This is a genomic window from Azoarcus sp. TTM-91 (genome assembly GCF_012911025.1).
GTDB lineage: Bacteria > Pseudomonadota > Gammaproteobacteria > Burkholderiales > Rhodocyclaceae > Azoarcus.
The window spans coordinates 1-115,343 of record NZ_WUEI01000002.1; the positions used below are offsets into that span (position 1 = coordinate 1).

Sequence of the window (115,343 nt, forward strand, 5' to 3'; positions counted from 1 at the left end):
TGCGTTTTTTATTTTTCACTTAAAAACCGCAGAACGCCTTGCTTCCCAAGCCCTTCAGCCCCGCCGCATTTCGCTGCAGCGCTGAAGAGGTGCGCATTATAGACACCGCTCACATAACGTCAACCCTAAAACCAGAAAACTTCTAGGTCAGTTCGCAACGCTCTATGGAAGTACTGAACAAATAATGATCAAGCGCCCGCGGACCGATTCGAGCGCGTATCAGTGACAGCCTTTCGAGTTCGATGGCATTTTTGGCTTCCGATCGGCCGTCTACGGGCTGCTGTCCTCCGTTTTTGCTCCTTGGTGCCCCATCAGGATGCACCTCGGGCATAAAGCCGCGATGAGCGTCACATCGACGACGATGCCTTCACGCATCATCAAGCCTTTCTCGGCCAGCTGCGTCTTGATCCCCTCGAAGATCTTGCCCCGTGCGTCTCCAGCAAGCGGCGAAACTTCAACAGCGTGGTCGCGTCCGGCGCTGCCTCCCGGAGCCAGATCAATGCCGACGAAGGCGCGGATCGCCTGGCTGTCGTAGATGGCGTCCTCGATCCCTTGATCCGACAGCCCGAAACACTGCCGAGCGAGGTGCATCCGCAGCCCCGATCGGCGCCCGGCCGCGGCCCGCACCCTTTGGGTAGAACGGTTCGATCTCTGCGTCCAGCGCAGACCACGGCGTCACCGCCCCGACCTCGGCGAGGAAGCGGTCGCGCCGCGTCTGCTTCTCCTTGACGGCGCACGCCAGGTCGGAAAGGCTCGATTGCATCGGTTGAGGTCTCGTCGTGGCCCAGCACCCGCCATTATCTCAAAGGCATTCCGCCAGCCGGGCAGTGGCGGACGAATGAATCAGCGATTCCTTAAAGCACTTGATAAACACGCAGATCAAACCCCTCACCGCTCATTGAGATATCAAGAGGCTTGAGCTTTTGAATCGCGCCCTCTGAGGTAATGAAAAGCGGGGTATCCACTTGCAGCGCTCCCGCTCCAGCAACAACCCGCACGGCCTCCCCTCTCAGGGGTTGATCGCACAGAAATACCTTCAAGGGCGCCCTGCCGTCGTCCGCGCTGACAAAGAAGGGGCGCTGGGACAGCGTTTCGACGCCTATCTCTACTCCCCCCTCACTGCGACGAACCCTGCGGACAATCCCGAGATGCCAGCTATCTCCATCCTGCGGGCGGACAGCGAGGAGGCTGCCCAACTCAGGAGCGCTGGCAGCAGGGTCATCGATAGCCGCGCCGACTCCTCCCCGACTCAGGTCCCGGATCACCCAGACCTCGGGCTCCACGTCCAGCACGTCGGAGTCGAAGACTTTCACGACCGCATCGAAACCAGAAACCACCAATAAGTGAGCCGCAACGGAGTGCCTGCGGAAACGCCGCAGGGGCGGGGACGGAGACCAATGGCGCTGAAGATGCACGACTGCGGCGAGCCAAGTCAGCGCAGGGAAGTTGCCATCGTCGAGCCCCGCCGGCAGCGCACCTTGGCGCAATTGCTCAGCCAGCTCGGCGAGCAACTCCAGCGCCGCTGCGGATGAGAAGAACCATCCCTGGGCAGACCCGGGCCGCGTGGAGCGCCTCGGCAGTGGGGCATTCAGCGGGTCTATTACATAGCAGACGCAGGGCAGCGGCTCCCTGACCATTACCAGGAAGGGCAGCGCTATGGTCACCAACCTGTCCACCGCCAGGAAGACCGGCAAGGAGAGTTGCTCCAGTGCGGCGGAGTGAAAGCCCAAAGCGCGGAGATACTCCTGGCGCACGCCCTCGTCATGGCCCACCACCATGCCCGCCCCAGCGTTCAAGGTGGAAGCGAACAACGCCCCGATTTCACTCCATACAACTTCGTCCGGAATGTGGCGAGCGTGGCCGTGCCACTTGATTCTCTCGGTACCAGCGGCCGAGTAGCGGGCCAGCAATGCGGGATCAGCCACGCGGCCGACATTGCGGGCCAAGGAACGGTAGGCGTCGAACAGAACCACGTGAGCGCTGCGTACGCCTTCCACGCGGTCAAGCACTGGAACTTCGCCTTCATCCGGCGCAGACAAAACCTGGCTGACGGCGCGGCGCAACTCGTCGTCCAGTGCGTAGAGATGCTGGATCTCCCGGGTGCTCGGTGTGCTGGAAAACTGGAGCGCTTTCAGGTCCTCGCTCAGGACGGACAAGCGCTCAAGCGCGTCGCTTGAGCGCAGCCCATGCGTCAAGGTGAAATCGAAGGCGCTGCCTCGGCCGTTACCTGCGACATTTGCGTCTTTCACCGCCCCCTCCACTCCCCAGCATGTGCCGCCAGAGCCGCCAAGCCGCCGGCCCTTTCCGTCGCGGGAGAGTAGCACATGGCCCTCGCATAGAGAGGGGGGAGGCTCCAGGGGCCAGTGGATCGACGGCACACGAGCGGAGGTAGAATCGTCGTTTTGGCCGGGCGATGCGATGAAGCAATACCTTGAACTGATGCGCCATGTGCTGGAGCACGGCGATCGCAAGACCGATAGAACCGGCACCGGCACACTATCGGTCTTTGGCTGGCAGATGCGCTTTCGGCTGGAAGACGGCTTTCCCCTGTTGACGACGAAGAAGCTGCATACCCGCTCCATCGTCTATGAACTGCTGTGGTTCCTGCGAGGCGACACCAACATCCGCTATCTGAAGGACAATGGCGTTTCCATCTGGGACGAATGGGCGGATGAGAACGGCGACCTCGGCCCCGTCTATGGCAAGCAGTGGCGCCACTGGGAAACGCGCGACGGGCGCAGCATCGACCAGGTCAGCCGGCTCATCGACGGCATCAAGCGCAACCCGGACTCCCGCCGCCACATCGTCTCCGCCTGGAATCCCGGTGAAGTGGAAGGCATGGCGCTGCCGCCCTGCCACGCGCTGTTCCAGTTCTATGTGGCCAACGGTCGGCTGTCCTGCCAGCTGTATCAACGTAGCGCGGACATTTTCCTCGGCGTGCCCTTCAACATCGCCTCGTACGCTCTCCTGACACATATGGTGGCGCAGGCCTGCGATCTGATCCCCGGCGACTTCGTCTGGACGGGCGGCGACTGCCACTTGTATCTCAACCACCTGGAGCAGGCCCGGGAACAGTTGAGCCGGGCACCACGCCCCTTGCCCACGCTGCGCATTGCCACGGAGAACAGGGACATCTTCGCCTTCCACTACGAGGACTTCGTGCTGGAGGGCTACGACCCTCACCCTCACATCAAGGCACCGGTGGCGGTATGACGAGGGAAGCGGAAGTCGTTCTGCTGGCCGCGGTCGCCCGCAACGGCGTCATCGGTCGGGACAACACCCTGCCCTGGCGGCTGAAGACGGATCTGGCACGGTTCAAGGCCAGGACGCTGGGGCACCCGATCCTGATGGGGCGCAAGACCTGGGAGTCGCTGGGCCGCCCCCTGCCCGGCCGGCGCAATCTGGTGGTCACCCGCGACGCGGGCTATCGCGCCCAGGGCGCCGAACTCTTCCCCAGTCCCGAGGCGGCCATTGCCGCCGTGCCGGCAGACCAGACCCTGTTCGTGATCGGCGGCGCCCAGCTCTACCTGCAGTTGCTGGATCAGGCTCATCGCCTGATCCTCACCGAAGTGCAGGCCGACGTCGAAGGCGACGCGCATTTTCCGGCCCTGGACCGCGCCGCCTATATAGAGGTGAGCCGCGAACACATCCCCGCGGATGCGGACAACGAGTTCGCCTTCGACATCGTCGAGTATCAGCGCGGGGGCTGACGCGTCACCCCACGCACCTGCAGGAAACGCTCAGGAGCCGACGAAAAAAAGGGGCCGCACTTGCGGCCCCTTTTCTTGGGAGCGAAGGCCCGCTCAGTCGGCGCGGACGCAATCCACCGCGTAGCGACCATCCTCGCCCTTCACCAGACCGTGGATGTCGGTCTCGAAGCCGGGGAAGCGGGCGTTGAAGTCACGCGCGAACCGCAGGTAACGGACGATGGTGGCGTTGAAGCGCTCGCCCGGAATCAATAGCGGGATGCCCGGCGGATACGGCGTGACCAGCATCGCGGTGACCCGGCCTTCGAGCTCGTCGATGAACACCCGCTCGATCTCGCGGTGCGCCATCTTGGCGAAAGCGTCCGCCGGCTTCATCGCCGGCACCATGTCCGACAGGTACATCTCGGTGGTGAGCCGTGCCACGTCGTGTGCCTTGTAGAAGCTGTGGATCTGGGCGCAGAGATCCTTCAGGCCGACCTTTTCATAGCGCGGATGCTTGGCGATGAAGTCCGGCATCACCCGCCACAGCGGCTGGTTGCGGTCGTAGTCGTCCTTGAACTGCTGCAGCTCGGTCACCAGGGTGTTCCAGCGCCCCTTGGTGATGCCGATGGTGAACATGATGAAGAAGGAGTACAGGCCGGTCTTCTCGACGATGATGCCGTGCTCGGCCAGGTATTTGGTGACGATGGCGGCCGGGATGCCGGTGTGGTCGGCGAAGTCGCCATCCATGTCCAGCCCCGGGGTGATGATGGTCGCCTTGATCGGGTCCAGCATGTTGAAACCGGGGCTGAGGTCACCAAAGCCGTGCCAGCGCTCGCCGGCGTTGAGCATCCAATCCTCACGCTCGCCCAGGCCCTCCTCGGCTAGGTAGTCCGGCCCCCAGACCTTGAACCACCAATCTTCCGAGCCGAACTCGGCGTCCACCTTGCGCATGGCGCGGCGGAACTCGACCGCCTCCATCAGCGACTCCTCCACCAGCGCCGGGCCGCCCGGCGGCTCCATCATCGCCGCCGCCACGTCGCAGGAGGCGATGATCGCGTACTGCGGCGAGGTCGAGGTATGCATCAGGTAGGCCTCGTTGAAGATGTCGCGGTCCAGCATGCGGGTCTGCGAGTCCTGCACCAGTATCTGCGAGGCCTGGCTGAGACCGGCCAGCAGCTTGTGGGTGGACTGGGTAGAGAAAACCATGGACTCCTTGCAGCGCGGGCGGTCAGCGCCAATGGCGTGGTAGTCGCCATAGAAGTCGTGGAAGGCGGCGTGCGGCAACCAGGCTTCATCGAAGTGCAGGGTGTCTATCCGGCCGTCGAGCATCTCCTTGATGGTCTCGACGTTGTACACCACGCCGTCGTAAGTGGACTGGGTGATGGTGAGAATGCGCGGCTTCTTGCTCTTGGCCTCGCGGGCGAAGGGGTTGGCCTCGATCTTCTTCTGGATGTTCTCCATCGAGAACTCCTGCAGCGGGATCGGGCCGATGATGCCGTAGTGGTTGCGCGTCGGCGTCAGGAACACAGGCACCGCGCCGGTCATGATGATGGAGTGGAGGATGGATTTGTGGCAGTTGCGGTCCACCACCACGATGTCGCCCGGCGCCACCGTGGTATGCCACACCATCTTGTTTGAGGTGGAGGTGCCGTTGGTGACAAAGTACAGGTGGTCGCAGTTGAAGATGCGCGCTGCGTTGCGCTCGGAGGCGGCCACCGGGCCGGTGTGGTCCAGCAGCTGGCCGAGCTCGTCCACCGCATTGCAGACATCCGCCCGCAGCATGTTCTCGCCGAAGAACTGGTGGAACATGTGGCCGACCGGGCTCTTCAGGAAGGCGACGCCGCCGGAGTGACCGGGGCAGTGCCAGGAGTAGGAGCCGTCGGCGGCATAGTGGGTCAGCGCGCGGAAGAACGGCGGCGGCAGGCACTCGAGGTAATTCTTGGCCTCGCGCACGATGTAGCGGGCGACGAATTCCGGTGTGTCCTCGAACATGTGGATGAAGCCGTGCATCTCCCGCAGCACATCGTTGGGGATGTGGCGGCTGGTGCGCGTTTCACCGTAGAGGAAGATGGGAATGTCGGCGTTGCGGAAGCGGATCTCTTCGACGAAGGCGCGCAGGTCGGCGATCGCCTTGGCCGAGGCCTCCGGCGAGGAGAACTCCTCGTCGTCTATCGACAGGATGAAGGCAGAGCCCCTGCTCTGCTGCTGGGCAAACGAGGTGAGGTCGCCGTAGCTCGTCACCCCCAGCACTTCCATGCCTTCATCGCCGATGGCCTTCGCTAGCGCGCGGATACCCAGCCCGGAGGTGTTCTCCGAGCGGAAGTCCTCGTCGATGATGATGATGGGAAAGTGGAATCGCATCCTTCAGTTCTCCAGCGGCGTGCCCTTGCAGGCCGGCGGGCATGTTACCCGCCCCATGTTTGCTTTCGCGTTACCGGAAAGCACAAGGGGGCCGGATACCCGGCCCCCCGATCCTGTCTCCTGATCCCCTCTGCCCGGTCAGATTTTGGGCAGGGTGACACCGGTCTGACCGAGATATTTCCCGCCCCGGTCACGATAAGAGGTGTCGCACACTTCATCCGACTCGAAGAACAGCATCTGCGCCACACCCTCGTTGGCGTAGATCTTCGCCGGCAGCGGCGTGGTGTTCGAGAACTCCAGCGTGACATGGCCTTCCCACTCGGGCTCCAGGGGCGTGACGTTCACGATGATGCCGCAGCGCGCGTAGGTGCTCTTGCCCAGGCAGACGGTGAGGATGCTGCGCGGGATGCGGAAGTACTCCACCGTACGGGCCAAGGCGAAGGAGTTCGGCGGGATGATGCAGACGTCGCCGGTGAAATTGACGAAGTTGCGCTCGTCGAAGGCCTTCGGGTCCACGATGGTGGAGTTGATGTTGGTGAAGATCTTGAATTCGTTCGCGCAGCGCACATCGTAGCCGTAGCTCGAAGTGCCGTAGGAAACGATCTTCTCGCCCCCGCTGGTGCGCACCAGTTCCGGAGCGAAGGGCTCGATCATGCCTTCCTGCTCCGCCATGCGGCGGATCCACTTGTCGGACTTGATGGACATCGGGCGCGCTTTCCTGACTTACCGGCCTGGCGGCCGCGAAAAATCGGCGTAGTGTAGGGCAATGGCCGGCAGACCGAAAGCGCCTGCCAGCCATTGCCCGCTCAGGGGTTGATCAGGTGTTCTGGATCACGATGCTGGGGAACTTGTGCGTCATGTCCTTCGCCTTCTCGGCGATGCGCACCGCGACCTTGCGCGCGATCTCCTTGTAGATGGCGGCGATGCGGCCATCCGGCTCCGCCGCCACCGTCGGCAGACCGCCATCCGCCTCCTGGCGGATCTGGATGTCCAGCGGCAGCGCGCCGAGGAAGGGGATGCCGTAGTCGGCGCACAGCTTCTGCCCGCCGCCGGTGCCGAAGATGTGTTCTTCGTGGCCGCAGTTGGAGCAGATGTGCATGCTCATGTTCTCCACCACGCCGAGGATGGGCACGCCCACCTTCTCGAACATCTTCAGGCCTTTGCGCGCATCCAGCAGGGCGATGTCCTGCGGCGTGGTGACGATCACCGCGCCGGTCACCGGCACACTCTGCGACAGGGTCAGCTGGATGTCGCCGGTACCCGGCGGCATGTCGATGACGAGGTAGTCCAGATCCTTCCAGGCGGTTTCCTTCAGCATCTGGTTCAGCGCCTGGGTGGCCATCGGGCCACGCCAGACCATAGGTGTGTCGGTGTCGATCAGGAAGCCGATGGACATGGCCTGCAGGCCGAGCGCCTCCAGCGGCTCCATGGTCTTGCCGTCGCGGGTTTCCGGCCGGCGACCGCCTATACCCAGCATCTGCGGCTGCGAAGGGCCATAGATGTCCGCATCGAGGATGCCCACGCTCGCGCCTTCGGCGGCCAGCGCCAGCGCCAAATTGGCGGCGGTGGTGCTCTTGCCGACGCCGCCCTTGCCGGACGACACCGCGACGATGTTCTTCACCCCCGGCAGCAGCTTCACGCCCTGCTGCACCGCATGCGCCACCACCCGGCTGCGCACCTCGATGTCCACCTTGCCCAGCCCTGGCAGGCCTGCCAGGGCCTGCTGCAACTGGGCGCGGATGGGCTCATGCTGGCTCTTGGCCGGATAGCCCAGCTCGACTTCGAAGCGCACATCGGCGCCCGACACAGAGAGATTGCGGATGCAGCGCGTGCTCACCAGGTCCTTGCCTGTGTTCGGATCAATTACGGATTTCAGCGCTTCTGTTACGGTTTCCTGAGACAAGCTCATGTCGGTTTTCCTCGATAATCGCGCCGCCCGGGAGCAAGCAGGCGGGAACGGACCGCATCATACCGGACCGCTTCCCATGCCTCATCCACCGTCGCCGCGGGGTTTTACCTATCCTGAAAAAGGGTCGCCAAGGTAAGCAAAGGGCTTCCGCGCCAATGTTCCGTACGCACAACACCACTCGAGACACCATGATCCGATCCACGCTTCTTCCCGCCTGCCTCGCCATGCTGCTCTGCGCCTGCGCCGCCACACCGCCGGCCGGCAACCCACAAGCCGCACGCGGCAGCGGCGCCGCGCCCGGCGCCGGCAACGCACCGCGCACCGCCACCACAACCGCCAACGGCGCCAGCACGGTCAACTGGAACACCCTGCGCACCGACCTCGCCACCGCGCTCAAGGGCGTGCCCGACGTGGAGATCAGCCCCGCACCCGAAGGCCTGCAATTGCGGCTCCCGGTGAGCAACGGCTTCGACTCCGGCAAGGCCGTGCCGCGCCCGCCGCTCACCCGCATGCTGGACGCGGTGGTCGCCCCGCTGGCCGCCTACCCGCGCGTCGCCATCCATGTCGTCGGCCATACCGACAGCATCGGCAGCGAGATGTACAACCTCAAGCTCTCCATTTCCCGCGCCGAGGCGGTCACCGAATACCTGCGCAGCCAGGGCCTGGGGCTGGAACGCCTGAGCTCCGACGGCAAGGGCGAAGCCGAGCCGATCGCCGACAACGCCCGCGAGCCCGGCCGCGCCCGCAACCGTCGGGTGGAGATCTACCTGCGTGCCATGCCCTGATGCGTCCATGCCCGCTGCGGCGCCGGTCAAGGCCGCGCCGCAGCGGGCACGGTGATGCACAAAACGCGCCCGACTGCCGCCGGCGGCCCGGGCGCGTTTGCTAAACTCGCGCTTTTCCCCGTTTCCCGGCCCCATCATGTCCCGCAAGATCCTCGTCACCAACGCCTTGCCCTACGCCAACGGCGACATCCACCTCGGTCACCTGGTCGGTTACGTCCAGGGCGACATCTGGGTTCGCTTCCAGCGCATGCGCGGCAGCGAGGTGCACTACGTCTGCGCGGATGACACCCACGGCACGCCCATCATGCTGCGGGCCGAAAAGGAAGGCATCACACCGGAACAGCTGATCGCCCGGGTGCATACCCAGCACCTGCGCGACTTCACCGACTTCGGCGTCGCCTTCGACAACTACCACTCCACCCACAGCCCGGAAAACCGCGCCTATGCCGAAGAAATCTACGGCCGGCTGCGGCAGGCAGGCCTGATCGAAACCCGCGACATCGAACAGTTCTACGACCCGGTCAAGGAACTGTTCCTGCCGGACCGCTTCATCAAGGGCGAGTGCCCCAAGTGCGGCGCGGCCGACCAGTACGGCGACAACTGCGAAGTCTGTGGCGCCGCCTACACGCCCACCGAGTTGAAGAACCCCTACTCGGCGGTGTCCGGCGCCAAGCCGGTGATGAAGACTTCGGAACACTACTTCTTCCGCCTCTCCGATCCCCGTGCCGCCAGCTTCCTGCGCGAATGGACACGCGGCAGCAACGCCGCCGGCCAGCGCCGCCTGCAGGCCGAAGCCGCCAACAAGATGAAGGAATGGCTGGGTGAGGAAGGCGACAACCGCCTGTCCGATTGGGACATTTCCCGCGACGCGCCCTATTTCGGCTTCGAGATTCCCGGCGCACCCGGCAAGTACTTCTATGTCTGGCTGGACGCGCCCATCGGCTACTTCGCCAGCTTCCGCAACCTCGCCGACCGCAAGGGCGGCATCGCGGTGGAGGACTTCATCGAGGCCGCCCGCGCCGAGGCCGCCGGCACCGAGCTGGTGCACTTCATCGGCAAGGACATCCTCTACTTCCACGCCCTGTTCTGGCCGGCCATGCTGCAATTCGCCGGCTACCGCACGCCCAGCCAGCTGTGCGTGAACGGCTTCCTCACGGTGGACGGCGCCAAGATGTCCAAGAGCCGCGGCACCTTCATCACCGCCCGCTCCTACATCGACCAGGGCCTCAACGCCGAGTGGTTGCGCTACTACTTCGCCAGCAAGTCCAACGGCACGATGGAAGACGTGGACCTCAACCTCGACGACATGATCGCCAAGGTCAACTCCGACCTCGTCGGCAAGTTCGTCAACATCGCCAGCCGCTGCGCCGGCTTCATCGCCAAGCGCTTCGACGGCGCGCTGGGCGCCAGCGATGCCGCCGCCACCGCCGAATTCCGGGCCGCCTTCGAAGCCGAGACCGTGGCCCGCGCCTATGAAGAGCGCGACTACGGCCGCGCCCTGCGCGAAATCATGCGGCTGGCCGACGTCGCCAACCAGTATGTGAACGACCACAAGCCGTGGGAGTTGGCCAAGCAGGAAGGCCAGGAAGCCAGGCTGCACATCGTCTGCAGCACCGCGCTGACGCTGTTCCGCGACCTCACGCTCTACCTCAAGCCGGTGCTGCCGGCGCTGGCCGCCCAGGTCGAAGCCTTCCTCGCCATCGCTCCGCTCAACTGGGAGACCGGCTGGCAGGCGCTGCCGGCGGGCCATCGCATCCAGCCTTACCAGCACCTGATGACACGGGTCGAGCGCAAGCAGGTCGACGCCCTGCTGGAAGCCAACCGCGACTCGCTGGCTCCGGCCGCCCCCACAGCCACCGCCGCAACGGCCAAGACCGGGAATGCGGAAAACGCCGACAAGGCCGCCAGGGCGGAAAAACCTGTCGCCCCCGCCGCCGCAGACGCCGGCCACATCAGCATCGACGACTTCACCAAGGTGGACCTGCGCATCGCCCGCATCGTCGATGCCCAGCATGTGGAAGGCGCCGACAAGCTGATCCGCCTGCAGCTGGACGTCGGCGAAACCGACGAGGCCGGCGCGCCCAAACCGCGCCAGGTGTTCGCCGGCATCAAGTCCGCCTACGACCCGGCCACGCTGGTCGGCCGGCTGACGGTGATGGTGGCCAACCTCGCGCCGCGCAAGATGAAGTTCGGCATGAGCGAAGGCATGGTGCTGGCCGCCTCCGACCCGGAAGGCAACACCGGCGGCCTCTACATCCTGTCACCCGACAGCGGCGCCACGCCCGGCATGCGGGTGAAGTAAACCGCACCCGCCGGCCGCTGGACAAGGCGGCCGGCGAGGCGAACAATGGGCGCTCGCTTTTCCACGCCCCTTCCCATCCGTCTCCCCGGAACCCGGCAATGCCACTGACGCCTTCCAAGCGCTGGATCGTGCAGCAGCGAACCCGACCGGGTCGGGCGTTTCCGCCAGCCGCCCGCCTGGGCACATGCCGAACCGGAAACCCGCTGTGGAGACGCCATGAAAATTTCCTTTCGCCCCAGACTGCTTGACACCCTGCCCGGCTACCGCAGGGCGAGCTTCAGCCAGGATCTATCGGCCGGCATCACCGTCGGCGTACTTGCACTGCCGCTGGCCATGGCCTTCGCCATCGCCTCCGGCCTCAGCCCGGCGGCCGGCATCTGGACCGCCATCGTCGCCGGCTTCCTCATCTCGGTGCTCGGCGGCTCGCGGGTGCAGATCGGCGGCCCCACCGGCGCCTTCATCCCCATTATCTACGCCATTGTCGTCGACTACGGCGTGCAGAACCTGCTGATCGCCACCATGATGTCCGGCGCCATGCTTCTGGCCATGGGCGCCTTCCGCCTCGGCAGCATGATCCGCTTCATCCCGCTGTCTGTCGTCATCGGTTTCACCAACGGCATCGCGGTGGTGATCTTCCTCTCCCAGATCAAGGATTTCCTCGGCCTGCAGATCGCCAATCTGCCTGGCGAGTTCTTCGGCAAGATGAAGGCGCTGATCGATGCGCTACCGACGCTGCACCTGCCGACGGTGGCGGTCGCCGTCGCCTCGCTACTGCTGTTGCTGGCCTGGAACCGGCGCGCCGCCCGCACGCCCTGGATGCGCCGGATGCCGGGGCCGCTGGCGGCGCTGGTGATCATGACCGCGCTGAACGCGCTGTTCAGCCTGCCGGTGGACACCATAGGCAGCCGTTTCGGCGGCATCCCGCGCGACCTGCCCGCCATCGCCCTGCCCGAGCTCTCCCTCGGCACCCTGGGCAAGCTGATCGCGCCGGCGCTCACCATCGCCCTGCTGGGGGCAATCGAATCGCTGCTGTCAGCGCGGGTAGCCGACAGCCAGATCGACGACCGCCACGATCCCAACCAAGAGTTGATGGCGCAAGGCATCGCCAACATCGCCGCGCCGCTGTTCGGCGGCTTCGCCGCCACAGGCGCCATCGCCCGCACCGCCACCAACATCCGCACCGGCGGCCGCACGCCGGTGGCCGGCGCCATCCACGCGCTGGTGCTGCTGGCGGTGGTGCTGGTGCTGGCGCCGCTGGCCAGCGCCATTCCGCTGGCCACGCTGTCGGCCATCGTGGTGGTGGTGGCGATCAACATGGGCGAATGGCACGCCTTCGCACCCACCGAGCTGCGCCGCTACTCGGTGCAGTACCGCACCATCCTGCTCGGCACCTTCTTCGTCACCGTGGTGTTCGACCTGACGCTGGCCGTGGAGCTGGGCATGGTGCTGGCCAGCCTGTTCTTCATCTACCGCATGTCCGACCTCACCCGCATCGAACGCATCCAGATCGATGGCGGGAACGCCAGCGACGGCACGCCGCGCATCCTCGCCTACCGCCTGTTCGGCAGCCTGTTCTTCGGTGCCGCCAACAAACTGGAGAACCTGCTGCTGATGCAGGAGGGACATCCGGCAGTGGTGATCCTGGACCTGGACAAGGTGATCAACATCGACACCACCGGCCTGGATATCCTGCAGACGCTGCATCGCAACCTGCACAAGCGCGGCGCGGAACTGATCCTGTGCGGCCTCAATCCCCAGCCCGGCTCGCTAGTGCAGCGCTCCGGCTTCAGCGAACGGCTGGGGGCAGACAACATCGCCGCCGATCTCACCGCCGCCGTTGCCCGCGCGCGGCAGGTACAGCCGCCCGCCGCCGAGGTTTCCTATGCCTGATCACCCCAAGCCTGCGACCAGCCTGGTGCTGAGAGTCCGCGGCAAGGTGCAGGGCGTGGGCTACCGTGCCGCCGCCCAGGCCGAGGCCCTGCGGCTGGGCCTGCAGGGCTGGGTGCGCAACCGCGCCGATGGCAGCGTGGAAGCGCTGATTGCCGGCAACGAAGAGGCGGTGGAGCGCTTCGTGGAATGGAGCCGCTGCGGCCCGCCTGCGGCGAGGGTGGCCGAGGTGGCCTGCAGCCCGGCCGCCGAGGAGGCGCCCGCCGGGCCTTTCGGCGTGCGCCCCACCCACTGAAAAGCGAGCCGCAAGCCTCAGGACGGATAGTCGATCTCGACCGCGTTAGGCGGCAGCCATTCGCGCAGGCTGTCGAGCAGGTTCTCCTCCAGCCGCACCCGCCACGCCCGCCCCAGCGGCAGATCCGCTTCGGCGTGGGCATTGCGGTAGCGCACCTGCACCGGGCAGGTGCCGTCGCGGAAAGGCGCCAGCAGGTTTTGCAGCCGGTCCGCCGCCGCGGCCGGGCCGCCGGCCTCGCCCACCTCGCCGTTCAGCCTGAGGTTAAGGGCGCGGGCGAAGCGGCTGCGTGCCTCGCCCAGGGTCAGCAGCTTGTCGGCGATGATGCGGTAGCCGCCGGAGAACTCGTCGTTACTGACCTTGCCTTCCACCACCAGCACTTCGTCGGTGACGATCTTGCCGCGGTTGGCCTCCAGCACCTCCGAATACACCGCGATCTCCCGCGGCGTGGTGCCGTCGTCCAGCTGCACGAAGGTCATCTTGCCGCGGCTGCCCATCTTGGTCCGCGCTTCCATTACCACGCCCGCCATCATCACCAGGTCGCGCGAGGGCTCGATCTGCGCCAGGGTACGGCGGACGAAGCGGCGCACCTCGGCCTTGAAGGCGTTGAACGGATGGCCCGAAAGGAAGAAGCCGATGGCGATCTTCTCTTCCTTCAGCCGCTCGCGCTCGCTCCAGGGGCGGACGCTGACGAACTCCACCGCCGCGCCGGCCGCCTCCGGCACCATGTCGAACAGGCCGCCCTGCATGGCATTGGCGGCGGCCTGCTCGGCGGCCTCCATCGCCAGCGGCACGGTGGCCATGAGCTGGGCGCGGTCGCGGCCCTTGTGGCCTTCCAGCGGGTCCATGGCGCCGGCGCGGATCAGCGCTTCGACCACCCGGCGGTTCACCAGGCGGCGGTCCACCCGCTCGCAGAAATCGAACAGGTCGTGGAAGGGCTTCCTGCCGCGGGCGGCGATGATGGCGCGCACCGCCGGCTCGCCGCAGCCCTTCACCGCGCCCAGGCCGTAGCGGATGGTCTTGCGGTCCACCGGCACGAAGCGGTACTCGGACTCGTTCACATCCGGCGGCAGGATGGCGATCTTGTTGGCGAGGGTGTCCTCGTAGAAGATCTTGACGGTGTCGGTGTTGTCCAGGTCCGAGGACATGGTGGCCGCCATGAAAGCGGCGCAGTGGTGGGATTTCAGCCAGGCGGTGTGGTAGGTGACCACCGCGTAGGCGGCGGTGTGCGACTTGTTGAAGCCGTACTCCGCGAACTTGGTCATCAGGTCGAACAGCTGTTCGGCCAGCGCCGGGTCGTAGCCCTTCTGCTTGGCGCCGTCGGCGATGGTGGCGCGGTGCTTCGCCATCTCGTCGGCTTTCTTCTTGCCCATCGCGCGGCGCAGCATGTCGGCACCACCCAGGGTGTAGCCGCCGATGATCTGCGAGATCTGCATCACCTGTTCCTGGTACACGATGACGCCGTAGGTCGGCTCCAGGCAGGCTTTGAGGTCGGGGTGGAAGTAATCGATCTCCTGCTGGCCTTTCTTCCGCAGGATGAAGTCGTCCACCATGCCCGAGCCCAGCGGGCCGGGGCGGTAGAGCGCGAGCACCGCGATGATGTCTTCGAAACGGTCGGGGGCGAGCTTTTTCAGCAGCTTCTTCATCCCGTCCGATTCCACCTGGAAGATCGCGGTGGTGTTGGCGTCCTTCAGGATCTGGTAGGCGGCGGGGTCCTGGAAGCCCAGGCTCATCAGGTCGACGCGCTCGCCGGTGAGGCGCTCCACGTAGTCCAGCGCCAGTTCGATAATCGTCAGGTTGCGCAGGCCGAGGAAGTCGAACTTCACCAGGCCGACGGCTTCGACGTCGTCCTTGTCGAACTGCGACACCGGCGTGGCGTCGTCGCCGTCGGCGATGTAGAGCGGGCAGAAGTCGGTGAGCTTGCCGGGCGCGATCAGCACACCGCCGGCGTGCATGCCGACGCCGCGGGTCAGGCCTTCCAGCGGCTCAGCCAGCCCCCACAGGGTCTGGACGGCCTCGCCGTCGTTGCCGTCCTTCATCATCTCGCCGATCTGCGGCTCCATTTCGTAGGCGCGCGCCAGCGACACCGGCTTGGCGCCTTCGATGGGAACCAGCTTGGACAAGCGGTCGCACAGACCGTAGGGCATGTCGAGCACGCGGCCGACGTCGCGCACCACCGCCTTGGAGGCCAGGGTGCCGAAGGTGGCGATCTGGCTTACCGCGTCCTTGCCGTAGCGCTCGCGCACGTACTCGATGACGCGGTAGCGGTTGTCCTGGCAGAAGTCGATGTCGAAGTCGGGCATGGACACCCGCTCCGGATTCAGGAAGCGTTCGAACAGCAGCGCGTACTCCAGCGGATCGAGGTCGGTGATCTTCAGCGAGTAGGCCACCAGCGAACCGGCGCCCGAGCCCCGCCCGGGGCCGACCGGCACGCCGTTGTTCTTACCCCACTGGATGAAATCGGCAACGATGAGGAAGTAGCCTGGGAAGCCCATCTGGATGATGGTGTCGGTCTCGAACTTCAGCCGCTCCTCGTAGCGCGGGCGCTGCTTCTCGCGCTCCTCCGGATGCGGGTAGAGCTCGATCAGCCGCTGCTCCAGACCTTTCTTCGCCTCCAGCACCAGGAAGTCGTCCAGGCTCATGCCATCCGGCGTCGGGAACAGCGGCAGGAAGTTCTTGCCCAGCTGCACGGTGAGCGAGCAGCGCTTGGCGATCTCCACCGCGTTCTCGAGCGCCTCCGGGATGTCGGCGAACAGTGCGCACATCTCGTCCTGGCTCTTGAGGTACTGCTCCTCGGTAAAGTCGCGCGGCCGGCGCTTGTCGGCCAGCACATAGCCTTGGGCGATGCAGACGCGCGCCTCGTGGGCCCGGAAATCTTCGCGCTTGAGGAACTGCACCGGGTGGGTCGCCACCACCGGCAGATCCAGCCGGGAGGCGATCTGCAGCGCGTGGCGGATGTAGGTCTCGGTGCCGGGGTGGCCGGCGCGCTGCACCTCGATGTAGAAGGCATCCGGGAACAGCCGGGCCCAGTCGGCGGCCAGGCGTTCGGCGAGGTCGGCGTTGCCGTTGGCGAGGGCGTGACCGATGTCGCCATCCATAGCGCCAGACAGGCACAGCAGGCCGCTGGCAGCGCCACCCTCGAACCATTCGCGGCGCAACTCGGCGCGCCCGCGGTACTTGTTCTCCAGGTAGGCGCGAGTGAGCAGTTCGCACAGCTGGCCGTAGCCGGCACGGTCACGGCAGACCAGCAGCACGCGGTAGGGTTTGTCGCGCTCGACCTCGTTCTGGACCCAGGCGTCCACGCCGATCACCGGCTTCACGCCCTTGCCGCGCGCGCCCTTGTAGAACTTGACCATGCCGAAGAGGTTGGCGAGGTCGGAGATGCCGAGCGCCGGCATGCCGTCGGCGGCGGCGGCGGAAATCGCCTGATCGATCTGGACGATGCCGTCGGTGATCGAGTATTCGGAGTGCAGGCGGAGATGGACGAAACGGGGCTGATGTGGGGCATTCATGGGGCGGGATTTTACCCGACCCCACCCCGGCCGGCCCGACCATCGGACCATGCCGGGGCCCGGCAAGGCTGGCTCAGTCGCGGCCGGCCTCGTCCTTGCGCAGCTTGGCCAGCCAGTACTCCATCTGCCGTCCCGCCGCCTCACGGCCGCCCAGGCCGAAGGACAGCGCCACCGCCACCGCTACCGCGCCGAAGCCCAGACCGAAGGCGAGATTGACGATATCGTCGGCGATGCCCATCGCCCGCAACCCCATTGCGATGACCAGGCCGAGGATGGCGACGCGGGCGATGCGGGCCAGACCGACGGAACGGCCACCGGCCTGGGCACCGCTGGCACGGGCGATGGCCTCGGCGGCGATATTGGCCAACCAGAAACCGGCGATCAGGATCACGCTGCCCAAGAGGATGTCGCCGCCGAAGCGGATGAAGACTTCAACCAGCCCGCTCACCTGCTCGAAACCCAGCCGGCCGGCCGCTTCCACCACCGCGAACAGCATGGCGAAGAACACCACCAGGCGGCCCGCCAGCACCGAAGGCGTCAGCTCCGGGCCGGCTGCGTGGCCCAGGCCGAAGGCGTGGTCCAGGCCGAGCTTGGCCGGCAGCAGGTCGAAGCCGATGCCGCCCAGCAGGCGGGCGACCAGCGCACCGGCGAAACGGGCGACGAACCAGGTGATCACCAGGATGAGCGCGGCCGCGAAAATCTCCGGCACCGCGGCGAAGAACTGGTCCAGCATGCCGATGGCCGGCGCCGAGATGGCCTCGATGCGCAGCGCGTCCAGCGCGGCGATCAGGCTGGGCACGAAGACGAAGATGAACACCAGCGTGCCTGCCAGCTGCGACAGGCTGACGCTGGCGTCCAGCCCCAGCCGGGCACCGAGGCGGTCGGCGCCCACCGCGGCCAGCAGGTTGGCGACCAGGCCGCGCAGCACGCTGGCCACCAGCCAGCCGACGAAACCGATCATGCCAGCGGCGAAGATGTTGGGCACCATCGCCAGCGCTCGGTCCACCATGCCCTGCACCGGCTGCAGCAGGCCATCCAGCTGGAAGGCGCCGAGGATGGCCGGCAGGAACAGCAGCATCACCAGCCAGAAGGCGACGTTGGCGAGGTTGCGGCTCATCGGCTCCATGCCGGCCTCGGCGGCGAGGCGGTCATCCAGCGTGGTGGCGGCGAGCACCCGGGCGGTGAGCGCGCGCAGCACGGTGGCCACCGTCCACGCCACCACCGCCAGCACTACGCCGGCGAGCAGGTGCGGCAGGTAGCTGGTGATCTGGGCGAGCAGCGCGGCAAAGGGCGCCGACAGCATTTCCAGGCTGAGGATGTTGAGCACGGCGACAATGGTCACCAGCATGACCAGACCGAAGAGGCCGAGGGCGATCGGCGTTTCCACGTCCAGCGCATGGCCGGTGCCGTTGCGCAGGCGGTCGTTGAGCGCGCCCAGGCGCAGCAGCCGACGGCTGCCGGCGCGCACCGCGACGGCGGCGAACCAGCCCAGTGCGAGTACCGCGACCGCGGCGAGGATGGCGGGCAGCTGGCCGCCCAGGGTGGCCTGCAGGCTGCCGGTGAGGGTGTTCGGTTCCATCGGTGCTGATCTCCGGTGCATGGTTGAGGTCACCACGCCGGCCCCGGGCGCAGCCGCCCCGCCAGCGCGATCAGGGACCGAACTTATGCCAGCGCAAACTACTTTGCAACAAACATATAATCACGCATACCCACGCCGGGCCTTGCCGCAAGCCGCGTTCAGGGCAGCAGCAGCGAAGTGCCGGTGGTGCGCCGGGCCTCCAAGTCGGCCTGCGCCCTGGCGGCATCCTTCAAGGCATAGCGCTGATTGATCTGCAGCTTCACCTTGCCGGACAGCACCACCTCGAACAGCTCACCGGCCATGTCCAGCAGGTCGCTGCGCCTGGCGGCATAGGTGAACAGGCTGGGGCGGGTCAGGAACAGCGAACCCATGCGGGCGAGCAGGCCGACGTCCACATCGCCGACCGGGCCGGAGGCGTTGCCGAAGCTCACCATCATGCCCAGCGGCCGCAGGCAGGAGAGCGAGTCCATGAAAGTGTCCTTGCCGATGGAGTCGTACACCACTGGCACGCCCTCGCCGCCAGTGAGCTCCCTGACCCGCGCCGGGAAAGACTCGCGGGTGTAGACGATGGGGTGATCACAGCCGTGGGCGGCAGCCAGTTCCGCCTTGGCGTCGGAGCCGACGGTGCCTATCACGGTGGCCCCCAGCACCTTCGCCCACTGGCACATGAGCAGGCCGACACCGCCGGCCGCGGCATGGATCAGCACGGTGTCGCCGGGCTGCACCCGGTAAGTGCGCCGCAACAGGTACTGGGCGGTGAGCCCCTGCAGCATCATCGCGGCGCCCTGCTCGAAGCTCAGCGCCGCGGGCAGGCAGACGAGCCGGTCCGCCGGCATGTTGCGCGCCTCGGCGTAGGCGCCCTGCGGCCCGCCGGCGTAAGCCACCCGGTCGCCCACCTGCAGGTCGGTGACGCCCTCGCCCAGCGCCTCGACCACGCCGGCGGCTTCGGCACCGATGCCGGACGGCAGCGGTGTCGGATAGAGGCCGCTGCGGTAGTAGGTATCGACGAAATTGAGGCCCACCGCATGCTGGCGCAGCCGCACTTCACCGGCCGCCGGCGGCGGCAGTTCGACCGCCTCCCACTGCAATACCTCCGGGCCGCCGGTACGGTGGAATCGGATCGCGTGGGTCATGGCTGCCTCCTGGGTAAGCACCGGCTCTGCGGCCCGGTGGCTCAGCGGACGATGGAAACGCCGATTCTAAACTGCCCGGTCTTCGGCTCGTTGTAGTCCAGCAGCGTCTCGCCGTAGCCGTTGAAGTACTGCAGGTGGGCGAAAGCGCCGACGCCGGAGAAGATGCTCAGGCGTATCGGGTAGGACAAGTCCAGCTGGGTGCTGCCCTTGCCCTTGGTGCCGCGGCGCAGCTGGGCGTTCAGCAACAGGCCGTCGTCGCGGCCGAAGCGCAGACCGAGCTCGCCGTAGCCGCGATAGCCGGTGATGTCCGGGTTGTCGTCCTTGTCCAGATAGGTCCAGACCTTGGGCGCGACGCCAAGATAGGTGCGGCCGTCGGCGAAGTAGTAGCGGGCGTCGGCACGCAGGAACAGGGTGTCTATGCTGCGCGACTCCAGCCCGTCCTTGCCGTTGGACTCGTGCTCGTAGCCGCCCTGCAGGTTCACCGAGTTGCCATCCAGCGGGTTGGAGACGCGCCACTGGTAGAACAGCGAAGGGCGGAAGCTGGTGTCGTGGAAGGGTTTGGAGTCGGCAGCCAGATCCCACATCGAGGTCTGGGTGAAGCCGAAGTAAAGCCCGCGCACCACCGGGAAGGTCTCGCCGACGACGCCGTGGGAGTCGAACAGGCGATAGCGGAAGCTGAACTGGAAGCGGGCGGTGTTGGGGTTGCCGCCGACCAGGAAGTACATCGGCTCATGGAAGCCCAGCGGCGCGGACTCCACCGGTTCTGCCGAGGCCGGCTGGCGCATGAATTCCCCCGCCGGCGCTGCGCTCTTGGCCGCCAGTTGCGACTGCGCCTCGCTGGCGAGCGAGGCATCGATGATGAGCCGCGCCGCCGCCGCGTCCTGCAGCGCCAGCACCGCCATGCCGGTCACCTCCCGCGGCCAGCGCGCGGTGTAGGTGCGGCGCCCGCCCGCCTCGGCAGCGCTCGCCACCAGCGGCACCGCGATGCGCGGCGTATTGCCGGGCAGCTCCACCACCGCCCCCAGCGTGTCCGGCAAGGGGTTGGCGCCGTCACCGACGACGGTGACAGCGAAGACCTCGCCTGGCACGACGCGCGGCTCATGCGTGGCGAGCAACCAGTCGGCGGCGGAGGCCGAGGGGGCGAACAGTAAGGCGAAGGTCATGGCCAAGGCGCTGGCCACGCGGAGGGGAACTCGCGGATCTTTCACGAGAATTCTCTTTAGTTGGGGGTGCGATAGCGTAGCAGGCGCTCCCCGGAACGGGCGTGACAGCAGGTTTCCGCAGCGCAAAAAAACCCCGCGCCGCAGGACGCGGCGCGGGGTTTTCCGCTATTGCGGAGCGCCTACGCTCAGCGGGCGGCGCTGGCCCGCACTTCCTGTGCATCCACCACCGCCAGGGCGGTGATGTTCACCAGGCGGCGCACGGTGGCCGACGGGGTGAGGATGTGCACCGGCTTGGCCGCGCCCAGCAAGATGGGGCCGACCGACACGCCGTCGCCGTTGGCCATCTTCATCAGGTTGAAGGAGATGTTGGCCGCGTCCAGGTTAGGCATCACCAGCAGGTTGGCCTCGCCGACCAGCGTGGAGTCCGGATGTACCTTGGCGCGGATTTCCGGCGACAGCGCGGCGTCGCCGTGCATCTCGCCATCGCATTCCAGGTCCGGCGCGAGTTGCTTCAGCAAACCGACCGCCTCGCGCATCTTGCGCGCGGAAGTGGAGCGCGAGCTGCCGAAATTGGAGTGGGACAGCAGTGCCAGCCGCGGCTCGATGCCGAAGCGGCGCAGTTCTTCCGCCGCCATGCGGGCGATTTCCGCCACCTCTGCCGCGCTCGGGTTCTCGTTCACATAGGTATCGGTGATGGCCAGCGTGCGCTTGGGCAGCAGCAGCAGGTTCATCGCCGCGAACTGCTTGGCGCCGGCCTTGAGGCCGATGACGTCGACCACGTGCTGCATGTGGTAGTCGTAGGTGCCGAAAGTGCCGCAGACCAGCGCGTCGGCGTCACCGGTGCGCAGCAGCATGGCACCGATCAGCGTGGTGTCGCGGCGCATCTTGGCCTTGGCGATTTCCGGCGTCACGCCATCGCGCCCCATCAAGCGGTAATACTCGTTCCAGAGGTCGCGGTAGCGCGGGTCAGACTCCGGGTTGACGATGTCGAAATCGCGCTCCGGCACCAGGTTGAGGCCGATCTTCTTGATCCGCATCTCGATCACGCTGGGGCGGCCGACCAGGATGGGACGCGCCAGGCCCTCGTCCACCACCACGCGGGCCGCGTGCAGCACGCGTTCATCCTCGCCTTCGGCGTAGATCACCCGCTTCTGCTCCATCGGCACCCGCTTGGCGGCGGAGAACACCGGCTTCATCACGATGCCGGTGGTGTAGACAAAGTCGGTCAGGCTGGCGACGTAGGCGTCGAAGTCCTCGATCGGCTTGGTCGCCACGCCGGACTCCATGGCCGCACGGGCCACCGCCGGCGCGATCTTGACGATGAGGCGGGGATCGAAGGGGCGCGGGATGATGTAGTCCGGCCCGAAGGACAGCTCGGCGCCGCCGTAGGCGGAGGCCACCACGTCGTTCTGCTCGGCCTGGGCCAGCTCGGCGATGGCCTTCACGCAGGCGAGCTTCATCTCTTCGTTGATCTTGGTCGCGCCCACGTCCAGCGCACCGCGGAAGATGAAGGGGAAGCAGAGGACGTTGTTGACCTGGTTGGGAAAGTCGGAGCGGCCGGTGGCGATGATGCAGTCCGGGCGAACTTCCTTGGCGTCGGCCGGCAGGATTTCCGGATTCGGATTGGCCAGCGCGAAGATCAGCGGCTTGTCGGCCATCTTCGCGACCATTTCCTTCTTCAGCACGCCCGCGGTGGACAGGCCGAGGAAGACGTCGGCGCCCTCGATCACGTCGCCCAGGCTGCGGGCTTCGGTGGTCTGCGCGTAGCGGGCCTTGTTCGCCTCCATCTTCTCGTCGCGGCCGTGGAAGATCACGCCCTTGGAGTCGCACACATAGACGTTCTCGCGCTTCAACCCCAGGCCCACCATCAGGTCCAGGCAGGCGATGGCGGCAGCACCGGCGCCGGAACACACCAGCTTTACCTTGGCGATGTCCTTGCCGACCACCTTCAGGCCGTTGATCAGGCCGGCGGCGGAGATGATGGCGGTGCCGTGCTGGTCATCGTGGAACACCGGGATGTGCATGCGCTCGCGCAGCTTCTGCTCGATGTAGAAGCACTCCGGCGCCTTGATGTCTTCCAGGTTCACGCCGCCCAGCGTGGGTTCCAGCGCGGCGATGATGTCGATCAGCTTGTCCGGGTCGTTCTCGGCCAGTTCGATGTCGAACACGTCGATGCCGGCAAACTTCTTGAACAGGCAGCCCTTGCCCTCCATCACCGGCTTGGACGCCAGCGGGCCGATGTTGCCCAGACCCAGCACCGCGGTGCCGTTGGTCACCACCGCGACCAAGTTGCCGCGGCTGGTCAGCTCACGCGCTTCCGCCGGATCGGCGACGATGGCATCGCAGGCGGCGGCCACGCCGGGCGAATAGGCGAGCGCCAGGTCGCGTTGATTGGTGAGGCCCTTGGTCGGCACAACCGAAATCTTGCCGCGCGTCGGTGCACGGTGATAATCCAGCGCCGCGGCGATGAAATCCTGATCCATTGTTATCCCTCTCGGAACGGTGAGGTGTTTGTATGAGTAATGTGGGGCGCAACAATAGGCGCGCGCCGTCGCCTCGCCAATTGCGACCATCCGCAGCCTGTATTGTTGATGTCGGCGCCGACAACGCCGTGCCGCAGAGCGGGCTCCGACCGGAACCCGCATGCCATCCGACTGAAAAAACAGCCAGAACGGGCATGACTGACGAGGCGGCAGTTTAGCTCAAGGCGCGTAACCTTGGGCGGCAGGGCCGGCGGCGCGCTCCCCGGCCACGGCAGCCTTATCCCGCCGGCAAGGGCTTTTTGGCACAATGGGCACACGACTCGAGGGGGAAACTATGCGGCGTGTGGTATTCAATCAGAAGGGCGGCGTCGGGAAATCCACCATTACCTGCAACCTGGCGGCCATCAGCGCCCATCGCGGCAAGCGCACGCTGGTGGTGGACCTGGACCCGCAGGGCAACTCCACCCAGTACCTGCTCGGCAACGCCGATACCGACCAGGCGCTGACCCTGGCCGGCTTCTTCGACCAGACGCTGAACTTCAAGCTGAACCCCAAGGGCACCGAGGAGTTCATCGTCGCCTCGCCCTACGAAGGGCTGCACGTGATGCCCTCGCATCCACTGCTGGAAGAGCTGCAGAGCAAACTGGAGTCGCGCTACAAGATCTACAAGCTGCGCGACGCGCTGCAAGAACTGGCGGAGGACTACGACGAGGTCTATATCGACACGCCGCCGGCCCTCAACTTCTACACCCGCTCGGCGCTGATTGCCGCCGACGCCTGCCTGATCCCCTTCGACTGCGACGACTTCTCCCGCCGGGCGCTGTACTCCCTGCTGGAGAACGTGGAGGAGATCAAGGCCGACCACAATCGCCACCTCGAAGTGGAAGGCATCGTGGTCAACCAGTTCCAGCCGCGCGCCAGCCTGCCGCAGAAGGTGGTGCAAGAGCTGATAGACGAGGGCCTGCCGGTGCTGTCGCCTTATCTCTCCGCCTCGGTGAAGATCAAGGAATCCCACGAACAGGCGCGGCCGATGATTCACCTGGACGCCCGCCACAAGCTGGCGCAGGAATTCGTCGCCCTGCACGACACACTGGCTGCACGCTACGGCACCTGAGGCAGCTCAGCCCGCCTTCGGCCCCCGCCGCGCTCAAGTGGCGGGAGTCAGATCGGATCCAGCTTGGCCACTCCCAGCAGCAGCCACTTGATGCCAGCCGGACCGAAATTCACCTGCACCCGGGCGTCCGAGCCGCTGCCTTCGGCGGCAACGATCACGCCCTGGCCGAAACGGGCGTGCCTCACGCCTTGGCCGATGCGCAGCCCGCCCAGCTCCGGCCGGCTCGGCGGTGCCGCGTTGGCGCGGTAGCCGGAAGACGAATAGCCGGAGGAGCCGGAGGTTGAGGCGCTGGCGCGCGGCTTGGGCGGCGTCAGCCACTTCAGCAGGCCGGCGGGAATCTCCTCGAGGAAGCGGGAGCGCGGGTGGTAGCGCGTCTGCCCGTGCAGCATGCGGCTCTGGGCGCAGGTGATGTAGAGCCGCTCCCGCGCCCGCGTCACCGCCACGTACATCAGGCGGCGCTCCTCCTCCAGGCCTTCGGTTTCGAGAATGCTGTTCTCGTGCGGGAACAGGCCTTCTTCCAGGCCGGACAGGAAGACGGCGTTGAACTCCAGGCCCTTGGCCGAATGCACTGTCATCAACTGCACCGCTTCGGCACCCTGCTCCGCCTGATGGTCGCCGGCTTCCAGTGAAGCGTGGGCGAGGAAGTCGGCCAGCAACGCGTGCGGCTGCTTAAGGGTTTCGACATCGGCGTCGGACTCAGCGACGAAGTTGGCCGCGGCATTGAGCAATTCGTCCAGGTTCTCCAAGCGCTCGCGGCCTTCCTTCTCGGCGAGGTAATGGTCGCGCAGGCCGGAGCCGTGCAGCACATGATCCACCAGCTCCGGTAGCGGCAGGGGCGCGGTCTCGGCCCGCAGCGTCTCCACCAGCCGGACGAACTGCGCCAGCACGGTGCCCGGCTTGCCACTCAGATGAGGCACGGTGGCGTAGAGGCTGGCGTTGAAGGTGCGCGCCGCGTCCTGCAACGACTCCAGCGAGCGGGCGCCGATGCCGCGCGCAGGGAAATTCACTACCCGGGCGAAGGCGGTATCGTCATCCGCGTTGGCGATCAACCGCAGGTAGGCCAGCGCGTGCTTGATCTCCTGCCGTTCGAAGAAGCGCAGCCCGCCATAGACGCGATAGGGAATGCCGGCGCTGAAGAGCTGGTGCTCCAGCACGCGCGATTGGGCGTTGGAACGGTAGAGCAGCGCGATCTCGCCGCGCGAGGCTCCATCGCGCACCAGCGACTGGATTTCCTCGACGATCCAGCGTGCTTCGTCGCCATCCGAGAAAGCCTCGAACACCCGGATGGGCTCGCCGGCGCCCTGGTCGGTCCACAGGTTCTTGCCGAGGCGGTTGGCGTTGTAGCGGATGATGGCGTTGGCCGCGTCCAGGATGTTGCCGCCGGAGCGGTAGTTCTGCTCCAGCCGGATCACGTTGGCGACGCGGAACTCGCGCTCGAAGTCGAGCATGTTGCCGACCTCGGCGCCGCGGAAGCGGTAAATGGATTGGTCGTCGTCGCCAACGCAGAACAGCGCCGCCCCGCCCTCACGGCCGTCGTCTGCCAGCAGCTTCAGCCAGCGGTACTGCAGGCGGTTGGTGTCCTGGAACTCGTCCACCAGAATGTGGCGGAAGCGCCGCTGGTAATGGCGCCGCAGCGGTTCGTTGCGCTCCAGCAGCTCGTAGGAGCGCAGCAGCAGCTCGGCGAAATCGACCACGCCTTCGCGCTGGCACTGGGCTTCGTACTCGGTGTAGAGCATGACGCGCTGGCGGGTGTGGTCATCCCAGGCCTCGACCGCTGCCGGCCGGTTGCCCGCGTCCTTCTGGCCGTTGATGAAGTGCTGCAAATCACGCGGCGGATACTTCTCATCATCGATGTTCAGCGTCTTCAGCAGGCGCTTGATCGCCGCCAGCTGATCACCGGAGTCCAGGATCTGGAACAGCTGGGGCAGGCCGGCATCGCGGTAGTGCGCCCGCAGCAGGCGGTTGCACAGGCCATGGAAGGTCCCTATCCACATGCCACGCGGACTCACCGGGAGCATGGCCGACAGCCGCGCCAGCATCTCCTTCGCCGCCTTATTGGTGAAGGTCACCGCCAACAGCCCGGAGGGATCGACCTGGCCGGTCTGTATCAGCCAGGCGATGCGCGTGGTCAGCACTCGCGTCTTGCCCGAGCCGGCCCCCGCCAGGATCAGCGCATGCTGGGGCGGCAACGTGACCGCCTGCATCTGTTCGTTGTTGAGATTCGCTAGCAGATTCGACATGGGAGCTTCCTTTCCAGGGGCCGCATTCTACCCGCCATGCGCGCCTCGCCCGCCGCCGGAAACCATCGCCACAACTGTTGCGCCATTGCAACAAGAAACTTGAAATCGCTTCAGCTCTGAAATATCTTGGATTTGTGCATAGCAGCAAAAGCATGAACTTGATCACGCCCCAACAGTCGAAGAATCCGTAGAATCGAGCAAAAATAAGCTCCGGCAACGGATTTTGCAGTACAACAAGAACACGCATGACGGCCGCTTCAAAAGAGCGCCGCCCTGCAATGGGCTCTACCGGAGCCCCCAGGAGAAACACCAGATGCAAACGCCCAAGCTCCTTCCTTGGTACGCCAGCAAGGCTGGCGTCTCGACCGAGCGCGCCGCCATCCTGTGGCGCCGCGCCGTCCGCCAGGCCACCGCCGATACCGGCTGGGTCGGCAACTCCGAATACTGGGGCGCAGCCATGGACAGCTTCCTTCGCCAGTTGGAGGAAGAGAAGAACAGCCGCTGCACCCCGCGCGTAACGCCCCTGCTGCGCAGCCAGAATCTGATGTGGCGCCTGCCCCTCCTCGCCATGGAAGACGTGGTGAGCGCCGTTTCGGCCGAGTGGCAGAAGAGCTTTCCGCGCGCCACCGGGCGCAGCCGCGAAGCGGCCTGAACGCCGCACGCCTCTCTCCCGCAGATTTCCTTCCCGCTCGCGGGAAAACCGTCTCCCTCCCTCTCCTTAATGGAGTTCGGCATCCAGTTCCCACTGGATGCCGTTTTTTTTGCCTTGCCCACGGAGCCGCTTTCCCAACCGCCACGCGCCCTCCGGCGGCTTCGGGATATACTTCCGCGTTTTCAACGCCTTGAATTCGCGCCCCTCGCCCATGCAGGACAAATACCAGCCCGCAGCCGTGGAAACGGCCGCCCAGCAGCACTGGGAATCCACCTCGGCCTTCCGCGTCGTGGAGGACACCGCCCGCCCGAAGTACTACTGCCTGTCGATGTTCCCCTACCCCTCGGGCAAGCTGCACATGGGCCACGTGCGCAACTACACCATCGGCGACGTGCTGGCGCGCTACCACCGCATGCGCGGCTACAACGTGCTGCAGCCCATGGGCTGGGACGCCTTCGGCATGCCGGCTGAGAACGCCGCGATCCAGAACAATGTACCGCCGGCGAAATGGACTTACGCCAACATCGAGTACATGAAGGCGCAACTGAAGCGCCTGGGCTTCGCCATCGACTGGTCGCGCGAGCTGGCCACCTGCACGCCTGAGTACTACCGCTGGGAACAATGGCTCTTCACCCGCCTGTATGAGAAGGGCCTGATCTACAAGAAGCTGGGCACGGTGAACTGGGACCCTGTGGATGAAACCGTGCTCGCCAACGAGCAGGTGATCGACGGCCGCGGCTGGCGCTCCGGCGCGCTGGTGGAGAAGCGCGAGATCCCCATGTACTACATGAAGATCACCGCTTACGCCGACGAGTTGCTGGAAGCACTGGACGACCTCTCCGGCTGGCCGGAGCAGGTCAAGCTGATGCAAAAGAACTGGATCGGCCGCTCGGAAGGACTGGAAGTCCACTTTCCCTACGACCTCTCCACCATCGGCAAGTCCGGCGTGCTCAAGGTCTTCACCACCCGCGGCGATACGCTGATGGGTGCGACCTACGTGGCGGTGGCCGCCGAGCACCCGCTCGCCACCCAGGCCGCCGCCGGCAACCCGGAACTGGCCGCCTTCATCGAGGAATGCAAGCAGGGCGGCGTGGCCGAGGCCGATCTCGCCACCATGGAGAAGAAGGGCATGCCCACCGGCCTGCGGGTGGTGCATCCGATCACCGGCGAATATCTGCCGGTATGGGTCGCCAACTACGTGCTGATGGGCTATGGCGAAGGCGCGGTAATGGCGGTGCCGGCGCACGACGAACGCGATTTCGCCTTCGCCAACAAATACCGCCTGCCGATCAAGATGGTGGTGCGCTCCACCCACGACGCCTACGAGAACGTGGCCGCGCCATGGCAGGACGCCTACGCCGAGCACGGCAAGCTGGTGAACTCCGGCAAGTACGATGGCCTGCACTTCCAGGATGCGGTAGACGCCATCGCCGCCGACCTCGGCGCCAAGGGCCTGGGAGCCAAGCGCGTCCAGTACCGCCTGCGCGACTGGGGCATTTCCCGCCAGCGCTACTGGGGCTGTCCGATTCCAATGGTCCATTGCAGCGATTGCGGTGACGTGCCGGTGCCGGACGAGCAGTTGCCGGTGGTGCTGCCGGAGGATGTGGAGGTCACCGGCCGCGGCTCGCCGCTGGCCAAGATGCCCTCCTTCTACGAATGCAGCTGCCCCAAGTGTGGCAAGCCGGCACGGCGCGAAACCGACACCATGGACACCTTCGTCGAGTCGTCCTGGTACTTCCTGCGCTACGCCTGCGCCGACAACGCCGGGGCCATGGTGGATGAGCGGGTGAACTACTGGGCGCCCGCCGACCAGTACATCGGCGGCATCGAGCACGCCATCCTGCATCTGCTCTACTCCCGCTTCTTCACCCGCGCGATGCGCGACTGCGGGCTGGTGCAGGTTTCCGAGCCCTTCACCAACCTGCTCACCCAGGGCATGGTGGTGGCCGAAACCTACTACCGCGAAGCCGAAGGCGGCAAGAAGCAGTGGCTGAACCCGGCGGACGTCCAGGTCGAGCGCGACGAGCGTGGCCGCATCGCCGCCGCCCGGCTGGCCAGCGACGGCAGGCCGGTGGTCATCGGCGGCACCGAGAAGATGTCCAAGTCGAAGAACAACGGCGTAGACCCGCAGGCCCTGGTCGACCAGTACGGCGCCGATACCGCCCGCCTGTTCATCATCTTCGCCGCGCCGCCTGACCAGCAACTGGAGTGGTCCGATTCCGGCGTCGAAGGCGCCTCCCGCTTCCTGCGCCGCGTCTGGAACCTCGGCCACGCCTTCGCCAGCGAGATCCGCCCGGCGCTGCCGGCGGTACGCAAGCTGGTGGCCGGCGAGTTGCCGGCCGCGCTGGCCGACGTGCGCCGCGAAATCCACACCCACCTGAAGCAGGCAAATTACGACTTCGGCAAGCATCAGTTCAACACCGTGGTATCCGCCGCGATGAAGATCCTGAACGCGCTGGAAAAGGCGCCGCGCGACGATGCGGCCGCCCACGCCGAAGTGGTCGAAGAGGGTTTCTCCATCCTCGTGCGCCTGCTGTCGCCCATCACCCCGCACATTGCCCATGCGCTGTGGCAGGACTGCGGCTTCGCCGGCGACCTGCTCGCCACCACCTGGCCGGAGCCGCTGGCGGCGGCGCTGAAGCAGGACGAACTGGAACTGGTGCTGCAGGTGAACGGCAAGCTGCGCGGCAGCTTGAAGGTGGCGGCCGACGCCAGCAAAAGCACCATCGAGGCCCAGGCGCTCGCCTCCGAAGCCGCGCAGAAGTTCATGGAAGGGAAGCCGCCGAAGAAGGTGGTGGTCGTCCCCGGCCGTCTCGTCAACATCGTGGTCTGAGGACACCCCTGATGCCTTCCTCCCTCACCCGGCGCCGCCTCCTCACCGGCGCCACCACCGGTCTGGCCGCCGCGCTGCTGGCCAGTTGCGGCTTCCGCCTGCGCGGGCCGCAGCCGCTGGACTTCGCCACCATCCATGTCGGCGCGAGCCAGTATTCCGACCTCGGCATCTCGCTGCGCCGGCACATCGCCACCAGCGGCAGCACCACCGTGGTGGATGATCCGGCCACCGCCGACGTCAAGCTGCAGATCCTCGCCAACGAACGCGAACGCGAGATCCTCAGCCTGACCGGCGCCGGCAAGGTGCGCGAATACCAGCTCATCCAGCGCATCCGCTTCCGGCTGGCGGACAAGAACGGCAGCGATCTCATCCCCCCCACCACCATCCTGGCCCGTCGCGAATACACCTTCGACGACTCCCAGGTGCTGGGCAAGGAACAGGAAGAGAACCTGCTCTACAACGACATGCAGAGCGATCTGGTGATGCAGATCATGCGCCGCCTCGCGGCAGTCCATCGCAACCCGTGATCCTGCGTCCCGACCAGCTCCAGGCCCAGCTCGGCAAGGCGCTGGCGCCGTTGTGGACGGTGCACGGCAACGAGCCCTTGCTAGTCCTGGAGGCCGCCGACGCCATCCGCGCGGCGGCGAAGAAACAAGGCTACGAAGAGCGCGAAACCCTGGTCGTCGGCCAAGGCTTCCGCTGGGACAGCCTGACGCTGGCCGCCGGCAACATGTCGCTGTTCGGCGGCTCCAAGCTCATCGACCTGCGCATTCCCACCGGCAAGCCCGGCCGCGACGGCGGCGAAGCCCTGCAGCGCCACGCCGCCAATCTGCCGGCCGGCACCATCACCCTGCTCACGCTGCCGGAAATCGACTGGCAGGCGCGCAAGACCAGCTGGTTCAAGGCCCTGTCAGACCAGGGCAATGTGCTGGAGCTGAACGCCCCGGAGCGCGAGCGCCTGCCCGACTGGATCGCCCACAGGCTGGCCGCGCAGAAACAGACCGCAGCGCCGGAAGCACTCGCCTTCATCGCCGACCACGTGGAAGGCAACCTCCTTGCGGCCCACCAGGAAATCCGCAAACTTGGCCTGCTGCATCCGGAAGGCGCGCTAACGCTGGAGCAGGTGCAAGACGCCGTACTGAACGTTGCCCGCTACGACATCGACAAACTCCGCCATGCCATCCTGGAAGGCGACCCGGCACGCTGCGCCCGTCTGCTCGATGGCCTGCGCGGCGAAGGCGCCGCGCCGCCCTTGGTGCTGTGGGCGCTGGCGAACGAAACCCGCACGCTGGCAGCACTGCGCAGTGGCCAAGATGAAGGCCAGTCGCTGCAGGCGCTGATGAAGGCGGAACGGGTGTTCGACGAACGCCGCCGCCAGGCGCTGGGCAAAGCGGTGGGCCGGCTTTCCATCGGCACGCTGCGCGCCGCGCTGATGCACGCCGCCCGCATAGACCGCATGATCAAGGGCCTGGTGCCCGGCGACATCTGGGACGAATTCCTGCTCCTGTCGCTGCGCCTGAGCCGCTCCCGCTAAGCCCACTGCGCCTGCCCGCGCTCGCCGGCCAGCCCGGTTCGGTGCTTTAATTGACGTTTGCGTCTCAGCACCGAAGAAGCCGATGGACACCCAAGCCTATATGGAAGCCCTGGGCCGCCAAGCCCGCGCCGCTTCCCGCCAACTCGCCGCCGCCTCCACCGACGCCAAGAACCGCGCCCTGCGGGCCATGGCCGCCGCCGTCCGCGCCCAGCGCGAATCCCTGCTCGCTGCCAACGCGCGCGACCTGGAAGCCGCCCGCGCCGCCGGCCTGGACGCCGCGCTGATCGACCGCCTGGCGCTCACCGACAAGGTCATCGCCACCATGGCCGAAGGCCTGGAGCAGGTTGCCGCGCTGCCGGACCCGGTCGGCGAGATCACCGACATGAAGCGCCGCCCCAGCGGCATCCAGGTCGGCAAGATGCGGGTGCCGCTGGGCGTGATCGGCATCATCTATGAATCTCGCCCCAACGTGACGGCGGACGCCGCCGCGCTCTGCCTCAAGTCCGGCAACGCCGCCATCCTGCGCGGCGGCAAGGAAGCGCTGCACAGCAACCAGGCCATCGCCGCCTGCGTGCGCGCCGGCCTGGCCGAAGCCGGCTTGCCGGAGAGCGCGGTCCAAGTGGTGGAAACCGCGGACCGCGCCGCCGTCGGCGCCATGATCACCATGCCGGAGTATGTGGACGTGATCGTCCCCCGCGGCGGCAAGGGCCTGATCGAGCGCATCTCCCGCGACGCCCGCGTGCCGGTGATCAAGCACCTGGACGGCAACTGCCATGTGTACGTGGACGACGATGCCGATCCCGCCAAGGTCGTCCCCATCGTCGAGAACGCCAAGACGCAGCGCTACGCCCCCTGCAACACCACGGAAAGCCTCGTTATCGCCCGGGGCGCTGCGCAGCGCTTCCTGCCGGAAATCGGCCGCATGCTGGCCGGCAAGGGCGTGGAAATGCGTGGCTGCCCGGAGAGCCTGGCGATCCTGCGCGAAGCCGGCATCGACCAACACTACCTGCGGGAGGCCACCGAGCAGGACTGGCGAGAGGAATACCTGGCGCCCATCATCGCGGTGAAGATCGTCGATGGACTGGACGCCGCCATCGAGCACATCAACACCTACAGCTCGCAGCACACCGAAGCCATCATCACCGAGAACTACAGCAGCGCGATGCGCTTCCTGCGCGAGGTGGACTCTGCCTCGGTGATGGTGAATGCCTCCACCCGCTTCGCCGACGGTTTCGAGTACGGACTGGGAGCGGAAATCGGCATTTCCACCGACAAGATCCACGCCCGCGGCCCGGTCGGCCTTGAGGGGCTGACCAGCCAGAAGTGGATCGTGTTCGGCAACGGTGAAGTACGCCGCTGAGGCAGGACGGGTGAAAACCGAAAGGCGACCGGACGCGACCTATCTCAGCCGAGCGAGCGCCTCAACGAGAATGCCCACTTCGGTGGGCATTTGCCTTTCGTCGCATCCCCCTGCTCGGCACGCCCGACGCAAGCATGGCGGCCAGCGCGCCGCTGCCTCGCGCAGAACACGGCTAAACGCGCATCTCCAGCATTTTCACCCACTGTTCGTCAGCCTCCATGACTTACGCTGACGTCAACGTTATCCGAATAATTACGTAGCCTTCTGTATGCGTTGAGTAACCGGCCCGTGGCATAATCCACCCCAAGGGCTGTTTCCTGGCCCGCAGTTTTGCTCTGGGGTAGAGCAATCGGGTCGGCGGAATCCTCGGATTCCGCCGCACCCACCTCTCAGCAGACCGCGCCGGCAACACGAGCGAGCATGGTCATGCCCCCTTCCTCCCCCAACCTCTCCAGCTTTAGCGCCATCCTCCAGTTGCCTTTCGGCGGCTTCGGCCTGCGCTTTGCGGGCGACCAGCTCATTGAATTGCGCTTTCTGCCACCCGAGGCAGCGCCTCTGCCGCCGGACACGCCGCACGCCCGGCAGGTAACGGCGCAGATACTGGCTTGGCTGGCCGCCCCCCACACTGGGGCCGCCCCGCCGCTGGCCGAACGCGGTACGCCGTTCCAACGGGCCGTGTGGAACGCCATCAGGGCCATCCCTTGCGGCCAAACCCGCACCTATGGCGAACTCGCCCGGCTGATTGGCGGCAGTCCGCGCGCGGTCGGCCAGGCCTGCGGGGCAAATCCTTTTCCCTTGTTCACGCCCTGCCATCGAGTGGTATCGCGACAAGGGCTGGGCGGATTCGCCAACGCCTCCGACGGTTACCTGCTCTCCGCCAAACGCTGGCTATTGCATAACGAGGGCGCGATTTGAACGCCACCGAAAGCGGGCTGGATACGGCCACCCGGAGCGAACTGGATCGCTTCACCGACACGCTCTGGCTCGAGCACGGCCTGGCCCGCAATACCTTGGCGGGCTATCGCAGCGATCTCGCATTATTCGCTGCCTGGCTCGAGAAACGCGGCGGCGAATTGAAGCGGGCAAACGGTCATGAGCTCGCCGCCTATCTCGCCGAATTCAGCCTCCGCGCAAAACCCGCCAGCCAACGCAGGCTGTTATCCGCCTGGCGGCGCTATTACCGTATGCAACTTACCCAGGGGGAGATAAGCGAGGATCCCACTCTCATTCTGGATTCCCCGCTGCCCACGCAGCGCTTTCCACGCACGCTATCGGAGAAGCAAGTGGAGGCACTCCTGTCCGCCCCGGATACCGACTCACCGCTTGGCCTCCGCGACCGCTGCATGCTGGAGGTGCTGTACGCGACAGGCCTGCGGGTTTCCGAGCTGATTGGCCTCAAGACATTCGCCATCTCTCTCAATGAAGGCCTGGTTCGTGTCATCGGCAAAGGCAGCAAGGAGCGCCTGGTGCCACTGGGCGATATCGCCGCGGAATGGATACAGCGATATGTGCGTGAGGCGCGAAGCGAATTACTGGGAGCCCAGCGCGCGGATGAAATATTCTTGACCCGCCGTGGGCAAGCGATGACCCGGCAGATGTTCTGGCGTATCGTCAAACAGCACGCTCTTCAAGCCGGCATTCCGACCGACAGGATATCGCCCCACACATTGCGCCACGCTTTTGCAACTCATCTCCTGAACCACGGTGCGGATCTACGCGTTGTGCAAATGCTGCTCGGCCACGCTGACATCTCGACCACTCAGGTCTATACCCATGTTGCCCGCGAACGCCTGAAGCAATTGCATACCGCGCACCATCCACGCGCGTAAAAAGCCCCAACCTGAACCCTCCCCATCCCGATTACATTCCTGCAATCATGAGCAAGCCCGGCAAGAACGCCCCTGAAACGCCCGCCACCCGTTTCCTGAAGGATCACGGAATCTCGCATTCCGACCATCTCTATGAATACGAGGAACATGGCGGCACGGCGGTTTCGTCCCGCTCATTGAATGTGCCCGAACATGCGGTGGTGAAAACCCTGATCATGGAAGACGAGAATGGTGGCCCACTCATCGTGCTGATGCACGGAGACCGTAAAGTCTCGACCAAGGAACTGGCGCGCCAGGCGGGATGCAAGCGCATCGAACCCTGCAAGCCGGAAACCGCAAACCGGCATTCCGGATATCTCGTCGGCGGCACATCCCCCTTCGGAACAAAGAAAAAAATGCCTGTTTTCATGGAGAGGACGATACTTGACCTCCCATTGATCTATATCAATGGAGGCAGGCGTGGCTATCTCGTCGGCCTCCATCCACAAGACATTCTCCGCACCCTGCAACCCACTCTGGTTACGGTGGCGCAATGAAAAGCCACTGAATTCCGTCAATTTCCGGATACACGCATAGCGGGTATTTCATTTTTCCGGATATTGATGGCAGAATCGGGAGCACGTTATACAAGGTCATTTCCCGCGCCGAATTAAGTCCAGAAATCCGGGAAGACCAAACAAGTGGAGAAATCATGGATCTTGGCAAAATGTCGCTGACCGAACTGCGCCGCCTGCAGTCTAAGGTGGAGTCCGAAATCCGTCGCCGGAGCGATTCCACCCGCCGCGATTTGCTGAAGCGGATGCAAAAAATGGCCGCGGAAGAAGGCTTGTCTCTGGACGATCTTCTCGGCAACAGCCAGGACACAGACAAGGCTGCACCCGCGGCAAAACGTGGTCGGCGTGCGGGCCCGAAGAAGGCCAGCCCGTCCGTGATCAAGTATCGCCATCCCGAGAATCCGGATGTCGGCTGGAGCGGCCGCGGTCGCAAACCGCAATGGGCCCTGGACTGGCTGGCACAGGGAAAATCGCTGGACGAACTGGCCGCCTGATTCCCACCTCGTCGAAATGAAAAACCGCCTGCTTGGCGGTTTTTCATTTTCCAGGACTAGGGTTTTCCCTCAGCTCCAACAATCAGCCCTGAATCCGGCAAAGGAATTCCTTCACGGCCACGCTGAATAAAAACCCCAACGCGGCGAACGCCTTTCATTACCCCGATCTTCGCGATCCGGATTTTCACCCAAGGCGCCCCGAACTCCTCGAACAGCAGGCCGACCACGAACTCTCCGAGCGTTTCGATCAGGTTGAAATGCCTGGCCGACAACTCCGCCCTAATACGCTCGATAACATCCGCATAATTGATCGTATCGGCGATGTCGTCGCGCTGCGCCGCACTGTCCGGCACACCGAAGGTCAGGTTTAGCTCCACCGTCTGGGGGGCAGCCTTTTCCCGCGAATATATTCCCACCCAAGCCTGCACCCTGAGTTCTTCGATGAAGATGAAATCCATGCTCGTTCCCGATTAGAATCGCCGCGATTTTAGCTTGGGCGTTGCTGTAGCGCCTCCAAACACCTTGATCTCGCCGGCGCCGCCAACGCGCAATCTGGAGAAACAATGCCCCTGGATCATGTCCTGCTGCTGATCGGAGCCTATCTGCTGGGCTCGATTCCTTTCGCCATCGTCAGCAGCCGCTTGCTCGGCCTGGAAGACCCGCGTCGCTATGGTTCCGGCAATCCGGGCGCAACCAACGTATTGCGCAGCGGCAACAAGAAGGCTGCCGCGCTGACCCTGCTGGGAGACTGCCTGAAGGGCTTGTTGGCAGTCTGGCTTGCCGGCATGCTCGGCTTCGACCCCACCTGGTGCGCCCTCGCCGGCCTTGCCGCCTTCCTTGGCCATGTGTTCACCATTTTCCTGCGCTTCAACGGCGGCAAAGGGGTTGCTACCGCCCTGGGCGTACTCGCTGCGCTGGACTACCGCATTGCGCTCTCCTGCCTGGCAATCTGGATCGCCACCGCCTACTTCAGCCGCTACTCCTCTGCTGCCGCGGTGGCGGCGGCAGTCGCCGCTCCGGCAGCGTCATTGCTGGTATTCGGCCCCCAGGCCACGAGCCTGGCCGTGCTGGTTATGAGCGCCGTCCTGCTATGGCGCCACAGCGCGAACATCAAGCGCCTGATGGCCGGCACCGAGAGCCGGATAGGCGCCAAGAAGGGGTAAAGAGCTCGCGGGCCCGCACGGGCTCAGGCCCCCAGCGGCGGCTTCAACTCCATCAGCGGCCAGCGCGGCCTCACCCGCAGCGCCGGCATCTGCGGCGGCCGCTCTCCCGCCGCGAAACGCAGCCCGCCGGCGAAAGCGATCATCGCTCCGTTATCGGTACACAACTCGGGCTCCGGATAATGCACCCGCCACCCGCGCTTCGCCGTGGCCGCGTTCAGTTGCTGGCGCAGCGCCCGGTTCGCCCCGACGCCCCCAGCGACAACCAGGGTTCTCAGCCCCTCAGCTTTCATCGCTGAAAGCGCCTTAGCACACAAGACCTCCACCACGGCCAACTGGAAATCCGCAGCCAGATCCGCCGCATCCCCGGGTTGCCACGCCTCTGACGACACCACGTTCAGCACCGCCGTTTTCAGGCCGCTGAAGCTGAAGTCCAGATCAGGCGAATGCAGCATGGGCCGCGGCAAACGGAATCGGCCTGCCTGCCCCTGTTCCGCAAGGCGGGCAAGTTGCGGGCCCCCGGGGTAACCCAGGCCAAGCAGCTTGGCCGTCTTGTCGAAAGCCTCGCCGGCGGCATCATCCAGGGACTCTCCCAGGAGCGTGTAGTCCCCCACGCCAGCCACACGCATCAACTGGGTATGTCCGCCGGAAACCAGCAGAGCGATGAAAGGGAAGGCGGGAGGATCCGCGGACAGGAGCGGCGAGAGCAAGTGCCCCTCCAGATGGTGCACCGGCAGGACGGGAATGCCCGCAGCCAGCCCGAGTGACTCGGCCACGCTCGCCCCCACCAGCAGGGCCCCCGCCAAGCCCGGCCCTGCCGTATAGGCAACGCCATCGATATCGCCCACCTCGAGTGCAGCCTCGGCCAGCGTCTGCCGGATCAGCAAGGGCAACCGCCGGATGTGGTCGCGCGAAGCCAGCTCGGGCACAACGCCACCGTACTCGGCGTGCAGTTCAATCTGCGAATGCAGCCGGTGGCAGAGAAGCCCGGCCTCGGTGTCATACACCGCAACGCCGGTTTCATCGCAAGACGTTTCGATGCCCAGCACCTTCATAAGAACCATCCAGTTGATTCGGGCGCACATTCTAACCACCCGCCGCCGACTTCGGGACCAACGGCGCTTGCCACGACGGGGCCGAGCGGTTATATTCGCGACCTTTCTGTCCACCAGACATCCGAGGAAGTAGCAATGCCGGGTATTCGCGTCAAGGAAAATGAGCCGTTTGAAGTTGCGATCCGCCGCTTCAAGCGCACCATCGAGAAGACCGGTGTGCTGACTGAGCTTCGCTCTCGCGAGTTCTACGAGAAGCCCACCGCCGAGCGCAAGCGCAAGCTGGCTGCCGCCGTGAAGCGCAATCACAAGCGCCTCCGCAGCCAGATGCTGCCGCCGAAGCTTTACTGATTTTCTTCCGGCCAGTCCGGTTGCTCGCGCGCCGGGCGGAAACCCCTTAGAGGGTTCCGCCCGGCGCCGCGTTTTTCTGCGCGATGATTCCTCAGTCCTTCGTCCAGGACCTCCTCGCCCGAGTCGACATCGTCGACGTCATCGAACGCCACCTCCCCTTGAAAAAAGGCGGTGCGAACTACTTCGCCTGCTGCCCGTTCCATGGGGAAAAGTCCGCCTCCTTCTCGGTCAGCCCGAGCAAGCAGTTCTATCACTGCTTCGGCTGCGGGGCCCATGGCAGCGCGATCGGCTTCCTGATGGAGTACAGCGGCCTCGGCTTCGTCGAAGCCGTAAAGGAGCTCGCCGGCCAGGTCGGCCTTCAGGTCCCGGACGACGGCAAGCACGCGCAGCACCAGGACGATGGCCACGACCAGCTTCTCGAAGCCACCGCCGCCGCCGCCCGCTTCTATCGTGAGCAGCTGAAGCACGCCCCGGTCGCGATCGACTATCTGAAACGCCGCGGCCTCAGCGGCGAAATCGCCGCCCGTTTCGGCATCGGCTTCGCGCCCGATGACTGGCAGGCGCTGCAGCAGATCTTCAAGGATTACCAAGACAAGGCGCTTTCCGATGCCGGGCTGGTCATCGACAACGACGCCGGCCGGCGCTACGACCGCTTCCGCAACCGCATCATCTTCCCGATCCACGACAGACGCGGCCGAGTCATCGCGTTCGGCGGACGAGTGCTGGACAGCGGCGAGCCCAAGTACCTGAACTCTCCCGAAACCCCACTGTTCGAGAAGGGGCGCGAGTTGTATGGCCTCTTCCTCGCGCAGAAGCCAATTCGGGACAACGGCTTTGCGCTGGTCGTCGAAGGCTATATGGACGTCGTCGCGCTGGCGCAGTACGGCGTCGAGAATGCGGTCGCCACCTTGGGCACAGCGACTACCCCCCATCACATCAACACCTTGCTGCGGCAGACGGATCGCATCGTCTTCTGTTTCGACGGCGACACTGCCGGCCGCCGCGCCGCCTGGCGCGCGCTTGAGAATTCGCTGGAGGCGTTGCGCGACGACGCCGCCCTAGCCTTCCTCTTCCTGCCGGCGGAGCACGACCCGGACTCCTTCGTCCGCGCCGAGGGCGCCGACGCCTTCCGCAGCGCCGCAAAAGCCGCGCTTCCACTGACCGGCTTCCTCATGCAGGAACTCATCCAGCGCTGCCCACTGGACACCCCGGAAGGGCGCGCCCGGCTGGTACATGAAGCACGTCCGCTGATCACCCGCGTCGCCGCACCACTGCTGCGCCTGCAACTGGTGAAAAGCCTCGCCGACGCCAGCGAGCTGAGCCAGCAAGAGGTCGAGCACGCCTTCGGCTTTCAGCCCCAGGGCCAGCAACGCCAGCAGGAAGAGAGAAAACCGGGCCGTCGAGATGGCTTCTTTCCATCCTCAGCCCAACGCACTACGAAACACCAAGGCCGGCGCAAACCACCCTCAACCTCGGGCACCCTGCTGCGCCTCGTGCTTCAGCATCCCACCTGGGCTGCACGCCTGCCAGTGGACCTCCTGCCCAACGACAGTGACGAAGGCCGCGCCCTGATCGCCATCGTGGACCTGGTCAGCCTCGGGGAACCGATTCCGGCGGGCGGACTCGGAGCACTCATCGAGCGCTTCCGCGAAACCCCGCACAGCGAAACCTTCGCCCGCGTAGCCAGCGAGCAGGTCGAAACCGAGTTCGACGAAGCCATCGTCGAGACCTTGTTCGAGGACACTCTGCGCAAACTGCACGCCGACACCGTCACGCGGGACATCGCGCAACTGGAAAACCGCATCCGCGAAGGCGGCCTCTCATCCGACGAGAGCCGCCAACTCGCCCACCGCCTCGCGGAACTGCTCATGGAAAAGCGGAACCTCGTCACGGCGGGAAAAGTCTCAGATTTATAGTATAATTTCCTGTTTCCCATTCTCTTCTGGCCTGACTGAGGAGTGCCATGGCACGCGAAAAAGCCAAGGATTCGCGCAAGGACAGCCCCAAGGGGCGTGCCTCCAAGGCGAAGGACAAGGCTGCACTGGTTGTCGACAGCCCGGAAGTCGCCCCCCTCGACGCCGAAGTTCGCCGTACCCGTCTGAAGACCCTGATCACGCTCGGCAAAGAGCGCGGCTACCTCACGTACGCCGAGATCAGCGACCACCTTCCGGATGACGTCGCCGACGCCGAGCAGATCGAAGGCATCATTGCTACCTTCAACAACATGGGCATCCAGGTTTTCGACGAGGCTCCGGCCGCCGAAGACCTGTTGATGTCGGACAACGTCGCCAATCCGGTCGACGAAGACGTAGCTGAGGAAGAAGCCGAGCAGGCGCTGTCCTCCGTAGACTCCGAGTTCGGCCGTACGACCGACCCGGTGCGCATGTACATGCGCGAGATGGGCACCGTCGAACTGCTCACCCGCGAGGGCGAGATCGAGATCGCCAAACGGATCGAAGACGGCCTGAAGCACATGGTGCAGGCCATCTCCGCTTGTCCGACCACCATCGCCGAGATGCTGGACACAGCTGACAAGGTCAGCCGTGAGGAGATGCGGATCGACGAACTGGTCGACGGCCTAATCGATCCGAACGCCGCTACGGAAGAGGCGGCCCTCGCCGAGTCCGAGGATGACTCCGCAAGCGCCTCCGCCGATGACGCGGAAGACGACAGCGACGAGGACGACGGCGACGGCGACGGCAGCGACAGCGCCAACGCGGCGTCCCTGCTGCAACTGAAGACCGACGCGCTGGCGCGCTTCGAGACCATCCGCGGCCACTACGAGAAGATGATGGCCAGCCTGGCCAAGAAGGGCTCGCAGGACAAAGCCTACCTCGACAGCCAGCAGCAGATCTCGGACGAACTGCTCAACATCCGCTTCACCGCCAAGTCCATCGAGCGCCTGTGCGACTCGGTACGTCACATGGTGGAGCAGGTGCGCGCCCATGAACGTCAGATCCTGCAGCTCTGCGTGGATCGGGCCGGCATGCCGCGCCAGCATTTCATCAAGAGCTTCCCCGGCCACGAAGCTGATCTCGATTGGCTGAAGCAGGAGATCGCCGGCGGCAAGGGCTATGTCGAAGGACTGATGCGGGTGCATCCGGCCGTGCTGGAAGAGCAGCAGAAGCTGATCGACCTGCAGGAGCGCATCGGCATCTCCCTGAAGGAGCTGAAGGACATCAACCGCCAGATGTCCACCGGCGAAGCCAAGATGCGCCGCGCCAAACGCGAGATGACCGAGGCCAACCTGCGCTTGGTGATCTCCATCGCCAAGAAGTATACCAACCGCGGCCTGCAATTCCTCGACCTCATCCAGGAAGGCAACATCGGCCTGATGAAGGCGGTGGACAAGTTCGAATACCGCCGCGGCTACAAATTCTCCACCTATGCCACCTGGTGGATCCGGCAGGCCATCACCCGTTCGATCGCCGACCAGGCGCGCACCATCCGTATCCCGGTGCACATGATCGAAACGATCAACAAGATGAACCGCATCAGCCGCCAGATCCTGCAGGAAACCGGCCAGGAGCCGGATCCCGCGACGCTGGCGGAGAAGATGGAGATGCCCGAGGAGAAGATCCGCAAGATCATGAAGATCTCCAAGGAGCCCATCTCCATGGAGACGCCGATCGGGGACGACGACGACTCCCATCTGGGCGATTTCATCGAGGACACCGCCACTCTCGCTCCGGCGGAGGCTGCGATGTACTCCGGTCTGCGCGACGCCACCGCGGAAGTGCTGGACTCCCTCACACCGCGTGAAGCCAAGGTGCTGCGCATGCGCTTCGGCATCGAGATGAATACCGATCACACGCTGGAGGAAGTCGGCAAGCAGTTCGACGTCACCCGCGAGCGCATCCGTCAGATCGAAGCCAAGGCGCTGCGCAAGCTGCGCCACCCCAGCCGCTCCGAGAAGCTGCGCAGCTTCCTCGACAGCGACGCCTGAAGGCCCGCCGCCCAGAACACCGGGCGGCCAGATTTCCGGGCCTTTAGCTCAATCGGTTAGAGCAGAGGACTCATAATCCTTTGGTTGCGGGTTCGAGTCCCGCAGGGCCCACCAGCGTTCAAGAAAAACGCCGATCCTCTGGATCGGCGTTTCTTTTTTGGAGCTCAGTCCCGCAGCATAGTCTGCACCTGGAGCAAAGAGGCCCTCAGGCCGGCCGGCGCTCTATCAACTCCACCTTGTAGCCGTCCGGATCTTCGACGAAGGCAATCACCGTGGCGCCATGCTTCATCGGCCCCGCCTCCCGCACCACCTTACCACCCCGATTGCGGATCTCATCACAGGCCTTCCGGGCATCCGGCACCTCCAGCGCGATGTGGCCGTAGGCATTACCCAGGTCGTAGCGGTCGGTATCCCAGTTGTGGGTCAACTCGATTACCGCGCCCTCTGCTTCGTCCTGATAGCCAACGAAAGCCAGAGTGAACTTGCCCTCTGGATAGTCTTGCCGACGCAGCAGCCGCATGCCCAGCACCTCGGTGTAGAAGCTCAGCGAGCGGTCGAGATTGCCGACGCGCAGCATGGTGTGAAGCAGTCGCATGATTCAGTCCTCTTGTGGAGTGGGGTCGGGCTCGCCGCCGATAAGCGGCAAGGTTTCCGCCGCCTTCCTCAGCGCTTGCCGGGCTGCCCGCCAATCCGGGTAGAGCGCTTCGACAACCGCCCAGAAACGCGGTGAATGGTTCATCTCTTCAAGGTGGGCCACCTCGTGGGCCACCACGTAGTCGGACAGCGCCGGCGGCAGATGGATCAAACGCCAATGCAGACGGATGCCGCTGTGGCGGCTGCAACTCCCCCAGCGGGTATTCGCACTGGTCAGGCGCACCGCGGGCACCTTCTGGTCAAGGCGGAAACAGAACTCCTCCACCCGTCCACCAAACCAGGCCAGCGCCCTCGCTCGCAACGCCTTCACCAACGCCTTGTCCAGCGCAGCACTAGCGGGCAACCACAACTCTTCGCAGCCGTCGCCCCCTAACCGCCAGCGGGCTTGCCGTGGAGATGCCGGCCCGATGCGCAGGCGGATGTTTTCACCCAGCAGGGGAAATTCCTCCCCATCCTGCAGCAACATCGGCTCGGGAAGCGTGCGCTCGCGACGCGCATCCAGCTTGTCGAGCAACCAGCGGGTGTGACTGCGAACGAAGCGCTCGACCTCACTCTGCGCCAGCCCGTAAGGCACCGAGACCCTTGGCCCGCGGTGATCGATCTGCAGCGCCAGGGAACGCCGGGCGGAACGACGCAGGGTCAGCACCACCTCCCGGCCTTCCAGCATCAGGCGGCAGGGGGTTTCGCTCGGCTGGCGAGCGGCCGACTTCAGCTTCGGCGGACTAAGCCTTGTCTTCCCAAACATAGCCTTGCGCGGCCACGCCAGCCTTCAGCCTGATCATGGCAGCCTCGACATCCTGCGCCCGCCCCTTCATGCCAAGCTCGATCGAGCGGCGCTCGCCCTCGCCAGCGATGGTAGGGAGGCTGAAAAGCGTGGCGCCCGGAAACGCTGCCGTCAGCTCGCGCATCAGCGGGATGAGCTGCCCCTCATGGGCATCCCACACCGTGACCGCCGCCTCCACATAGTCTTCGACATGGTGCAGGTGGCCATAACGCGCGTCCAGCACCCACTCCACCATCTGCCAGGCCATGACCGGGAAGCCGGGAACGAAGTGATGCTGGCGGATGGAAAAACCCGGAATCCTGTTGTAGCCGTTGGGGATGATCTCGCTGCCGACGGGATAGACGCCCATCTGCAGCCGCTCCGGCGTCACCTCATCGCCGAAGCGTGCCCGGATCTCCACCTCCGCCTCGGGATGCAATGCCAGCTCCAGCCCCAAGGCCTCGGCCGCCGATTGGCGGGTGCGGTCGTCCGGCGTGGCACCGATGCCGCCGAAGCTGAAGACGACGTCGCCGGTAGCGAAAGTCTGCCGCAGGGTCTCGACCAGGCACGGACCATCATCGCCGGCGTAGCGTGCCCAGGACAGCTTCAGCCCGCGCGCCGCCAGCAGCTCGATCAGCTTGGCCAGATGCTTGTCGCTGCGCCGGCCGGACAGGATCTCGTCGCCAATGATCAAGGCACCAAAATTCATCACAAGCGCTCCGGGAGAGTGGAAACCTCAGGCTCGGGGTCCAGCAGGGTCACCCCATTGCGCTGACGCTCACGCCTCAAGGTCTCCAGCATGAAATGGACGAAGGCTAGGCCAGAGAACGCTGGCGCCACCAGATTCACCAGCGGAATGTAGGCCAGCAGGGCGCAGCACCCGCCCAGCACCAACATGGGCATGCGCTGGGCCGCGCGCAGGCGGCGCATTTCCTGGGCATCGGCATGCAGCATCAGCGCGTCGTAGCCAAAGGCGCGCTGGTTCAACCAGCCGGTAAGCAGCACCGAGGCCACCAGCCCCACGCCGGGAATCAACCAGAATGGCAGGGAGACCAGCAAGCCCGCCAGGAAAAGCACGGAGGCCGCAATCGCGTTCCAGGCGCTGCCGAGGTTGCTGCCGCCCCGCCGTAACTCGAGGTCGGTGTAGTCCCGCTGCGCTACCCGCTCCAACATCATCGGCAAGGCAATCGCCGCAACCAATATCGCCGCAGTGAGATAGATCAAGGGAACGAAAGCCAGCGCGATCGCGAGCTTCACCATGATCAGCGTGACCGCGGCAAACACCTCCGAACTATCCAGCCAGCCGCCGACCAGTGCCCAGCCCTCTATCCAGCCCATGGCCGCAGTGACCAGCGCGGTCCACGAGAAGATCGCCGCCACAAGCCACACTAGCGCCGCCACCACCCCCGGCCACACCAGGTGCCAGAAGATGTCGCGCCGCGCCAGACTGCGCAGCCCCCGACCGAAGGCGAGCAGGATGTCGCGCATCGCTTAGCGCGGCATTCCCGGCAGCATGCCCTTCATGCCCCGCATCAGCTTCTGCATGCCGCCCTTGGAGAACTGCTTCATGACCTTCTGCGTCTGCTCGAACTGGTTCAGCAGGCGATTAACCTCCTGCACCGTCACTCCCGCCCCGGCAGCGATGCGCCGCTTGCGGCTGGCCTTGAGCAGTTCGGGCTTGGCGCGCTCCAGGGGCGTCATCGAGTTGATGATGCCCTCGATGCGGCCTATCGCCTTCTCTTCCACGCCGCCCTGCAATTGGCCTGCGGCCTGGGCAAACTGTGCCGGCAGCTTGTCCAGCATGGAGGACAGGCCACCCATCTTGCGCATCTGGGCGATCTGCTCCTTGAAGTCGTTGAGGTCGAAGCCCTTGCCGGCCTTGAGCTTCTGCGCAAAGGCCTTGGCCTTCTCCTCATCGACCCCACGGCGCGCCTCTTCCACCAGGCCAAGAATGTCGCCCATGCCAAGGATGCGGCTGGCCATGCGATCCGGGTGAAAAGGCTCCAGGCCGCTGAGCTTCTCGCCGACGCCGGCAAACTTCAGCGGCTTGCCGGTCACATGCCGCACCGACAGCGCCGCGCCACCGCGGGAGTCGCCGTCCAGCTTGGTCAGCACCACGCCGGTCAGCGGAAGCGCCTCGTTGAAGGCGCGGGCGGTGTTCACCGCGTCCTGGCCGAGCATGGCGTCCACCACGAACAGGGTTTCCACCGGATCCACCGCGGCATGCAGCGCCTTGATTTCAGCCATCATGGCTTCGTCCACCGCCAGCCGGCCGGCGGTATCGACCAATAGCACATCCATGTGATGTTTGCGCGCGTAGTCGAGCGCCGAAAGCGCGATGTCCACCGGCTTCTGCACGGCAGTGGAAGGGAAGAAGTCGACGCCGGCCTGAGCCGCAACCGTCTTCAGCTGCTCGATGGCCGCCGGGCGATAGACGTCCGCCGACACCACCAACACCTTCTTCTTCATCTGCTCCTTGAGGAGCTTGGCCAGCTTGCCGGTGGTAGTGGTCTTGCCGGCGCCCTGCAGACCGGCCATCAGGATCACGGCCGGCGGCTGAGCCGCCAGATCCAGCCCCTGGTGAGCCCCCCCCATCAGCAGCTTCAGTTCGTCATGGACCACACCCACCAGCGCCTGCCCCGGCGTCAGCGAGCCGACCACTTCCTGCCCAAGCGCCTTTTCCTTGACCTTGCCAATGAAATCCTTCACCACTGGCAAGGCGACGTCGGCCTCCAGCAAGGCCATGCGCACTTCACGCATTGCCTCCTGGATGTTGTCCTCGGTCAGGCGGGCCTGCCCGCGCAGGGTCTTGACGACCTTGGACAGGCGCTGGGTGAGATTATCTAGCATGTACGGGACCTTCGGCCTGGGATGACTTGGAGTAAACTGCTGGAATCTATGCCCCCGATTCTACTTCATCTCCTCCCCGCCTCGCTCTACGCGGGCCTTTGCGCCTGGTTCTGGCGCGGTTGCGTGTTGCGGCAGAAAGCCGAGCCGCGGCAAGGCATGTCGTCCCGGGAACGCCTCGTCCTGCTGGTGGCGCTATTGGCGCATGGGCTGGCATTGCATGAGGCCCTGTTTCCAGGACAGGAAATGCGCTTCGGTTTCGGCGTCGCCATCTCACTGATGGTGTGGCTGGCCATTTGCTTCTATTGGGTGGAAACGCTGTACACCCGGCTGGAGGGGCTACATGCGCTTGCAATGCCGGCCGGCGCGGTCGCCAGCCTGATCCCGGCCTTCTTTCCCGGACAGCACATCCTGGCCAACGCCGGCTCACCGGCCTTCCGCGCCCACTTCATCGTCGCGATGCTGGCCTACAGCCTGTTCACCCTGGCCGCCTTGCACGCGATGCTGATGGCGGTTGCCGAACGCCGGCTGCATAACGCCCGGCTCACCCGCACGATGGTCAACCTTCCTCCGCTGCTGACGATGGAAGCCTTGCTGTTCCGCCTGATCAGCATTGCTTTCGTATTACTGACGCTGACGCTGGCCTCAGGCGTGGTGTTCTCCGAAAGCCTGTTCGGCACCGCCTTCCGGGTGGACCACAAGACGGTGTTCGCCATGATTTCGTGGCTCCTGTTCGGCGCCCTGCTTTTCGGCCGCAGGGTGTGGGGCTGGCGTGGCCGGGTCGCGCTACGATGGACGCTGGCCGGCTTCATCGCCCTGATGCTGGCCTACATCGGCAGCCGCTTCGTCATCGAAGTCCTGCTCCACCGCGCTGGCTGACATGATGCCCCGCACAGCCAGGAAGCACCGCCCTTTACAAGAATCGGCCCGGCGTGCAAGATCGAATGTCAGTTAGTTAAGAGCGGGACATGGCCGCAAACCCCCAGACCGCGCTGAGCGGACTTGCACGGGCGCTGATCCAGCATGGCCGGCTTTCCGAGGCCGACGCCCTAGCCTGTGCCCCCAATGCCAGCGGTTCCACCAACGGTTTTCTTCTCGAAGTCGCCCAACGCGGCCTGCTCGCGCCTCGGGAAGTCGCCCGCTTCGCTGCCGAGACTTTCGGCTATCCCCAGCTCGACCTCGCCGCAGTAGATCGCAGCACCCTTCCCCGCGACGCGGTGGACCGCAAGCTGATGAGCAAGCATCAGGTGGTCGCCCTGGGTCGGCGCCAGAACCGCTTGCTGCTCGCGGTGGCGGACCCCTCGAACATGCGGGTCCTGGACGAAATCCGCTTCCAGACCGGCCTGCAGGTGGACCTGGTGGTCGTGGAGGCGGACAAGCTCGCCAAGCTGGCGGAAGCCCTGTCCGAATCCACCGAGCAGACGCTGAAGGACCTCACCGGCGACGAATTCGACATGGACCTCCTGCAACAGGAGGCCCCCGGCGAACAGGCAACGACGGAAGACAGCAGCAACGAAGTGGACGACGCCCCAGTCGTCAAATTCATCCAGAAGGTACTGATCGACGCCATCAACGAAGGCGCCTCCGATATCCACTTCGAGCCCTATGAGAAGTATTACCGGATCCGGGTACGCACCGATGGCGTGCTGCGTGAAATCGCCCAGCCGCCGCTGGTGCTGAAAGAAAAGATCGCCGCCCGTATCAAGGTCATCTCCCGCCTGGACATCTCCGAGAAGCGGGTTCCCCAGGACGGCCGGATGAAACTGGTGCTCTCCAAGAGCAAGGCCATCGACTTCCGCGTCTCCACCCTGCCCACGCTGTATGGCGAGAAGATCGTCATGCGTATCCTGGACCCCAGCTCCGCCATGCTGGGCGTGGACGCACTGGGCTATGAGCCCGAGCAGAAGAAGGTCCTGCTGGACGCGGTGCAGCGTCCCTACGGCATGATCCTGGTCACCGGCCCCACTGGCTCGGGCAAGACGGTTTCGCTCTACACCTGTCTCAACATCCTGAACAAGGCGGGCGTGAATATCTCCACCGCCGAGGATCCGGCGGAAATCAATCTCCCGGGGGTGAACCAAGTCAATGTTAACGACAAGGCCGGCCTCACCTTCGCCACTGCATTGCGCGCCTTCCTCCGCCAGGATCCGGACGTCATCATGGTCGGCGAAATCCGCGACCTGGAGACCGCTGAGATTTCGGTCAAGGCCGCTCAGACCGGTCACCTGGTGCTGTCCACCCTGCACACCAACGACGCCCCGACTACGCTGGAGCGCCTCAAGAACATGGGCGTCGCGCCCTTCAACATCGCCTCGTCGGTGATCATGATCACCGCCCAGCGCCTGGCGCGCCGCCTGTGTTCCTGCAAGAAGCCGGCGGATATCCCGATCGAGGCCCTGCTCGAAGCCGGCTTCAGCGAAGAAGACCTCGACGGCAGCTGGCAACCGTATGCACCCAATGGCTGCGAGCGCTGCAAGGGCAGCGGCTACAAGGGCCGCGTCGGCATCTATCAGGTGATGCCGATCAGCGAGGACATTGCCCACATCATCATGACCAACGGCAACTCGATGGACATCGCCGCACAGGCGCAGCGCGAGGGCATACGCGACCTGCGCCAGTCCGGCCTGCTCAAGGTCAGGCAGGGGGTGACTTCCCTGGAAGAAGTGCTGGCTTCGACCAACGAATAAGGAAACAGGAAGCGCATCATGGCCACAGCAAGCCGTGCCCCCCGCCGCCCCGCGGCCACCGGCCCCAAGGAAGACCTCTACAGCTGGGAAGGCAAGGACAAGACCGGCAAGATCGTTCGCGGCGAGATGCGCGCTACCGGAGAAGCGGTGGTCCAGGCCACCCTGCGTCGGCAAGGCATCCTCGTCACCAAGGTCAAGAAACAGAAGCTATCCCGCGGCCACAAAATCAGCGACAAGGACATCGCCCTCTTCACCCGCCAGCTGGCGACGATGATGAAGTCCGGTGTCCCGCTGCTGCAGGCCTTCGACATCGGCATCAAGGGCTCGGGCAACCCCAGCCTCGCCCGCCTGCTGAACGAGGTGCGCACCGATGTGGAGACCGGCTCCAACCTGTCCCAGGCCTTCAGCCGCCATCCGGTCCATTTCGACAAGCTATTCTGCAACCTGGTCGCCGCCGGGGAACAGGCCGGCATCCTGGACAACTTGCTGGACCGCATCGCCACCTACAAAGAGAAGATCCTGGCGATCAAGAGCAAGATCAAGTCCGCCCTGTTCTACCCGATCGCGGTGGTGGTGGTCGCCGCGCTGGTGGTCGCGGTAATGATGCTGTTCGTCATCCCGGAGTTCAAGAACGTGTTCACCAGCTTTGGCGCGGATCTTCCGGCGCCGACGCAATTGGTGATCGCGATGTCCGACTTCTTCGTCTCGTACTGGTACCTGGTGTTCGGCATCATCATCGGCACCGTCGTCGGTATCGCCTACGCCTACCGGCGATCTTCCGCCATGCAGATCGCGGTGGACAGGCTGGTGCTGAAGATGCCGGTGATCGGCGAAATCATCCGCAAGGCCACCGTCGCACGCTGGGCGCGCACGCTGTCCACCATGTTCGCTGCCGGCGTCCCGCTGGTGGAAGCGCTGGACTCGGTGGGCGGGGCATCGGGCAACTACGTCTATCTCACCGCCACCAAGCAGATCCAGAACGAGGTCAGCACCGGCACCAGCCTCACGGTCTCGATGCAGAACGCCAACGTGTTCCCCACCATGGTCGTGCAGATGGTGTCCATCGGCGAAGAGTCCGGCCAGCTCGACTCCATGCTGGGCAAGGTTGCCGATTTCTTCGAGCAGGAAGTGGATGACGCGGTCGCTGGCCTGTCCCAGCTGCTGGAGCCCATCATCATGGTCTTCCTCGGCACGGTCATCGGCGGCCTGGTGGTCGCCATGTACCTGCCCATTTTCAAACTCGGCTCGGTGGTCTGACCCGGCCCGCCGCTCTGCGGCTCACCACGACGCGTCAATGCTAGAAATCCTGCACGAGCCTTCCGTCTTCGCCCCGCTGGCCGCCCTGCTCGGCCTGTTCGTCGGCAGCTTCCTCAACGTCGTCATCCACCGCCTTCCGCGCATGCTGGAACAGGAGTGGCATGCGCAGGCTGCAGAACTGCGGGGCGAAGAGCCGCCCGCCGCCGCCCGCTACAACCTGGCCACGCCCCGCTCCAGTTGCCCGCATTGCGGCCACCAGATCGGCGCCATCGAGAACGTCCCCGTGGTGAGCTATCTGGTGCTGCGTGGGCGCTGCCGTCACTGCGGGGCCCGCATCGGCCTCCGCTACCCCATCGTCGAACTGCTGAGCGCGGTGCTCTCCGGTTATGCCGCTTGGCATTTCGGCTGGGGAGCCGCTGGCATCGGCGCCCTGCTCTTCGTCTGGGCAATGATCGCGCTCGCCTTCATCGACCTGGATACCCAGCTGCTGCCGGACAGCCTGACGCTGCCCTTGCTATGGGCGGGGCTGCTGCTGAATCTCGGCTCCACCTATGCCTCGCTCGGCGACTCGGTGGTCGGCGCAGCCGCTGGCTATCTCACCCTGTGGTCGGTGTACTGGCTGTTCAAGCTGCTCACCGGCCGTGAAGGCATGGGCTACGGCGACTTCAAGCTGCTGGCGGCAATCGGTGCCTGGCTGGGCTGGCAGATGCTGCCGCTCACCATCCTGTTCTCCTCGGTGGTAGGCGCCGTAGTCGGCATTGCGCTCATCCTTTTCGCCCGTCACGGGCGCAACGTCCCCATCCCCTTCGGCCCCTATCTGGCTGCAGCCGGCGTGCTGGCGCTGTTCTGGGGCAATGCGATCACGGCCTACTACCTCGGCCACCTGTAGCGCCAGCCCTTGAAAAACCGGCGGTCGCCCCTCACATCCGGGCGAAGCTGCCTCTCTCCCATGGCCCGCCCTTACCGGCCTGCTGCGGGGCTGCAGCTTCCCTTCTTCCCGATGCTGCGTTGCGTTAGACTTACACGCTTGCCTTTTCGGAGGTCATCATGCCTATCTATGAATATCGTTGCGAGAGCTGCGGGTACCAGAAAGAACATCTGCAGAAGATGAGCGACGCCCCGCTCTCCACCTGCCCGTCCTGCGGCAAGGCGAGCTATACCAAGCTGTTGTCTGCCGCCGGCTTCCAGCTGAAGGGCAGCGGTTGGTATGCCACCGACTTCAAGAACGGCGGCGGCAAATCTGCCAGTTCGTCTTCTGCTTCGTCGTCCAGCGACAGCGCGCCGGCAGCCGGCTGCGGCGGTGGCTGCGCCTGTCATCCTTCCTGACAGGCAGCGCCGGCCACCCGTGAAAAAGTATCTGATCACCGGACTGCTGATCTGGATTCCGCTGGCCATCACCTTCATGGTGCTGGCCTGGATCGTAAATACCCTGGACCAAATCATCCTGTGGCTGCCGGAGGGCGTACAGCCCAAGGTGATGTTCGGCTTCAACATTCCCGGCGTCGGGCTGGTCCTCAGCGTGCTCATCGTGCTCTCCACCGGCCTGGTGGCGGCCAATGTACTGGGGCAGAAGCTGGTCCAGGTGTGGGAGGCGGTGCTGGCCCGGATCCCGGTGGTCAAATCCATCTACTACAGCGTCAAGCAGGTTTCCGACACGCTGTTCTCCAGCAACGGCCAGGCTTTCCGCAAGGCCTTGCTGGTGCAGTACCCGCGCCAGGGCGCCTGGACCATTGCCTTCCTCACCGGCAAGCCCGGCGGCGATGCGGCGCAGCATCTGCCCGGCGACTACGTCAGCGTCTACGTGCCGACCACGCCCAACCCGACCTCGGGCTTCTTCCTGATGATGCCGGCGGCGGACGTCATCGAGCTGGAAATGAGCGTGGACGAGGCCCTGAAGTACATCATCTCGATGGGCGTCGTCGCCCCCGCGCCGCGCCGCTTGAACGAGCGGCCCGCGCTGCTGAACGAATAACGCTCCTTGCCTTCCCCGGCGGCCTGCGCCGCCTTCTGAATTGCCGGAACTCCACACCATGCGAACTCATTACTGCGGAAAAGTCACCGCCGCCGACCTTGACCAGATCGTCACGCTGAACGGCTGGGTGCATCGCCGCCGCGACCACGGCGGCGTCATCTTCATCGACCTGCGCGACCGCGAAGGCCTGGTCCAGGTCGTCTGCGACCCCGACCGCGCCGAGATGTTCAAGATCGCCGAGTCGGTGCGCAACGAGTTCGTACTGCAGATGAGCGGAAAAGTGCGCCGCCGTCCGGCTGGCACCGAGAACGTCAACCTCACCTCCGGCGAGATCGAGGTGCTGTGCCACGACATCCAGATCCTGAACGCCTCGGTCACCCCGCCGTTCCAGCTCGACGACGAAAACCTGTCGGAAACGGTGCGCCTGGCCAACCGGGTGATCGACCTGCGCCGCCCGCAGATGCAGAAGAACCTGATGCTGCGCTACAAGGTCGCGATGGCCTTCCGCCGCTTCCTGGATGGCGCCGGCTTCATTGACATCGAAACGCCGATGCTGACCAAGAGCACCCCGGAAGGTGCGCGCGACTACCTGGTGCCCTCCCGGGTGCACCCGGGCCAGTTCTTCGCCCTGCCGCAGTCGCCGCAGCTCTTCAAGCAGTTGCTGATGGTCGCCGGCTTCGACCGCTACTACCAGATCACCAAGTGTTTCCGTGACGAAGACCTGCGCGCCGACCGCCAGCCGGAATTCACCCAGGTCGATATCGAGACCTCCTTCCTGAACGAAACCGAGATCACCGCGATCATGGAAGAAATGATCCGCTTCGTGTTCAAGGAAGCCCTGGCGGTGGAGCTGCCCAGCCCCTTCCCGCGCATGACCTACGCCGAAGCCATGCGCCGCTTCGGCTCGGACAAGCCCGACCTGCGCGTCACCCTGGAGCTGACCGAAGTCACCGACGCCATGCAGGATGTCGCCTTCAAGGTCTTCTCGGGTCCGGCCAACAGCGGCGGCCGCGTCGCCGCCATGCGCGTGCCTGGCGGCGCCAGCCTGAGCCGGGGCGAGATCGACGAGTACACCAAGTTCGTCGGCATCTACGGCGCCAAGGGCTTGGCCTACATCAAGGTGAACGATGTCACCAAGGTGAATGAGGAAGGCCTGCAGTCGCCCATCGTCAAGAACCTGAACGAAACCGCCCTGCGCACCGTGCTGGAGCGCACCGGCGCCCAGTCCGGCGACCTCATCTTCTTCGGCGCCGACAAGGCCAAGGTGGTGAACGACGCCATGGGTGCGCTGCGCACCAAGCTCGGCCATGAGAAGGGCTATGTCACCGGTGAAGCCTGGCGCCCGCTGTGGGTGGTGGACTTCCCGATGTTCGAGTACGACGAGGACGACAAGCGCTGGACCGCCTGCCACCACCCCTTCACCAGCCCGAAGGACGAGCATGTGGACCTGCTCGCCACCGACCCGGGCGCCTGCGTGGCCAAGGCCTACGACCTCGCCCTAAACGGCTGGGAGATCGGCGGCGGCTCGGTGCGTATCCACCGCGCCGACGTGCAGGCCAAGGTGTTCGAGGCACTCAACATCGGCGCCGAGGAGCAGCAGCTCAAGTTCGGCTTCCTGCTGGACGCGCTGAAGTACGGCGCGCCGCCGCACGGCGGCCTGGCCTTCGGCCTGGACCGTGTGGTCACCATGATGGCCGGCGCCGAGTCCATCCGCGACGTCATCGCCTTCCCCAAGACCCAGCGCGCCCAGTGCCTGCTCACCAACGCCCCGGGTGAGGTGGACGAGAAGCAGCTGCGCGAGTTGCACATCCGCCTGCGCCAGAAGGTGGAAACCCAGGTGGAAGTCGCCCGCGACTGATCCTTGCCGGCCCCCGGATAAAAAGCGGATGAATCCCATCCGCTTTTTTTTCGCCCGGCGGGCCTTCAGCCCGCCCCCGGATTTGCCGTAAGCTTTTCCAGCCAGCCCCGGCCCGCTTACGCCCGATACGACCAAGAACATGGCCTCCCTTGCCGGTATCTCCGTCCTGGTCATAGAAAGCCAGCCCAATATGCGCGCGCAGCTGCGCACCATGCTGACCTCCATCGGCCTGGAACAGGTGCAGTTCGCCGCTTCCGCCGGCATGGCGGTGCGCCGGCTGCGCGAGCGCCGCTACAACCTGCTGCTGTGCGAGTACCACCTCGGCGAGGGGCAGGATGGCCAGCACCTGCTCGAGGATCTGCGCAACCACGAGATCATTCCGCTGGACACGCTGTTCATCATGATCACGGGCGAGCGCAACTACGAGCGCGTCGTCAGCGCCGCCGAACTCGCCCCCAATGACTACATCCTCAAGCCCCTCACCGCCGAGACCCTGCGTACCCGGCTGCAACGCGCCTTCGACAAGCGGGAGGCCTTCCTGCCGGCCTGGAAGCTGATCGAGATGGGCGACTCGGTGGAAGCGGTGGCCTACTGCGAGCAGGCGCAGGACGAATATCCGCAGTACCTGATCGATTTCCTGCGCCTGCAGGCCGAGCTGCATGCCGCCATGGGCCATGTGGAACAAGCGGAGACCCTCTACCGCCTCATCCTCGAATCCCGCACCACGCCCTGGGCGCGGCTGGGGCTGGCGCGCATGCTCTACACCCGCAAGCGCTACGACGAGGCGGAGGAATTCCTCACCGACCTCATCGCCGAGAACGACCTCTACCTGGATGCCTACGATCTGCTCGCCCGCTGCCGCGAAGAGAACGGCCGCACCGGCGAGGCCCGCGACGTGGTGGAAGCCGCCGCCAAGCGGTCGCCGCACCGCCTGAACCGCCTGCGCCACCTGGGCGAACTCGCCCTCACCCTGGGTGACGCCGCCACCGCCGAAAGCACCATGGCCGAGGTGGTGCGCAAGGGCAAGTATTCCGACTTCCGCGATCCGGAAGACCATGTGCGGCTGGTGCAGGCGCAACTGGAGCAAGGCAAGACCGAAAGCGCCGAGGCCACCATCGCCGACCTGGACAAGACCATGGGCGAGATACCCAAGGCCAGGCTGTGCAAGGCCTTGTCCAGCGCCTTGCTGCACGCCCGCAGCGGCGACGTGCCGCGCGCCCAGGAAGCGCTGCTGGAGGCCGCCAGGAACAGTGCCGCCGCCGGCCGCCTGTCGGTCGGCCTGAAGCAGGAACTGGTCAAAGCCTGCTTCGATAACCAGCTGGGCGACCAGGGTACCGAAGTCGTCATGGACATCCTGCGCAACGCCGCGGACGAACAGACGGTGGAAAGCACCCGCGCGGTGCTGCGCTCCCGCGGCCTGGAAGAACTCTCGCGCCAGATCGAGCAGCGCATCCAGGCCGAGGTGAAGGGCCTGATCAGCACCGGCGCCGAGAAAGCGCGGGCCGGCGACTACGACGGCGCGGTCGCCGAGATGATGAACGCCGCCCGCAAGATGCCCGGCAACCCGCATGTGCTGTTCAACGCCGCCCTTGCCCTGCTGCGGCACATCGAGCACCGCGGCTGGAACGAACGCTTCGCCGCCCAGGCACGCGGCCTGATCGAGCGCGCCCGCCGGCTGGCGCCGGCCTATCCCAAACTGTCGGCCATCAGCGAGTTCATGCACAGCCTGCTGCAACGCTACGGCATCCGCCCGCAGGGCATTCCGCGCCGGCCGGCTTAAGCCCCCACGCCCTCCCCTTGCGACTCGCAATGCTGCTCCGCCTCTTCGCCCTGCTTCTGCTCTGTCTCGGCCTTACCGGTTGCGGCCCGGCCCCCTCCGACGCCGGGCGCGCCCACGCCGACCTGCCGCCGGAGGCTCATGCCACGCTGGCCCTGATTGCCCGCGGCGGCCCCTACCCGTACCGCAAGGACGGCACCGTCTTCCAGAACCGCGAGGGCCTGCTGCCCAGGGCGGAGCGCGGCTACTACCGTGAATTCACCGTTCCAACACCCAGCGCACAGGACCGCGGAGCCCGGCGCATCGTCACCGGCGGCACGCCGCCCGAGGTCTTTTATTACACCGAAGACCATTACCGCAGCTTCCGCCGCATCACCCCCGCGCCATGACCGACCCGATACTCTCTGCCCGCCACAACGGCATCCACCCCGAAGGCGCCCCGCTGCCGCCGCTGGCGCAATGCCAGGCCGCGGGCCTGAGCGCTTTCACCATCGACCTGGATGGCTGCGCCGACAAAGCCGGACTCATGGCCCAGCTCGCCCGCGCCCTGGAATTCCCGGACTGGTTCGGCCACAACTGGGACGCCCTCGCCGACTGCCTGGGCGATCTCTCCTGGCTGGCCGCCGAGGGCTACCTCATCGTGCTGGCTCACAGCCGGCAACTGCGCGCTGCCGACCCCTCCAGCTGGGAAACCCTGCTCGAAATCCTCGCCGAGGCAGCCGGACTGTGGCGGGAGCAAGGCACGCCCTTCCACGTCTTCCTCACCGCCGCCGCGGCATGACGCAAACCGCCAGCTACAAGACACCGGTTTCGGTACTGGTCGTCGTCCACACCAGCGCTGGCGAGGTGTTGCTGCTCGAGCGTGTCGCCCCGCCCGGTTTCTGGCAATCGGTCACCGGCAGCCTCGAGCCGGGCGAAACGCCACAGCAAGCCGCGCGCAGGGAACTCGAGGAAGAAACCGGCCTGTCCGCCGCTGCCGGCCAGTTCCGCGATCACCAGCACTGCGTGCGCTTCCCCATCCTGCCGGCGTGGCGGCACCGCTACGCGGCCGACGTGCGGGAGAACACCGAGCACTGGTTCAGCCTGCGGCTGCCCCGGCAACTGCCGATCCGGCTGTCGCCCACAGAGCACCGCGACCTGCGCTGGCTGGACTGGCGCACAGCCGCCGCCCAGGCCAGTTCCTGGACCAACCGCGACGCCATCCTGGCCCTGGGCGCCGAACTCGACGCCCGCTGATCAGGCCGCCATCAAGGCCAGGCGGCGCTCCCCAGGCGCTCCGCCACCAGCGCTTCCAGACAGGCCGGACAGTAACAGCCGGCCTGCGCGCCACCCTCGTCCGGCACGGCGAAGAGGGGCGGAAACGCGGCGCACCAGCATTTCTCCGCGCCCGCGTTCATGCCGCAGACGAAGCGCTGCCCGCAACGGGCGCAAACACTGGCACCGCGCTCCTTCTTCTCTTCCACCGCTGCTTCCCCGCCGGCAATCGTCCCGAACCAATCATAGCTGCCGGCATCACTCGCCATGCATCGGAATCCCGCACACAGGGGTATTGAAACCCGGCAGCCCGAACCCATATTTCCACCGAGGCCGGGAATACCGGCATGGTCCGAAAAGGAGAGCGAAAATGAGCAACCTGACCCGTCATGACCCTCTGGAAGACTTCTTCCGTGGCTTCTTCGTGCGGCCGGTGGAGTTCGGCTCCAACGCCGCGGCCGACGCCCCGCAGATGCGGGTGGACGTCAAGGAGAACGCGGAGGGCTATGAAGTGCTGGCCGAACTGCCCGGCATCGCCAAGGACGACATCCACGTCCATATCGATGGCCCTGTGGTTTCCATCTCGGCCGAACGCAAGCAGGAAAAGGAAGTGAAGAACGGTGAGCGGGTGCTGCGCACCGAGCGCTACTTCGGCAAGGTGTCGCGCAGCTTCCAGCTCGGCCAGGAGATCGACGAAGGCCAGTCCTCGGCCAGCTTCGTCGATGGCGTGCTGACGCTGAAGCTGCCGCGCAAGCCGACCGCCCAGGCCAAGCGTCTGAGCATCTCCTGATGCCCCGCCGCCTTCGGGCGGCCACGCAGCCAGCCGAAGAAGAGGCCGCCCCGGAGCAATCCGGGCGGCCTTTGTCTTTCAGCGATTGAACATGGCGGCGGTAGCGGTGACAATCCCGCGGGCGTTTCATCCCTCCGCTTCCGCCACCCGCCGCACTCGCCACCACTCGCCATGCCGCGCTGGATCGCTGCCCTCCTGCTCTGCGCCCTCACCAGCCTGCCGGCCTGGGCGGCCACGCTGCGCGTCGGGCCGGGCGAGGCCTACACCCGCATCAGCGACGCCGCACGGGTGGCCGCCGATGGCGACACGATAGAGATCGCCGCTGGCGAGTACCGCGGCGACGTCGCGGTGTGGACGCAGCGCCGCCTCACCATTCGTGGCATGGGTGGCGGCGCGGTACTCATCGCCGACGGCGCCAGCGCCGAGAACAAGGCCATCTGGGTGATACGCAACGGCGACTTCGACATCCACAACCTCACCTTCCGCGGCACGCGGGTGAGGAACAACAACGGCGCCGGCATCCGCTTCGAGCATGGCCGGCTGCGGGTGGTGAACTGCCGCTTCCTCGACAACCAGACCGGCATCATGAGCTCCAACGACGGCGTGTCCGAGCTCATCGTCATCGGCAGCGAGTTCGGCAACGCGCCGCACAACGACCTGTGGCTGCCCCACCTGCTCTACGCGGGCCGCATGGCGCGGCTGACGGTGATAGGCAGCAGCTTCCACGGCGGCTATCGCGGCCATCTGTTGAAATCCCGCGCGCGGGAAAACTTCATCCTCTACAACCGCCTGGTGGATGGCAGCGATGGCGGCGCCTCCTACGAACTGGAGTTTCCCCAGGGCGGCCGCGCGGTGGTGGTGGGCAACATCATCGGCCAGTCGCGCAACACCCAGAACATCTCGCTGATCGCCTACGGCGCGGAGAAGGCTTTCTGGCCGGACAACGGCCTCTACCTCGCCCACAACACCCTGCTGGACGAGTTGCCCGCCGGCGGCCGCTTCGTCCGCATCTGGAGCGAGAGCTTCGCCAACGGCATAGCTGTGGTGGCACGCAACAACCTGCTGATCGGCAACGGCGCTTTCGACATTGCCGACGACGAGCATTCCGGCGGCAACCACCGCCTGCGCGCCGGCCAGGCCGGCACGCCCGCCGCGCCGGACTTCCGCCTGCCGGCCGACTCGCCCCTGCGCGGCCAGCGCTTCGACGGCCCCGCCACCCCTTATGGCGAACTGACGCCGCGCTGGGAGTTCATTCCCCCACGCGGCTCGCGCCAGCTCGATCCGGCGCAACCGCTCGCGCCCGGCGCCGTTCAAACTCCTTCCTCCGAATAGCCGCATGCGCGCCCTGCTCCTGCTCGTTGCCTTCCTGATCTCCTACGGCTCGCTCTATCCCTTCCAGTTCGCCGCCCACGAGGGCAGCGTGGCCGAGCTGCTGGGTCTGCTCGCAGACCTGGACATCCCCACCACCCGCGGCGACATCGTCGGCAACATCCTGCTCTTCCTGCCCTACGGCATCGTCGGCCACCTGGCGGCGCAGCACTCGCCGCGGCCGGCGTTCAGCGGCTGGGTCATCGCCCTGCTGGGCATCCTGCTGGCGGTCGCGCTGCAGGTGGCGCAGGTGTGGCTGCCGGCACGGGTGCCTGCCATCGGCGATGCCATCGTCAACACCGTGGGCCTGGCCATCGGCTTCGCCATCGGCGCACTGGCGGGAAAGCGCCTGCTGTCGCTCGGCCTCTCCGCCGACACCGCGATGCTGGTGCCGCTCACCCTGCTGCTGCTGTGGCTGGCCTACCGCTGGTTCCCGCTGGTGCCGACGCTGGACCTGCAGAACGTGCGCAACGCGGTGAAACCGGTGTTCCTGTCACCGCAGATCGACCCCACCCGCATCTTCCACACCGCGGTGGCCTGGTTCGCCTGGTTCGTCATCGCCGGCGCGACGCCGCTGCGGCGCTGGCCGCTTTGGCTGCTGGGCGCCGCGGCGCTGGCGGCAACCGCGCTGCAGCCCTTCTTCGTCGGCAACCAGCTGGCGCTGAACAATCTGCTCGGCCTGGCCGTGGCCCTGCTCGCCCTGCCGCTGGCGCGCCGCCCGCACGCAGCCGCGCTCGCCTGCGCCGGCCTGTTCCTGGCACTGCTGCTGAGCGGCATCGCGCCCTACGATTTCGTTTCCACACCCGGGCGTTTCGAATGGCTGCCGTTCAACGGCTTCCTCGAAGGCAATATGGCGCGCAACACCCTGAACCTGATCGAGAAGTGCTACCTCTACGGCGCCCTGCTCTTCCTGCTGCAGCAGAACGGCTCGCGCCCCGGCGCGGCCGCCTTCACCGCCGCGCTGTGGCTGGCGGTGATCGAGTTCCTGCAGCTGTGGGTGCCCGGCCGCACCGCCGAGATCACCGATCCCCTGCTGGCGCTGTGCCTGGCTTTTGCCTTCGCCCGCAGCCGCAGCGCCGTGCCGGCACGCCGCGGCGGCGGTTCGACGCCCCGCCGGCGTATCGCCTAGAATTCGCCCCACCACCCCAAGACGGACCCACGACATGAGCACCGCCCCGGCTACGCCCCTCCCGGTCACCCCCGGCCTGAAGGCCGAAATCCTGGCCGAAGCCCTGCCCTACATCAAGCGCTTCTTCGACAAGACCATCGTCATCAAGTACGGCGGCAACGCCATGACCGACGCCAAGCTGAAGGACAGCTTCGCGCGCGACGTGGTACTGCTCAAGCTGGTCGGCATGAACCCGGTCGTGGTGCACGGCGGCGGACCGCAGATCGAGAGCCTGCTGAACCGCGTCGGCAAGAAGGGCGAGTTCATCCAGGGCATGCGGGTGACCGATGCCGAGACCATGGAAGTGGTGGAGATGGTGCTGGGCGGCCAGGTGAACAAGGAGATCGTCAACCTGATCAACCAGCACGGCGGCAAGGCCGTCGGCCTCACCGGCAAGGACGCCAGCTTCATCCGCGCCAAGAAGCTGCTGATGCAGAAGAAGGACGCGCCGCCGGGAGACACGGTGGACGTCGGCCAGGTCGGCGAGATCACCCAGATCGACCCCAGCCTGATCTCCTTCCTCGACCAGGGCGATTTCATCCCGGTGATCGCGCCCATCGGCGTCGGCGAGGAAGGCGAAACCTACAACATCAACGCCGACGTGGTCGCCGGCAAGCTGGCCGAGATCCTGAAGGCGGAGAAGCTGGTGCTGCTGACCAACACGCCGGGCGTGCTGGACAAGGCCGGCACCCTGCTGACCGGGCTCACCCCGCGCCAGATCGACGATCTGGTGGCCGACGGCACGCTGTCCGGCGGCATGCTGCCCAAGATCAGCTCCGCGCTGGACGCGGCGCGCAACGGCGTGAAGTCGGTGCACATCATCGACGGCCGCGTCGAACACTGCCTGTTGCTGGAGATCCTGACCGACCACGGTGTCGGCACCATGATCAAGAGCAAGTAAGAAAGCCGCCCGCTCCGGCCCCAGGGCCGGAGCGGGGCCTTGCCCGCCTTACTGCGCCGGGGCGGGCGCGCCGGCGGCAGGCGCATCCTCAACCGGCGGGCGGGCCTCCGGAGTTTCCTTGTTCTCCCCCGATGCGCCCTGCTCAGGCGCCTTCGGCTCGGGCTCGCGCCATACGCCGGCCTTCACCAGACGCTGGCGCAGCCCTGGCAGCGGAAAGCCCAGCTCGTAAGCCCGCTGCGCATTCGGCAGCGCCTTCTCATAGTTCTTCTGGTCAGCATACGCCAAGCCCAGGTTGTAGTAGCTGCTGGCATTGTTCGGGTCTTCGGCGATGGCCGCTTCCAGCTGCTTCACCGCGTCCTGCGGCCGCCCCGCCTTGATCAGGTGGATGCCATACACCAGCTTCACCATCGGGTCGTCAGGCGCGTAGTGCAGACCGCGCTCGAACCAGCACTCCACCACATAGGGCTGGCCCTCCGGCTTCTTGCTCTTGGTCTTGAACGACCATTCGCTCATCGTCTGCAGCGCACGGTAGTGGTTGGGGAAAACACGCAGCGTGTAAGCCAGGTCGCCCGCCAGGGCGCCGGTGGTACCGCGTCGCAGCTGGCGGATGTCTTCGGTGTAGTGACGGTGCTCCACCATGCCCAGCATCTTGCCTTCGGGATAGCGGTAGTCGAACGGCCCGGTGGCGTTGTGGAAAGGGTCGCCGCACTCGCTGCCCAGCGCCAGCGCGCTCCCGCTCGCCAGCAAGGCCCAGCCGGCCAGCGCCACGCTCCGAATTCTGTTGCCCATCTGCATCCCGTGTTCCTCGATAAGGCCGCAAGGCCCGGCCGCCCGCGCTGCCGGCCCATGATGATACTGCAAGCCTTCGCGGTGGCCGCCGGTGGGAAATATCTCCGAGACATGACGCTGGGAAAGCCGGGATAATCTGCTACTGTTCCGGCCGGCAGCGCGCTTGCCGTCCCCCATGTACATCTTGCAGGAGTTCCCGGAGCGTGACCCATCCGCGCCCGCGCCTGGTGGTCTACACCCGCGTCTATCCCAACAGCGCCCAGCCGAACTACGGCCTGTTCGTGCGCGAACGCATGCGCCGCGTGGCCGCCGAACTGGACCTGGTAGTGGTGGCGCCGGTGCCCTGGTTCCCCTTCCAGGGTCTGCTGCGCCGCCTGCGTCCGCACTACCGGCCGGCGGTGCCGGCCTACGAGGAGCAGGACGGCATCCGCGTCTATCACCCGCGCTTCTTCTGCTTCCCCGGCATCCTGAAGTGGAGTGACGCCTGGCTGCAGGCGCTGGGCAGTCTTCCGCTGATGCGCCGGCTGAAGCGGGAATTCGACTACGAGTTGATCGACTCCCACTTCGTCTATCCGGACGGCGCCGCCGCCCGCCTGCTGTCGCGCTGGCTGGGCGTGCCCTACACCATCACCCTGCGCGGCAGCCTGCTGCGCTTCGGCCGCAGCAAGGCGCAGAAGCGCCAGATAGACCAGGCCATCCACGATGCCGCCCGGGTGTTCTCGGTGGCCGACTCCCTGCGCCAGGACGCCATCTCCTGGGGGCACGCCCCGGACCACCTGCAGGTGGTCGGCAACGGCGTGGACCTGGAGCGCTTCCGCCCCGAGGACCAGGCGGAGAGTCGCCGCCGCCTCGGCCTGCCGGAAGGCGTGCGCATGCTGGTGTCCGTCGGCGGCCTCACCGAGCGCAAGGGCTTCCACCGCGTCATCGAGGTGCTGCCGCAGCTGCGCCAGAGCCATGGCGACATCCACTTCGTGGTCGCCGGCGGCGCCAGCCCCGAGGGCAACAACCGCGCCGATCTGGAGGCGCAGATCACCGCCCTCGGGCTGCAGGACTGCGTGCACCTGATAGGCGCGAAGTCGCCGGACGAGCTGCGCTACGTCTATTCCGCAGGCGACGTCTTCGTCCTTGCCACCCGCTTCGAGGGCTGGGCCAACGTCTTCCTCGAAGCCTCCGCCTGCGGCCTGCCCATCGTCACCACCCGGGTCGGTGGCAACGCCGAGGTGGTCAGCTCTGACGATGTCGGCCTGCTGGTGCCTTATGGCGATGCCGAGGCGCTGCGCGACGCCCTGCGCACAGCCTTCGAGCGCGAATGGAAGCGGGAGGCCATTCTGGAACACGCCCGCATCAACGCCTGGCAGACGCGCATCCCGCAGCTGCTCGCCGCCTTCCAGGCCATCACCGCGCCCAAGTCTGCCGCCGCACCGGCCACCGCCGACAGCAGTCTGGCCGATGGCGCCAAGTAAGGCCGCCAGCCCGTCCATGAGCGCCTACACCCTGTTCGCTTCGCGGCTGCTGTTCCCGCTGCACGAGCGCCTGAAGCGCCACGACACCGTCGCCATCCTGCGCGAACTGGAGCGCAGCCAGTGGCTGGACACCGCCGGCCTGCAGGCCCTGCAGCTGGAGCGGCTGCGCCGCTTGCTGGCCCGGGCCGCCGCCCGCGTGCCCTATTACCGCGAGCTGTTCGCCCAGGCGAAGCTGACCGCGGCGGATTTCCGCTCGCTCGACGATCTCGCCCTGCTGCCCGTTACCGACAAGGCGCTGATCCGCAGCCAGGGCAGCGCCTGGCAGGCCGAAGGCGCGGTCGACGCCGCCTGGCAGCAGACCAGCGGCTCCTCCGGCGAGCCGCTGCGCTTCCTGCTCGGCCGCCATCGCGTCAGCTTCGACATCGCCGCCAAGTGGCGGGCGATGCGCTGGTGGGGCGTGGACATCGGCGATCCGGAAGCGGTGCTGTGGGGCTCGGCCATCGAGCATGGCGCCCAGGACAGACTGCGCGAGTGGCGCGACCGCCTGCTGCGCTCCCGGCTGATTCCCACCCACGACCTCACCCCGGCGCGCATGGACGCCATCCTCGCCGACCTGCGCCGCAGCCGGCCGCGCATGCTGTTCGGCTATCCCTCGGCGCTGTCCCGCCTCGCCTTCCATGCCCGCACCCGCGGCCTGCGCATGGACGACCTCGGCATCCGCGTCGCCTTCTGCACCTCGGAAGTACTGCGGCCGGAATGGCGCGAGGCCATCGCCCAGGCCTTCGGCTGCGGCGTCGCCAATGAATACGGCGCACGCGACGCCGGCTTCCTCGCCCGCGAATGCCCGCAGGGCAGCCTGCACCTGACGGCGGAGGAGGTCATCGTCGAAGTGGTGGACGAAGCCGGGCACCGCCTGCCGGCTGGCGAAGAAGGCGACATCCTCGTCACCAACCTCGCCGGCCCGGAATTCCCCTTCATCCGCTACCGCACCGGCGATCGCGGCCGCCTGTCCGCCACGCCCTGCGCCTGCGGCCGCGGCCTGCCGCTGCTGGCCGAGATCGGCGGCCGCGCCAACGACGGCCTGATCGCCAGCGACGGCGCCTGGGTGCACGGCAGCGCCTTCAACCACCTGCTGCGCGAGCTCGCCGGTCTGGAGGCCTACCGCATCGTGCAGGAGCGTCGCGACCAGGTGCGCCTGCTGCTGCGCATGCAGGGCGGCGTGCCGGACGGCGTCGCCGACGCGCTGGCCACCGCCTTTCGCGCCCGCCTGGGCGAGGCTGTCGCGGTCGCGGTAGACGCTGTCGACGAGATCCCGCCCATGCCCAACGGCAAGTTCCGCCACATCGTCTGCCTGGTCGACACCGCCCAGCCTGCCCCGCCCCACGCCCGCGAAGAACTGCCCGCATGAACGCCGACGCCCTGCTCACCCCGGCGGTACGCGCCGCCCTCGGCCTCGCCTCCCCCGGCGGCCGCCGCGCCCGCCTCAGCACCCTGATCTTCCACCGCGTGCTGCCAGCGCCCGACCCGCTGCTGCCCGGCGACCCGGACGCTGCCACCTTCCGCTGGCAGATGCGCACCCTGGCACGACACTTCAACGTCCTGCCGCTGGGCGAGGCGGTACGACACCTGCGCGAGGGCAGCCTGCCGCCGCGCGCCGCCTGCGTCACCTTCGACGACGGCTACGCCGACAACCTCACCATCGCCGCGCCCATCCTGCGCGAACTGGGCCTGCCGGCCACCTTCTTCATCGCCACCGGCTACCTGGATGGCGGCCGCATGTTCAACGACACCCTGATCGAGCTCGCCCGACGCCTGCCCGGCGAACAGTGCGACCTGTCCGCGCTCGGCCTCGGCAGCCATCCGCTCGCCAGCGCGGCGGACCGCCACAAACTGGTCGGCGTGCTCGTCTCCCACTTCAAGTACCAGCCGCCGGGAACCCGGCTGCAGGCCGCGGAAGCGCTGGCCGCCAGCTTCGGCGTCACCCTGCCGGACGACCTGATGATGAGCAGCGCCCAGCTGCGCGAACTGCGTGCCCTGGGCATGGAGATCGGCGGCCACACCAACAGCCACCCCATCCTGGCGCGCCAGGACCTCGCCGCCGCCGAGCAGGAGATCCGCCTCGGCAAGGCCAGGCTGGAAGAGATCCTCGGCGAATCGCCGCGCCTCTTCGCCTACCCCAACGGCCGCAAGGGCAAGGACTACACCGAGGAACACGTCGCGCTGGCCCGCGCCTGCGGCTTCGACGCCGCCGTCTCCACCAACTACGGTGCCGCCAGCGCGGACAGCGACCCCTACCAGCTGCCGCGCTTCACCCCGTGGGACAAGACGCCCGGCCGCTTCGCCCTGCGCCTGCTGCGCAACCTCTACCACTGATGGACCGCGCCATCGCCGCGGCCGAGGCCCTGCTCGCCCGCCTGCTGCCGGCGCTCGCCGCACAGCTGCGGCCCACCGGCGGCCTGCACGATCCGCTGCTGGACGCACCCACGCCGCCGGACCACTACGGCAACCTCAGCGCCGCGCTGGCCCTGTCCGCCGCCGGCCAAACCGCAGCCGCGACGATCGCGCTGGACGCCTGGCTGGCCACGCCAGCCGAGCGGCTCGGCCACCTGCCCTTCAACCGCCTGCTGCTCCTGCTGCTGCGCCAGCTGCAGACAGACGACGCAGCCCTCGCCCCCAAGCTCGCCGCTGGCCTCGCCCGCTGCCCGCTGCGGCCGCCCTACCCGTCCAACAACTGGAGCCTGCTGGCCACCGCCACCCAGGTGCTGGAAACCGAAGCCGGCAGCCAGGAGCGCGCCGCCAAACGCGACGAATTCCTCGCCCTGCTGCAGCGCTGGACCACCAGCGACGGCGGCTTCATCGACTTCCCCGCCCAGCCGGCCGGCCGCGTCGCCACGCCGCAGGCCTATCACCACAAGGCGCTCTTCCTCATCGCCCTGCTCGCCCGGCTGGATGGCGATGCGGCACTCGCCGCCCAGGCCCGGCGCCTGCTGGACTGGACTGCCCGCTACTGGGACGCGACCGCCCTCGCCGGCGGTCTGGGCCGCAGCAGCCACGCCCTGTTCGGCGATGGCTGTCTGCTCGCCGCCCTGCTGCTGCTCTCTCCCACCTGCGATGGCGTCGCCCCGGCAGCCGCTCTCGCAACCCGGCTGAGTCACCAGTTCCGCGCCGACGGCCTGCTGTGGCTGACGCCCGCCGGCGCCAGCGCCGCCGATGCCGGCTGGGACAACTACATGCACCTGTCGGTGTACAACGCCTGGACCGCCGGCGTCGTCGCCTTCGCTCTGCATCTGCGCAAGCGCACCGAAGCCCCGGCCGCCCTGCATGGAATCCGCTGGCAAGGCGATCAATGCCCCGCCCATTTCCATGACGGCAGCGCCGGCCTGCTGTGCCTGCGCAGCGCCAGCGGCACCAGCCTCGCCCTGGGCACCCGTGGCCAGCTACCGCAGGCCTTCAGCCTCAACGAAGCCGAACTGCGCTACGCCGGCGGCCAGCCCTTCCATTTCGTCTCCACCCTGGGCCGGCCCTTGCTGCCGCCGCCGCTGCGCCGCCCACTCGCCGAACTGCTCGCCCAGCCCGCCCTCGCCGGGTGGACGCCGCTGTTCCGCGCCGGCGGCCGGCTGTATGCACTGAGCGACTTCGACGAAGTGGCCATCGAGCCCCAGGCCGAAGGCCACCGCATCGTCCTGAACGGCAGCGCCCGCACGCTGACCCGCACGCCGCCCGACACCACCTGGCGCCGGCTGATCGCCGCCTTCGACTGGCGCTTCCTCGGCGGCCGCCTAGGCCGCAGCGAATCCCTGCGCCGCCAGCGCCTACCCGGCCTGAAAGCCCGGCTGGTGATGGAGCTGGGCCTGGAGCCGCCGCGCATTAGCCGCGAGCTGCAGCTGGAGGTGGGCGCGCAGGGCACCATCGAGTACCTGAATCCCCAGGGCCATGCGCTGATGGCCGACATCGGCTGGCAGAGGGTGGAAATCGAGCCGGAGCTCGCGGGCGACGAAAACTGGCAGGAGACCGCCTTGCCTGCCACGCTGCCCGGCGGCCTCGGCCACTGCCTGCCACGCCGCCGGCTCGCCGCCGGCACCCACCGCTGGCGGCTGGTTCTTGCGCTGCCGCCTTCTCCAGACCAGTAAGCCCCCGAGCCGCCCACCGTGTTCGCCGTCATCATTCCCTACTACCAGCGCCAGCCCGGCATCCTCGCCGCCGCGCTGCGCTCGGTCGCCGCCCAGGATGTGGCCCTGCCGGTGCACGTCTATGTCGCCGACGATGCGTCGCCCGCGCCACCGGAACCGGAGCTCGCCGAGGTTTCCTGGCCGGCCAACTTCCAGGTCCGCATCCTCAAGCAGCCCAATGGCGGCCCCGGCGCGGCGCGCAATCTGGCGCTGGATGCACTGGGTGAGGAAAGCTACGTCGCCTTCCTGGACTCGGATGACAGCTGGCAGCCGGACCACCTCAGCGCCGCGCTGCGTGCCTTCGAGCTGGGCTACGACGCCTACACCTCGGACTGGCAGGTGGATGGCGGCGACAAGCTGGCCCACGCCCGCTTCTACGGCGACCGCCTGCGACTGACGCCGCTGCAGGACCCACCCTGGGCGCGGGCGCTGGCGGACGAGTTGATCAATTACTCGGTGTGCGGCCCCATCGGCCAGTTGAGCGTGCTGACGGTGCGCCGCGAACTCATCGCCGACATCCGCTTCGACAGCCGGCTGCGCACCTCCGGCGAAGACGGCCTCTTCGTCACCATGCTGGCCGCGCGCCGGCCGCGCATGCTCATCTCCAGCCGGGTGGATACCGTGCGTGGCCGCGGGGTGAACATCTTCTCCGAAGGCGGCTGGAACTCCCGCGCCGCCTTCCTGCGCAGCCTCTACTACCTGAAATCGCGCATCGCCATGAAACCGCTGGTGCAGGGTTTTCCGGTGGCGGCCGAGCGCCTGGGAGAGCGCATCGCGGTGGGGCGCCGCGACGTCTGGCAAGGGCTGTTCGCCTGCCTGCGCCGGCGCGAGGCGGTGCCGGGTGAGTTCTTCGAGTTGCTGAGGCAGGATGCCGGGCTGTTGCTGAGTGGTCCGGCGACCTTGCTGCGCTTGATCCTACGGCGCTAGGCGCATAGATGGAATCGCAAGGGAGTGGCCGGGGTTTACTCTCCCTCCTCTCGCATGAAAGGGGAGAAGGGGCGCCCCAAAGGGGCGGCTGCGTTTCAGCCCCACGGAGCCCCTCTCCCTCAACCCCTGCTCCTCGCCGGGGAAAAAGCCGCCTCCGTTGTCTGCCTGACCACCTTGCTGCCCACCTTGCTGCCAAGCGGGCTCAGCCGCGGCAGGCAATGACAAGCACCGCCCTCAGTGGCGCAGCCGATGCAAGATCAGCCCGCGGTTCGGATCAAACCACGCCAGCCCATCCGTGCCCGCTATCGGCGCCACCTGGATGAAGCTGCTGGCGCCGAACAGGCCGCCTTCGCCGTTGAAGCGGTAGTTGGCGAAATCCTCGTACTCCGACCACACCCGGCCGTCCTTGCTGCGCCAGATGCGCTGGTGGTTGTAGCTCCACCACAGGTAGTCACCGGTTACCGGGTCGTAGGTGAGGTTGTTGTTGCTGGTGTGGTAGTGCAACACCTCGCCGTTCTCCAGCCGGGCCCGGTCCAGCTTTTCCACCTTGCCCTCGGCGGTGACGCGGGCGAACTCGTCGTCCGGGCCGTAGCCGCCGGGAGCGACCAGCATCTCGTGGCGTATCGGGTTGTACACCAGGCGGCCGCGGAAACCCTGGCTGTAGGTGCGGTCCAGGTAGGTCCAGCCGGCGTCGCCCGGGTGGTAAAGGAAGATGCGGCCGGCGAAGACCTTGTTCTCCGCCGCGCCCTGTTCGGTGTGGCCGCCGCGCGCCGGCCAGTGGGCATCGTCGGCGTTGCGGGTGTCGCTGCCGGCGATGTGCATGATCCAGCCGCCCAGTTCCGGGAACCACTCGGCGGCGTGGTCGCCCGCCTGGCCCAGGCTGGTGATGCCGATGCCAACGCCGTAGTCGTCGAAGCGGGCATTGCCGTGCTCGATGAAGGCACGGGTCGGTGCGCGGCGGAATTCGCCCACCCGCTTGCGGTCGTTGCCCCAGAAGGCGGGCGGCCAGTAGAGCTGGCCATCGACGATGGAAAGGCGGTTGAAGGCGCGGCGGTTGTAGGAGCAGTCGCCCACGCCTTCCGGGTTGGAGGCCAGGTGCCAGCGCAGTTCGGCATCCAGCCACACCAGCCGCTTCTCGCTCTTGTCCCGCATCAGCATGGCGAAGAAGGCCTGGGTCGAGGGGTCGTAGACGAAGGCGTCCATCCAGCCGTTGCCATAGGTGCCCTGGCCGGACTCCAGCGGGCAGAAGCGGACGAAGAAGACTTCGGAGAGCTTGTTGTAGCCCTGCGGCAACGTGGTCGGCACCAGCTTCCACTCCCCCGGTTTCATCTGCTTCAGCAACGCGGCCATGCGGGCCGGGGGCACCGGTGCCGGCGGCGGGCCGCCCCGCACCAGCGGACCTTGGGCGGCGTGGCCAGCGGCGGACTGGGGCGAGGCGGCCGGCGGCGCCTTCTCCGCCTTCTCCGCCTTCTCTGCCTTCTCCGCCTTCTCGGCTTTGACCTCAGGCGTGGCCTTGGGCGCAGGCGGGGCAGCCGGCTCATGCTCGGCCATGCGGGCGCTGCCACTGGATTTGACGGGCGCCTTGGATGAAACCGCTTCCGTCGTCTCGGCCTTCATGCCGGGCAGGGCATAGGGCTTGGGATCAGGCAGCGCGAACGCCTCCGGCACCGGCAGGCCGCGCGGCTCGCCCTCCTGCGGCGCATGCGCGGCCGGCCGGGGAGCCGCAGTGGCCACCTTCTCCGCCTTCTCCGCCTTCTCCGCCTTCTCCGCCTTCTCCGCCTTCTCCGCCTTCTCCGCCTTCTCCGCCTTCTCCGCCTTCTCCGCCTTCTCCGCCTTCTCCGCCTTCTCCGCCTTGTCGGCCTTGTCGGCCTTGTCGGCCTTGTCGGCCTTGTCGGCCTTGTCGGCCTTGTCGGCTGCCGGCGCGATGGGCGCGCCGGCAGCAAAGGCACTGCGGTGGCGGTAGAGACGCGGGCCGCCTTCGTGCTGCCACAGGATCACGCCGAGTTCGTCGATGACGATGGGTACGTGGTAGCCGTACTGGCCGAAGGGCCAGCCGCCCTTGTTCCAGTCTTCGGCGAGACGCCATTCGCCGCGATCGGGGTTCAACTCGTAGAGCTGACGCTGGTTGCGGCGGAACACCAGGTAGTTGCCGCTGATGGGGTCGTAGGTGAGGGCGGTGTCCTTGATGGCGATGTCGAAGGGCGCGTCCGGCATGGACTTGATGTGGCCCTGGCCGTCGATGAGGTCGACCTTGCGCAGGCTTTCGTTGCCGCCTGCGACCAGCATGTCGCCGCGCTTTCGGTTGTAGCGGCCGAGGGAGTGGTAGCCGTCCACCGCCGACTTGCCCAGCGTGGTCCACTCGCCGTCGCGGAAGGCATAGACCTGGTGGCCGGGGCTGACGGCGACCAGCTTGTCCAGCTTCTCGTGCCATTCCATCGACAGGAAGCCCTTGATCGGCACCTCGCCCAGCGCGCTCCAGCGGGCACTGTCGATGTGGTAGCGGAACAGGCTGGCGCCGGACAGCAGGTAGTAGTCGCCGCGCTTGCTGTCCAGCGCGGTGCGGCCATAGGTGTGGCCGTACTGCTCGTACTTGGGCGGCGGCTCGCCCTCCCAGCCCAGCTCGCGCCAGGTGTTGGCGACGGCGTCGTAGGAAATGAACTTCTTGTACTGGCGCTCGCCGATGAAATACGTGCTGGCGCGGCCGGGATCCCAGCCGGCGGAGTCGGTCCAGCCGTCGATCTCGATGCCGCGGCCGTCGTCCAGCCTCACCCGCAGCACGTCGTAGAAGCGCTTGTAGCCAAGCGGCAGCGTGGTCTGCAACTCGGCGAACTGCCCCGGCTCCAGCCGTCCCGCCAGTTCGGCCATCGGCGTGCCTTCGACCCGGTAGCCGGCTAGCGCGGTCGCCGTCAGCAGCACACTGGACAACAGGCACGCCAGCCAGCGGAGGAAGATTACGGGGCGGTGGGCGGGGCGGGGGAAAGCCATGTCCGGTACTCCGGGCGGAAGGGGGCGACCGCCTTTCTACGCCCTCCAGCGATGGCGCGCAAACCGGGTGGCCGCGCGGGTTGCAGCTGGCTGAAATAGAGGCCCCGCAAGCTGTCCGGCAGCTGAAAACGCCGCCCGCAGACTAGCGGTCTGCCGACCTGGTCAGCGAGCGGGCGCCTGCCAGCAGCACGTAGGCCCAGGACTTCACATGAGCTGGCCGGAGCTTGGCGCAGGCGAGGAACTCCCGCAGCGCGGTGGAGGCGTTGCCGCGCTGGTAGTGGCCGTAGCCCATCATGAAATGGATGCGTGACAGACGCTCGCGGAAGGCTTCCTGGGTGATGGATTCGCCATTCGGGCTCGCCAGCCCCCAACGCTCGACCGCGCCGGCCACGACCCGCGCGGCGTAGTTCACGTCCGCACCGCGCACGGTGGCGCTGCCACGATGCTTGCGGTAGAGCGCCATGATGCCGGCCAGGCGGTGGATCTCGGTGTCGCGCGCGGCGCGCAGCCAGTACTCGTAGTCCTGACCCAGGCGCAGGGATTCGTCGTAATAGCCAATCTTCTCGATCAGGCTGCGGCGCATCAGCACGGTGGAGGTCCACACGAAGTTGTCCAGCAGCAGCTTGTGGTAGATCCAGCCGGAGCGGAGGCTGTCCACCGCCATGCCGGGCGGTTCCGGGTAGCGCGCCTGCGGATCTGGGAAGTGGCCGTCAGCATCCGCCTCCCAATGGGAAAAGCCGGAGCAGACCAGGCCGACCTGGGGCCGCGCGCGCAGGTAGGCGATCTGCACCTCCAGCTTGCCCGGCAACCAGACGTCGTCCGCATCAAGGAAGGCGACGTATTCGCCACGGACTTCCCGCATGCCCAGGTTGCGGGCAGACGCGGCGCCACCGTTCTCCTTGCGGAACAGGCGCACGTCCGGATGCTCTCGCTCCACCAGTTCGGCGCTGCCATCCTTGGAGCCATCGTCCACCACGATGATCTCCAGTTGCGGGCAGTTCTGCGCCCGCACGCTGGCGATGGCTTCGCCGATGTGTTCGGCCACGTTGTAAGCGGGGATGACGACCGAGACGAGGCCCTGCTCGGCGGCGGTGCCGGCCTGCTGGCTCATGGGAGACTCCTAGAAGCGAAGGGGGCTGCATCCAGCCAGGCAAGGGTGTGGGCGATCAATTGCTGATTCCAGGCCGCCGCGGCGAAGGTGTGATCGGCCTCCGGCACCCGACGCAGGCAGGGCCCCTCGCTGCCGTCGAAGGGCTGCCAGGCGGGGTCGCTGCAGGCATGATCGAAGAACTCCTGGGCGGTGATGTCGCGGCCGCTGAGCACGAACAGGGTGCTGTCGCGCAGCCCCTGCCAGCCATGGGCCATCCGCTGCTGGAAGCTGGGTTCGGCGGCGGGCGGCGGGCGCCGGCGCCTCAGCATGCGGCCGGCGATCAGCGCCACCGCCTCCACCGCACCCCACACCGAACGCCGCCACTCGAAGCGGCCGCTGGCGATCTTGCGCCACATCTCCGGTTGCAGCAGGCGCTGCAGGTAATAGTGGCGCACCCGCGCCTCCGCCAGCGACTCGGCACTGCGCACCCAGGGATTGACCGCCACCACGCCGGCGATGCGGGCGTCCTGCTGGGCATACATCAGTGCGGCGGAAGCGCCGTCGCACAAGCCCCACAGCACGACCTCGTGCAACTCGGGACAGGCGGAAAGCAGCGCATCCACCGCGGCGCGCACATCCTCGCCGATGTGGCGGAAGTCGCGCATCTCGCCACTGCTGTCGCCCATGCCACGGTAGTCGAAACGCAGGCAGGCGTGGCCGCCCTCGGCCAGCCCCCGTCCCAGTTCGACGAACTGGCGATGGCTTCCGGCGCGGTATTGCGGGCCGCCGACGATCACCACCACGCCACGCGCCGCGGGCCCCTCCGGGCGATGCAGCACGCCGATGAGCCTGTCCTCACCGCAGTCGAAATTGAGCGGCGTCTCGTTCACGGGCATAGCGCCTCCGCGGATTCCATCGCCAGCAGACGGCAACCGGCGACCGTCAGCGCCTCCGACACCTCGATCTCCTGCGTCTGCCAGAAAGAAGGGGTGGCGATGCGCTCGAACATGAAGCCGCGCCCCGCCTCCTCGCACGCCCTGGACAGGCGCTCCGCCGCCGGCGTAGGCCCGGCATCGTCGCCCGGCCCCAACTGCAGCCAGCACAAGCTGCGCGCCGTTGGCGGCAGCGTCAGCGTGGCGGCGCGCATCCCCTCGGCCAGCGCCGGGGAGAGGCGGTAGCCGGCGATCTCGACCAGGCCGCCCGCCTGCAGGATCTGGTCCGGGCCGGGCGCGCGCTCGTCCTTGGCCTTGCCGACCACATGCGCCATGGACTGCAGCCGCAGGAACTGCTGCAGATGCTGCTTGCCATTGGCAACCGGCTGCCACAGGTACAGCCCGCAAGCCAGCCCGAAACGCATCGCCGCCGCGGTAGCGAGCAGCGCGCCGTGGCGCAGGCCCCACAGCCACACCGGGCCGTCACCCTGGCCGCGGGCCCAGTCGAAGGCACGGCGCACGTCTTCCAGCCAGTCGTCCCAGCTGGCGTCGCCGCTGTCGCCAGCGCTGTCGCCGCAGCCGCGCAGGTCCGGCACCAGCACGGTCCAGCCCTGTTCAGCCCAGGCGCGGGCCTGCAGCGCCACCATGCGGCGCGACTTGTTCATCTCCTCGGCGAAGGCCGGCACGTGCACCACCGCGCCGCGCCGCACGACGCCGGCGGGCGGTTGCCATGCCACGCAGAAACGGAAGCCGTCCGGCGCCGGAAGGTGGAAGGCTTCCGGCTGGGCGCGCCGCACCGGGGAGACCAAGGACTTCAGCCCAGCTTGCCGGCCACGGCGTCCACCAGGGAACCCACGGTGGCGAAGGTCTGGCCGTCGATTTCATCGTCGTCGAAGACGATTTCGAAGCGCTCCTCCAGCGCCCCGATGATGCCCACCACCGCCATCGAATCCAGTTCGGGCACCGCGCCCAGCAGCGGGGTTTCCGCCGTCATCGACGCCGCTCGCCCCTGCAGGCTGAGCACGTCGTCGAGAATGGCGATTACTTCCTTGAACACGTTCAAAATCAATCTCCAGGCTGAAGACCGGCACTGTCTCCGCAGAACCGGGATTATATGTAAGCGGGAAGCCCGTTCTCGTGACAAAATGCGGTGGTCCAACATTCCGCCAACGTCATGACGCCTTCCCTGGATCGCCCTGCAGCCATCGTCGTGGGGCTCTGCGGCCACGGTCTCGGCATCGTCCGCGCGCTGCACCGCAACGGCGTTCCAGTCATCGCGCTGGAGGCGGACACCCGGCTTCCCGGGGTGCGCACCCGCTGCGCCAAAGTACGAATTGTGCCGGACATCAACCGCGAAGGGCTGATCGATTCACTCATTGCCCTCGCTGCAGAGCTTCCCGCCTCGCCCAAACCCGTGCTGCTGCTGACCAGCGACCGCATGGTGGAGACGGTGGGCCGCCATGTCGGCCGCATCCTGCCGCACTACAAACTGGCCTGGGGAGATGCCGCCGAGCGCTTGCTGCCCCTGTTGGGCAAGGACAGCATAGAGCGGCGCTGCCGCGAAACCGGACACAACTATCCCCGCACCGTGGTGCTGGAAGACCTGGAACGCATCGACGAGCACCTGGCCGGCCTGCGTTTCCCAGTGATCGCCAAGCCGACGCGGCCGGTGTCCGCCTTCAAGACGGTAGTGGCCGACAGCGCCGAGGCGCTGGCAGCCGCGCGCGGCCGCATCAGCGGCAGCCTGCCGGTGATCGTGCAGGAGTTCATTCCCGGCGGTGACGAAGCCATCCGCTTCGGCGCGCTCTATCTGGACCACGGCAAGCCGCTCGCCCGCTTCGAAGGCCGCAAGCTGCGCTCCCGGCCGATGGGCCATACCACGCTCGCGGTCTCCGCTGTGGACGACGACATTCACCGCCTCGCGCTGCGCTTCTTCGACGGGCTGGAGTTCTCCGGCCCGGTGTCGCTGGAGCTCAAGCAGGCACCGGACGGCACCCAGTGGGTCATCGAACCGACCGTGGGCCGCACCGACTTCTGGGCCGACCTCTGCGTCGCCAACGGCGTCAACCTGCCGCTGATCGAGTACTGCCACCAGGCCGGACTGCCGCTGCCCACCGCCATCCAGCAGGACCGCCGCGTGTGGATGAACGGCGAGCGCGACCCCGGCGCCCTGCTCTGGCTCGCCGCCCGCCAGCCGGGCTTCCTGCTCGCCCGCGGCGTGCGCGGCCTGTTCGCCAGCCTGTCCGATCCCCAGCCCTTCCTCCTCGCCCTCGGCCGCTTCCTCGGCGCCCTGCCGTTACGGGCCGCGCGCAAGGCCGGCCGGCTGGCCTTGCGCAGAGGCTGAGCCCCGAGCTTCCCCCATCCCTGAATGGGCGCGGCGGAGAAGGATGTCGCAAAAGCGGCATCCACATTCGTATAGACTTGCGCCCGCCATGTAGACAGCATGCCCCGCACAAGACGCCGATGAACGCTACCTACCTGCTTCACCATCTCGTCGCCGATTCCGCCGCCCGCGCCCCCGAGCGCGTCGCGCTGACGGCCGCGGCGGAACACCTGCCCTACGCCGAACTCGCCGCCCGCATCGCCGCCTTCGCCGGCGGCCTGCTCGGGCTGCACCTGGACCGTGGCGAACGCGTCGGCATCTTCCTCGACAAGAGCATCGCCAACGTCGTCGCCACCTTCGGCACCAGCGCCGCCGGCGGCGTCTTCGTGCCGGTGAATCCCATCCTCAAGCCGGACCAGGTGGGCTACATCCTGCGCGACTGCAACGTCCGCGTGCTGGTGACCTCGCCGGAACGGCTGGATGCCCTCGCTTCCGTGCTGGCCGACTGCCACGACCTGCGCCACGTCGTGCTCACCGGCAATCCGGAAGCGCTGCCGGAAGTGGCCGGCGCCTCGGTGCATCGCTGGGACGACCTCGCCGGCAGCGCGCCGTCGGCCAGCCACCGCGTCATCGACACCGACATGGCGGCCATCCTCTACACCTCCGGCAGCACCGGCCGCCCGAAGGGCGTGGTGCTGTCCCACCGCAACATGGTCACCGGCGCCAAGAGCGTTGCCAGCTACCTGGAGAACTGCGCCGAGGACACCCTGCTGGCCGCGCTGCCGCTGTCCTTCGACGCCGGCTTCTCCCAGCTCACCACCGCCTTCCACAGCGGCGCCCGCGTGGTGCTGCTGAACTACCTGATGCCGCGCGACGTGCTCAACGCGGTCGTGCGCGAGCAGGTCACCGGCCTCACCGCGGTGCCGCCGCTGTGGATACAGCTCGCCCAGCTGAAATGGCCAGAGACCGTCACCGGACATCTGCGCTACATCGCCAACACCGGTGGCCGCATGCCGCTGGAGACGCTGACCCGGCTGCGGGAACACTTCCCCCGCACCCGTCCCTTCCTGATGTACGGCCTCACCGAAGCCTTCCGCGCCACCTTCCTGCCGCCCGCCGAAGTCGACCGCCGGCCGGACTCCATCGGCAAAGCCATTCCCAACGCCGAGGTGATGGTGCTGCGCGAGGACGGCTCGCCCTGCGCGCCCAACGAGCCCGGCGAACTGGTGCAGCGCGGCGCGCTGGTGGCGATGGGCTACTGGAACGACGCCGAGAAGACCGCCGAGCGCTTCAAGCCGCTGCCCGGCAAGGCCCCCGGCCGCGAAGCCGGGCTGATGCTGCCGGAGATCGCGGTGTTCTCCGGCGACACCGTGCGCATGGACGACGAGGGCTATCTCTACTTCATCGGCCGCCGCGACGAGATGATCAAGACCTCCGGCTACCGCGTCAGCCCCACAGAGGTCGAGGAAATCCTCTACGCCACCCGGCTGGTGGGCGAATGCGCTGCCTTCGGCGTCGCCCACGACACCCTGGGCCAGGCCATCCACGTGGTCGCCACGCCGCCGCAGGATGGCAGCCTGGAGCCGGCCGAACTGCTGGCCGCCTGCCGCGCCCGCATGCCGGCCTACATGGTGCCGGCGGCGATCACCGTCCACGCTGGCCCGCTGCCGCGCAACCCCAACGGCAAGATAGACCGCAAGGCCCTGTCCGCCACCTACGCTCCGGAATCCCGCGCATGAACGACGCCGTCCGCACGCCACCCCGCCACGCGCCGCGCAGCGGCTTCCCCGAGCGGGAAGGCCAGCTCACCGTCGGCGGCATCCCGCTGGCGCGCCTGGCCGACCGAGTCGGCCGCACGCCCTTCTACGCCTACGACCGCGGCCTGCTGGACGCCCGTGTCGCCGAACTGCGCGCCGCGCTGCCGCAGGCGATCAAGCTGCACTACGCCATCAAGGCCAACCCGATGCCGGCGGTGGTCGGCCATATGGCGCGACTGGTCGATGGGCTGGACGTCGCCTCCGGCGGCGAATTGAAGATCGCGCTGGACGCCGGCGGCGATCCGCGGGAAATCAGCTTCGCCGGCCCCGGCAAGCAGACCGCCGAGCTGCGCCAGGCCATCGCCGCCGGCATCCTGATCAACATCGAGTCCTTCCGCGAAGTGGACGAGCTGGCCGCGCTCTGCGCCGACACCGGCTGGCCGGCGCGGGTGGCCGTGCGGGTGAATCCGGACTTCGAACTGAAGAGCTCCGGCATGAAGATGGGCGGCGGCCCCAAGCAGTTCGGCGTGGACGCGGAGGAAGTGCCCGCCCTGCTCGCCGCCATTGGCAAGGCCGGCCTCGCCTTCGAAGGCTTCCACCTCTTCGCCGGCTCGCAGAACCTCAAGGCCGAGGCCATCGTCGAGGCCCAGTGCAAGTGCTACGAGCTGGCGCTGCGCCTGGCCGCCGATGCGCCTTCGCCGGTGCGCTTCCTCAACCTCGGCGGCGGCTTCGGCATTCCCTACTTCCCCGGCGAACAGGCGCTGGACCTGGCGCCGATCGCCGCCAACCTCACCCAGCTCGCCGAGCGGGCGGCGGCCGAGCTGCCAGAAGCCGAGCTGGTGATCGAGCTCGGTCGCTACCTGGTGGGCGAAGCCGGCGTCTATGTGAGCCGGGTGGTGGATCGCAAGGTGTCGCGCGGCCAGGTCTACCTGGTCACCGACGGCGGCCTGCACCACCACCTTTCCGCCTCCGGCAACTTCGGCCAGGTGATCCGCAAGAACTACCCTGTGGCCGTCGGCACCCGCAGCGCGGACGGCCCCACCGAGACCGTCTCGGTGGTCGGCCCGCTGTGCACCCCGCTGGACCTGCTGGCCGACCGCATGGAGCTGGCCTGCGCCGGCCCCGGCGACCTGATCGCTGTCTTCCAGTCCGGCGCCTACGGCGCCAGCGCCAGCCCGCAAGCCTTCCTCGGCCACCCGGCGGTGGTCGAGGTGCTGGTCTGAATCGCAGCGACCGATGAGCACGCCCGCGACCGCGCTCGCCCCGGAACCGCACACGGGCAGTTTCCGCGCCGCCGTCCAGCCCTTGATCGCGGGCCGCTGGCTGGATCTCCCGCTGTTCGCGCTGGCGCTGCTGGCGGCCTATGCCACGCCGCTGCTGACGCTGCGGCTCACCACCAGCTGGAGCGGGCCGCGCATGGCGGCGGTGGCCGGCGCCTGCACGCTGGTGTTCGCGGTCTTCGTGCTGTGGCTGGCGCGGCGCTTGCCGGCCTGGTCCGCCTGCCTGACAGAGCGCTGCGCCCGCCTGTCCCTGCCTGCCATCCTGGCGCTGGGTCTGCTGCTGCGCCTGGGCTGGATCCTGCTATTCCCCGCCGAGCCCGGTTCGGACGGCGCCATCTACACCGCCCTCGCCCGTCAGCTGGTCGAAGGCCAGCCCTACGAGATTTCCGGCACCAGCGCCTACTGGCCGGTGGGCTACCCGCTGTTCCTGGCCGCCTGGATGAGCATGCTGGGCACCGGCAAGGCCGCCTGGCTGGTCTCCAACCTGGTGCTTTTCGTCGTCGCCTGCTGGGGTGTGGGCCGGCTTGCCGGCCAGCTCGGCGGCACCGCGGCCGGCCGGCTGGCGGCGCTGCTGTTCGCCGTCTGGCCGAATCTGCTCACCAACACCGCCACGCCCGAGAAGGAAATGGTGGTGGTCGCGCTGCTGCCCTGGGTATGCCTCGTCATCGTCGGCGCCCTGCGCGGCACCGGCCGGAGCTGGCACGCCGTTCCGGCTGGCCTGATGCTGGGCGCCTGCGTGCTGGTGCAGCCGGCGCTGCAATTCCTGCTGCCGACCTTCTGGATACTGCTGCTGGTCGGCCTGCGCCCCACCGTGCGGGCGCTGCTGCTGTGCCTGCTGCTCGGCCTGGGCGCCGCGCTCGCTGTCGCGCCCTGGACGCTGCGCAACTACCAGGTGTTCGGCCAGTTCGTGCTGGTCTCCACCAATGGCGGCGACAACTTCTACCGCGCCAATAATCCACAGGCCACCGGCGGCTACACCAAGCGCGGCGAAATCGACCTCGGGGACCTCGGCGAACTGGAGCGCGACCGCGAGGGCAAGCGCCTGGCGATGGAGTGGATCAAGTCGGCTCCGGCGGACTTCGCCGCGCTGATCCCGGAAAAGCAGGCCCGCTTCATGGGCGACGATGCCGCTGGCGTCTACGGCACCTTCAAGGTAGGCGGCGCCAGCGATGACGACCGCCTGTACGCCGCGCTGAAAGCGCTGGCGAATGCCTGGTGGCTGGCGATGTGGGCGGTGCTGGCCGCCGCTGCGTTGGCGCTGCGCCATCGCGCCGCCTCTTTCCCTGCGCTGGCGCGGCTGCCGCTGTGGCTGTGGCTCTACCTCTTCACGCTGCACAGCGTGTTCGAGAGCGCCGGCAAGTACCACGTGCCCATGCTGTGGGTGCTGCCGGTGCTGCTGGGCAGCTACCTCGCGCACCTGGGCCGCCGGGACGCTCGTTGATGCTGCGCCGCCAGCTGTTCCGCTTCCTCGTCGTCGGCGGTGGCGCCACCGTGCTGCACTACGCCATCTACCTGGTATTGCTCCTGCCCGGGGTGACGCCGGTGGCGGCCAGCAGCATTGGCTTCATCATCAGCGCCGGCTTCAACTACCAGCTCAACCGGCGCTACACCTTCGCCTCCTGCCGCCGCCACGCCGAGGCCCTGCCCCGCTTCATCGCCACCGCGGCAGTGGGGCTGGCGCTCAATGCCGCCATCCTGGCCGGCCTCACCCAGCTCGGGCTGCATCCGGTCCCCGCCCAGTTCGGTGCCACCCTGGGCACGCTGGTCTGGAACTTCCTGCTGAACCGGCTGTGGACCTTCCGCGCCAGCTCGGCCTCCTCGTCCAGCAAGGAAAAAGCGCTGCAATGAGACTGTCCATCGTCGTCCCCTGCTACAACGAGGAAGCGGTCCTGCCCGAGACCGTCAAGCGCCTGGCCGAGCTGCTGGAGCGCCTGAGCGGCCAGGGCCGCATCGCCGCCGACAGCCATGCGCTGCTGGTGGACGACGGCAGCAAGGACCGCACCTGGGCGCTGATCGAGGAGTTCTCTGCCCAATCGAAATGGATACGCGGCATCAAGCTGTCGCGCAACCGCGGCCACCAGAACGCCTTGCTGGCCGGCCTCTTCCATGCCGACGGCGACGCCATGGTCAGCGTGGACGCCGACCTGCAGGACGACCTGGAAGCCATCGCCCAGATGGTGGATGCCCACCTCGCCGGCATGGACGTGGTCTATGGCGTGCGCCGTCGCCGCGAAACCGACACCTTCTTCAAGCGCGCCAGCGCCGAGGGCTACTACAAACTGCTGGCGCGCATGGGGGTGGAAATCGTCTTCAACCACGCCGACTACCGCCTGCTCAGCCGGCGCGCCGTTGCCGCGCTGCGCGAGTATGGCGAGAGCAACTTCTTCCTGCGCGGCATCATCCCGCAGCTGGGCTTTCCCTCCGCCACGGTGTATTACGACCGCGCCGAACGCTTCGCCGGCGAATCCAAGTACCCGCTGAGCAAGATGCTGGCCTTCGCCTGGCAGGGCATCACCTCCTTCTCGGCGGCACCGCTGCGCATGATCACAGGCCTTGGCCTGCTGATCTCGCTGGGCAGCTTCGCCATCTCCGCCTGGGCGCTGTGGGTGAAACTGTTCTCCGACCATGCGGTGCCCGGCTGGGCGTCCACCGTGGTGCCCATCTACCTGCTGGGCGGCGTGCAGCTGCTGTGTGTCGGCATCATCGGCGAGTACCTGGCCAAGATCTACCTGGAAACCAAGCAACGCCCGCGCTACTTCATCGAGAAGACCGCCGGCGAACCGCAACGTCCGCAATGAGCATCCGCCGTTCGCTGGGAATCAGCGCGTTCTCCCAGTTCTCCACCTTCGCGATCAATTTCGCCAGCGTCATCATCGTCTCGCGGCTGCTGACACCGAGCGAGATCGGCATCTTCTCGGTGGCCGCCTCCATCCTCGCCTTCGCCCACGTCTTCCGTGAATTCGGCGTCGGCCAGTTCCTGATCCAGGCCAAGGAGATCACCCGCGAACGGCTGCGCGCCGCCTTCACGGTGACGCTGGCCATCTCCTGGACCATCGCGCTGCTGCTGCTGCTGCTGCGCCATCCCGCCGCAGCCTTCTACGACAACGCGGGCGTGGCCGGCGTGCTCGGCCTCATCTCGATCAACTTCGTCATCCTGCCCTTCGGCTCGCCGCTGCTGTCCCTGCTGCGGCGGGAGCTGCAGTTCGACAAGATCGCCCTGGTCAACATCGCCAATGCGCTGGTGGCCAGCACGGTGACCGTCATCACCGCCTACCTGGGCGAGAGCTACCTGAGCATGGCCTGGGGCGCGATCGCCGGCAACGTCGCCAACGTGGTGCTGCTCAACTTCATCCGCCGCGGCCAGATCTTCATGCTGCCCACCACCCGCGGCCTGGGCGAGGTGGTGCGCTTCGGCTCCATGGCCAGCACCAGCTCGCTGCTCACCGAGCTGGGCTCCAGCGCGCCCGACCTCATCCTCGGCCGCACCCTGGGTTTCGCCGACGTGGCCTTCTTCAGCCGTGCCGACGCGCTGCGCAAGATGACGCTGGGCCAGCTCTTCGTGCTGGTGCGCGGGGTCTATTTCCCCTCCTTCGCCAAGCGGGTGCGCGAGGGCGGCCATCCCGGCGAGATGTACTGCAGCTCCATGCCCTACATGATCGCCTTCACCGCGCCGGCGCTGGCGCTGCTGGCGCTGCTCGCCGGGCCGCTGATCCTCTTCCTGTTCGGCCACCAGTGGGAAAGGGCGGCGCCGCTCGCCTCCCTGCTGTGCGGCTTCGCGGTGCTGTCCACCTCCACCTCCATGGTCAGCACCTCGCTCACCGCTGTCGGCAAGGTCGACGTGGTCATGCGCGCCCAGCTGTGGCTGCAGGGCGTGCGCATGGCCGCGCTGGCATCTTCACTGTGGTGGCCGCTGGAAGGCGTGGTGCTGGCCTTCAGCTTGGCTTACGTGGTCGAGCTGCTGCTGTACTTCAAGGCGCTGAACGCGGTCTTCGACGTCAGCGCCGGCCAGCTGTGGCGGGCCACCCGCAGCTCCTACTATCTGGTGCTGTGGTCCCTCGCCGGGCCGGGGCTGGTGCTGGCCGCCGACGATTTTCTCGGCCTGGCGCTGCAGCCGCTGCCGCTCCTTGGCCTGGCGCTGCCCTTGGCCGGCATCGGCTGGCTCGCCGGCGTGCACCTCCACAACCATCCATTGAAATCCGAGCTCGGCCTGATCCTTGGCCGGCTACGCCTCAAGCCACGCCGATAACCTTTCTGTTTCACCCCCATGCGGATCCTGTTTGCCACTACCCATAGCTACCTACCGCAACGCGTAGGCGGTTCCGAAGCCTCCACCCACGACCTTGCCAAAGCGCTGCTGACCCAGGATCACGAGCCAGCCGTCCTGTGCGGCCTGGCGACCAGCGGCAGCACCTGGCTGCGCAACCGGCTCATCAAGACCTTGACCCACAGGGCCTTCCCCGCGGACACACGCCATCCCTACCGCATCTTCCGGGGCTACGGCATCGGCGCTGCCGCGATCAAGGAAGTGGCGCGCGAATTCGCCCCCGATGCCGCCATCGTGCAAGCTGGGCATCCGGTTCCGCTGGCGCGCGCGCTGGTGGCGGAAGGCATTCCCACCGTCCTCTACTTCCGCGACGTCGATTTCGCCCGCCTTGGCGGGGAGATCCCCCACCACCCGCTGCTGGGCTTCATCGCCAACTCCCGCTATACCGCGGCGGAGGTCGAACGCAGCCTGGGCATCGAGGCGGTCGTCATTCCGCCACTCGTCCGCGCCGAGGCCTACACGACACCGAGGCGGCCACGCCATGTGCTGTTCGTTAACCCGGTGGTTTCCAAGGGGCTGGAAACCGTGCTGGAACTCGCGCACCGTTGCCCCGACATCCCCTTCGTCCTGCAGGAAAGCTGGCCGCTGGGGGAGGAGGGGCGCCGCCAGCTCGTCAATCGCTGCCGGCCCTTGGCCAACGTGCAGGTCCGCGGATCCACCCTGGACATGAAAAGCGTTTACCATGACACCCGCCTATTGATTGCCCCCAGCGTTTTCCCGGAAGCCTGGGGCAGGGTCGCCACCGAGGCGCAGTTCAGCGGTATCCCGGTGCTGGCGAGCGCGGTCGGCGGCCTGCCGGAAAGCGTTGGTCGCGGCGGCATCCTCATCCCGGCGGGAGCAGGAGCGGAGAGCTGGCACCAGGCCCTGCGCAGCATCTGGGACGATCCCGCCCGCGAGCAGGCGCTCTCCCTGGCGGCAAGCAACCATGCAAGCCGCGCCGAGATCCAGCCCGGGCAATTGATCAAGACACTCCTCGCCACCCTGACCCGTCTCCAATCGCGCGCCACACCTCCACCCATGTCATGAGGTATTCAAGATGGAGCTGTACTGGTACCAGTCCGACCCGCCCAACGTCGGCGATGCACTGAATGTCTGGCTCTGGCCGCGGGCACTGCCCAATCTGGCCGCCTCCACGCTGGACGGAACGTTCTACGGTATCGGCTCCATCCTCGACAAACGCCTCAACTCGCCCGGCGCGAAGTACGTCCTCGGCAGCGGCGCCCGGCAGCGCGACACCGGCATCGCCCCCGATGTCGGCCTGCACTGCTTCGCGGTCCGCGGACCGCTGACCGCCGAAGCGCTCGGTCTCGCCGCGGACCGCTATGCCGCAATCGATCCTGCCACCCTACTGGTCAGGTACTACACGGCTCAGACCACGGAGCGGCACGGGATCGGCTTCGTCCCCTACTTCACCGCGCCCGGCGACAGCTGGCGCCGAATCGTCGAAAATCTCGGCATGCGCTTCATCTCCCCCCATCTGGACGTGGAAGCTTTCCTGGACGAAATGTCACGCTGCAGCTTTATCATCAGCGAGGCGATGCACGGCGCCATCCTCGCCGATGCCCTGCGCATCCCGTGGTTTCCGGTATGCGCCCACAACACCGGCCATGAAGGCGCGACCCGCCAGTTCAAATGGACCGACTGGTGCCGCTCGGTCGGCCTGGAGTACCAGCCCGCGCCGCTCCCGCCCATCTGGCCGGCCAGCGGCATGGTGGCGAGCGCCCGCGGCTACCTCAAGCGCAAGCTCATCGAGCAGCGCCTGCGTGCCATTGCCGGCGGCAAGCGCCGCTTCCTCTCCTCCCCGCAGGTGTTCGACAGCAAGCTGGCGCAGCTGGAGGACGCCGTCGGCGAATTCAACCAACTCTTGAGCCGGACCGCCGCGTGACCGAGCAGCCCCCGAAGAAACGCATCCTCTTCCTCTCCCCCGCCATCCCCAACGCCACCGGCTCCGGCTGGGAGAAGCGCTCCTGGTCACACCTGCAGGCGCTGTCCACCGGGGCGGAGGTCGACCTGATGCTATGCCTGCTGCCCGCCCAGCGCCGCGCCACCGACCCGCGGGCACTACAGACGGCGGCGGCGCTATGCCGCCATGTTGCCGTGCTGCCGATACGCCCTTCCGCCCGCCGCGCCGCCGCCCGCCTGCCGGGGCTGACGTTGCTGCGCCGGCTGCCGCTGTTCCCCGGCCCCCTGTACGACATCGAGAACGACACCACCGACAGCCTGCTGCCCCCCACGGCCTACGACCTCGCCTTCTGCTTCCGCCTGCGTAGCCACGCCCTGCTTGACGAAGTCGGCCGCCGTGCCGGGCTCCGCTGGCAGCGCCGTTTCGTGGACCTGGACGACATCGAGTCGCAAGTGCTGTGGCGCGAGTTCCTCGCCCGCCGGGGCGACTTCGGCCTGGAACGCTGGCTGCTGATCCTGGCGGACGCGGCCAGCGCCCGCGCCAGCGAGCACGACGCGCTGCAGCGCGCCGACGCGGTGGGCGTGTGTTCAAGCGTGGATGCGGCCAAGCTCGGCAGGCGGCGCACGAAGGCGGCGATCAGCATCCTGCCCAACTCCTTTCCCGCCCTCCCCCAGTTGCCGGAGGCGCTGCAGGACGGCCCCGCCCGGCTGCTCTTCCTCGGCACCCTGTCCTTCAAGCCGAACGAGGACGCCATCCTGTACTTCTGCGCCGAGATCCTGCCGCTGTTGCGGCAGCGCTGCGGCCAGCCCTTCGCGGTGGACGTGGTCGGCCGCGGACCTTCGCCGCAGGTACTGGCGCTGGCCCAACTGCCCGAGGTCACCGTCACCGCCGGCGTGGAGCGGGTCGAGCCCTGCTACGAGGCGGCGGACGTGGTGCTGGTGCCCATCCGCTACGGCGGCGGCACCCGCATCAAGATCCTGGAGGCGCTCGCCCTCGGCCGCGCGGTGGTGTCCACCACCATAGGCGCCGAAGGCCTGGACCTGCGGCCGGGCGTAGACCTGCTCATCGCCGACACCCCGGCGGATTTCGCCGAGGCCTGCATCCGCCTGCTCAAGGACGAGGCCCTCCGCGCCCGCATCGCCGCCAACGGCCGCGCCCGCTTTCTGGAAACCTATGAAGCCGGGCAGGTGCAAAAAAACATGATGAAGGCGTTATCCTCGCTGATGGCGCAATGATCACCACAGAATCCAAGGAGGCCCGCTTGCCTGCGACCATCGCCGGAATGCTCTCGCGCTCCGCTCCCCCGCAGTACCCCACCCCTGCCGAAGGGCTTGCCATCACCGAACTCGGGCACGGCTTTCTCGGCCACGCCGCCGGCGCCGCCGCGCTGTCCCGCGACGGCGAGGCCGCCTGCCTGGCCTGGGGCACACCGCGCTTCGACGACGCAGCCCTGCAACAACTGGCTGAACAGCAAGGCATTGCCGCGGCCTGGCTGGCAGCCTTCCGCACCCACGGCGCGCAGGCCGCGGCCCATGTAGGCGGCCGCTTCGCCGTCGCCCTGGCCGATGGCCAGACCCTGCACCTGGCGGTAGACCGTTTCGGCACCTACCCCCTGTGCTACGCGGCCGATACCGAGCGCTGCGCCTTCGCCAACCGGGCGGAGGCGGTACCCGGCGAGCGCCGCGAGGTCGACCCGCAGGCCATCTTCGACTACCTCTACTTCCACGTCATTCCCGCGCCGCGCACCATCTTCCAGGGCGTGCAGCGGCTGCCCGCCGCCCATGTACTGAGCTGGCGCGGCGGCGTGCAGGAGGTCGTGCCTTACTGGACGCCCCGCTTCGCCCCGGATCCCCACCGCGACCTGGAAGCGAGCAAGGCGGAGTTCCTCGACATCGTCGAACGCTCGGTAGCGCGCGAGGCCGCCCACGGCACCATCGGCGCCTTCCTCTCCGGCGGCACCGACAGCTCCACCGTCTCCGGCATGCTGTGCAAGGTCTTCGGCAAGCCGGCGCAGACCTACTCCATAGGCTTCGACGCCAGCGGCTACGACGAGATGGAGTACGCCCGCCTTGCTTCCCGCCACTTCGGCACCGAGCACCACGAGTACTACGTGACGCCGGACGACCTGCTGGAAGCCATTCCCAAGGTCGCCGCCCACTACGACCAGCCCTTCGGCAACTCCTCCGGTGCGCCGGCCTGGGTCTGCGTGCGCCGCGCCCACGCCGACGGCATCACTCACATGCTGGCCGGCGACGGCGGCGACGAACTCTTCGGCGGCAACGCCCGCTACGCCAAGCAGAAGGTGTTCGGCCTCTACGAGCGCGTGCCCGGCCTGGTCCGCCGCGGCCTGCTGGAGCCGGTGCTCGGCCTGCCCGGCATGGGCGGCATGACGCTGACGCGCAAGGCGGCGAGCTATGTCGAACAGGCCAAGGTGCCGCTGCCCGACCGGCTGGACATGTACAACCTGCTGCTGCGGCTGGGCTTCGACACCGTGTTCGAGCCGAGCTTCCTCTCCCGCGTGGCCACCGACGCCCCGCTGCAGGCCCAGCGCCGCACCTGGGAGCGCAGCGCCGGCGCCTCGCTGCTGGACCGCATGCTGGCCTTCGACTGGAAATACACCCTGGCGGACAACGACCTGCCCAAGGTCATCGGCACCGCCGACCTGGCCGGCGTGTCGGTCTCCTTCCCCTTGTTGGCCGACGAGCTGATCGCCTTCTCGTTGACCCTTCCCGAGGAATGGAAGCTGCGCGGCCAGACGCTGCGCTGGTTCTTCAAGGAAGCGCTGCGCGGCTTCCTGCCGGACGAAATCATCAGCAAGAAGAAGCATGGCTTCGGCCTGCCCTTCGGCGTCTGGGCCGGCCGCCACGACGGCCTGCGCGAACTGACACGGGACGCGCTGAACGGCCTCAAGCAGCGCGGCATCGTGCAGCCCGCCTTCATCGACGACCTGGTGGGCCGCCTGCTGCCCTCGCACCCCGGCTACTACGGCGAAATGGTGTGGATCCTGGTGGTGCTGGAGCTGTGGCTGCGCGCCCATGCGCCGGAGTACGGCCTGTGAGCGGTCCACTGGCCCGTGCCCGCGCGCTGATCGCCGCCAACTACGGCACCCCGCGCGGCTGGGTGCGCTACCTGCTCGGCCAGTGGGACGGCATCGCCGGTCCGCCGGCGCGCTTCCGCCAACTCCAGCCGGCGGCGATACGCCGGCTGGTGTTCGTCTGCCTGGGCAACATCAACCGCAGCGCCTTCGCCTGCGCGGTCGCCGACCGCGAAACGGTGAGCTGCTGCTCCATCGGCCTGTCCACCACCAGCGGCGCCCCCGCCACGCCGGAGGCCATCGCCACCGCGGCCGAACTGGGCTATGCGCTGGATAGCCACCAGGCCACCAACCTGGCGGATTTCGAGGCGGGCGAAGGCGACCTCTACGTCGTCATGGAGCTGCGCCACGCCCACCGCCTCGCCGCCCGCGGCATCCCGGCCGGGAACATTGTGCTGCTGGGCCACTGGGCACGGCCGCTGCGCTATCACATCCACGATCCGCACACCCTGTCGCGCGAGTACTTCCGCAGCTGCTTCGCGGTGATCCAGCCGGCGGTGCTGCACCTGATACGCGAACTGCGGCTGGCCGCCAGCCCCTGCACCCGGCGATGAATGTCTACCTGACCTTCGACATCGAGGTCTGGTGCGGCAGCTGGCAGGAGCTGGACGCGCGCTTTCCGCCGGCCTTCGAACGCTACATCCACGGCCGCTCCGCCGCCGGCGAGTACGCCCTGCCGAAAACGCTGGAGATCCTGAACCGCCACGGCCTGCGTGGCGTGTTCTTCGTCGAGCCGCTGTTCTCCGCCCGCTTCGGCTCCGCCTGGCTGGAGCGCATCTGTCAGCTGATCCGGAACGCCGGCCAGGAAATCCAGCTGCATCTGCACCCGGAATGGACCGATGAGATCCGCCCGCCGGTCTTCCCCGACAAGCCGCTGAAAAAGCGCCAGCACCTGATCCATTACGACCGCGCAGAGCAGACCCGGCTGGTCGCGCTCGGCCGCGAACTGCTGGAAGCCGCCGCCGGCACGGCGGTCAGCGCCTTCCGCGCCGGCAGCTTCGCCGCCAACCGCGACACCCTGGCCGCCCTGGCCGCGAACGGCATCGCGGTGGATAGCAGCCTCAATGCCGCCTACCCGCTATCCGGCGAAGATCTGCGCGGCGAGCTGGACCTGGAGACGCCGCAGCGCTGGAACGGCGTGGAGCTGGCGCCGATGAGCATCTTCCGCGATGGGCTAGGCAAGCTGCGCCACGCCCAGATCGGCGCCTGCAGCTTTGCCGAGCTGCGCCAGGCGATGGACGACGCCCAGGCCCAGGGCCGCGGCCAGTTCGTCATCCTGTCGCACAACTTCGAACTGCTGCGCAGCGGCACCAGCCTGCCGGATGCGGTGGTGGTACGCCGCTTCGAGGCCCTGTGCCGCCATCTCGCCGCCCACCGCGAGCGGCTGCCGACCCGCGGCTTCGCCGACTATGCGCCGCCACGCACTGCCGCACGGCTGGCGCCGCCCCGGGTCGGCAAGTTCGCCACCCTCACCCGTTACGCGGAGCAGGCCCTGCGCCGGCTGCCGCCCGCCCTCAGTCCCCTGCGATGAACTCTCCGCCGCCTGCCGCCACCAGCAACGCCCATCCGCCCTGCCTGGTGCTGGGCATCGAAAGCCAGATCGGCGTCGCCGTGGTGCGCGAGCTCGGCCAGGCCGGCGTGCGCGTCATCGGCCTCGCCAGCCGGCCGAACTCGGTGGGGCTGTCCTCCCGCTACCTGGAGCGCGGCATCGTCGTCGGGCCGAAGCGGGATGCGCAGCTGATAGCCACCCTGCACCGCCTCGGCGAGGAGCTGGGTGACGCGGTGCTGCTGGCCGTCTCCGAGGCCGACCTCAGCTGGCTGATTGCCCACCGCGACCAGCTCGGCCGCATCCGCGCCATCGCGCCGCCGGAAGACGCCTTCCGCCGCGTGCTGGACAAGCGGCTGACGCTGGAAACCGCCGCCGGCCTGGGCCTGCGGGTACCCCGCGGCTTCTCCGCCGCCACGCTGGACGAATGGCATGCGGCCGCAGCCCAGGTGCGCTACCCGGCGGTGGTGAAGTGGGCCGACCCGATCACCGCCATCCCGGTACTGCGCGCCCATGGCATCGCCTGGGAGAAGCTGGAGTACGCGCGGGATGAAGCCGCGCTGCGGCGCATCGGCGAGCGCTTCCAGGCCGCCGGCATCTGGCCGCTGATCCAGGAATACTGCCCCGGCCGTGGCCTGGGCCAGTTCTTCTACCTGCACAAGGGCGAGGTGTTGCGCCGCTTCCAGCATCTGCGCATCGCCGAGTGGCCGCCCGAAGGCGGCTTCTCCAGCGTGTGCGACGCGGTGCCACTATCGCGCCACCGGGAATTGCAGGAGCAATCCATCGCGCTGCTGAAGGCCATAGGCTGGGAAGGCTGCGCGATGGTGGAGTACCGGCTGGACGAAGCCACCGGCGACGCGGTGCTGATGGAAATCAACGGCCGTTTCTGGGGCAGCTTCCCGCTGGCGGTGCATGCCGGTGCCGGCTTCGCCCTGCTGGCCTACCAGGTGCAAGGCTGCGGCGTGGTCCCGGCGCTGCCGGCGGTACGGGAAGATCTACGCTGCCGCATGGTGAGCACCGAGGTGAAGCGGCTGGTGAGGCTGCTGCTGCAACCCGGCCGCATCGCCGACCCCTTCTTCCGCCGTCAGCCGCTGCAGGAAGTGCGGCGATTCTTCACCGACTTCCTGCGCCCGCGGGTGCGCTACTACCTGTGGCGCAGCGACGACGCAGGCCCCTTCTTCGCCGACCTGCGCAACTACGCGCTACGCCTGCTGCGGCGCTGAACGCGGGTCGCCAGGCCGCGGCAGGCGGTCGCCGAAGAACAGCTTCACCCCGAACAGCGTACGCATCTTGGGCGGCGGCGGCTCCCGCTCCCAGGCCTTGGTCGCCACCCAGTAGCGGGCGGCCGCCACCAGCGCCATCAGGTTGTAGGGGAAATCGAAGTAGGACAGGCTGAGGAAGGTGCCCCCCACCAGGAAGCCGATGATGGACACCTCGGCCATCGCCCCCAGCTGCACGCACCAGGCCGCCTCCGGATGGCCGGCGGCGTTCTTGCGCAGCCAGCGGGCACTGTGCAGCGTCGCCAGCCACAAGGAGACGTAGATGAAGAGGCCGGGGAAGCCGTGCTCGGCCAGCATCGAGAAGTAGATGCTGTGCGCCGCCACCAGGTGTTCCGGATCCGGCGCGTAGAGGCCGAAGGTGAGCGGCGTGTAGGCGCGGAAACCGGCGCCGAAGAAATTGTCCCTCGCCAGGTTGAAGGCCATCCACCAGGCGTTGATCCGGCCCATGGCGGACTGATCCTGCTCGTAGGTCTGCATGGTGTGCATTCGCGCCCACCACTCCTCCGGCATCATCATCAGCACCCCGACGGCCACCATGATCAGCACGACGCCGGTGGCAGCCTTGTTCTTGCCGCGCCACCACAGCAGCAGCGCCATGGCGGTGATCGCCAGCAACGCGCCGCGGGAATGGGAGCCGATGGCGGAGGCGGCGCACAGCACCATCGCCAGCGTCATCGCCCGCCGCGGCCACTTGCCCTCCAGCGTGGTCTGCAGGAAGCGCAGCAGCGGGATGCTCATGATCAGCGCCACCGCCAGGTGGTTGTTGTCCCAGATGTAGGAGCCGTAAGGCCCCCAGACACGGAAGCTGCCTCCGGTGGCGATGGTGAAGAGGCCGCCCTTGATGCCGTAGAAGGCCAGCGACAGCACGAACACCCAGCAGAACAGGATCATTTCGCGCTTGGTGCGCACCAGCATCAGCGCGACCAGCACCATGACGTCGATCTTCATCACCTTTTCGAGCTGGGTGGTGCTGCCTATCGGATCGAAGGCGAAGATGGTGGTCAGCACCATCCACAGCATCAGCAGCAGCATGATGCGCGGCGGGGTGTTGATGAAGGGCTGGCGCTTCTCCCGCGTCATCATCAGGCCGACCAGGGTGCAGGCGCCGATCAGCATGGCGATGGGCATTTCGCGCGCGAAGCCGTAGGCCAGCCGGTGCGGGTTCATGATGCTGACCCAGGTCCACAGCAGGATGCCGACGTAGGGGTGGCGCAGCGCGATCACCGAGCCCGGCACCACGATCAGCATCAGCAGTATGTCGCGCATCGCGGGTACTCGCTTCGGTTCAGGCCAGGCAGGTGGCGTAGGCGGCCTGGTAGGCGGCCACGCTGCGGCGCCAGGTGCGCTCGCTCTCGACGAAGCGGCGGCCGGCGGCGCGCAGCTCCGGCCAGGCGGTCTGGCGCTGCAGCGCGTCCAGCACCGCCGCGGCCAGCGCCTCGGCACTGCCGGCGCGGAACAGCAGACCGGTGTCGCCGTGGCGGATCAGTTCTTTGTGGCCGCCGACGTCGGAGGCGACGAAGATGCGCCCCTGCGCCATCGCTTCCAGCGGCTTCAGCGGCGTCACCAGCTCGGTGAGGCGCATGGAGTGGCGCGGATAGACCAGCAGGTCGATGAGGTCGTAGTAGCGGCTGACCTCGGCATGCGGCACCCGGCCGGTGAAGATCACATGATCGGCCAGGCCGAGGCTGGCAGCCTGGGCCTTGAGGTTCGCCTCCTGCGGCCCGCCGCCGACCAGCAGCACCCGCAGGTCCGGCCGCGCCGCCACCAACGCCGGCAGCGCCGCCAGCAGCAGGTCCAGGCCTTCGTAGGCGTAGAAGGAGCCGACGAAGCCGATTACCGTCCGGCCTTCCAGGCCCAGCTTTTCCTTCAGCGCCGTATCCGGATCGCCGGAGAGCTGGAAGGACTCCACGTCCACCGCGTTCGGGATCACCGTCACCTTGCTGGCCGGGATGCCGCGGGCGACGATGTCCGCGCGCAGCCCTTCGCAGATGGTGAAGGCGTGGTCCACCCGCTTCAGCGCCCAGGTTTCCATCGCCCGTGTGAGCCGGTAGCGCAGGCTGCCTTCGCGGGTGGTGCCGTGATCCACCGCGGCGTCCTCCCAGAAGGCGCGGATCTCGTACACCACCGGGATGCCCAGGCTGCGGCCGGCGCGCAGCGCGGGAACGGCGTTCAGCACCGGCGAATGGGCATGGATCAGATCCGGCTTCAGCTCGCGCCCCAGCTCGGCAATGCGCGTCTCCAGGATGCGCATCAGCTGCAACTCCCCCACCACCGGCAGCGTGCTGGTCGGCCGCTCGGTGCAGCGATAGAAGCGCAGGCCATCCACCTCCTGCACCGGCTCGGCGACCTGGCCCTGCTTGGGCGAGGTGAGGTGGAAGGTTTCCCAGCCCAGCGCGCGCTGCTCGCGCAGGATGGCAGCGCTGCGGAAGGTATAGCCGCTGTGCAGCGGAATGGAATGATCGAATACGTGCAGGACTCGCATGGGAATTCCGTATCAGGCGGCGCGCCGGACTTCGGCCGCCTGGCCGCTGTTGCGCAGGAAGGCTTCGAACATGACCAGCGACCACAGGCGCGCGCTGTAATCGCGGGCGCCGGACTGGTGGGCATCAAGCAGATGCTGCAGGTAACGGCGCTCGAAGAAACCGGTGGCGGCGAGCGTGTCGCCCAGCACCGCTTCGCGCACCCTGTCCTTCAGCGGACCGCGGAACCAGCGCGCCAGCGGCACGGCGAAGCCCATCTTGCGCCGGTAGAGCACGTCGTTCGGCAGCATGGGCTCCAGCGCCTTCTTGAACAGGAACTTGCCTTCGTTGCCCTTGATCTTGAGGCCGGAGGGCAGCGTCGCCAGCCATTCGACCAGTTCGTGGTCCATCAGCGGCTCGCGGGTTTCCAGCGAGTGGGCCATGCTGGCGCGGTCCACCTTGGTGTTGATGTCGTCCACCAGATAGGTCTTGGTGTCGATGTACTGCACCAGCGCCACCGGATCGTCGGTGCCGGCGCGCGCCGCGTGCTGCTGGAACACTTCGATGGCGCGGTAGCCGCCGAGGCTGTTGCGGAAGGAAGGCGTGAACAGCCGGCGGCGCATGTCGTCGTTCATGATGGCGACGGCGTGGAAATAGGCCTGCACCGAATCCCGCGCCAGCGCCTGGAAGGTGGTCTTGGCGCGGAACATCCGCGGCGCCCAGTCCGCCTTGGGGTAGAGCCGGCCGAGCAGGCCGAATACCGGCCGGCGCACCCCATGCGGCAACGCGCCGCGCAGGCGCTCCTCCATCGCATGCAGGCGGTAGCGGCGGTAGCCGGCGAAGCTCTCGTCGCCGCCATCGCCGGACAGGGCGACGGTGACGCGCTTGCGCGCCAGCTGGCAGACGCGCCAGGTGGGCATGGCGGAGCTGTCGGCGTAGGGCTCGTCGTAGAGCGCGGCCAGCTTGTCGAGCAGATCGAAGTCGTCCGACTTCACCGTCTCGACGTAGTGGTTGGTGCCATAGCGCTCGGCGACCATGCGCGCGTATTCGGACTCGTTGAAAGCGGGGTCGTCGAAGGCGATGGAGCAGGTGTTGACCGGCGCATCCGACAGGCCGGCCATGGTCGCCACCACCGCGCTGGAGTCCACGCCGCCGGAGAGGAAGGCGCCCAGCGGCACCTCGGAAATCATGCGCAGCTTCACCGAGGCCCGCAGCCGCTCCACCAGCTCCTCGGTGGCGTCGGCCAGCGACAGCTTGTTGTCCAGGGTAAAGCGCACATCCCAGTAGGAGCGCGGCGCCGGCATCGGCTGGCCGCGTACCAGCCGCAGGGTTTCGGCGGCGCCCAGCTTGCGCGCGCCGGTGTAGATGGTGCGCGGCTCCGGGATGTAGCCGTAGGCGAAGTAGTCCTCCACCGCCAGCGGATCGATCTCCCGCGCCAGCCCCGGATGCTGCATCAGCACCTTGAGCTCGGAGCCGAAGACAAAGGTGCCGTCGGGCAGCAGCGCGTAGTAGAGCGGCTTCACGCCCAGGCGGTCGCGGCCGAGGAAGAGGGTGTCCTGCTTGCGGTCCCACAGGGCGAAGGCGAACATGCCGCGGAAGCGCCGCACGCAATCCTCGCCCCAGGCCTCCCAGGCGTGCACGATCACCTCGGTGTCGCTGCGGGTATGGAAAACGTGGCCGAGGGCCTCCAGCTCGGGCACCAGTTCCTGGTAGTTGTAGATCTCGCCGTTGAACACCACCGCCACCGAGCCATCCTCGTTGAACAGTGGCTGCTGGCCGGTGGAGAGGTCGATGATGGACAGGCGGCGGTGAGCCAGTGCCACCCCCGGCTCGAAATGAAAGCCGCCTTCGTCCGGGCCACGGTGGAACTGCACATCGTTCATCCGCTGCACCAGGGCGCGGTCGAACTCAGGTTTGTCGCGTAGATGGAAAAGTCCGGCAATCCCGCACATGGAACATCCTTTCTATTGTTGAAGCACGGGCAGCGGATGCCCCGCATCGTCGAGCAGGCGCGCATAGAGGTCGGCGTAGCGGCCGACCATACCTTCCAGGCTGAAGCCCTCCTCCACCCGCCGCCGGCTGGCCAGCCCCTGCGACTTCGCCAGTGCCGGCTGCGTCACGTAGGCAGCCATGGCATCGGCCAGCGCCCGCGGATCGCTGGGCGGCACCAGCGCGCCGGTTTCGCCGGCAACGACCAGCTCGCCACTGCCACCGACATCGGTCGCCACCACCGGCAGGGCGCACGCCATGGCTTCGAGGATGGTGTTGGAGATGCCCTCGGCACGCGAGGGCAGCACGAAGACGTCCAGCTGGCGCATGAGATCGGCAACGTCGGAACGCTCGCCGGCCAGCCAGACCTGGCCACCGACGCCCAGCCGGGCGATCTCCGCCTCGACCGCGCCCCGCAGCGGACCATCGCCGACGATGGCCAGGCGCAGGTCCTGCCGCTGCGGGAAACGCGCCGCCAGCAGCCCGAAGGCGCGCACCAGGTTGAGCTGGTCCTTGACTTCCTGCAGGCGCCCCACCGTGCCGAAAACGAAATCGCGGCCGGCTGCGTAGGGGAAGCCGGCCGCCACCTCGCCATCATTGCCCCGAGGCCGGAAGCGCTGGGTATCCACCCCGTTGCAGATGCGGCTGGCTCGGGCCGCCGGCACGCCGATGCGGCCCTGCAAGTAGCTGGAGATGTGTCCGGACAGGGCGATGTAATGCGTGACAAAGGGGCGGTAAATGCGCCGCAGGAACTGGAACTTGCGCCGGGTGCCGTCCGGGTCGCGCGCATCCCAGCCATGCTCGCCGTGAATGCGCACCGGCACGCCCGCGGCCCAGGCCGGCACCACCGTTTCCAGCGCGGCGAGGTTGCGGGTGTGCACCACCGCCGGCCGCAACTGCCGGAACAGCCGGAACAGCTGCGGATAGATCTGGAAGCCGTGGCCTGCCGGCTTGTGCAGCGAGATGAACGTCACATCCGCCCGCGTCACCCGGGCGCAGAAGGCGGGATCACACTCGCTCAGCGCCACCACCGTGTGGCGGAAACGGCCGTGGTCCATGTGATTGAGCAGATTCACCACGCCGTTCTCCAGCCCGCCGACGCGGAAACCGTAGACGACGTGCACCACCAGCGGACGCGAATCCTGCAGCCTCACCGGGGAATCTCCACCGCGTCCAGGCTGCGCTCGAGCGCGGGCCGATGCGCCTCGATGAAGGCCAGCGCCCGCTTGCGTGCCAACTCCGGCGCTTCCGTCGCATTCACCAGCACCACGACCACAGCCGAATCGTCCGGCCGGCCGAAGCTGCGGTCCAGCGCCAGGAAAGCCTTGGCGAGGTAATCGCTGGTTACCACCCGCTCGTCCATCCGGTACCAGTGCCAGGCATCCAACCGCAACACCCCATTGGTGATCTGCCCGTGATTGGCCTTGCCGCCCTGCGGCAGTTCGGCAACGTCACTCCTGAGGATGCGCCAGCCCGGCCGATCCGCTCCGAGCAGGCCGTTGCCCCAGGTCACCATCTCGTGCCCACGCTGCTGGCGTGCGTAATAGGCCACATACAGCAACACATCACCGCCGTCCTCGCCCCGGTATATCGCCGACGCCTCGCCGCGCTGGCCGTGATAGCTGGGCGTGAACACCGGCTGCTCAGCCGGCATCCGCTGCCAACCGGGCGCAGCCTCCGGCAGTTCCAGCGCCACCGAGAATGCCGGCACCGGCGCCTCCAGGCTGCGCAGCAGCAACGGAAAGGCTGCAGTGATCGCCAGGAAAGGCAGGCAGGCCAGCCAGTAGCGCGCCGCCTGCGGCGCCGGCATGACTGTGGCGACGGCCGGCGCCGCCAGCTCTTCCTCCCGCCAGTAGCTGCCGATCCAGAACATCAGGAAGACGACGATGCCGAAGAACACCCAGCCATAGACGATGTGGATGAAACCCTCGACCGCCTCGTTGCCGAACAGGTAACCCACCATCACTGTGATGTAGGCGCGCACCCAGTTCGCCACGATGGGCACCACCAGCGCCACGCCCATGAAGGCCAGGCGCCGGGACAAGCGGTTGTAGTTCAGATAGGCGTACAGCGCCCCGACCATGAGCGAGGCGATCAGGTAACGCACCCCGCTGCAGGCCTCCACCACCGACCAGCGACCATTGGGGATGACGAAGTACAGCCCTTCCTGATAGACCGGGATGCCGGAAAGCCGCAGCGCCGCGACGGCGAAATCCGCGGTGTGCTGCATCATCACCGGCAGCAGGAACTCGCCGATGGGCACGCCGAAGAACAGGAAGGCGAGCGGAAACAGCAACAGGGCGGCGAGCCGGCGCCCCAGCATGACCACGCAGCCGGTCACCACCATGGCGACGAACATGAAGTGCGCCGCGCCGGCCACGCTGCCAAGCTCGGCAATCAACCAACCCAGCCCCAGCGGCAAGGCGAGCAAGCCCGTCGCGGCCCAGGCGCTGGGCCTGGAGCCGGCGAGCCATTCCCGGCGGCGCCAGACCAGCCAGCCGAACACCGGTAACACGATCAAACCGTGGGCGAAGGTATCCGAACGCCACCAGATCCCGGCGATCTCGGTCGCCGTCCCCCAGTACCAGGTGACCAGCCAGGCGAGCACGAAGGCGATGGCTCCAGCCACCCAGGCCAGCGAGCGGGAGGCCTCCGCACCAGTCAGCATCTGTTCATCCAGCGGAGGCAGCGGTATATCCCGTTTCATTGTCATGCGCCTTTGGCCTCATGGCCTGCCAGCAAGCGGTCGAGGGCGGCCAGATGGGCCTGCCAGCTATAGATTTCCAGCACCCGCTGTCGTGCCGCCTCGCCCATCGCCGCCGCGCGCATAGCGTCGGCGAGCAGGCCGGTGATGCGGTCCAGATAATCGTCCGCCGTCTCCGCCACTTCGCACTCCTTGCCCGGCTGCGCGACCAGTCCGGTAGCCGAGGCTGCGGATACCACCACCGGCTTGGCCATCGCCATCGCCTCCAGCACCTTGTTCTGGATGCCGCGCGCGACCCGCAGCGGCGCGACCACTACATCGGCATGAGCCAGCCAGGGGCGCACGTCCGCCACGCGGCCAGTCACGAACACGTCGGCAGCGGCCAGCTCCTGTACCGCGGGAGCCGGGTTCATGCCGACGATCCAGAAGCGTACTCCGCGCAGCCGGGCACGTAGCGCCGGCAGGATCTCGCGTGCGAACCAGGTCACGGCATCGATGTTTGGCCAGTAGTCCATGGCACCGGTAAACAACAGCACCGGGCCACCCGCCGGGTAGGGAGATTCACCGCCCTGGGCCGGCGAGAAGAAGTCCGCATCCACGCCGTTCTGCATCACACCGACCCGCGCCGCCACTTCCGGCGCCGCCGACCGGAACAGTTCGGCCTCGGCCTCGGTGACGAAGAGCGCAGCATCCACCGCGGCCGCCGCACGGCGCTCGAAGGCCAGCAGGCGGCGCCCCTCGCGGCGGTAGAGCCAGGACATCGGCCAACTGCGCCCGGCGGCATACTGCGTCCATTTTGCGGAGTCGAGATCGCAGAAATCGATGACCCGGCAGGCCAGGCCGGGCACGTCCAGGTACTGGGCCATCGGCCCGGAGAACACCACCGCCTGGCTGATGCGCTGCTCACGTACCGTGCGCCTGACCCACTCCGCCAGACCGGCATCACGGTAATAAGGCAGGCTCAGCGCCTCGCCGGAGAGCAGGCCGCGTACGCTGGCAAGCCGGCTGCGCCGCGGGTCCAGCGGAATGACCTTCCAGCCGGCACACCACTCTCCCAAGCGCTCGACGTAGCAGCGGTCTTCCGGGCTGTCGACAAAGGTACCGAGATACACCCGGAAGTGCCGCGCGAGCTGCCTCAGGATGTTGAAGGACCGCACCTTGTCGCCCTTGTTGGGCGGGTAGGGAATGCGGTGGACCAGGTAGAGCAGGGGCGGGCGCGTATCCTGCACGGCCTACCCCAGGTTGCGCACGATGTGCGGCCCGAGCGCGTTGGCCACGCCCAGCGGCAGCCGCCGCCACAGCGCGATGAAGGCCCGGTACTTCGGGTTCATCGGGTTGTTCTGCGGCACGCCGTCGCGCTTGTACAGGCGGTATTCGTAGGACAGCGGCTGGGGCTCGAAGCCCCAGTTCTTCTTGAAGCTCCACGGCCCGGTGCCGATCTTGCTGCGGCCGTAGTCGAACAGGTGGTCGCCGCGCTCGCAGGCGATACGCATCAGTTCCCAGTACTTGAAGTCGTTGGCGGCCAAGTCGCGGGCAGCGACATCGTCGCCCGCGTAATAGGGCAGCACCTCGCCACGAAAACGGAAGCCGAGCACGCTGGACAAGGAGCGTCCACCGGCATCCGTCACCGTCAACACCTCGCAGGCTTGACCGAACACCTCCCGCAGCCGGCGGAAGAAGCGTACCGACAGGGCCGGCGTGCCGTGGCGCAGCACGTTGTCCGAATACAGCGCGAAGAAGCGGTCCACATCCGGATCCAGCGTCGCCACCAGGCCGTTCTTGATGCCCTTGCGCACCATCGCCCGCTGCTTGCGCGGGATGGCCAGCATGTTGGCCTCCACCTCCGGCAGGATTTCCTTGCGGAAGGTGACGTAGAGCGCCTGGCTCGGCCAGTCTTGATGCCGGGCGGTGAGATTGCGGTACTCCAGATGCTGTACGCCCAGCCGCAGCGCCAGGGCCTCCGCCTCCGCCTCCAGCAGGGCCGCGGCCTCATCATCGCCGACGATGCCGCCGTAGACGCAAAAGGGCAATGAGGTCAGCGCATGGCCGAACAGGCGGCTCTTGACCTCCGCCAGCGGCAACACGGCGACGATGGCACCGGCCCGCTCGGCGTACAGATAATAGGTGCGATGGCGGAACACCTCTTCCATGATTCCGCGCCAGGCGGAGAGGTGAAAGAACGTGGCCTCTGCCGTGGCGTGGACGAAAGCGTCCCAGCGGGCGGCGTCCTGCGCGGCGAAAGCCTTGACGACAACGGGCGTGCGATCCATCGGTTCACGTCCTGTGCCGCTCAGGCGGCGTCGCGGAATACGTGGTCGGCCCTGCCCCACGAGAAATCGGCCAGCAGGCGGCGCAGGCGCTCAGCGGTGCGGTCGAGATTGACGTAATGGCGGAAGCGCGTCTTGGCGGTCGCTTCGGGCACGCGGGGTTGTTCAGGGTCTACCTCCCAGGGGTGGAAGTAGAAGATCGCCGGGCGACGGTCGTCCTCATTCACCTTGGCGATCTGCCAGCGCGAGACGGCGTAGGGCAGCAGGCGGAAATAGCCTCCGCCGCCCGCGGGCCAGTTGCGCCCCAGCAAGCGCATGGTCGTCACCGGAATCTCCATCAACCCGGACTCCAGGCGATAGGGGAAGCGCGGCGCATCCGGAATGCCGTAGTGATCGTGCTTCACCGGATAGACGCTGGAGCTGTAGCTGTAGCCGGCGCGCGCAATGCACTCGTGCGCCCACAGGTTGGACTTGCCAATCGAGAAGCTGGGCGCGCGATAGCCCTTCACCGGCTCGCCGACGATGTCTTCCAGCACCGCCTTGGCCAGGGAGATGTCCGCCAGGAAGGCCTCCGGCGTCTGCGCGCTGGCCCGCTCGTGACCATAGCCGTGGCTGGCGACCTCGTGGCCGGCATCGGCGATGCGCCTCACCAGGTGGGGATAGCGCTCCGCCACCCAGCCGAGCGTGAAGAAGGTCGCCTTGGCGTCCCGCTCCTGCAACAACGAGAGGATGAGATCGACGTTCTGCTCCACGCGGCAGGGCACGGCATCCCATTCCTGGCGCGGGAAATGGGGCGCCAGCGCCGACACCTGGAAGTAATCCTCGACGTCGATGGTGAGCGCGTTGGTGATTTCCGCCGCCATAGCTAGGCCTCCACTTCAGCAGTCTTCAGCCAGGCTGCGAGGTGAGCCGCGATGCGCTCGGCGGTATGGCCGTCCCAGTACTCGGGCACCCGGCCGCGCTTGCCGCCGCTTTCCAGCACGCTGCGCGCCGCGGTGACGATTGCTTCCGGCGCAACGCCGACCAGGGTATTGGTACCCTGCTCCACGGTAATGGGCCGTTCGGTGTTCTCGCGGATGGTGAGGCAGGGCACGCCAAGCGCGGTGGTCTCTTCCTGGATGCCACCGGAGTCGGTCAGCACCAGCGTCGCGCCGGCCATCAGCCCCAGCATCTCCAGGTAACCCTGCGGCGGCAGGATGATGAAGTTCTCCGCCTCCAACTCCCGCAGCAGTCCGAAACGCTCCAGGTTGCCCCGGGTACGCGGGTGCAGCGCGAACACCAACGGCAGCCGGGCCGCGACTTCGCGCAGCGCGCCGATGATGGGCACCAGTGTGTCCGCGCTGTCCACGTTGGACGGCCGATGCAGCGTCACCACGCCATAGCCCTGCGCCAGACGTTCGGGATTCTGGCCCGCCGCGGCCAGCAGCTCGGCCGGCGCCACCGCCTGCGGCAGGCTGGCCATCAGGCTGTCTATCATCACGTTGCCGACGAAGACGGCGCGCTCCTCGGCCACGCCCTCGCGCTGGAGGTTGGCGTGGGCGCTGCGCTCGGTGGTATAGAGCAAATCGGAAATCTGGTCGGTGAGGATGCGGTTGATCTCTTCCGGCATCTTTCGGTCGCCGCTGCGCAGCCCCGCCTCCACATGGATCACCGGGATATGGCGCTTCGCCGCCACCAGCGCGCAGGCCAGCGTGGAGTTCACGTCGCCCACCACCAGCACCGCGCGCGCGCCATGCTGCTCGATGACCGGCTCGAAGCGCTTCATGACCTCGGCGGTCTGCACCGCGTGGGAGCCGGACCCCACCTCCAGGTTGATGTCCGGCCGCGGCAGCTGCAGGTCGGCGAACAGGCGATCATTCATCGCCGCGTCGTAGTGCTGGCCGGTATGGACCAGCAAGGTCTTCAGCGCCGGCCGGTGGGCTGCGAACGCCCGGATGATGGGCGCCATCTTCATGTAGTTCGGACGCGCGCCGACGACGCAGATGACGGGTTGCTCCGCCTTCGGCGGCAGCTTTGCGGTACTCATTGGCGCGGCTCCTCCGGGGCCGACTCGCGCCGAACCGCCTGCAACAATTGATTCAGTACCCCGAGCGTGGCGGATACCGACTGCTCGAGTTGGGTGAGCCTCGCCTCGATGCGCTGAACGTCCACACCAGCAGCCAGCCCGGCCACCTGCTCCGCCAGCGCCGCGGAAACCTGCAGCCGGGAGAGGTCCAGATCAAGCACCGCGCCAGACGCGCCGCCCGCCAAGGCCGGGGCTTGCGCACGGGCCGGCGTGGAGAACTCTTCCTTCAGCTCCTCCACCACTTCACGCACCTCGGCCTCGCCGAGCTGATGACGCTCGTTGAGGAAGGCCGACAGCAACAGCCGGTCGCACAAGGTATTGATACGGCGAGGAATGCCGCCGGTATGAGCGTAGATCGCGGAGAAAGCCGAGGTGGCGAATTCCGGATCGCTCTTCCATCCGACGTGGTGCAGGCGGTGCTCGATGTAGGCACGGGTTTCCTCCGCGTCGAGCGGCCCCAGGTGATAGGAGGCGATCACCCGCTGGCGCAGCTGCTGCATCTCCGCGCCTTGCATGATGTCGCGAAACTCTGGCTGCCCGATCAGGAAACTCTGCAGCAGCGCATGGTCTTCGAGCTGGAAGTTGGAGAGCATGCGCAGCTCTTCCACCGCCGCTGGCGTGAGGTTCTGTGCCTCGTCCACGATCAGCAGCGCGCGCTTGCCCGCCGCGGTGGTGGAGACCAGGAAGGTCTCGAGCGCCAGCAGCAGCCCGGCCTTGTCGAGATTCCGGCTGGGCAGTCCGAAGGCGGCGGCCACCATGCGCAACGTATCGTCCGCATCGATCTGGGTGCTGACCAGATTGGCGGCTACCACCTTGGCCGGGTCCAGGTGCTCGAGCAGGCTGCGCACCAGCGTGGTCTTGCCCGCACCGATCTCCCCGGTAATCACAATGAATCCTTCGCTCTGGTGCAGACCATACTCGAGGTAGGCCATTGCCCGCCGATGGCCCCGGCTACCGAAGAAGAAGGCGGGATCGGGGTTGAGCTGGAAGGGCTTGTTGCTGAGCTGGAAATAAGCTTCGTACATCGTGAACCCGATCAGAATCTGAGGCCGAGATTGGCGATGATGGCGTTCTCTGTGAAGTCGCTGCCCCCGCCGGAGCCTTCTGCGCGCTGATAACGGTAGTTGAGCCCGCCGGAGGTCTTGGGGCCGAACTCGGTGTTCAAGCCAACCGACATCAGCAGCCGGCGGGTCTCCAGCCCGCTGGCGGACGAGCCTTCGGTACGGGAGCGGGTCAGCGTCGATATCAACGAGGTGATCGGCGTAAGCCGGTGGGAGAAGCTGGCGCTGGCCGCGCTGGTTTTGATCGAGGTGCTCAAGGCGAAATCGTCGCCTACCGGAAGGCCGCTGATGGCATTGAGGCTGGAGCGCTGGCTGCGCGTGACCGACAGGGTAAGACTGTTGCGCTCGCCCAGCAGCGTCACGCTCCCCCGCAAACTGCGTTGCAGGAAATAGGCGTTGGAAACAACGTTCTGCGCGCTGGAAGCCCCCAGGTTGGCCATACACAGCGCGTACATCACGTCCGGGTCCAGCTGCCAGCCGTTCCACTCCATGCCGCTGTCCGCGATTGCGCGGCACTGGGCTTCGATCAGGGGCTCGGAGGAGAAGGATTGCACCGTGGAGGTCACGTCGCGCATGTAGCTGAGGCGCCACTGGGTCCTTGCGGTACGGTGATCGAAGCTGAAGTTGTAGCCGGTACCGAACACCCGGTCTTCGATTGTGGCAGACAGCCGGGAGCGCTCGGAAGCCTCCCAGTCAAAGCCCCCGCCATAAATTGCTCCACTCTGCTTGTTGCCGGTGCCATAGTCGTTCGACTCATGTCCGGCGATGGCCCTGAGACGGAACTGGGGGGTCACATTGATGTACAGCGTTGCCCGGCCAGCCTCCTGGATCCCGCGAGCATTGGCACTGTTGTCGAATTCCGTCTCGCTACGGGTGTAATCCACGCCCCAGCCGAACAGGCGCTGCGGTGCGGGATCCATCACCTGTCCGGTCCATTGGCCGAGACGCGAACCCTTGAGATTGTTGCCGCCGTCGTACCAGCGCGACATGTAGCCGAGTTTCGCCGTGGCGGTGTCGCCAAACCGGAACTGCAGGCGCGGAGCAAGCGACCAGGTACGGGTCTCGTCGTTCTTGCTGGTATTGAGGTCATCGCTGGCGGCACGGCCGGAGAAAGCGGAGAGGTTGTTCCGCGAAATGGAGCCACCCATGTCCACGTAAAACAGGTCCTCCACCGCCTCCAGCTCGCCTCGCCCCTGAAACGCCAGGTAGGAGGTATCGCCCTTGCTGTCGTTGGTATGGAAGGTATTGCGGAACTGCGCGTTCATGTTGCCGTTGAAACGCCCGCCTCGACGCGAGACGGCCAGCGAGGGCGTCACTTCCGCAATCCAGTCAGACTCCTTGCTATCGCGCGACGCACCGCCGTTGTCGGTCCATGTGAGCCGCGTCTGGACGGAGGGACGGACGTCCGTCTCCTGGGCATGCACCAGACCGCCAACCGCGGCCAAAGCGCAGCCCAGCGCCGCCGCCACGGCCTTGAGCCTGAACGTCTGAGCGGACACCTCAGGCCGCCTCGGACCTGGCATCCGAACCGTAACCGTAGCCATAACCATATCCGTAGTAGCCCCCGGCGCCACGCTCCCGCGCCTTGTTGAGCACCATCAGCTTGACGGGGCAATTCTCTATCGTGGAGAGCGCCTGCTTGATCGTCGCATGGGTGGTCTTCGCCGCCTCGACGACGATCACCACCTGACCCATGTGCGTCGCCAGCACGCGCGCCTCGGTCGTGACCAGCAAGGGCGGCGAGTCGAAGACGATCACACGGTCGGCATAGCGGGTGGCCATCTGCTCCAGCATGCGATTCATCGCATCGGACGCGAGCAACTCGGTTGCCCGCTGATGCGGCATGCCAGCAGGCAGCAGGGAGAGCTTCTCGATATTGGTACGCAGCAGGACGTCGCCCAGATCAGAGATATCGCCCGACAAGACGTCCATCAGCCCGCGCTGAGGTGGCAACCCCAGGCGGTTGAGTACTGAGGGGCGCGATACGTCGGCATCGACCAGCAGCACGGTGTGGTCCAGTTCCATCGCCATGCTGATCGCCAGATTGATCGCCGAGAAGGACTTGCCCTCTCCCGGCAGCGCACTGGTAACCATGATCAGGTTGCCATTGGCAATCACTCCCGCCCCCAGGCCCTGGGCGTTGCGCAGCAGCGGCCGCTTGATGACGCGATACTCCTCGGCCAGGGGGGAACGCGGCTGGTCCGGCGTAACCATGCCCATCTGGGCCAGCCGCCCGAGATCGATGTGGATGCTGCGCGAGGCCGGAGCAGCCGTCTCGACAGGCGCTTCAGGGGCAACCGCAGCAGGGGCCGGGGTCCCGGCCGAGGGCGCCGCTGGTGCGATCTGGGCCTCCTCCGCGGCAACCATCGAAGGCGCCACTTCGCCGCCTGCCTGCTTGAGTTGATCCAGCCGCTGGACCGCTTTCTCTATGAGGCTCATCCCGTCCCCCGCTATTTCTGCAACATACTGAGCAGGAGCGTCGCCACTCCAACTACACCGACGAAACCGGCAACGCCTCCCGAGAAAGCCAGCAAGCCTCGCTTTCTTGCCTTGGCCCGCTCAGGCGTCTGCAGCAAGGAAACGGCGCCCAGCACGGGGAGCCCAGTCACCTCGCGCAGGGTCCGGCCGTCACTGAACGCCGGCCTCAACTGGCTGATGAGGAAGGTGAGGGCGACCCCTACTGCCAGCCCCACCAGACCAACCAAAGGCATCAGCAGCACCCGGTTGGGCGCAGAAGGCTTGTTGGGCAGGCTGGGCGGGTCGATCTGCCGGAACTCCGCGATCCCAGACTGCGCGTCCATTTCCACCGAAATATTGGCCGACTCACGCCGCGCCACCAGGCTTTCATAGTTGCGCTTATGGACATCGTAGTCCCGGTTCAACTGGGCCATCTCGGCCTCCAGTTCCGGCAGGCGCTCAGAGGACGCCCGCAACTGGACCAGACGGCCTTCGTACTCTCCCACCCGCGCGCGCAAGGAGGCAACCCTGGCTTCGGATTCAGCCAACGACAGCTTCATCTGCTGATACACCGGGTTGGAATTCACTGAATCGAAGCGCCCCGGACCGGCCTTGCGCATCGCATCGACCTCTTCTTGCTTCTGCTTCTCAAGCTGAGCCAGCACGCGGCGGGCGCCCAAAACATCCGGGTGCTGGTCGGTGTAACGCTGCAACATGCTGTCCAGATTCTTCTTCAGCACATCGATACGATTGTCCAGGTCGGGAATGGAGACCGAGTTGGCGGTGCCCCCAGGCGCCTGCGGCAACAACACCGGATCCTCACCGACCAGTTGGCGCTGCATGGCGTCGCGCGAATTCTCCGCCTCCCGCAGTTCAAGTCGCGCCTGCGCCAGTTGCTGCTCGGTCTGCGCGATCTGCGTCACGTAATCCCGGGCGCCATCTCCCAGCAAGCCCATGTTGCGCAGTCGGAAGTCCTTCAAGCGATTCTCAGCCTCGGACAGCTTCTGCTCGTAGGTCTTGATCTGATCCTCGATGAAGCGCCGCGCGGCGTCAGTATCCTGCCGCTTGTTCACCAAGCCAGACTCGACGAACAGAGAAACCAGAGCCTGTACCACACGCTGCGCCCGCTCCGGGCGGGCATCCTCATAGGCAAGCGTGAAAAGGTTGTCCCGACCGGTGCCGCGAATCTTCAGATCCCGCGTCAATTGGGCAATCAGCGCCTCTCTGTCCTGCCGATCCCGGACCCCGAGATCGAGATCCGCCATGGTGATCAACTTCTCGACATTGGGACGATTGATCAGCGTCCGGCTGAGGATGGCAATCTGCTGATCCACGTTCGGCTGCACAGCCAACCCAGACATGAGCGGCCTAAGCACCGACTGGGTATCCACATACACCCGCGCAGTGGACTCATACTTGTCCGGCATCATGTAGATCACGATACCGCCCACTATCCCGACGATCCACGCCAGCGCCAAACCCCACCAGCGAAAACGCCACATGCCGCGCAAATAGCCAACAACCTGCCTGACGAGTTCTTCCATCTAGTAGCCCGGGTACCAAACAATGCAATCCGCCCCGGTTGAAAACCAAGGGCGGAACGAAGATGTGGAAAAACTCAGAACCAGCTTTGCGGGATGATGAGCACGTCGCCCGGCCGCATTTCCACGTTCGCGGTCACGTCGCCACGCTTGATGAGATCCTTGATGCGGACGCTGTATTGCTTATTGCCTTCGGCGGTGCGAAGAATGGTAGCCGCATTGCCATCAGCATAAGCGGTCATCCCCCCCACCGCGATCATTACGTCCAGCAAGGTCATTTTCTGGCTGTACGGCAGAACCTGCGGCTTACCAGCCTCACCCACGACCCGGATCTGCTCGGAATAAGGGCCAACGAACTGGGTCACGATCACGGTGACAACCGGCTCCCTGATGTACTTGCCGAGTTCCTTTTCGATGTCCCGAGCCAGCGTACTGGCATCTTTGCCCAAAGCGGGCAAATCCTCTACTAATGGGGTAGTGATTTTTCCATCTGGACGTACGGGTACGGACATGGACAATTCAGGATTGCGCCAGACGACCACGTTAACTGCGTCACCAGGCCCGATAACGTAGTTGTAATCCGCGCTGGCCGCCGCCGAGGGAGCCGGCGGATATGAGGTGGCACAGCCGGAAACCAAACCGATCATCATGCCAAGGGCCAGCAATCGACGGCCTCCAGCCAACACAATCGAAGCGCTTTTGCTCATTGTCAACATACCCCTTCACCGGAACGGCGACTATGATACGCCCTGTGGGTGGCAAAAATGCTACCAAGATGCACCTGCCGGCCCCAAGGAAAAAACACACACAAGCGGTTACAGCCAGATATCTGCTCCGCAATTAGAGTCTGGCGACCCGGGGAGGGATATCTGTCGAAAGGCACAGAATTCCCTAAACGCCGCCCGCCTGCGGGCTCGTCCAAAGAGTGCCTTCGAACCTATGATGATCGAAACAGCTGGCCACGCCAAGCCGTCTCCAGACGTGGCGCTTTCGCTGCCTCCCCGCCTGGGGGCACAGGTAAAGCAGGGCAGCTTTTCGCTCAATGATGAATTCATTTTCGAGCGTGCAGATTACCGAATCTGCTTTGCGCAAGGCAGTGAAGTCCTGCGCAACAAACTCGCGTCTCTGGTGGAGCGGATGTATGGCTCCCGAGGACTGCACGTATATCACGCGATTCAAGACCTTCACCCCAGCCGCGCAATCCTGGTTGCTTGCCGGGGCGAGCACCTGTTCGGCACGCTCACCCTGGGCCTGGACTCCAAGGCCGGCTTGCTTGCCGACACGCTTTACCGCCCCCAGATTGATGCAGTCCGCGCCAAGGGAAGGAAGGTCTGCGAAGTAACGCGGCTCGCGATCGACCCCGAGTACGGCTCCCACGACGTGATGGCCTCGATTTTCCAACTCGTCTATGTAATGTCCCGACTCATCCACGGGATGACAGATCTTTTTATTGAAGTCCACCCCCGCCACGCCGGCTTCTATCGCCGGATGCTCGGATACAGAATTGCGGGGCCAGAGAAAATCTGCCCGCGCGTTGGCGCCCCTGCCGTACTGCTGCATTTGCCACTCGAGTACGCAGACGCCCAACTTCGCCAATTCGCCGGCAAGCCGATGAGCCGAGAACGCAACCTCTATAAATTCTCCTCGCCACTGCGCGACCTGGCAGCGCTAACGCTCACCTTGTCGCCGGCGAGCGCCAACTGCTGAAACTCAGAACCAGCGCCTCAACTCGACGTACAACCGGTCACTATTATCATAGCGGCCGAAAAGCCCGACCGAACGACCGCCGAACACATCCGCTCCGAACTGAGCACGCCATTCGGGAGCGAATTTCCAGGTCAGCTTTGGCCTCAGCATGTAATCCTCGCGATTGAAACTCGACACGGCGAGGAATTCAAACTCCAGGTCATCGCCGAAATGCCTCACGACCTGGAATGTCATCCCTTGCTCATCGCGCCCCTCCTTCATGCCAAAGTCGCGATCGTAGTATGTACGGCCAAAGTACTGAACATTGAAGCGCCAGATATCCTGGACGGGCAAATCGACGCCCACAACATAATCCAGCGTATCCGAGGCCTGCAGACCGTTGGCTACACTTGGATCACTGGTAAGAAAATGGCGCCCACGGGTATGAACCGCCTCTCCCTTTAGAACAAACTCACCAAGATCCTTACTCATGGTCGCCCCGAGCTGGCGGATCCGGTCATGGCGAAATTCAAAGCCAGGGACAGCCGAAGTGCGATAGAGAGTCGGAGAGACATCTAGACTTTCGTAATAGAAAGCACTCAAATCCCAACCGCCCACCAAATGGGATGCCCGCACCCCCCAATTTCCATTGTCAAAGCCGTTTGACGGCTTGCGCTCTTTGATATGCGTTCCCGCTGGGATATCGGGATAAGGAAAAAAATCAGCGCCAGGCTTCCCGATCTTGTCGAAACTGGGTACCGGAATCCACAGCAATTCGAAGTGCGTGTCACCAGCAAAATACTCGGCTCGGGCAGCCCACTGTGGAATACGCAAGGCTTCGAACTCGGGGAGATAAAACTCTCTCAGGTCTCGCGCGGAAACCACGTCCGCGAAAAAGAGCCCGACCATTTCGCCCCAAACCACATGTTGGCGCCCCAGCCGGAACTCCCAGTCCCCTGAGCCAAAGTCCAGATAGGCCTCGCGCAAGGAAAGGCCCGCGCGTTGATCATCCCGGACGGAAGAGGGATAGTGCCCACTCTCAAGATCATAGGCTGCATCGCCTTCCGCACGCCCCGACAACTTCCACCTGATTCCCGCAGCCGCGCCACTAGCCCCCAATTCCAGCCTGGCTCGCAGTTTGGACCAATGTTGGGCCTCGCCGACAGTGTAAGCCCCTGAAAAATCGGCATAGCCACCCAGCTTCAGCCCACCGCCCCCCCCCGCTTCAACCGCCGGTTTGGGACCAACATCAAAGAGCGAATCCAGATCGCCGTCCTCCGCTGCACGAGCCGTCGCAGCCCCGCTGCAGGCAATCGCCAGCAGCACCCCTCCCCAAAAACGCATCGATGACCCCTTTAGACTTCCGGATCCTCTTCGCCTGTGGCGCGGCGATCCTGGACGAACACCCACTTGCGCTCGGACCTCATGCCCAAGGCGGTAATCTGGCCGTCAGCGATACGCACCAGACGGTCCGCCATGTTCATCACCTTGCGATCATGAGTAGAAAAGACAAATGTGGTGCCGGCTTGGCGGTTGATCTCACGCATCAAGCGCAGGATGCTCTCGCCGGTCTTGCTGTCGAGGTTAGCGGTGGGCTCATCGGCCAGCACCATTTTTGAATGCGTCACCAGGGCACGCGCTATTGCAACTCGCTGCCGCTGACCGCCGGAGAGCTGATTCGGGCGATGGTCGGCATACTTGCTCAGCCCCACCATACCCAGATAGTGCGCCACCCGCTCCTTGCGCTCCGCCCTACTGAGTTCCGGCAATTGCAGCAGCGGATACTCCACGTTCTCCTCGGCAGACAATACCGGGAGGAGATTGAAGGTCTGGAAGATGAAACCCAGCGTCCGCGCCCTGAGATCGGCAAGCTGATCCGGCGTCTGCCCGGATACATCCCGGCCATCCACGACGACCCGCCCCTCGCTGGGGGTATCGATACAACCTATGATGTTGAGGAGGGTAGACTTGCCGCTACCGGATGGGCCTGCAATCGCCAGGAATACCCCGGGCTCGACAGCCAGCGAGACATCGCTGAGCGCCTGAACCTCCTGGTCTCCAAGCCTGTAGCGCTTGCTCACGCCTTCTACGCGTACGATCGCCATGTAGCAAGCCATCGATGAATGAGAACGCCATAAGGATAGCACCCATGCCCCGCATCGAACGATCCCGGCTACGCCTGCTTGCCTCGCTCACAATGGGAGTAGCCGCTCCGGCATTCGCCTGGGCCGCCGAGACAGAAACCCCAGCGGAAAAGAAAGACGACGCTGCCAACCAGTTGGTGGCGCGCGCAGATGAAATCCGTTTTCCGCGTGAGAGCTTTCAGACTGAAATCACCATCACCAACTTCAGCGGCGAGCAGGAGGGCGAAACACGGAAATTCCGCGTTTTGTCCCGTGGCAATGAAAACACCATCGTCCTCACGCTGGAGCCCGCTTCAGAACGCGGCCAAGCTTTGCTGATGCGCGCACGGGATCTCTGGGTTTTCCTGCCTAGCGTATCGCAGCCTGTTCGCCTCTCACTTGCTCAGCGACTGACCGGACAGGTTGCCAATGGCGACCTCGCAAGAGCCAACTTCGCAGGCGACTACAACCCGACACTGATTGGCACCGAAACACTGGACGGGCAAACCGCCCAAGTTCTTGAACTTACCGCAGTGGATCGCAGCGTGACCTACTCCAAGGTGAAATACTGGATACGCGAGCAGGACGGCCGCCCGATAAAGGCCGAGTTTTACGCACTATCCGGGCGGCTGCTCAAAACCTGCTACTACGAGAACTTCAAGGAAATGGCTGGGCGCGTACGCCCCACGCGCCTCGTCATGGAGGACGCCTTGAAGAAGGGAGAGAAGTCCGTCCTCAGCTACGAGAACATGGCGCTACGTGATTTACCGGAGCGGGTATTCACTCGCGAATACCTGAAACGACTGGAGTAGTAAAACATAAGCGGGAAACTACTCAGATCACTCTCCAGAAAAACAAAACGGGCGCCGAAGCGCCCGTTTTTCATCCAAGCTCGTACTAGACGAGATTAGAAGGAGTGACGGACACCCACGTTGAAGCCGCGCTCGTAGGCACCAGACGCGATGTTGGCACCGGTCGCATCACCGATGCTGGCAGCAACGCCAGCAGTCTCAGCCGCATTGTTGTTGTTGATGTCGGCGTAGGCGGTGTAGATCGCGGTACGCTTGGACAGCGCGTGCTCGTAGCCGATACCCCACTGGCTGGACTTGCCATCGCTGGAGCCGTCGATCTCGGCCTTGCGACGACCGTAGGAAGCCTGGATCTTGCCGGCGGCACCGACCGGAACAGCAGCCGTCAGGGCCCATTGCTTAAACTTCACGTCGGAGTTGGCGGCAACGGCCTGCACGTCGCGCACACCGTAGATCGCGCCCAGCTTCACGACGCCAAAGTCATAGGTACCAGCCAAGTCCCACACCTTGATCGCATCGGTACCAGCAGCATTGCCACTGGCAGAGTTGAGGTGGATCTGGTGCAGGTTCAGACCGACATAGACCGGGCCGTTCTTGTAGGACGGGGAGAACGCCCAAGCGCGGCCGTCTTCGCTGGTGGCGAGCCCATAGCCATTCCCACGGGTTTCATCGCCGGAGAAGTTGTTGGTCCAGCCAGCCACAAAGCTGAAGCCACCCCAGTTCGGGGAGACATAAGCGGCCAAGTTGTCCAGACGGGCGTCACCCATGTAGATGTTCGCCAAGGAAGCCACGGTCCCCTTGCCAAAGCCGAACGGATCGATATTTTGGACGATCATCAAGTGTTGCGGGGCGTACTGACGACCCAGCGCGACGGTACCGAAACCGCCGGACAGGGACACGTAGGACTGACGGTTCACGCTACCGACGGTGCCGCCGGCAGTTTCGCTGCGACCGAAGCCCATCTCGTACACAAAGCCGGCCTTCAGACCATTGCCCAGGTCTTCAGTACCCTTGAAACCGATACGGTTACCGGCGCTCACGCCGCCATCCAGGGCGCTGCGGGAATCCAGACCGTCGATACGGCTGTCACCGGTCCACTGGTAGCCGTAGTCGACCACACCGTAGATCGTCACGTTGGACTGCGCGAAAGCCGGCGCGGACATCAGGCCAGCAACAGCCAGCGCGATCAGTTTCTTCTGCATTTGCTTCTCCTCTAATTGAAGTTGAGACCGCTGGGCAGGGCCCGGGCCCGACTTACCTCTCTAACGAGGGGTTGCGGCGATTTTGCAAATGGGGAAGGACCGCAGGCAAGCACGATGTGAGGAAACCGACAGTTTGGCGACGAAGCTGTTGCATGTGTGCAACAGCCGCCAGCGGCCTTGAACGGAGGGCGATGAGGCACATCCGCGTCAAACCCTTGGCATCAAAGGCAAACTGCCCGGGAGTCAAAGGGAAGACGGCCTTCCCCCAGCCCGCCTCTCTCCGAAGCAGAAAAGGGATGGCTCTCCCGTCCAGGCAATCGCCGCCCCCATACTCCGGCGGCCGAGTCGTTCGGCAGCTTCGAGCCGGATCTGGGGGCCACTTTCCCCCTTCGACATGCTCAGGGTGCCCCGTCTCCAGCCTCCTTGCCGGCTTAAACCCCAGGAGCCCCTGGAACTCTCCACCCCATTAGCACTCTCAAACCTCGAGTGCTAAGATTCGGCACACGGAGGTATACACATATGTCTCAAGCCCTGTCGTTTCCGATTCCCGCTGCGGGCAGCATCGACCAGTACATCCAGTCGGTGAATCGCATGCCTCTGCTCAGCGAGCAGGAGGAAGTGGAGTTGGCGACCCGGCTGCGCGACGAAGGCAGCGTTGAAGCGGCGCGCAAGCTGGTCATGTCCCACCTGCGCGTGGTGGTGGCGATCGCGCGCGGCTACCTCGGTTACGGCCTGCCCCATGCCGACCTGATCCAGGAAGGCAATATCGGCCTGATGAAGGCGGTGAAGCGCTTCGATCCGACGCGTGGTGTGCGCCTGGTTTCCTTCGCCATCCACTGGATCAAGGCGGAGATCCACGAGTACATCCTGAAGAACTGGCGGCTGGTGAAGATCGCCACCACCAAGGCGCAGCGCAAGCTGTTCTTCAACCTGCGCAGCATGAAGCAGGACAGCGGCACGCTGAGCAGCGACGAGGTTCGCGCGGTGGCGACCCAGTTGGGCGTGAAGCCCGAAGAGGTGGTGGAGATGGAGACCCGTCTCGGCGGCCGGGACATCCCGCTGGACGCAGGGAGCGACGATGACGAGGATCGCTACGCCCCGATCGCTTATCTGCCCGACCCGCATGCCGAGCCTTCGGAAGTGCTGGAGCAGGCGCAGATGGCGCATCTGCAGGACAGCGGACTGCGCAACGCCCTGGCCTCGCTGGACGACCGCAGCAGGCAGATCGTGCAACGCCGCTGGTTGAACGAAGACCAGAGTGCGACCCTGCATGAACTGGCGGCCGAGTATGGCGTATCGGCTGAGCGCATCCGCCAGATCGAAGCCAAGGCGATGCAGAAGATGCGGGGAATGCTGGCGGAAGCGGTTTGAGCCCCTGCCGCCCTGGATGAGAAAACGGCAGCGTCATCGCTGCCGTTTTTCTTTTCAGCGCCCTGCGAGCAAGCGCTTCAGGTCAGCAGCGATGTTTTCCGCCGTTTCGCCATGCTTCACATAGAGGCGCAGCTTGCCTTCCGGATCGAAGACGTAGGTGCCGGCAGAGTGATCCACCGTGTAGTGGTTGCCGCTGGTATCCCCGCTCTTGCGGTAGAAGACGCGAAAATCACGCGC

99 protein-coding genes, 1 tRNA gene and 1 pseudogene (1 of these 101 running past the window's edge) are annotated in these 115,343 nt (G+C 66.4%); 58 read left to right on the top strand and 43 right to left on the bottom strand.

The window, feature by feature from the left end:
* Nucleotides 1-333: 333 nt before the first annotated feature.
* Nucleotides 334-763: pseudogene (locus tag GRF61_RS00770) on the bottom strand (transposase); the annotation flags it as partial.
* A gap of 91 nt (nt 764-854) precedes the next feature.
* Nucleotides 855-2,249 carry a hypothetical protein gene (locus GRF61_RS00775; protein ID WP_169148841.1) on the bottom strand — a complete coding sequence of 465 codons (1,395 nt, stop codon included), beginning with the start codon at nt 2,247-2,249 and terminating at the stop codon, nt 855-857.
* Between the two features lie 169 nt (nt 2,250-2,418).
* Between GRF61_RS00775 and GRF61_RS00780 the strand changes: the two genes are divergently transcribed.
* Nucleotides 2,419-3,213 (top strand): thymidylate synthase, encoded by a 795-nt coding sequence (locus GRF61_RS00780; RefSeq protein WP_169148842.1) that lies wholly within the window; start codon nt 2,419-2,421, stop codon nt 3,211-3,213.
* Nucleotides 3,210-3,710, top strand: a complete 501-nt coding sequence (locus tag GRF61_RS00785; protein WP_169148843.1) for a dihydrofolate reductase — start codon at nt 3,210-3,212, stop codon at nt 3,708-3,710. Before GRF61_RS00780 ends, GRF61_RS00785 begins: the two co-directional genes overlap by 4 nt.
* Nucleotides 3,711-3,803: 93 nt before the next feature.
* On the opposite strand, the gene GRF61_RS00790 is transcribed toward GRF61_RS00785, so the two are convergent.
* The 3 genes from GRF61_RS00790 to apbC form a co-directional block, all read right to left on the bottom strand.
* Nucleotides 3,804-6,050 (bottom strand): arginine/lysine/ornithine decarboxylase, encoded by a 2,247-nt coding sequence (locus GRF61_RS00790; protein WP_133589787.1) that lies wholly within the window; start codon nt 6,048-6,050, stop codon nt 3,804-3,806.
* A gap of 138 nt (nt 6,051-6,188) precedes the next feature.
* A complete protein-coding gene (gene dcd, locus GRF61_RS00795; protein ID WP_169148844.1) occupies nt 6,189-6,755 on the bottom strand; it encodes a dCTP deaminase in 567 nt (188 codons plus the stop codon).
* A 112-nt stretch (nt 6,756-6,867) separates the two neighbouring features.
* Entirely contained in the window at nt 6,868-7,959 is a 1,092-nt protein-coding gene (gene apbC / locus GRF61_RS00800; protein ID WP_169148845.1) for an iron-sulfur cluster carrier protein ApbC, read from the bottom strand.
* 188 nt (nt 7,960-8,147) lie between these two features.
* On the opposite strand from apbC, the gene GRF61_RS00805 reads away from it, so the two are divergent.
* The 4 genes from GRF61_RS00805 (at nt 8,148) to GRF61_RS00820 (ending at nt 13,228) form a co-directional block, all read left to right on the top strand.
* Nucleotides 8,148-8,744: an OmpA family protein gene (locus GRF61_RS00805; RefSeq protein WP_248281054.1), complete on the top strand. Its 597-nt coding sequence runs from the start codon at nt 8,148-8,150 to the stop codon at nt 8,742-8,744.
* Nucleotides 8,745-8,880: 136 nt separating this feature from the next.
* On the top strand, nt 8,881-11,046 hold the full coding sequence (gene metG, locus GRF61_RS00810) for a methionine--tRNA ligase (RefSeq protein ID WP_169148847.1): 2,166 nt from the start codon (nt 8,881-8,883) through the stop codon (nt 11,044-11,046).
* Nucleotides 11,047-11,262: 216 nt separating this feature from the next.
* Nucleotides 11,263-12,936 carry a sulfate permease gene (sulP, locus tag GRF61_RS00815; protein WP_169148848.1) on the top strand — a complete coding sequence of 558 codons (1,674 nt, stop codon included), beginning with the start codon at nt 11,263-11,265 and terminating at the stop codon, nt 12,934-12,936.
* The gene (locus GRF61_RS00820) at nt 12,929-13,228 is read left to right on the top strand and encodes an acylphosphatase (RefSeq protein WP_169148849.1); all 300 of its coding nucleotides are present in this window, start codon (nt 12,929-12,931) and stop codon (nt 13,226-13,228) included. Before sulP ends, GRF61_RS00820 begins: the two co-directional genes overlap by 8 nt.
* Before the next feature lie 17 nt (nt 13,229-13,245).
* Here the strand turns inward: GRF61_RS00820 and dnaE are convergent, their stop codons facing one another.
* The 5 genes from dnaE to GRF61_RS00845 form a co-directional block, all read right to left on the bottom strand.
* Nucleotides 13,246-16,737, bottom strand: coding sequence for a DNA polymerase III subunit alpha (gene dnaE, locus GRF61_RS00825; RefSeq protein ID WP_169148850.1), 3,492 nt, complete (start codon nt 16,735-16,737; stop codon nt 13,246-13,248).
* Between the two features lie 73 nt (nt 16,738-16,810).
* On the bottom strand, nt 16,811-18,316 hold the full coding sequence (locus GRF61_RS00830; RefSeq protein WP_169148851.1) for a mechanosensitive ion channel: 1,506 nt from the start codon (nt 18,314-18,316) through the stop codon (nt 16,811-16,813).
* 158 nt (nt 18,317-18,474) lie between these two features.
* Entirely contained in the window at nt 18,475-19,449 is a 975-nt protein-coding gene (locus tag GRF61_RS00835) for a quinone oxidoreductase (protein WP_169148852.1), read from the bottom strand.
* 41 nt (nt 19,450-19,490) lie between these two features.
* Nucleotides 19,491-20,612, bottom strand: a complete 1,122-nt coding sequence (locus GRF61_RS00840; protein WP_169148853.1) for a phospholipase A — start codon at nt 20,610-20,612, stop codon at nt 19,491-19,493.
* 185 nt (nt 20,613-20,797) lie between these two features.
* Nucleotides 20,798-23,095: an NADP-dependent malic enzyme gene (locus GRF61_RS00845; protein ID WP_169148854.1), complete on the bottom strand. Its 2,298-nt coding sequence runs from the start codon at nt 23,093-23,095 to the stop codon at nt 20,798-20,800.
* Nucleotides 23,096-23,429: 334 nt separating this feature from the next.
* On the opposite strand from GRF61_RS00845, the gene GRF61_RS00850 reads away from it, so the two are divergent.
* Nucleotides 23,430-24,209: a ParA family protein gene (locus tag GRF61_RS00850; protein WP_169148855.1), complete on the top strand. Its 780-nt coding sequence runs from the start codon at nt 23,430-23,432 to the stop codon at nt 24,207-24,209.
* 47 nt (nt 24,210-24,256) lie between these two features.
* Here the strand turns inward: GRF61_RS00850 and GRF61_RS00855 are convergent, their stop codons facing one another.
* A complete protein-coding gene (locus GRF61_RS00855; protein WP_169148856.1) occupies nt 24,257-26,449 on the bottom strand; it encodes a UvrD-helicase domain-containing protein in 2,193 nt (730 codons plus the stop codon).
* Between the two features lie 313 nt (nt 26,450-26,762).
* On the opposite strand from GRF61_RS00855, the gene GRF61_RS00860 reads away from it, so the two are divergent.
* From GRF61_RS00860 to GRF61_RS00900, 9 genes are all read left to right on the top strand, one after another.
* On the top strand, nt 26,763-27,101 hold the full coding sequence (locus tag GRF61_RS00860) for a hypothetical protein (RefSeq protein WP_169148857.1): 339 nt from the start codon (nt 26,763-26,765) through the stop codon (nt 27,099-27,101).
* A gap of 211 nt (nt 27,102-27,312) precedes the next feature.
* The gene (gene leuS / locus GRF61_RS00865) at nt 27,313-29,934 is read left to right on the top strand and encodes a leucine--tRNA ligase (protein WP_169148858.1); all 2,622 of its coding nucleotides are present in this window, start codon (nt 27,313-27,315) and stop codon (nt 29,932-29,934) included.
* A gap of 11 nt (nt 29,935-29,945) precedes the next feature.
* Nucleotides 29,946-30,461, top strand: a complete 516-nt coding sequence (gene lptE / locus GRF61_RS00870) for an LPS assembly lipoprotein LptE (RefSeq protein ID WP_169148859.1) — start codon at nt 29,946-29,948, stop codon at nt 30,459-30,461.
* Nucleotides 30,458-31,468: a DNA polymerase III subunit delta gene (holA, locus tag GRF61_RS00875; protein ID WP_169148860.1), complete on the top strand. Its 1,011-nt coding sequence runs from the start codon at nt 30,458-30,460 to the stop codon at nt 31,466-31,468. Before lptE ends, holA begins: the two co-directional genes overlap by 4 nt.
* An 82-nt stretch (nt 31,469-31,550) precedes the next feature.
* Nucleotides 31,551-32,828: a glutamate-5-semialdehyde dehydrogenase gene (locus GRF61_RS00880; RefSeq protein WP_169148861.1), complete on the top strand. Its 1,278-nt coding sequence runs from the start codon at nt 31,551-31,553 to the stop codon at nt 32,826-32,828.
* 420 nt (nt 32,829-33,248) lie between these two features.
* Nucleotides 33,249-33,743, top strand: coding sequence for a methylated-DNA--[protein]-cysteine S-methyltransferase (locus tag GRF61_RS00885; protein ID WP_169148862.1), 495 nt, complete (start codon nt 33,249-33,251; stop codon nt 33,741-33,743).
* Nucleotides 33,740-34,657, top strand: coding sequence for a site-specific tyrosine recombinase XerD (gene xerD / locus GRF61_RS00890; RefSeq protein ID WP_169148863.1), 918 nt, complete (start codon nt 33,740-33,742; stop codon nt 34,655-34,657). Before GRF61_RS00885 ends, xerD begins: the two co-directional genes overlap by 4 nt.
* Before the next feature lie 47 nt (nt 34,658-34,704).
* Nucleotides 34,705-35,193: a Cys-tRNA(Pro) deacylase gene (gene ybaK / locus GRF61_RS00895; protein ID WP_169148864.1), complete on the top strand. Its 489-nt coding sequence runs from the start codon at nt 34,705-34,707 to the stop codon at nt 35,191-35,193.
* Between the two features lie 155 nt (nt 35,194-35,348).
* On the top strand, nt 35,349-35,705 hold the full coding sequence (locus GRF61_RS00900; RefSeq protein ID WP_169148865.1) for an H-NS histone family protein: 357 nt from the start codon (nt 35,349-35,351) through the stop codon (nt 35,703-35,705).
* A 56-nt stretch (nt 35,706-35,761) separates the two neighbouring features.
* Here the strand turns inward: GRF61_RS00900 and GRF61_RS00905 are convergent, their stop codons facing one another.
* On the bottom strand, nt 35,762-36,163 hold the full coding sequence (locus GRF61_RS00905) for a dihydroneopterin aldolase (protein ID WP_169148866.1): 402 nt from the start codon (nt 36,161-36,163) through the stop codon (nt 35,762-35,764).
* Between the two features lie 111 nt (nt 36,164-36,274).
* Between GRF61_RS00905 and plsY the strand changes: the two genes are divergently transcribed.
* The gene (gene plsY / locus GRF61_RS00910; RefSeq protein ID WP_211165671.1) at nt 36,275-36,868 is read left to right on the top strand and encodes a glycerol-3-phosphate 1-O-acyltransferase PlsY; all 594 of its coding nucleotides are present in this window, start codon (nt 36,275-36,277) and stop codon (nt 36,866-36,868) included.
* Nucleotides 36,869-36,891: 23 nt separating this feature from the next.
* Here plsY and tsaD read toward each other — a convergent pair whose 3' ends face one another.
* On the bottom strand, nt 36,892-37,920 hold the full coding sequence (gene tsaD / locus GRF61_RS00915) for a tRNA (adenosine(37)-N6)-threonylcarbamoyltransferase complex transferase subunit TsaD (protein ID WP_169148868.1): 1,029 nt from the start codon (nt 37,918-37,920) through the stop codon (nt 36,892-36,894).
* A gap of 135 nt (nt 37,921-38,055) precedes the next feature.
* Between tsaD and rpsU the strand changes: the two genes are divergently transcribed.
* The 4 genes from rpsU to GRF61_RS00935 all read left to right on the top strand — a co-directional run bounded on the left by rpsU (nt 38,056) and on the right by GRF61_RS00935 (nt 42,328).
* Nucleotides 38,056-38,268 (top strand): 30S ribosomal protein S21, encoded by a 213-nt coding sequence (rpsU, locus tag GRF61_RS00920; protein ID WP_004260978.1) that lies wholly within the window; start codon nt 38,056-38,058, stop codon nt 38,266-38,268.
* Nucleotides 38,269-38,351: 83 nt separating this feature from the next.
* Complete coding sequence (dnaG, locus tag GRF61_RS00925; protein ID WP_169148869.1) at nt 38,352-40,184, top strand: DNA primase; 1,833 nt, start codon at nt 38,352-38,354, stop codon at nt 40,182-40,184.
* A 47-nt stretch (nt 40,185-40,231) separates the two neighbouring features.
* A complete protein-coding gene (rpoD, locus tag GRF61_RS00930) occupies nt 40,232-42,214 on the top strand; it encodes an RNA polymerase sigma factor RpoD (RefSeq protein WP_169148870.1) in 1,983 nt (660 codons plus the stop codon).
* A gap of 37 nt (nt 42,215-42,251) precedes the next feature.
* Nucleotides 42,252-42,328 (top strand) — tRNA-Ile (locus tag GRF61_RS00935).
* A gap of 91 nt (nt 42,329-42,419) precedes the next feature.
* Here GRF61_RS00935 and gloA read toward each other — a convergent pair.
* The 5 genes from gloA to ffh are packed head-to-tail and all read right to left on the bottom strand — an operon-like array spanning nt 42,420 to nt 46,481.
* The gene (gene gloA / locus GRF61_RS00940) at nt 42,420-42,809 is read right to left on the bottom strand and encodes a lactoylglutathione lyase (protein WP_169148871.1); all 390 of its coding nucleotides are present in this window, start codon (nt 42,807-42,809) and stop codon (nt 42,420-42,422) included.
* 3 nt (nt 42,810-42,812) lie between these two features.
* Entirely contained in the window at nt 42,813-43,535 is a 723-nt protein-coding gene (locus tag GRF61_RS00945) for a SprT family zinc-dependent metalloprotease (protein ID WP_248281055.1), read from the bottom strand.
* A gap of 55 nt (nt 43,536-43,590) precedes the next feature.
* Nucleotides 43,591-44,340, bottom strand: a complete 750-nt coding sequence (locus tag GRF61_RS00950) for a molybdopterin-binding protein (protein WP_169148873.1) — start codon at nt 44,338-44,340, stop codon at nt 43,591-43,593.
* A complete protein-coding gene (locus GRF61_RS00955) occupies nt 44,340-45,119 on the bottom strand; it encodes an EI24 domain-containing protein (protein ID WP_169148874.1) in 780 nt (259 codons plus the stop codon). The genes GRF61_RS00950 and GRF61_RS00955 overlap by 1 nt, the downstream gene beginning before the upstream one ends.
* A gap of 3 nt (nt 45,120-45,122) precedes the next feature.
* Complete coding sequence (ffh, locus tag GRF61_RS00960; RefSeq protein ID WP_169148875.1) at nt 45,123-46,481, bottom strand: signal recognition particle protein; 1,359 nt, start codon at nt 46,479-46,481, stop codon at nt 45,123-45,125.
* Between the two features lie 48 nt (nt 46,482-46,529).
* Here ffh and ccsA point away from each other — a divergent pair, with 48 nt between their 5' ends.
* The 11 genes from ccsA to nudB all read left to right on the top strand — a co-directional run bounded on the left by ccsA (nt 46,530) and on the right by nudB (nt 57,265).
* Nucleotides 46,530-47,357 (top strand): cytochrome c biogenesis protein CcsA, encoded by an 828-nt coding sequence (gene ccsA / locus GRF61_RS00965; RefSeq protein ID WP_169148876.1) that lies wholly within the window; start codon nt 46,530-46,532, stop codon nt 47,355-47,357.
* A gap of 89 nt (nt 47,358-47,446) precedes the next feature.
* On the top strand, nt 47,447-49,165 hold the full coding sequence (gene pilB, locus GRF61_RS00970; RefSeq protein ID WP_169148877.1) for a type IV-A pilus assembly ATPase PilB: 1,719 nt from the start codon (nt 47,447-47,449) through the stop codon (nt 49,163-49,165).
* 18 nt (nt 49,166-49,183) lie between these two features.
* The gene (locus tag GRF61_RS00975; RefSeq protein WP_169148878.1) at nt 49,184-50,422 is read left to right on the top strand and encodes a type II secretion system F family protein; all 1,239 of its coding nucleotides are present in this window, start codon (nt 49,184-49,186) and stop codon (nt 50,420-50,422) included.
* A 37-nt stretch (nt 50,423-50,459) separates the two neighbouring features.
* A complete protein-coding gene (locus GRF61_RS00980) occupies nt 50,460-51,311 on the top strand; it encodes an A24 family peptidase (protein ID WP_169148879.1) in 852 nt (283 codons plus the stop codon).
* Between the two features lie 158 nt (nt 51,312-51,469).
* On the top strand, nt 51,470-51,748 hold the full coding sequence (locus tag GRF61_RS00985; RefSeq protein ID WP_169148880.1) for a zinc ribbon domain-containing protein: 279 nt from the start codon (nt 51,470-51,472) through the stop codon (nt 51,746-51,748).
* A 19-nt stretch (nt 51,749-51,767) separates the two neighbouring features.
* Nucleotides 51,768-52,394 (top strand): DUF502 domain-containing protein, encoded by a 627-nt coding sequence (locus GRF61_RS00990; protein WP_169148881.1) that lies wholly within the window; start codon nt 51,768-51,770, stop codon nt 52,392-52,394.
* A 58-nt stretch (nt 52,395-52,452) separates the two neighbouring features.
* Entirely contained in the window at nt 52,453-54,252 is a 1,800-nt protein-coding gene (gene aspS, locus GRF61_RS00995) for an aspartate--tRNA ligase (RefSeq protein ID WP_169148882.1), read from the top strand.
* Between the two features lie 139 nt (nt 54,253-54,391).
* Nucleotides 54,392-56,032 (top strand): tetratricopeptide repeat-containing response regulator, encoded by a 1,641-nt coding sequence (locus tag GRF61_RS01000; RefSeq protein WP_169148883.1) that lies wholly within the window; start codon nt 54,392-54,394, stop codon nt 56,030-56,032.
* A 29-nt stretch (nt 56,033-56,061) separates the two neighbouring features.
* Nucleotides 56,062-56,418: a ribonuclease domain-containing protein gene (locus GRF61_RS01005; protein WP_169148884.1), complete on the top strand. Its 357-nt coding sequence runs from the start codon at nt 56,062-56,064 to the stop codon at nt 56,416-56,418.
* On the top strand, nt 56,415-56,810 hold the full coding sequence (locus tag GRF61_RS01010) for a barstar family protein (RefSeq protein ID WP_169148885.1): 396 nt from the start codon (nt 56,415-56,417) through the stop codon (nt 56,808-56,810). The genes GRF61_RS01005 and GRF61_RS01010 overlap by 4 nt, the downstream gene beginning before the upstream one ends.
* On the top strand, nt 56,807-57,265 hold the full coding sequence (nudB, locus tag GRF61_RS01015; protein ID WP_169148886.1) for a dihydroneopterin triphosphate diphosphatase: 459 nt from the start codon (nt 56,807-56,809) through the stop codon (nt 57,263-57,265). The genes GRF61_RS01010 and nudB overlap by 4 nt, the downstream gene beginning before the upstream one ends.
* 11 nt (nt 57,266-57,276) lie before the next feature.
* On the opposite strand, the gene GRF61_RS01020 is transcribed toward nudB, so the two are convergent.
* Entirely contained in the window at nt 57,277-57,552 is a 276-nt protein-coding gene (locus GRF61_RS01020) for a cysteine-rich CWC family protein (protein WP_169148887.1), read from the bottom strand.
* A 101-nt stretch (nt 57,553-57,653) separates the two neighbouring features.
* Here GRF61_RS01020 and GRF61_RS01025 point away from each other — a divergent pair, with 101 nt between their 5' ends.
* The 4 genes from GRF61_RS01025 to argB all read left to right on the top strand — a co-directional run bounded on the left by GRF61_RS01025 (nt 57,654) and on the right by argB (nt 61,510).
* Nucleotides 57,654-58,073, top strand: coding sequence for an Hsp20/alpha crystallin family protein (locus GRF61_RS01025; RefSeq protein WP_169148888.1), 420 nt, complete (start codon nt 57,654-57,656; stop codon nt 58,071-58,073).
* Nucleotides 58,074-58,244: 171 nt separating this feature from the next.
* On the top strand, nt 58,245-59,405 hold the full coding sequence (locus tag GRF61_RS01030) for a right-handed parallel beta-helix repeat-containing protein (RefSeq protein ID WP_169148889.1): 1,161 nt from the start codon (nt 58,245-58,247) through the stop codon (nt 59,403-59,405).
* A gap of 4 nt (nt 59,406-59,409) precedes the next feature.
* Entirely contained in the window at nt 59,410-60,570 is a 1,161-nt protein-coding gene (locus tag GRF61_RS01035) for a VanZ family protein (RefSeq protein ID WP_169148890.1), read from the top strand.
* 34 nt (nt 60,571-60,604) lie between these two features.
* On the top strand, nt 60,605-61,510 hold the full coding sequence (gene argB / locus GRF61_RS01040; protein ID WP_133589696.1) for an acetylglutamate kinase: 906 nt from the start codon (nt 60,605-60,607) through the stop codon (nt 61,508-61,510).
* Nucleotides 61,511-61,558: 48 nt separating this feature from the next.
* Here argB and GRF61_RS01045 read toward each other — a convergent pair whose 3' ends face one another.
* Entirely contained in the window at nt 61,559-62,299 is a 741-nt protein-coding gene (locus GRF61_RS01045; RefSeq protein WP_169148891.1) for a tetratricopeptide repeat protein, read from the bottom strand.
* A 203-nt stretch (nt 62,300-62,502) separates the two neighbouring features.
* On the opposite strand from GRF61_RS01045, the gene GRF61_RS01050 reads away from it, so the two are divergent.
* Genes GRF61_RS01050 through GRF61_RS01070 form a run of 5 tightly spaced genes read left to right on the top strand, consistent with a single transcriptional unit; the run spans nt 62,503 to nt 68,858 of the window.
* Nucleotides 62,503-63,762: a glycosyltransferase gene (locus tag GRF61_RS01050; RefSeq protein WP_211165665.1), complete on the top strand. Its 1,260-nt coding sequence runs from the start codon at nt 62,503-62,505 to the stop codon at nt 63,760-63,762.
* Nucleotides 63,749-65,170, top strand: coding sequence for an AMP-binding protein (locus GRF61_RS01055; protein ID WP_248281056.1), 1,422 nt, complete (start codon nt 63,749-63,751; stop codon nt 65,168-65,170). The genes GRF61_RS01050 and GRF61_RS01055 overlap by 14 nt, the downstream gene beginning before the upstream one ends.
* Complete coding sequence (locus tag GRF61_RS01060; RefSeq protein WP_169148892.1) at nt 65,167-66,135, top strand: polysaccharide deacetylase family protein; 969 nt, start codon at nt 65,167-65,169, stop codon at nt 66,133-66,135. The genes GRF61_RS01055 and GRF61_RS01060 overlap by 4 nt, the downstream gene beginning before the upstream one ends.
* Nucleotides 66,135-67,892, top strand: coding sequence for a hypothetical protein (locus tag GRF61_RS01065; protein WP_169148893.1), 1,758 nt, complete (start codon nt 66,135-66,137; stop codon nt 67,890-67,892). The genes GRF61_RS01060 and GRF61_RS01065 overlap by 1 nt, the downstream gene beginning before the upstream one ends.
* A gap of 18 nt (nt 67,893-67,910) precedes the next feature.
* Nucleotides 67,911-68,858, top strand: coding sequence for a glycosyltransferase family 2 protein (locus GRF61_RS01070; protein ID WP_169148894.1), 948 nt, complete (start codon nt 67,911-67,913; stop codon nt 68,856-68,858).
* A gap of 234 nt (nt 68,859-69,092) precedes the next feature.
* Here GRF61_RS01070 and GRF61_RS01075 read toward each other — a convergent pair whose 3' ends face one another.
* The 5 genes from GRF61_RS01075 to GRF61_RS01095 form a co-directional block, all read right to left on the bottom strand.
* Entirely contained in the window at nt 69,093-71,843 is a 2,751-nt protein-coding gene (locus GRF61_RS01075) for a hypothetical protein (RefSeq protein ID WP_169148895.1), read from the bottom strand.
* A 142-nt stretch (nt 71,844-71,985) separates the two neighbouring features.
* Nucleotides 71,986-72,954: a glycosyltransferase gene (locus GRF61_RS01080; RefSeq protein ID WP_169148896.1), complete on the bottom strand. Its 969-nt coding sequence runs from the start codon at nt 72,952-72,954 to the stop codon at nt 71,986-71,988.
* Nucleotides 72,951-73,823: a hydrolase 1, exosortase A system-associated gene (locus GRF61_RS01085; protein WP_211165666.1), complete on the bottom strand. Its 873-nt coding sequence runs from the start codon at nt 73,821-73,823 to the stop codon at nt 72,951-72,953. Before GRF61_RS01085 ends, GRF61_RS01080 begins: the two co-directional genes overlap by 4 nt.
* Nucleotides 73,820-74,674: a hydrolase 2, exosortase A system-associated gene (locus GRF61_RS01090; RefSeq protein ID WP_169148898.1), complete on the bottom strand. Its 855-nt coding sequence runs from the start codon at nt 74,672-74,674 to the stop codon at nt 73,820-73,822. Before GRF61_RS01090 ends, GRF61_RS01085 begins: the two co-directional genes overlap by 4 nt.
* A gap of 5 nt (nt 74,675-74,679) precedes the next feature.
* Nucleotides 74,680-74,922, bottom strand: coding sequence for an acyl carrier protein (locus GRF61_RS01095; RefSeq protein ID WP_348982325.1), 243 nt, complete (start codon nt 74,920-74,922; stop codon nt 74,680-74,682).
* Between the two features lie 93 nt (nt 74,923-75,015).
* Here GRF61_RS01095 and GRF61_RS01100 point away from each other — a divergent pair, with 93 nt between their 5' ends.
* The 14 genes from GRF61_RS01100 (at nt 75,016) to GRF61_RS01165 (ending at nt 91,315) form a co-directional block, all read left to right on the top strand.
* Nucleotides 75,016-76,209 (top strand): hypothetical protein, encoded by a 1,194-nt coding sequence (locus GRF61_RS01100; protein WP_348982326.1) that lies wholly within the window; start codon nt 75,016-75,018, stop codon nt 76,207-76,209.
* A 119-nt stretch (nt 76,210-76,328) separates the two neighbouring features.
* Nucleotides 76,329-77,927 (top strand): acyl-CoA ligase (AMP-forming), exosortase A system-associated, encoded by a 1,599-nt coding sequence (locus GRF61_RS01105; protein WP_169148900.1) that lies wholly within the window; start codon nt 76,329-76,331, stop codon nt 77,925-77,927.
* Entirely contained in the window at nt 77,924-79,168 is a 1,245-nt protein-coding gene (locus tag GRF61_RS01110) for a pyridoxal-dependent decarboxylase, exosortase A system-associated (RefSeq protein WP_169148901.1), read from the top strand. The genes GRF61_RS01105 and GRF61_RS01110 overlap by 4 nt, the downstream gene beginning before the upstream one ends.
* A 13-nt stretch (nt 79,169-79,181) precedes the next feature.
* Nucleotides 79,182-80,666 (top strand): glycosyltransferase family 39 protein, encoded by a 1,485-nt coding sequence (locus GRF61_RS01115; RefSeq protein WP_169148902.1) that lies wholly within the window; start codon nt 79,182-79,184, stop codon nt 80,664-80,666.
* A complete protein-coding gene (locus GRF61_RS01120; protein WP_169148903.1) occupies nt 80,666-81,073 on the top strand; it encodes a GtrA family protein in 408 nt (135 codons plus the stop codon). The genes GRF61_RS01115 and GRF61_RS01120 overlap by 1 nt, the downstream gene beginning before the upstream one ends.
* Entirely contained in the window at nt 81,070-82,023 is a 954-nt protein-coding gene (locus tag GRF61_RS01125; RefSeq protein ID WP_169148904.1) for a glycosyltransferase family 2 protein, read from the top strand. Before GRF61_RS01120 ends, GRF61_RS01125 begins: the two co-directional genes overlap by 4 nt.
* A complete protein-coding gene (locus tag GRF61_RS01130) occupies nt 82,020-83,471 on the top strand; it encodes an oligosaccharide flippase family protein (protein ID WP_169148905.1) in 1,452 nt (483 codons plus the stop codon). Before GRF61_RS01125 ends, GRF61_RS01130 begins: the two co-directional genes overlap by 4 nt.
* Before the next feature lie 18 nt (nt 83,472-83,489).
* Entirely contained in the window at nt 83,490-84,575 is a 1,086-nt protein-coding gene (locus GRF61_RS01135) for a glycosyltransferase (RefSeq protein ID WP_169148906.1), read from the top strand.
* Between the two features lie 10 nt (nt 84,576-84,585).
* Nucleotides 84,586-85,434 (top strand): polysaccharide pyruvyl transferase family protein, encoded by an 849-nt coding sequence (locus tag GRF61_RS01140; RefSeq protein ID WP_169148907.1) that lies wholly within the window; start codon nt 84,586-84,588, stop codon nt 85,432-85,434.
* On the top strand, nt 85,431-86,687 hold the full coding sequence (locus GRF61_RS01145; RefSeq protein ID WP_169148908.1) for a glycosyltransferase: 1,257 nt from the start codon (nt 85,431-85,433) through the stop codon (nt 86,685-86,687). Before GRF61_RS01140 ends, GRF61_RS01145 begins: the two co-directional genes overlap by 4 nt.
* Nucleotides 86,684-88,510, top strand: a complete 1,827-nt coding sequence (locus GRF61_RS01150) for an asparagine synthase-related protein (protein WP_248281057.1) — start codon at nt 86,684-86,686, stop codon at nt 88,508-88,510. Before GRF61_RS01145 ends, GRF61_RS01150 begins: the two co-directional genes overlap by 4 nt.
* Nucleotides 88,507-89,100, top strand: a complete 594-nt coding sequence (locus GRF61_RS01155; protein WP_169148909.1) for a low molecular weight phosphatase family protein — start codon at nt 88,507-88,509, stop codon at nt 89,098-89,100. Before GRF61_RS01150 ends, GRF61_RS01155 begins: the two co-directional genes overlap by 4 nt.
* On the top strand, nt 89,097-90,077 hold the full coding sequence (locus GRF61_RS01160; protein WP_169148910.1) for a polysaccharide deacetylase: 981 nt from the start codon (nt 89,097-89,099) through the stop codon (nt 90,075-90,077). The genes GRF61_RS01155 and GRF61_RS01160 overlap by 4 nt, the downstream gene beginning before the upstream one ends.
* On the top strand, nt 90,074-91,315 hold the full coding sequence (locus tag GRF61_RS01165) for a carboxylate--amine ligase (RefSeq protein WP_169148911.1): 1,242 nt from the start codon (nt 90,074-90,076) through the stop codon (nt 91,313-91,315). The genes GRF61_RS01160 and GRF61_RS01165 overlap by 4 nt, the downstream gene beginning before the upstream one ends.
* Here GRF61_RS01165 and GRF61_RS01170 read toward each other — a convergent pair.
* The 14 genes from GRF61_RS01170 to GRF61_RS01235 form a co-directional block, all read right to left on the bottom strand.
* Nucleotides 91,295-92,638 carry a putative O-glycosylation ligase, exosortase A system-associated gene (locus GRF61_RS01170; RefSeq protein WP_169148912.1) on the bottom strand — a complete coding sequence of 448 codons (1,344 nt, stop codon included), beginning with the start codon at nt 92,636-92,638 and terminating at the stop codon, nt 91,295-91,297. The two genes, GRF61_RS01165 and GRF61_RS01170, sit on opposite strands and share 21 nt — an antisense overlap.
* Nucleotides 92,639-92,657: 19 nt before the next feature.
* A complete protein-coding gene (locus tag GRF61_RS01175) occupies nt 92,658-93,854 on the bottom strand; it encodes a TIGR04063 family PEP-CTERM/XrtA system glycosyltransferase (protein ID WP_169148913.1) in 1,197 nt (398 codons plus the stop codon).
* Between the two features lie 12 nt (nt 93,855-93,866).
* On the bottom strand, nt 93,867-95,783 hold the full coding sequence (locus GRF61_RS01180) for an XrtA/PEP-CTERM system amidotransferase (RefSeq protein WP_169148914.1): 1,917 nt from the start codon (nt 95,781-95,783) through the stop codon (nt 93,867-93,869).
* 12 nt (nt 95,784-95,795) lie between these two features.
* Complete coding sequence (locus GRF61_RS01185; protein WP_169148950.1) at nt 95,796-96,968, bottom strand: TIGR03088 family PEP-CTERM/XrtA system glycosyltransferase; 1,173 nt, start codon at nt 96,966-96,968, stop codon at nt 95,796-95,798.
* 2 nt (nt 96,969-96,970) lie between these two features.
* Nucleotides 96,971-98,527 (bottom strand): exosortase A, encoded by a 1,557-nt coding sequence (xrtA, locus tag GRF61_RS01190; RefSeq protein WP_246034661.1) that lies wholly within the window; start codon nt 98,525-98,527, stop codon nt 96,971-96,973.
* 2 nt (nt 98,528-98,529) lie between these two features.
* Complete coding sequence (locus GRF61_RS01195) at nt 98,530-99,753, bottom strand: TIGR03087 family PEP-CTERM/XrtA system glycosyltransferase (RefSeq protein ID WP_133589644.1); 1,224 nt, start codon at nt 99,751-99,753, stop codon at nt 98,530-98,532.
* A gap of 3 nt (nt 99,754-99,756) precedes the next feature.
* On the bottom strand, nt 99,757-100,794 hold the full coding sequence (locus GRF61_RS01200; RefSeq protein WP_133589642.1) for a FemAB family XrtA/PEP-CTERM system-associated protein: 1,038 nt from the start codon (nt 100,792-100,794) through the stop codon (nt 99,757-99,759).
* Nucleotides 100,795-100,814: 20 nt separating this feature from the next.
* A complete protein-coding gene (locus tag GRF61_RS01205; protein WP_169148915.1) occupies nt 100,815-101,654 on the bottom strand; it encodes an XrtA system polysaccharide deacetylase in 840 nt (279 codons plus the stop codon).
* Nucleotides 101,655-101,656: 2 nt separating this feature from the next.
* Entirely contained in the window at nt 101,657-102,817 is a 1,161-nt protein-coding gene (wecB, locus tag GRF61_RS01210) for a UDP-N-acetylglucosamine 2-epimerase (non-hydrolyzing) (protein WP_169148916.1), read from the bottom strand.
* On the bottom strand, nt 102,814-103,881 hold the full coding sequence (locus GRF61_RS01215) for an XrtA/PEP-CTERM system-associated ATPase (RefSeq protein ID WP_169148917.1): 1,068 nt from the start codon (nt 103,879-103,881) through the stop codon (nt 102,814-102,816). Before GRF61_RS01215 ends, wecB begins: the two co-directional genes overlap by 4 nt.
* Nucleotides 103,882-103,892: 11 nt before the next feature.
* The gene (locus GRF61_RS01220) at nt 103,893-105,416 is read right to left on the bottom strand and encodes a TIGR03016 family PEP-CTERM system-associated outer membrane protein (RefSeq protein ID WP_169148918.1); all 1,524 of its coding nucleotides are present in this window, start codon (nt 105,414-105,416) and stop codon (nt 103,893-103,895) included.
* A gap of 1 nt (nt 105,417) precedes the next feature.
* Nucleotides 105,418-106,356 (bottom strand): XrtA-associated tyrosine autokinase, encoded by a 939-nt coding sequence (locus GRF61_RS01225; protein ID WP_169148919.1) that lies wholly within the window; start codon nt 106,354-106,356, stop codon nt 105,418-105,420.
* A gap of 11 nt (nt 106,357-106,367) precedes the next feature.
* The gene (locus GRF61_RS01230; RefSeq protein ID WP_169148920.1) at nt 106,368-107,918 is read right to left on the bottom strand and encodes an XrtA system polysaccharide chain length determinant; all 1,551 of its coding nucleotides are present in this window, start codon (nt 107,916-107,918) and stop codon (nt 106,368-106,370) included.
* 74 nt (nt 107,919-107,992) lie between these two features.
* Nucleotides 107,993-108,565, bottom strand: coding sequence for an XrtA/PEP-CTERM system exopolysaccharide export protein (locus tag GRF61_RS01235; RefSeq protein ID WP_133589829.1), 573 nt, complete (start codon nt 108,563-108,565; stop codon nt 107,993-107,995).
* A gap of 289 nt (nt 108,566-108,854) precedes the next feature.
* On the opposite strand from GRF61_RS01235, the gene GRF61_RS01240 reads away from it, so the two are divergent.
* Nucleotides 108,855-109,622, top strand: coding sequence for a long-chain N-acyl amino acid synthase (locus tag GRF61_RS01240; RefSeq protein WP_169148921.1), 768 nt, complete (start codon nt 108,855-108,857; stop codon nt 109,620-109,622).
* A 3-nt stretch (nt 109,623-109,625) separates the two neighbouring features.
* Here GRF61_RS01240 and GRF61_RS01245 read toward each other — a convergent pair whose 3' ends face one another.
* Together GRF61_RS01245 and GRF61_RS01250 are read right to left on the bottom strand one after the other, a co-directional pair.
* Nucleotides 109,626-110,945, bottom strand: a complete 1,320-nt coding sequence (locus GRF61_RS01245) for a DUF1302 family protein (protein ID WP_169148922.1) — start codon at nt 110,943-110,945, stop codon at nt 109,626-109,628.
* Between the two features lie 11 nt (nt 110,946-110,956).
* Entirely contained in the window at nt 110,957-111,706 is a 750-nt protein-coding gene (locus GRF61_RS01250; RefSeq protein WP_169148923.1) for an ABC transporter ATP-binding protein, read from the bottom strand.
* A gap of 44 nt (nt 111,707-111,750) precedes the next feature.
* On the opposite strand from GRF61_RS01250, the gene GRF61_RS01255 reads away from it, so the two are divergent.
* On the top strand, nt 111,751-112,536 hold the full coding sequence (locus GRF61_RS01255; protein WP_169148924.1) for an outer membrane lipoprotein-sorting protein: 786 nt from the start codon (nt 111,751-111,753) through the stop codon (nt 112,534-112,536).
* Nucleotides 112,537-112,631: 95 nt separating this feature from the next.
* Here GRF61_RS01255 and GRF61_RS01260 read toward each other — a convergent pair whose 3' ends face one another.
* Nucleotides 112,632-113,735, bottom strand: a complete 1,104-nt coding sequence (locus GRF61_RS01260) for a porin (RefSeq protein ID WP_169148925.1) — start codon at nt 113,733-113,735, stop codon at nt 112,632-112,634.
* A 519-nt stretch (nt 113,736-114,254) separates the two neighbouring features.
* Here GRF61_RS01260 and rpoH point away from each other — a divergent pair.
* Nucleotides 114,255-115,106: an RNA polymerase sigma factor RpoH gene (gene rpoH / locus GRF61_RS01265; RefSeq protein WP_169148926.1), complete on the top strand. Its 852-nt coding sequence runs from the start codon at nt 114,255-114,257 to the stop codon at nt 115,104-115,106.
* Nucleotides 115,107-115,160: 54 nt separating this feature from the next.
* Here rpoH and GRF61_RS01270 read toward each other — a convergent pair whose 3' ends face one another.
* A protein-coding gene (locus GRF61_RS01270; protein WP_169148927.1) for an SCO family protein crosses the window boundary here: on the bottom strand, nt 115,161-115,343 show its end. It continues 408 nt past the right edge of the window; the window shows 183 of its 591 coding nt (coding positions 409-591); the start codon falls outside the window, past its right edge — the gene reads right to left on this strand; the stop codon is at nt 115,161-115,163.

Coding starts and splice junctions, on each gene's coding strand:
- GRF61_RS01065 (WP_169148893.1), top strand. CDS start 66,135: ATGGACCGCGCCATCGCCGCGGCCGAGGCCCTGCTCGCCCGCCTGCTG.
- GRF61_RS00780 (WP_169148842.1), top strand. CDS start 2,419: ATGAAGCAATACCTTGAACTGATGCGCCATGTGCTGGAGCACGGCGAT.
- GRF61_RS01235 (WP_133589829.1), bottom strand. CDS start 108,565: ATGATGATCGGTTTGGTTTCCGGCTGTGCCACCTCATATCCGCCGGCT.
- GRF61_RS00840 (WP_169148853.1), bottom strand. CDS start 20,612: ATGACCTTCGCCTTACTGTTCGCCCCCTCGGCCTCCGCCGCCGACTGG.
- tsaD (WP_169148868.1), bottom strand. CDS start 37,920: ATGAAGGTGCTGGGCATCGAAACGTCTTGCGATGAAACCGGCGTTGCG.
- GRF61_RS01175 (WP_169148913.1), bottom strand. CDS start 93,854: ATGCGAGTCCTGCACGTATTCGATCATTCCATTCCGCTGCACAGCGGC.
- GRF61_RS01170 (WP_169148912.1), bottom strand. CDS start 92,638: ATGCGCGACATACTGCTGATGCTGATCGTGGTGCCGGGCTCGGTGATC.
- rpsU (WP_004260978.1), top strand. CDS start 38,056: ATGCCGGGTATTCGCGTCAAGGAAAATGAGCCGTTTGAAGTTGCGATC.
- GRF61_RS01215 (WP_169148917.1), bottom strand. CDS start 103,881: ATGTACGAAGCTTATTTCCAGCTCAGCAACAAGCCCTTCCAGCTCAAC.
- ybaK (WP_169148864.1), top strand. CDS start 34,705: ATGAGCAAGCCCGGCAAGAACGCCCCTGAAACGCCCGCCACCCGTTTC.
- leuS (WP_169148858.1), top strand. CDS start 27,313: ATGCAGGACAAATACCAGCCCGCAGCCGTGGAAACGGCCGCCCAGCAG.
- aspS (WP_169148882.1), top strand. CDS start 52,453: ATGCGAACTCATTACTGCGGAAAAGTCACCGCCGCCGACCTTGACCAG.
- GRF61_RS01130 (WP_169148905.1), top strand. CDS start 82,020: ATGAGCATCCGCCGTTCGCTGGGAATCAGCGCGTTCTCCCAGTTCTCC.
- GRF61_RS00900 (WP_169148865.1), top strand. CDS start 35,349: ATGGATCTTGGCAAAATGTCGCTGACCGAACTGCGCCGCCTGCAGTCT.
- GRF61_RS01160 (WP_169148910.1), top strand. CDS start 89,097: ATGAATGTCTACCTGACCTTCGACATCGAGGTCTGGTGCGGCAGCTGG.
- GRF61_RS00945 (WP_248281055.1), bottom strand. CDS start 43,535: ATGCTGGAAGGCCGGGAGGTGGTGCTGACCCTGCGTCGTTCCGCCCGG.
- dnaG (WP_169148869.1), top strand. CDS start 38,352: ATGATTCCTCAGTCCTTCGTCCAGGACCTCCTCGCCCGAGTCGACATC.
- GRF61_RS00830 (WP_169148851.1), bottom strand. CDS start 18,316: ATGGAACCGAACACCCTCACCGGCAGCCTGCAGGCCACCCTGGGCGGC.
- metG (WP_169148847.1), top strand. CDS start 8,881: ATGTCCCGCAAGATCCTCGTCACCAACGCCTTGCCCTACGCCAACGGC.
- sulP (WP_169148848.1), top strand. CDS start 11,263: ATGAAAATTTCCTTTCGCCCCAGACTGCTTGACACCCTGCCCGGCTAC.
- GRF61_RS01000 (WP_169148883.1), top strand. CDS start 54,392: ATGGCCTCCCTTGCCGGTATCTCCGTCCTGGTCATAGAAAGCCAGCCC.
- GRF61_RS00950 (WP_169148873.1), bottom strand. CDS start 44,340: ATGAATTTTGGTGCCTTGATCATTGGCGACGAGATCCTGTCCGGCCGG.
- GRF61_RS01140 (WP_169148907.1), top strand. CDS start 84,586: ATGGAGCTGTACTGGTACCAGTCCGACCCGCCCAACGTCGGCGATGCA.
- gloA (WP_169148871.1), bottom strand. CDS start 42,809: ATGCGACTGCTTCACACCATGCTGCGCGTCGGCAATCTCGACCGCTCG.
- GRF61_RS00855 (WP_169148856.1), bottom strand. CDS start 26,449: ATGTCGAATCTGCTAGCGAATCTCAACAACGAACAGATGCAGGCGGTC.
- GRF61_RS01165 (WP_169148911.1), top strand. CDS start 90,074: ATGAACTCTCCGCCGCCTGCCGCCACCAGCAACGCCCATCCGCCCTGC.
- GRF61_RS01200 (WP_133589642.1), bottom strand. CDS start 100,794: ATGGATCGCACGCCCGTTGTCGTCAAGGCTTTCGCCGCGCAGGACGCC.
- GRF61_RS01250 (WP_169148923.1), bottom strand. CDS start 111,706: ATGGCGATCGTACGCGTAGAAGGCGTGAGCAAGCGCTACAGGCTTGGA.
- GRF61_RS00820 (WP_169148849.1), top strand. CDS start 12,929: ATGCCTGATCACCCCAAGCCTGCGACCAGCCTGGTGCTGAGAGTCCGC.
- GRF61_RS00845 (WP_169148854.1), bottom strand. CDS start 23,095: ATGGATCAGGATTTCATCGCCGCGGCGCTGGATTATCACCGTGCACCG.
- argB (WP_133589696.1), top strand. CDS start 60,605: ATGAGCACCGCCCCGGCTACGCCCCTCCCGGTCACCCCCGGCCTGAAG.
- GRF61_RS01005 (WP_169148884.1), top strand. CDS start 56,062: ATGCTGCTCCGCCTCTTCGCCCTGCTTCTGCTCTGTCTCGGCCTTACC.
- GRF61_RS01045 (WP_169148891.1), bottom strand. CDS start 62,299: ATGGGCAACAGAATTCGGAGCGTGGCGCTGGCCGGCTGGGCCTTGCTG.
- GRF61_RS01025 (WP_169148888.1), top strand. CDS start 57,654: ATGAGCAACCTGACCCGTCATGACCCTCTGGAAGACTTCTTCCGTGGC.
- GRF61_RS00975 (WP_169148878.1), top strand. CDS start 49,184: ATGGCCACAGCAAGCCGTGCCCCCCGCCGCCCCGCGGCCACCGGCCCC.
- wecB (WP_169148916.1), bottom strand. CDS start 102,817: ATGAGTACCGCAAAGCTGCCGCCGAAGGCGGAGCAACCCGTCATCTGC.
- GRF61_RS01020 (WP_169148887.1), bottom strand. CDS start 57,552: ATGGCGAGTGATGCCGGCAGCTATGATTGGTTCGGGACGATTGCCGGC.
- GRF61_RS01260 (WP_169148925.1), bottom strand. CDS start 113,735: ATGCAGAAGAAACTGATCGCGCTGGCTGTTGCTGGCCTGATGTCCGCG.
- ccsA (WP_169148876.1), top strand. CDS start 46,530: ATGCCCCCGATTCTACTTCATCTCCTCCCCGCCTCGCTCTACGCGGGC.
- GRF61_RS01030 (WP_169148889.1), top strand. CDS start 58,245: ATGCCGCGCTGGATCGCTGCCCTCCTGCTCTGCGCCCTCACCAGCCTG.
- GRF61_RS01135 (WP_169148906.1), top strand. CDS start 83,490: ATGCGGATCCTGTTTGCCACTACCCATAGCTACCTACCGCAACGCGTA.
- GRF61_RS01120 (WP_169148903.1), top strand. CDS start 80,666: ATGCTGCGCCGCCAGCTGTTCCGCTTCCTCGTCGTCGGCGGTGGCGCC.
- GRF61_RS01010 (WP_169148885.1), top strand. CDS start 56,415: ATGACCGACCCGATACTCTCTGCCCGCCACAACGGCATCCACCCCGAA.
- ffh (WP_169148875.1), bottom strand. CDS start 46,481: ATGCTAGATAATCTCACCCAGCGCCTGTCCAAGGTCGTCAAGACCCTG.
- GRF61_RS01060 (WP_169148892.1), top strand. CDS start 65,167: ATGAACGCCGACGCCCTGCTCACCCCGGCGGTACGCGCCGCCCTCGGC.
- GRF61_RS00850 (WP_169148855.1), top strand. CDS start 23,430: ATGCGGCGTGTGGTATTCAATCAGAAGGGCGGCGTCGGGAAATCCACC.
- GRF61_RS01105 (WP_169148900.1), top strand. CDS start 76,329: ATGAACGCTACCTACCTGCTTCACCATCTCGTCGCCGATTCCGCCGCC.
- pilB (WP_169148877.1), top strand. CDS start 47,447: ATGGCCGCAAACCCCCAGACCGCGCTGAGCGGACTTGCACGGGCGCTG.
- GRF61_RS00860 (WP_169148857.1), top strand. CDS start 26,763: ATGCAAACGCCCAAGCTCCTTCCTTGGTACGCCAGCAAGGCTGGCGTC.
- GRF61_RS00885 (WP_169148862.1), top strand. CDS start 33,249: ATGGTCATGCCCCCTTCCTCCCCCAACCTCTCCAGCTTTAGCGCCATC.
- dnaE (WP_169148850.1), bottom strand. CDS start 16,737: ATGAATGCCCCACATCAGCCCCGTTTCGTCCATCTCCGCCTGCACTCC.
- GRF61_RS01225 (WP_169148919.1), bottom strand. CDS start 106,356: ATGAGCCTCATAGAGAAAGCGGTCCAGCGGCTGGATCAACTCAAGCAG.
- GRF61_RS00985 (WP_169148880.1), top strand. CDS start 51,470: ATGCCTATCTATGAATATCGTTGCGAGAGCTGCGGGTACCAGAAAGAA.
- GRF61_RS00880 (WP_169148861.1), top strand. CDS start 31,551: ATGGACACCCAAGCCTATATGGAAGCCCTGGGCCGCCAAGCCCGCGCC.
- GRF61_RS01230 (WP_169148920.1), bottom strand. CDS start 107,918: ATGGAAGAACTCGTCAGGCAGGTTGTTGGCTATTTGCGCGGCATGTGG.
- GRF61_RS01125 (WP_169148904.1), top strand. CDS start 81,070: ATGAGACTGTCCATCGTCGTCCCCTGCTACAACGAGGAAGCGGTCCTG.
- rpoH (WP_169148926.1), top strand. CDS start 114,255: ATGTCTCAAGCCCTGTCGTTTCCGATTCCCGCTGCGGGCAGCATCGAC.
- GRF61_RS00785 (WP_169148843.1), top strand. CDS start 3,210: ATGACGAGGGAAGCGGAAGTCGTTCTGCTGGCCGCGGTCGCCCGCAAC.
- GRF61_RS01180 (WP_169148914.1), bottom strand. CDS start 95,783: ATGTGCGGGATTGCCGGACTTTTCCATCTACGCGACAAACCTGAGTTC.
- GRF61_RS00805 (WP_248281054.1), top strand. CDS start 8,148: ATGATCCGATCCACGCTTCTTCCCGCCTGCCTCGCCATGCTGCTCTGC.
- GRF61_RS00955 (WP_169148874.1), bottom strand. CDS start 45,119: ATGCGCGACATCCTGCTCGCCTTCGGTCGGGGGCTGCGCAGTCTGGCG.
- GRF61_RS00905 (WP_169148866.1), bottom strand. CDS start 36,163: ATGGATTTCATCTTCATCGAAGAACTCAGGGTGCAGGCTTGGGTGGGA.
- GRF61_RS01075 (WP_169148895.1), bottom strand. CDS start 71,843: ATGGCTTTCCCCCGCCCCGCCCACCGCCCCGTAATCTTCCTCCGCTGG.
- dcd (WP_169148844.1), bottom strand. CDS start 6,755: ATGTCCATCAAGTCCGACAAGTGGATCCGCCGCATGGCGGAGCAGGAA.
- GRF61_RS01080 (WP_169148896.1), bottom strand. CDS start 72,954: ATGAGCCAGCAGGCCGGCACCGCCGCCGAGCAGGGCCTCGTCTCGGTC.
- nudB (WP_169148886.1), top strand. CDS start 56,807: ATGACGCAAACCGCCAGCTACAAGACACCGGTTTCGGTACTGGTCGTC.
- GRF61_RS01115 (WP_169148902.1), top strand. CDS start 79,182: ATGAGCACGCCCGCGACCGCGCTCGCCCCGGAACCGCACACGGGCAGT.
- GRF61_RS01110 (WP_169148901.1), top strand. CDS start 77,924: ATGAACGACGCCGTCCGCACGCCACCCCGCCACGCGCCGCGCAGCGGC.
- GRF61_RS01035 (WP_169148890.1), top strand. CDS start 59,410: ATGCGCGCCCTGCTCCTGCTCGTTGCCTTCCTGATCTCCTACGGCTCG.
- GRF61_RS00835 (WP_169148852.1), bottom strand. CDS start 19,449: ATGACCCACGCGATCCGATTCCACCGTACCGGCGGCCCGGAGGTATTG.
- rpoD (WP_169148870.1), top strand. CDS start 40,232: ATGGCACGCGAAAAAGCCAAGGATTCGCGCAAGGACAGCCCCAAGGGG.
- GRF61_RS01240 (WP_169148921.1), top strand. CDS start 108,855: ATGATGATCGAAACAGCTGGCCACGCCAAGCCGTCTCCAGACGTGGCG.
- GRF61_RS01245 (WP_169148922.1), bottom strand. CDS start 110,945: ATGCGTTTTTGGGGAGGGGTGCTGCTGGCGATTGCCTGCAGCGGGGCT.
- apbC (WP_169148845.1), bottom strand. CDS start 7,959: ATGAGCTTGTCTCAGGAAACCGTAACAGAAGCGCTGAAATCCGTAATT.
- GRF61_RS01255 (WP_169148924.1), top strand. CDS start 111,751: ATGCCCCGCATCGAACGATCCCGGCTACGCCTGCTTGCCTCGCTCACA.
- xrtA (WP_246034661.1), bottom strand. CDS start 98,527: ATGAAACGGGATATACCGCTGCCTCCGCTGGATGAACAGATGCTGACT.
- GRF61_RS01055 (WP_248281056.1), top strand. CDS start 63,749: ATGGCGCCAAGTAAGGCCGCCAGCCCGTCCATGAGCGCCTACACCCTG.
- GRF61_RS01150 (WP_248281057.1), top strand. CDS start 86,684: ATGATCACCACAGAATCCAAGGAGGCCCGCTTGCCTGCGACCATCGCC.
- lptE (WP_169148859.1), top strand. CDS start 29,946: ATGCCTTCCTCCCTCACCCGGCGCCGCCTCCTCACCGGCGCCACCACC.
- GRF61_RS01205 (WP_169148915.1), bottom strand. CDS start 101,654: ATGGCGGCGGAAATCACCAACGCGCTCACCATCGACGTCGAGGATTAC.
- GRF61_RS00790 (WP_133589787.1), bottom strand. CDS start 6,050: ATGCGATTCCACTTTCCCATCATCATCATCGACGAGGACTTCCGCTCG.
- GRF61_RS00980 (WP_169148879.1), top strand. CDS start 50,460: ATGCTAGAAATCCTGCACGAGCCTTCCGTCTTCGCCCCGCTGGCCGCC.